The 115343-nt window shown below is 49.3% G+C and carries 94 protein-coding genes, 2 rRNA genes and 2 pseudogenes (1 of these 98 cut by a window edge); 72 read left to right on the top strand and 26 right to left on the bottom strand.

All coding sequences use genetic code 11. The features are described 5' to 3' along the window. Together ACO6UX_RS02465 and rrf are read left to right on the top strand one after the other, a co-directional pair. Positions 1-1695 (top strand): 23S ribosomal RNA (locus ACO6UX_RS02465) (it extends 1195 nt beyond the left edge of the window). A 148-nt stretch (positions 1696-1843) separates the two neighbouring features. Further along, positions 1844-1959, top strand: a 5S ribosomal RNA gene (rrf, locus tag ACO6UX_RS02470). A gap of 162 nt (positions 1960-2121) precedes the next feature. On the opposite strand, the gene ACO6UX_RS02475 is transcribed toward rrf, so the two are convergent. Further along, positions 2122-2337 (bottom strand): hypothetical protein, encoded by a 216-nt coding sequence (locus ACO6UX_RS02475; protein ID WP_422444536.1) that lies wholly within the window; start codon positions 2335-2337, stop codon positions 2122-2124. A 571-nt stretch (positions 2338-2908) separates the two neighbouring features. Between ACO6UX_RS02475 and ACO6UX_RS02480 the strand changes: the two genes are divergently transcribed. The 3 genes from ACO6UX_RS02480 (at position 2909) to ACO6UX_RS02490 (ending at position 5856) form a co-directional block, all read left to right on the top strand. Then, complete coding sequence (locus ACO6UX_RS02480; protein WP_422444538.1) at positions 2909-4354, top strand: TrkH family potassium uptake protein; 1446 nt, start codon at positions 2909-2911, stop codon at positions 4352-4354. A 155-nt stretch (positions 4355-4509) separates the two neighbouring features. Then, positions 4510-5136: a YjfI family protein gene (locus tag ACO6UX_RS02485; RefSeq protein WP_422444540.1), complete on the top strand. Its 627-nt coding sequence runs from the start codon at positions 4510-4512 to the stop codon at positions 5134-5136. Between the two features lie 30 nt (positions 5137-5166). Further along, complete coding sequence (locus ACO6UX_RS02490; RefSeq protein WP_269672200.1) at positions 5167-5856, top strand: PspA/IM30 family protein; 690 nt, start codon at positions 5167-5169, stop codon at positions 5854-5856. Here the strand turns inward: ACO6UX_RS02490 and ACO6UX_RS02495 are convergent, their stop codons facing one another. Then, positions 5857-6489, bottom strand: coding sequence for a LysE family translocator (locus tag ACO6UX_RS02495; RefSeq protein ID WP_422444542.1), 633 nt, complete (start codon positions 6487-6489; stop codon positions 5857-5859). A 94-nt stretch (positions 6490-6583) separates the two neighbouring features. Here ACO6UX_RS02495 and ACO6UX_RS02500 point away from each other — a divergent pair, with 94 nt between their 5' ends. The 4 genes from ACO6UX_RS02500 to ACO6UX_RS02515 all read left to right on the top strand — a co-directional run bounded on the left by ACO6UX_RS02500 (position 6584) and on the right by ACO6UX_RS02515 (position 9462). Continuing rightward, positions 6584-7243: a DUF2491 family protein gene (locus tag ACO6UX_RS02500; protein ID WP_422444544.1), complete on the top strand. Its 660-nt coding sequence runs from the start codon at positions 6584-6586 to the stop codon at positions 7241-7243. Positions 7244-7323: 80 nt separating this feature from the next. Further along, on the top strand, positions 7324-7734 hold the full coding sequence (locus tag ACO6UX_RS02505; RefSeq protein ID WP_101747451.1) for a DUF350 domain-containing protein: 411 nt from the start codon (positions 7324-7326) through the stop codon (positions 7732-7734). A gap of 19 nt (positions 7735-7753) precedes the next feature. Then, positions 7754-8290, top strand: a complete 537-nt coding sequence (locus ACO6UX_RS02510; protein WP_422444546.1) for a DUF1190 domain-containing protein — start codon at positions 7754-7756, stop codon at positions 8288-8290. Beyond that, a complete protein-coding gene (locus ACO6UX_RS02515) occupies positions 8290-9462 on the top strand; it encodes a glutathionylspermidine synthase family protein (protein ID WP_422444548.1) in 1173 nt (390 codons plus the stop codon). The genes ACO6UX_RS02510 and ACO6UX_RS02515 overlap by 1 nt, the downstream gene beginning before the upstream one ends. A 50-nt stretch (positions 9463-9512) precedes the next feature. On the opposite strand, the gene ACO6UX_RS02520 is transcribed toward ACO6UX_RS02515, so the two are convergent. Further along, positions 9513-10166: an outer membrane beta-barrel protein gene (locus tag ACO6UX_RS02520; RefSeq protein ID WP_422444550.1), complete on the bottom strand. Its 654-nt coding sequence runs from the start codon at positions 10164-10166 to the stop codon at positions 9513-9515. An 862-nt stretch (positions 10167-11028) separates the two neighbouring features. Between ACO6UX_RS02520 and ACO6UX_RS02525 the strand changes: the two genes are divergently transcribed. The 27 genes and pseudogenes from ACO6UX_RS02525 (at position 11029) to ACO6UX_RS02655 (ending at position 37149) form a co-directional block, all read left to right on the top strand. Further along, positions 11029-11931 (top strand): LysR substrate-binding domain-containing protein, encoded by a 903-nt coding sequence (locus tag ACO6UX_RS02525; RefSeq protein ID WP_422444552.1) that lies wholly within the window; start codon positions 11029-11031, stop codon positions 11929-11931. A gap of 339 nt (positions 11932-12270) precedes the next feature. Then, positions 12271-12756, top strand: coding sequence for an ATP synthase subunit I (locus ACO6UX_RS02530; RefSeq protein WP_422444554.1), 486 nt, complete (start codon positions 12271-12273; stop codon positions 12754-12756). A 146-nt stretch (positions 12757-12902) separates the two neighbouring features. After that, positions 12903-13784 (top strand): F0F1 ATP synthase subunit A, encoded by an 882-nt coding sequence (gene atpB / locus ACO6UX_RS02535; RefSeq protein ID WP_422444556.1) that lies wholly within the window; start codon positions 12903-12905, stop codon positions 13782-13784. A 111-nt stretch (positions 13785-13895) separates the two neighbouring features. Then, on the top strand, positions 13896-14147 hold the full coding sequence (atpE, locus tag ACO6UX_RS02540; protein WP_020581950.1) for a F0F1 ATP synthase subunit C: 252 nt from the start codon (positions 13896-13898) through the stop codon (positions 14145-14147). A 125-nt stretch (positions 14148-14272) separates the two neighbouring features. Then, positions 14273-14743, top strand: a complete 471-nt coding sequence (locus tag ACO6UX_RS02545) for a F0F1 ATP synthase subunit B (protein ID WP_101747445.1) — start codon at positions 14273-14275, stop codon at positions 14741-14743. A gap of 11 nt (positions 14744-14754) precedes the next feature. Beyond that, positions 14755-15297 carry a F0F1 ATP synthase subunit delta gene (locus ACO6UX_RS02550; protein ID WP_422444742.1) on the top strand — a complete coding sequence of 181 codons (543 nt, stop codon included), beginning with the start codon at positions 14755-14757 and terminating at the stop codon, positions 15295-15297. A gap of 186 nt (positions 15298-15483) precedes the next feature. After that, entirely contained in the window at positions 15484-17028 is a 1545-nt protein-coding gene (gene atpA / locus ACO6UX_RS02555; RefSeq protein WP_209276722.1) for a F0F1 ATP synthase subunit alpha, read from the top strand. Between the two features lie 99 nt (positions 17029-17127). After that, on the top strand, positions 17128-17988 hold the full coding sequence (atpG, locus tag ACO6UX_RS02560; protein ID WP_101747442.1) for a F0F1 ATP synthase subunit gamma: 861 nt from the start codon (positions 17128-17130) through the stop codon (positions 17986-17988). A gap of 40 nt (positions 17989-18028) precedes the next feature. After that, on the top strand, positions 18029-19405 hold the full coding sequence (gene atpD, locus ACO6UX_RS02565) for a F0F1 ATP synthase subunit beta (protein ID WP_101747441.1): 1377 nt from the start codon (positions 18029-18031) through the stop codon (positions 19403-19405). A 75-nt stretch (positions 19406-19480) separates the two neighbouring features. Beyond that, positions 19481-19906 (top strand): F0F1 ATP synthase subunit epsilon, encoded by a 426-nt coding sequence (locus tag ACO6UX_RS02570; protein ID WP_163369859.1) that lies wholly within the window; start codon positions 19481-19483, stop codon positions 19904-19906. Between the two features lie 288 nt (positions 19907-20194). Next, positions 20195-21181: an archaetidylserine decarboxylase gene (gene asd / locus ACO6UX_RS02575; RefSeq protein ID WP_422444560.1), complete on the top strand. Its 987-nt coding sequence runs from the start codon at positions 20195-20197 to the stop codon at positions 21179-21181. 230 nt (positions 21182-21411) lie between these two features. Beyond that, positions 21412-22644: an NAD(P)/FAD-dependent oxidoreductase gene (locus tag ACO6UX_RS02580; protein ID WP_422444562.1), complete on the top strand. Its 1233-nt coding sequence runs from the start codon at positions 21412-21414 to the stop codon at positions 22642-22644. An 89-nt stretch (positions 22645-22733) separates the two neighbouring features. Continuing rightward, positions 22734-22898: a hypothetical protein gene (locus ACO6UX_RS02585; protein ID WP_422444564.1), complete on the top strand. Its 165-nt coding sequence runs from the start codon at positions 22734-22736 to the stop codon at positions 22896-22898. A gap of 139 nt (positions 22899-23037) precedes the next feature. Continuing rightward, entirely contained in the window at positions 23038-24057 is a 1020-nt protein-coding gene (locus ACO6UX_RS02590) for an AAA family ATPase (protein ID WP_422444566.1), read from the top strand. Positions 24058-24069: 12 nt separating this feature from the next. After that, positions 24070-24408 carry a hypothetical protein gene (locus ACO6UX_RS02595; RefSeq protein ID WP_422444568.1) on the top strand — a complete coding sequence of 113 codons (339 nt, stop codon included), beginning with the start codon at positions 24070-24072 and terminating at the stop codon, positions 24406-24408. Between the two features lie 269 nt (positions 24409-24677). After that, a pseudogene (locus ACO6UX_RS02600) lies at positions 24678-24725 on the top strand (hypothetical protein); the annotation flags it as partial. Between the two features lie 105 nt (positions 24726-24830). Next, on the top strand, positions 24831-25499 hold the full coding sequence (locus ACO6UX_RS02605; RefSeq protein ID WP_422444744.1) for a WYL domain-containing protein: 669 nt from the start codon (positions 24831-24833) through the stop codon (positions 25497-25499). Positions 25500-25506: 7 nt separating this feature from the next. After that, positions 25507-26418 (top strand): dynamin family protein, encoded by a 912-nt coding sequence (locus ACO6UX_RS02610; RefSeq protein ID WP_422444570.1) that lies wholly within the window; start codon positions 25507-25509, stop codon positions 26416-26418. Positions 26419-26481: 63 nt separating this feature from the next. Then, positions 26482-28737 (top strand): dynamin family protein, encoded by a 2256-nt coding sequence (locus tag ACO6UX_RS02615; RefSeq protein ID WP_422444572.1) that lies wholly within the window; start codon positions 26482-26484, stop codon positions 28735-28737. A 56-nt stretch (positions 28738-28793) separates the two neighbouring features. Beyond that, entirely contained in the window at positions 28794-29750 is a 957-nt protein-coding gene (locus ACO6UX_RS02620) for a hypothetical protein (RefSeq protein ID WP_422444574.1), read from the top strand. Then, the gene (locus ACO6UX_RS02625) at positions 29747-33028 is read left to right on the top strand and encodes a helicase HerA domain-containing protein (RefSeq protein ID WP_422444576.1); all 3282 of its coding nucleotides are present in this window, start codon (positions 29747-29749) and stop codon (positions 33026-33028) included. The genes ACO6UX_RS02620 and ACO6UX_RS02625 overlap by 4 nt, the downstream gene beginning before the upstream one ends. After that, positions 33028-33633 carry an HNH/ENDO VII family nuclease gene (locus ACO6UX_RS02630; RefSeq protein ID WP_422444578.1) on the top strand — a complete coding sequence of 202 codons (606 nt, stop codon included), beginning with the start codon at positions 33028-33030 and terminating at the stop codon, positions 33631-33633. The genes ACO6UX_RS02625 and ACO6UX_RS02630 overlap by 1 nt, the downstream gene beginning before the upstream one ends. Beyond that, the gene (locus tag ACO6UX_RS02635) at positions 33633-34034 is read left to right on the top strand and encodes an SMI1/KNR4 family protein (protein ID WP_422444580.1); all 402 of its coding nucleotides are present in this window, start codon (positions 33633-33635) and stop codon (positions 34032-34034) included. Before ACO6UX_RS02630 ends, ACO6UX_RS02635 begins: the two co-directional genes overlap by 1 nt. Before the next feature lie 28 nt (positions 34035-34062). Further along, positions 34063-34327 (top strand): annotated as a pseudogene (locus ACO6UX_RS02640) (integrase core domain-containing protein); the annotation flags it as partial. A 204-nt stretch (positions 34328-34531) separates the two neighbouring features. Then, positions 34532-34894 carry a winged helix-turn-helix domain-containing protein gene (locus ACO6UX_RS02645; protein ID WP_422444582.1) on the top strand — a complete coding sequence of 121 codons (363 nt, stop codon included), beginning with the start codon at positions 34532-34534 and terminating at the stop codon, positions 34892-34894. A 20-nt stretch (positions 34895-34914) separates the two neighbouring features. Further along, positions 34915-35460, top strand: a complete 546-nt coding sequence (locus tag ACO6UX_RS02650; RefSeq protein WP_422444584.1) for a nucleotidyltransferase — start codon at positions 34915-34917, stop codon at positions 35458-35460. Between the two features lie 54 nt (positions 35461-35514). Beyond that, a complete protein-coding gene (locus ACO6UX_RS02655) occupies positions 35515-37149 on the top strand; it encodes an IS1634 family transposase (protein ID WP_422444586.1) in 1635 nt (544 codons plus the stop codon). Positions 37150-37416: 267 nt separating this feature from the next. Here ACO6UX_RS02655 and ACO6UX_RS02660 read toward each other — a convergent pair whose 3' ends face one another. Continuing rightward, positions 37417-37782: a hypothetical protein gene (locus ACO6UX_RS02660; protein ID WP_422444588.1), complete on the bottom strand. Its 366-nt coding sequence runs from the start codon at positions 37780-37782 to the stop codon at positions 37417-37419. 769 nt (positions 37783-38551) lie between these two features. Further along, a complete protein-coding gene (locus ACO6UX_RS02665; RefSeq protein WP_422444590.1) occupies positions 38552-39262 on the bottom strand; it encodes a hypothetical protein in 711 nt (236 codons plus the stop codon). A 277-nt stretch (positions 39263-39539) separates the two neighbouring features. Here ACO6UX_RS02665 and ACO6UX_RS02670 point away from each other — a divergent pair, with 277 nt between their 5' ends. Beyond that, a complete protein-coding gene (locus tag ACO6UX_RS02670; RefSeq protein WP_422444592.1) occupies positions 39540-41288 on the top strand; it encodes a hypothetical protein in 1749 nt (582 codons plus the stop codon). A gap of 50 nt (positions 41289-41338) precedes the next feature. Here ACO6UX_RS02670 and ACO6UX_RS02675 read toward each other — a convergent pair whose 3' ends face one another. Then, positions 41339-42403, bottom strand: a complete 1065-nt coding sequence (locus ACO6UX_RS02675) for an OmpA family protein (RefSeq protein ID WP_422444594.1) — start codon at positions 42401-42403, stop codon at positions 41339-41341. A gap of 310 nt (positions 42404-42713) precedes the next feature. Here ACO6UX_RS02675 and ACO6UX_RS02680 point away from each other — a divergent pair, with 310 nt between their 5' ends. Beyond that, on the top strand, positions 42714-43547 hold the full coding sequence (locus ACO6UX_RS02680) for a Cof-type HAD-IIB family hydrolase (RefSeq protein ID WP_422444596.1): 834 nt from the start codon (positions 42714-42716) through the stop codon (positions 43545-43547). Here the strand turns inward: ACO6UX_RS02680 and ACO6UX_RS02685 are convergent. Beyond that, positions 43544-43810, bottom strand: coding sequence for a hypothetical protein (locus tag ACO6UX_RS02685; protein WP_422444598.1), 267 nt, complete (start codon positions 43808-43810; stop codon positions 43544-43546). The genes ACO6UX_RS02680 and ACO6UX_RS02685 overlap by 4 nt on opposite strands. Positions 43811-44211: 401 nt before the next feature. Between ACO6UX_RS02685 and ACO6UX_RS02690 the strand changes: the two genes are divergently transcribed. Continuing rightward, positions 44212-45168, top strand: a complete 957-nt coding sequence (locus ACO6UX_RS02690) for a hypothetical protein (protein WP_422444600.1) — start codon at positions 44212-44214, stop codon at positions 45166-45168. 195 nt (positions 45169-45363) lie between these two features. Then, positions 45364-45708: a hypothetical protein gene (locus tag ACO6UX_RS02695; protein WP_422444602.1), complete on the top strand. Its 345-nt coding sequence runs from the start codon at positions 45364-45366 to the stop codon at positions 45706-45708. Here the strand turns inward: ACO6UX_RS02695 and ACO6UX_RS02700 are convergent. Next, positions 45679-45909, bottom strand: a complete 231-nt coding sequence (locus ACO6UX_RS02700) for a hypothetical protein (protein ID WP_422444604.1) — start codon at positions 45907-45909, stop codon at positions 45679-45681. The two genes, ACO6UX_RS02695 and ACO6UX_RS02700, sit on opposite strands and share 30 nt — an antisense overlap. 339 nt (positions 45910-46248) lie before the next feature. On the opposite strand from ACO6UX_RS02700, the gene ACO6UX_RS02705 reads away from it, so the two are divergent. The 3 genes from ACO6UX_RS02705 (at position 46249) to ACO6UX_RS02715 (ending at position 54420) form a co-directional block, all read left to right on the top strand. Further along, complete coding sequence (locus ACO6UX_RS02705) at positions 46249-51282, top strand: 5'-nucleotidase C-terminal domain-containing protein (RefSeq protein ID WP_422444606.1); 5034 nt, start codon at positions 46249-46251, stop codon at positions 51280-51282. A 124-nt stretch (positions 51283-51406) separates the two neighbouring features. Continuing rightward, on the top strand, positions 51407-53116 hold the full coding sequence (locus ACO6UX_RS02710) for a type I secretion system permease/ATPase (RefSeq protein WP_422444608.1): 1710 nt from the start codon (positions 51407-51409) through the stop codon (positions 53114-53116). Continuing rightward, positions 53116-54420: an HlyD family type I secretion periplasmic adaptor subunit gene (locus ACO6UX_RS02715; RefSeq protein ID WP_422444610.1), complete on the top strand. Its 1305-nt coding sequence runs from the start codon at positions 53116-53118 to the stop codon at positions 54418-54420. The genes ACO6UX_RS02710 and ACO6UX_RS02715 overlap by 1 nt, the downstream gene beginning before the upstream one ends. A 145-nt stretch (positions 54421-54565) precedes the next feature. Here the strand turns inward: ACO6UX_RS02715 and ACO6UX_RS02720 are convergent, their stop codons facing one another. After that, positions 54566-54814, bottom strand: coding sequence for a hypothetical protein (locus tag ACO6UX_RS02720; protein ID WP_422444612.1), 249 nt, complete (start codon positions 54812-54814; stop codon positions 54566-54568). 437 nt (positions 54815-55251) lie between these two features. On the opposite strand from ACO6UX_RS02720, the gene truC reads away from it, so the two are divergent. The 3 genes from truC (at position 55252) to ACO6UX_RS02735 (ending at position 57778) form a co-directional block, all read left to right on the top strand. After that, positions 55252-56004 carry a tRNA pseudouridine(65) synthase TruC gene (gene truC / locus ACO6UX_RS02725; protein WP_422444614.1) on the top strand — a complete coding sequence of 251 codons (753 nt, stop codon included), beginning with the start codon at positions 55252-55254 and terminating at the stop codon, positions 56002-56004. 30 nt (positions 56005-56034) lie between these two features. Further along, the gene (locus ACO6UX_RS02730) at positions 56035-56469 is read left to right on the top strand and encodes a hypothetical protein (protein WP_422444616.1); all 435 of its coding nucleotides are present in this window, start codon (positions 56035-56037) and stop codon (positions 56467-56469) included. A gap of 259 nt (positions 56470-56728) precedes the next feature. Beyond that, positions 56729-57778, top strand: a complete 1050-nt coding sequence (locus tag ACO6UX_RS02735) for a Fic family protein (RefSeq protein WP_422444618.1) — start codon at positions 56729-56731, stop codon at positions 57776-57778. Between the two features lie 85 nt (positions 57779-57863). On the opposite strand, the gene ACO6UX_RS02740 is transcribed toward ACO6UX_RS02735, so the two are convergent. Together ACO6UX_RS02740 and ACO6UX_RS02745 are read right to left on the bottom strand one after the other, a co-directional pair. After that, the gene (locus ACO6UX_RS02740; RefSeq protein WP_422444620.1) at positions 57864-58766 is read right to left on the bottom strand and encodes an ankyrin repeat domain-containing protein; all 903 of its coding nucleotides are present in this window, start codon (positions 58764-58766) and stop codon (positions 57864-57866) included. A 154-nt stretch (positions 58767-58920) separates the two neighbouring features. Continuing rightward, positions 58921-59454 carry a cytochrome b gene (locus tag ACO6UX_RS02745; RefSeq protein ID WP_101749222.1) on the bottom strand — a complete coding sequence of 178 codons (534 nt, stop codon included), beginning with the start codon at positions 59452-59454 and terminating at the stop codon, positions 58921-58923. Between the two features lie 196 nt (positions 59455-59650). Here ACO6UX_RS02745 and ACO6UX_RS02750 point away from each other — a divergent pair, with 196 nt between their 5' ends. After that, complete coding sequence (locus tag ACO6UX_RS02750; protein WP_422444622.1) at positions 59651-60784, top strand: phosphatase PAP2 family protein; 1134 nt, start codon at positions 59651-59653, stop codon at positions 60782-60784. A 462-nt stretch (positions 60785-61246) separates the two neighbouring features. On the opposite strand, the gene can is transcribed toward ACO6UX_RS02750, so the two are convergent. Then, positions 61247-61921 carry a carbonate dehydratase gene (gene can, locus ACO6UX_RS02755; RefSeq protein ID WP_422444624.1) on the bottom strand — a complete coding sequence of 225 codons (675 nt, stop codon included), beginning with the start codon at positions 61919-61921 and terminating at the stop codon, positions 61247-61249. Positions 61922-62384: 463 nt separating this feature from the next. Between can and ACO6UX_RS02760 the strand changes: the two genes are divergently transcribed. The 5 genes from ACO6UX_RS02760 (at position 62385) to ACO6UX_RS02780 (ending at position 68682) form a co-directional block, all read left to right on the top strand. After that, positions 62385-63725, top strand: a complete 1341-nt coding sequence (locus ACO6UX_RS02760; protein WP_422444746.1) for a CmpA/NrtA family ABC transporter substrate-binding protein — start codon at positions 62385-62387, stop codon at positions 63723-63725. Positions 63726-63765: 40 nt separating this feature from the next. Further along, positions 63766-64782 carry an ABC transporter permease gene (locus tag ACO6UX_RS02765; RefSeq protein ID WP_422444626.1) on the top strand — a complete coding sequence of 339 codons (1017 nt, stop codon included), beginning with the start codon at positions 63766-63768 and terminating at the stop codon, positions 64780-64782. A gap of 17 nt (positions 64783-64799) precedes the next feature. After that, positions 64800-65648, top strand: a complete 849-nt coding sequence (locus ACO6UX_RS02770; RefSeq protein WP_422444628.1) for an ABC transporter ATP-binding protein — start codon at positions 64800-64802, stop codon at positions 65646-65648. 208 nt (positions 65649-65856) lie between these two features. Further along, positions 65857-66252: a hypothetical protein gene (locus ACO6UX_RS02775; protein WP_422444630.1), complete on the top strand. Its 396-nt coding sequence runs from the start codon at positions 65857-65859 to the stop codon at positions 66250-66252. A 234-nt stretch (positions 66253-66486) separates the two neighbouring features. Then, complete coding sequence (locus tag ACO6UX_RS02780; protein WP_422444632.1) at positions 66487-68682, top strand: putative Ig domain-containing protein; 2196 nt, start codon at positions 66487-66489, stop codon at positions 68680-68682. A 106-nt stretch (positions 68683-68788) separates the two neighbouring features. Here ACO6UX_RS02780 and ACO6UX_RS02785 read toward each other — a convergent pair whose 3' ends face one another. The 3 genes from ACO6UX_RS02785 to ACO6UX_RS02795 form a co-directional block, all read right to left on the bottom strand. Continuing rightward, positions 68789-69421, bottom strand: coding sequence for a hypothetical protein (locus tag ACO6UX_RS02785; RefSeq protein ID WP_422444634.1), 633 nt, complete (start codon positions 69419-69421; stop codon positions 68789-68791). Positions 69422-69770: 349 nt separating this feature from the next. Next, complete coding sequence (pyrF, locus tag ACO6UX_RS02790) at positions 69771-70598, bottom strand: orotidine-5'-phosphate decarboxylase (protein ID WP_422444636.1); 828 nt, start codon at positions 70596-70598, stop codon at positions 69771-69773. Between the two features lie 256 nt (positions 70599-70854). Further along, positions 70855-71454 (bottom strand): glutathione S-transferase family protein, encoded by a 600-nt coding sequence (locus tag ACO6UX_RS02795; protein WP_422444638.1) that lies wholly within the window; start codon positions 71452-71454, stop codon positions 70855-70857. A gap of 215 nt (positions 71455-71669) precedes the next feature. Here ACO6UX_RS02795 and ACO6UX_RS02800 point away from each other — a divergent pair, with 215 nt between their 5' ends. From ACO6UX_RS02800 to ACO6UX_RS02830, 7 genes are all read left to right on the top strand, one after another. Continuing rightward, complete coding sequence (locus ACO6UX_RS02800; protein ID WP_206679410.1) at positions 71670-71939, top strand: hypothetical protein; 270 nt, start codon at positions 71670-71672, stop codon at positions 71937-71939. Positions 71940-72305: 366 nt separating this feature from the next. Then, a complete protein-coding gene (locus ACO6UX_RS02805) occupies positions 72306-72875 on the top strand; it encodes a hypothetical protein (RefSeq protein ID WP_422444640.1) in 570 nt (189 codons plus the stop codon). Between the two features lie 88 nt (positions 72876-72963). Then, positions 72964-73425: a nucleoside deaminase gene (locus ACO6UX_RS02810; protein WP_422444642.1), complete on the top strand. Its 462-nt coding sequence runs from the start codon at positions 72964-72966 to the stop codon at positions 73423-73425. Positions 73426-73731: 306 nt separating this feature from the next. Further along, entirely contained in the window at positions 73732-75495 is a 1764-nt protein-coding gene (locus ACO6UX_RS02815; RefSeq protein ID WP_422444644.1) for a type I secretion system permease/ATPase, read from the top strand. A 1-nt stretch (position 75496) separates the two neighbouring features. After that, entirely contained in the window at positions 75497-76822 is a 1326-nt protein-coding gene (locus ACO6UX_RS02820) for an HlyD family type I secretion periplasmic adaptor subunit (RefSeq protein ID WP_422444646.1), read from the top strand. A 70-nt stretch (positions 76823-76892) separates the two neighbouring features. Then, complete coding sequence (locus ACO6UX_RS02825; protein WP_422444648.1) at positions 76893-87125, top strand: Ig-like domain-containing protein; 10233 nt, start codon at positions 76893-76895, stop codon at positions 87123-87125. Between the two features lie 51 nt (positions 87126-87176). Next, entirely contained in the window at positions 87177-88526 is a 1350-nt protein-coding gene (locus ACO6UX_RS02830) for a TolC family outer membrane protein (protein WP_422444650.1), read from the top strand. A gap of 36 nt (positions 88527-88562) precedes the next feature. Here the strand turns inward: ACO6UX_RS02830 and ACO6UX_RS02835 are convergent, their stop codons facing one another. Both ACO6UX_RS02835 and ACO6UX_RS02840 read right to left on the bottom strand, forming a co-directional pair. After that, entirely contained in the window at positions 88563-89060 is a 498-nt protein-coding gene (locus tag ACO6UX_RS02835; protein ID WP_422444652.1) for a hypothetical protein, read from the bottom strand. Positions 89061-89133: 73 nt separating this feature from the next. Beyond that, positions 89134-90084 (bottom strand): LysR substrate-binding domain-containing protein, encoded by a 951-nt coding sequence (locus ACO6UX_RS02840; protein ID WP_422444654.1) that lies wholly within the window; start codon positions 90082-90084, stop codon positions 89134-89136. 225 nt (positions 90085-90309) lie between these two features. On the opposite strand from ACO6UX_RS02840, the gene deoC reads away from it, so the two are divergent. The 4 genes from deoC to deoD all read left to right on the top strand — a co-directional run bounded on the left by deoC (position 90310) and on the right by deoD (position 94947). Beyond that, positions 90310-91104 (top strand): deoxyribose-phosphate aldolase, encoded by a 795-nt coding sequence (deoC, locus tag ACO6UX_RS02845; RefSeq protein ID WP_422444656.1) that lies wholly within the window; start codon positions 90310-90312, stop codon positions 91102-91104. A 1-nt stretch (position 91105) separates the two neighbouring features. Continuing rightward, the gene (gene deoA, locus ACO6UX_RS02850; protein ID WP_422444658.1) at positions 91106-92422 is read left to right on the top strand and encodes a thymidine phosphorylase; all 1317 of its coding nucleotides are present in this window, start codon (positions 91106-91108) and stop codon (positions 92420-92422) included. A 324-nt stretch (positions 92423-92746) separates the two neighbouring features. After that, complete coding sequence (locus ACO6UX_RS02855; RefSeq protein ID WP_422444660.1) at positions 92747-93982, top strand: phosphopentomutase; 1236 nt, start codon at positions 92747-92749, stop codon at positions 93980-93982. A gap of 263 nt (positions 93983-94245) precedes the next feature. Then, entirely contained in the window at positions 94246-94947 is a 702-nt protein-coding gene (gene deoD, locus ACO6UX_RS02860) for a purine-nucleoside phosphorylase (protein WP_422444662.1), read from the top strand. Between the two features lie 399 nt (positions 94948-95346). Here the strand turns inward: deoD and ACO6UX_RS02865 are convergent, their stop codons facing one another. From ACO6UX_RS02865 to ACO6UX_RS02880, 4 genes are all read right to left on the bottom strand, one after another. After that, positions 95347-96684, bottom strand: coding sequence for an OprD family outer membrane porin (locus tag ACO6UX_RS02865; RefSeq protein WP_422444664.1), 1338 nt, complete (start codon positions 96682-96684; stop codon positions 95347-95349). A 176-nt stretch (positions 96685-96860) separates the two neighbouring features. After that, the gene (locus ACO6UX_RS02870) at positions 96861-97817 is read right to left on the bottom strand and encodes a hypothetical protein (protein WP_422444666.1); all 957 of its coding nucleotides are present in this window, start codon (positions 97815-97817) and stop codon (positions 96861-96863) included. 183 nt (positions 97818-98000) lie between these two features. Continuing rightward, on the bottom strand, positions 98001-98909 hold the full coding sequence (locus tag ACO6UX_RS02875) for an outer membrane protein OmpK (RefSeq protein WP_422444668.1): 909 nt from the start codon (positions 98907-98909) through the stop codon (positions 98001-98003). Between the two features lie 362 nt (positions 98910-99271). Then, positions 99272-100012 (bottom strand): TrmB family transcriptional regulator, encoded by a 741-nt coding sequence (locus tag ACO6UX_RS02880; protein ID WP_209278052.1) that lies wholly within the window; start codon positions 100010-100012, stop codon positions 99272-99274. A gap of 245 nt (positions 100013-100257) precedes the next feature. Between ACO6UX_RS02880 and ACO6UX_RS02885 the strand changes: the two genes are divergently transcribed. From ACO6UX_RS02885 to ACO6UX_RS02905, 5 genes are all read left to right on the top strand, one after another. Beyond that, positions 100258-101976, top strand: a complete 1719-nt coding sequence (locus tag ACO6UX_RS02885; RefSeq protein ID WP_422444670.1) for an endonuclease/exonuclease/phosphatase family protein — start codon at positions 100258-100260, stop codon at positions 101974-101976. A gap of 341 nt (positions 101977-102317) precedes the next feature. Next, positions 102318-103694, top strand: coding sequence for a bifunctional UDP-N-acetylglucosamine diphosphorylase/glucosamine-1-phosphate N-acetyltransferase GlmU (glmU, locus tag ACO6UX_RS02890; protein WP_422444672.1), 1377 nt, complete (start codon positions 102318-102320; stop codon positions 103692-103694). Positions 103695-103782: 88 nt separating this feature from the next. Further along, positions 103783-105615, top strand: coding sequence for a glutamine--fructose-6-phosphate transaminase (isomerizing) (glmS, locus tag ACO6UX_RS02895; protein ID WP_422444674.1), 1833 nt, complete (start codon positions 103783-103785; stop codon positions 105613-105615). Between the two features lie 334 nt (positions 105616-105949). Beyond that, positions 105950-106105, top strand: a complete 156-nt coding sequence (locus ACO6UX_RS02900) for an RHS repeat domain-containing protein (RefSeq protein ID WP_422444676.1) — start codon at positions 105950-105952, stop codon at positions 106103-106105. Further along, entirely contained in the window at positions 106102-106278 is a 177-nt protein-coding gene (locus tag ACO6UX_RS02905) for an RHS repeat domain-containing protein (protein ID WP_422444678.1), read from the top strand. The genes ACO6UX_RS02900 and ACO6UX_RS02905 overlap by 4 nt, the downstream gene beginning before the upstream one ends. Positions 106279-106282: 4 nt before the next feature. Here the strand turns inward: ACO6UX_RS02905 and istB are convergent, their stop codons facing one another. Next, entirely contained in the window at positions 106283-107026 is a 744-nt protein-coding gene (istB, locus tag ACO6UX_RS02910; RefSeq protein WP_422444680.1) for an IS21-like element helper ATPase IstB, read from the bottom strand. 11 nt (positions 107027-107037) lie between these two features. Then, on the bottom strand, positions 107038-108567 hold the full coding sequence (gene istA, locus ACO6UX_RS02915) for an IS21 family transposase (protein WP_422444748.1): 1530 nt from the start codon (positions 108565-108567) through the stop codon (positions 107038-107040). 269 nt (positions 108568-108836) lie between these two features. On the opposite strand from istA, the gene ACO6UX_RS02920 reads away from it, so the two are divergent. Beyond that, complete coding sequence (locus tag ACO6UX_RS02920) at positions 108837-109316, top strand: RHS repeat-associated core domain-containing protein (protein WP_422444682.1); 480 nt, start codon at positions 108837-108839, stop codon at positions 109314-109316. A 109-nt stretch (positions 109317-109425) separates the two neighbouring features. Next, positions 109426-110781, top strand: coding sequence for a transposase (locus ACO6UX_RS02925; RefSeq protein ID WP_422444684.1), 1356 nt, complete (start codon positions 109426-109428; stop codon positions 110779-110781). A gap of 554 nt (positions 110782-111335) precedes the next feature. On the opposite strand, the gene ACO6UX_RS02930 is transcribed toward ACO6UX_RS02925, so the two are convergent. Continuing rightward, complete coding sequence (locus ACO6UX_RS02930) at positions 111336-111512, bottom strand: hypothetical protein (RefSeq protein ID WP_422444686.1); 177 nt, start codon at positions 111510-111512, stop codon at positions 111336-111338. 184 nt (positions 111513-111696) lie between these two features. Here ACO6UX_RS02930 and ACO6UX_RS02935 point away from each other — a divergent pair, with 184 nt between their 5' ends. Further along, complete coding sequence (locus tag ACO6UX_RS02935) at positions 111697-112869, top strand: ISAs1 family transposase (RefSeq protein WP_422444688.1); 1173 nt, start codon at positions 111697-111699, stop codon at positions 112867-112869. 56 nt (positions 112870-112925) lie between these two features. Here ACO6UX_RS02935 and ACO6UX_RS02940 read toward each other — a convergent pair whose 3' ends face one another. Next, complete coding sequence (locus ACO6UX_RS02940; RefSeq protein WP_422444690.1) at positions 112926-114269, bottom strand: transposase; 1344 nt, start codon at positions 114267-114269, stop codon at positions 112926-112928. 15 nt (positions 114270-114284) lie between these two features. On the opposite strand from ACO6UX_RS02940, the gene ACO6UX_RS02945 reads away from it, so the two are divergent. Then, positions 114285-114491: a hypothetical protein gene (locus tag ACO6UX_RS02945; RefSeq protein ID WP_422444692.1), complete on the top strand. Its 207-nt coding sequence runs from the start codon at positions 114285-114287 to the stop codon at positions 114489-114491. A gap of 199 nt (positions 114492-114690) precedes the next feature. Here ACO6UX_RS02945 and ACO6UX_RS02950 read toward each other — a convergent pair whose 3' ends face one another. After that, positions 114691-115272, bottom strand: coding sequence for a phage integrase N-terminal SAM-like domain-containing protein (locus ACO6UX_RS02950; RefSeq protein WP_422444694.1), 582 nt, complete (start codon positions 115270-115272; stop codon positions 114691-114693). Positions 115273-115343 lie beyond the last annotated feature (71 nt).

Raw genomic sequence — 115343 nt, forward strand, 5'->3', positions numbered from 1 at the left:
GGTTGAAGGTGTGTTGAGAAGCATGCTGGACGTATCAGAAGTGCGAATGCTGACATGAGTAACGACAAGGGGAGTGAGAAGCTCCCCCGCCGGAAGACCAAGGGTTCCTGCGCAACGCTAATCGGCGCAGGGTGAGTCGGCCCCTAAGGTGAGGTCGAAAGACGTAATCGATGGGAAACAGGTCAATATTCCTGTACCCCTTCTGACTGCGATGGAGTGACGGAGAAGGCTAGGTCAGCGCAGCGTTGGTTGTCTGCGTTTAAGATCGTAGGCCGGGGATCCAGGCAAATCCGGATCCTCAAGGCCGAGAATTGATGACGAGGTTCTACGGAACTGAAGTGATTGATGCCATGCTTCCAGGAAAAACTTCTAAGCTTCAGGTCAGAAGGGACCGTACCCCAAACCGACACAGGTGGTCAGGTAGAGAATACCAAGGCGCTTGAGAGAACTCGGGTGAAGGAACTAGGCAAAATGGCACCGTAACTTCGGGAGAAGGTGCGCCGGCTTTGGTGATCGGACTTGCTCCGTAAGCTGAGGCTGGTCGAAGATACCAGGTGGCTGCGACTGTTTATTAAAAACACAGCACTGTGCAAACACGAAAGTGGACGTATACGGTGTGACGCCTGCCCGGTGCCGGAAGGTTAATTGATGGGGTTATCTTCGGAGAAGCTCTTGATCGAAGCCCCGGTAAACGGCGGCCGTAACTATAACGGTCCTAAGGTAGCGAAATTCCTTGTCGGGTAAGTTCCGACCTGCACGAATGGCGTAACGATGGCCACGCTGTCTCCACCCGAGACTCAGTGAAATTGAAATCGCTGTTAAGATGCAGCGTATCCGCGGCTAGACGGAAAGACCCCGTGAACCTTTACTACAGCTTCACAGTGGATCTTGATGTTGCTTGTGTAGGATAGGTGGGAGGCTTTGAAGCGGTGACGCCAGTCATCGTGGAGCCATCCTTGAAATACCACCCTGGCAATATTGAGGTTCTAACCCGGGTCCCGAAACGGGATCGGGGACATTGTGTGGTGGGTAGTTTGACTGGGGCGGTCTCCTCCCAAAGAGTAACGGAGGAGCACGAAGGTGTGCTAAGTACGGTCGGACATCGTACGGTTAGTGTAAAGGCACAAGCACGCTTGACTGCGAGAGGTACATCTCGAGCAGGTGCGAAAGCAGGTCTTAGTGATCCGGTGGTTCTGCATGGAAGGGCCATCGCTCAACGGATAAAAGGTACTCCGGGGATAACAGGCTGATACCGCCCAAGAGTTCACATCGACGGCGGTGTTTGGCACCTCGATGTCGGCTCATCACATCCTGGGGCTGAAGCCGGTCCCAAGGGTATGGCTGTTCGCCATTTAAAGTGGTACGCGAGCTGGGTTTAGAACGTCGTGAGACAGTTCGGTCCCTATCTGCCGTGGACGTTGGAAGTTTGAGAAGAGCTGCTCCTAGTACGAGAGGACCGGAGTGGACGGACCACTGGTGTTCGGGTTGTGTCGCCAGACGCATTGCCCGGTAGCTATGTTCGGACGGGATAACCGCTGAAAGCATCTAAGCGGGAAGCCCCCTTCAAGATGAGACTTCCCTGACTCCTAGAGAGTCCTGAAGAGCCGTTAAAGACTATGACGTTGATAGGTTGGGTGTGTAAGTGCTGTGAGGCATTGAGCTAACCAATACTAATGACTCGTGCGGCTTGACCATATAACGCCAAAGCGATTTGCGAATCAGTTGACAGTGGTCAGTGGCCAGTTGTCAGTTGGAGCCATACGCATAGAGTGTGAAGCAAGAAAGCAGCTTAATTAAAGGATTCCATCTAGAGACTGGTTTCTAGTCTCTAGTATCTAATTAGCCTGGCGACCATAGAAGGTTAGAACCACCTGATCCCATCCCGAACTCAGCAGTGAAATGACCGATCGCCGATGGTAGTGTGGGGTCTCCCCATGTGAGAGTAGGTCATCGCCAGGCACCATTATTTACCTTGAGTACGCTCAAGGCTGAAAATCCCGATAAAGCAATTTATCGGGATTTTTTTGTTGGCAAGTATGCAGTCAGGTTGTTGTTTAGTCACGAAGGAGTAGGGTAAGAGTTCAGATACTACTGTTCCCATGGGCTTGCAGATCTGCAGGGTCATGAATCAAACCAAAAGACGATGCGCTCTGCTTTACTCTTTTGTAGTTGGGCCAGGTCCTGAAAATAACCTTCACCCAGAGCCTCTCTGACAGTATGAGTAACGAACTCTTCTGGAACATGAGCCGCTTCAATGTTTCTGTCTCGCAAGGGCTTGTCATAGTTATAGGAAGTCGTTTCTGAAACGAACACCGGCAACAAATGAAAAAACACCATAATCGCGATCGCTTAAAGGTTTATAGTCCGGGATTTCTTCCCATTGCCCAAAATTATTTCTGAACTCAGCGTATGCATGTATGTCTGTACCCATAACTATTCAACCTCTGTGGTGATTTACCTCAGTTTTTCATAGTCAGCCGTTGTGTTAAGACGGTTGATACAATGACTTCTCCCCCATCATCTAGGAGGCTGTCCGAGAATAGCGCCCGTAGCGAGGATGGCAGAAAATTGAGGATAAAAAGTCGGAAATTTTTAGTGAATAGTGGTTCTATTTGCTAAAAATTTCCGACCTTTTAGACCAATTTGCTGCCACCGCAGTAGGGCAGTCTATTCTCGGACAGCCTCCTAGCTCATGGATTGGTATGGGAATATACAGAATGGCTAGGTGTAAGCTTTTACAGACACACCTGCGCATACTGATAATAATGTTTTCTGATAATTGGCCGTTGGCTGTTTTCCCGTCATTCAGACCTGCTGAACCAAAAAAAGTTTCAGACCATAGGCCTGATGAGCCAGATCATTATTTTTCGAGAACAAAACGCAAAAGCTCTCAAGTTTCTTTAAGACCATGCATTACAAACCTGTACTATACGTCATTGGACTTTTATTGATGACGCTGGCGGCACTGATGTGCATCCCGCTGTTTACCAATATTTTTTTTAATACGCCTGCTCACTACCTGGCTTTCACACTGTCGCCACTGCTGACGTTTGTCGTGGGTGGTATCTTATGCTGGTCGTGCAAAACAGAAGTCTTTGGATTCCGGTCCAGGGAGGTTTTCCTGCTGACCAACTCAAGCTGGATATTGGTCTGTGTGTTTGGTGCGCTGCCTTTTATTTTTGAAACAGAAATCAGCTTTACTGATGCATTCTTTGAAACCATGTCAGGCATTACCACCACGGGCTCTACGGTGCTGGTCGGTCTGGATAATATGAATCCGGGTATTTTGATGTGGCGCTCAGTCCTTCAATGGTTGGGGGGGATTGGCTTTATTGTCATGGCGGTTGCGGTTCTGCCTTTTCTTAAGGTGGGTGGTATGCGTCTGTTTCAGAGTGAGTCTTCCGACTGGTCGGAAAAAGTAATGCCCCGATCCGGTGTGATTGCCAAGCGGATCGTTCAGATATACCTGGGGTTGAGCGCATTGTGTGCCATGGCCTATTACATGGGAGGAATGACGGCTTTTGAAGCCATCAACCACGCAATGGCAACGCTCTCAACCGGTGGTTTCTCCACCTCCGATGCATCAATGGCACATTTTGACACCCCTGTCATCCACTGGGCTGGCATCATTTTTATGTTGCTGGGCAGTCTTCCCTTTGTTCTGTTAGTAAGATTTCTGTCGGGTAATGCCGAGCCGTTATGGAAAGATTGTCAGGTTCGGGGCTTTCTTAAGCTGATTGGGATTCTCTGGGTCACCATGACAGCCTGGTTAGTGCTGAACTCTGACTACGGCGTTTTTGCTGCACTGAATCTGGTTGCCTTCAATACGACATCTGTCATAAGTACCACTGGCTTTGCCCTTACCGACTACTCAATGTGGGGAGGCTTTGCCGGAGCTTCGTTTTTCTTCCTGAGTTTTATTGGCGGTTGCTCAGGCTCTACCACTGGCGGTGTAAAGATCTTTCGCTTTCAGCTGGGGCTGAGGCTGCTTAATGTGCAGCTGAAGCTGTTGAGCCACCCCCGGGCCTGCTTCAGCATGAAATACAATGGTCAGCCACTGACCTCTGATATTATTCGCTCATTTGTCGGGTTTACTTTTTTCTTTCTGATGCTGACAGGCATCATCACACTGCTACTCAGTTTGATGGGGCTGGACTTTATTACCAGCCTGACAGGAGCGGTCACAGCCATTGCCAACGTTGGGCCGGGGCTTGGAGACATTATTGGTCCTTCCGGTAACTTTGCACCACTGCCTGATATGGCCAAGTGGGTATTGGCAGCGGGCATGCTGATGGGACGATTGGAGGTCATTACCGTTCTGGTGATGTTTACGTCGGCGTATTGGCGACGATAAGACGCTATCTTTTCGCAAGCGTGATAAAAAGTTTACATAGCAGGCAGTTGAAAAAAACAATACGACCTTTATATTACATGTAATATTTGTTACATGTAATGGATTGCCTGATCACTGAACTGGTCAGGCAATCCACTAATACAGAGAGTTCATTCATGGCCTTGCGGAAAAACGCTGCACATTATCAGCGACAGTTTCGCTCCAGGATGAGAGAGCAGGGGCTGGTAAAAAAAGAAATCTGGATTATGCCAGAAAACGCCAGCCTGCTGCGGGACATTGAGCAGCAACTACGGCAAATCGATTCCTATCAACCACCAGGACCTACCATCATGACCCAGTCATCAAGTGTTTGGACGATTCAAAGCTTATACGAAGCGTTGGCTAATGACCCACTGAGTACCAGTGGTAATGCGGTGTTGAATCTGGTGGATGGGACTGAGCCCTGTCTGGAAATCAGTATGGTTGAGTTTGGTGATCTGCCTATCTACCTGACGGTTTCCGGGGAGCAGATCATTGCCGATGCGGTGCTCTGGCCTTTTTCACTGGTCAAGGACCCGGTTGCGTTAAATGATGAGGTTTTGCGTACTCACAAATTATTTCCGCTGTCGACGATCAGTCTGGATCGCTTTCCGGATGGCAATGAGTACTACACCATTTTTGGTGCACTGAGTTCATCGTCTTCACTGCAGAATATCGTGCAGGAAATAGAAACACTGGCAGCCAATGCCATCAAGGCGACAGAAGCCTATGGGAATCACCTGACTTCTGAGTCAGTGGCTTAATACCATCAAGCATTAAAACAGGTAAATACCATGAGCATTTGGAGTAAAGTGATGACGGCCCTGAAAGGGGCGACCAACGAAGTCGGTGAAGCGATTGCAGACAGCAATGCTTTGCGTATTCTGGATCAGGAAATTCGTGAGGCGAGTGATCAGCTGCAGCAGTCCAAGACTCAGTTGGCTGGCATCATGGCCAAGCAAAAACTCTCCTCACAAAAGTGTGCCGAGCTGAAGGAAAAAGTGGCTGAATATGAAGGCTACGCCATAAAAGCCCTGGATCAGGGCGATGAATCGCTGGCCACAGACGTTGCCAGCAAGATTGCCGAGTATGAGGCGCAGCTTCATTCAGAACTGGAAATGGAAAAGAGCTTTGCGGGCAGCATCGTCAGCCTGAAAAAGGCCATTACGGATGCAGAAGCCAACCTTCGTCGTCTCAAGCAGCAGGTTGATACGGTTAAAGCGACAGAGTCCGTACAAAAAGCACAGGCTGCCTGTGCCGCCAAACACAGCGGTGTTAACTCAAAAATGGCGACGGCAACGGATTCTCTGGAACGAATCAAACAACGGCAGGCAGAGAGGGCTGCCCAGATGGAAGCGGCCAGTGAACTTTCCGGTGATACTGCTGAGAATGATCTGCAGGCCAAACTCAAGGCGGCGGGTATCACCAAGGGTGATGCTGATGCCTCCAGCGTATTGGAACGTCTGAAGGCTCGTCAGGGTTAGTCATGATGGGGGTGAGGTAAACGCGGTCCCGATGCCGAGAAGAATGAACGCTGAGCCAGTCATCCATTTGCCCCACTGCATGCGTTGCTTGCAGTGGAGTATTTGTTTGCCAACACTGCCAGCAAACAGCCCAACAGCTGCATCAATCGGAAAGGCTACCAGCACAAACGTCAGGCCAAGCATTAAGATATCAATGTGAGCCGAGGGGCTCGACGGATCAATGAATTGTGGAAAAAAAGCCAGAAAAAAAAGAATGACTTTCGGATTCAGCACATCTGTAATCACACCCTGATAAAAAATCTTTTTCAGGGCGGCGTTGGAAATACACTGTTCATTGCTATGCTCACCTTTCGAAAAAAAGAGCGTTCCGATTCCCAGGTAACAGAGATAAGCCGCCCCGGCATATTTAATCAGCGAAAAGCCCATGGTGGATGAGGCTATCAGGGCAGATAGCCCGAGAGATGCAATGATAGTATGGATAAGCACACCGGTATGCACACCCAGTGCAGAAATGAATCCAGCCATGGCTCCCTGGGAAAGCCCACGGGTGGTGATATACAGTAAATCCGGACCCGGAGCCAGGGAAAGGATCAGGGTCGCTATCAGAAATAGCGCCAGTGATGACTCAGACATAACACGTTCTCTTTCTATTCGTAGCCATCTGTCAGGGGTTTAAGAGTATAGTCCCGATTTCTCTATCAAGCGTTTCAAAGGGTGGTTTGTTTTTATGATCTTTGACTGGTTTAAGCGTAAGAAAGAAGACGAAAGCAAGAGTGTTGTTTTACCATCGCCGCTTAATTTGCGGTTGGGAACTGCGGTTGAATTGGATTTGTTACCTTTCCAGATGATCCGTGAGCAGTTGGGATTCACCTTGCCAGAAGGGATTCAGACGATTGAGGCAGCAGGCTTCATTGATTTAGGGGCCGGTGCTTCGCTGTGCCGCTTTTATACGTCGGATGATGGCTTTATTCAGATATCAACCAGTGGCGGTTATGAAACGCAGAACATTGATGACATAAAATTCTTTGTCTTTGCACAAACCCATAATATTGCCAGTGAGAGCGGTGCGAGCCTTTGGGTCAGTGACTCCGGTTTGATTGGTGATAAGCACTTTGAGCTGAATGAAACAGATTACCGCCGGGTCTGGGATGAGGCGGTTCCCGGTCGGATTGAACCGGTCAATTTCACGGAAACGGTTCACAGTCGTGATGAGTCGGTAACGGCTTATGATGTAGACCATCTGGCCATGCTCTATCAGCGACAAATCAGTGGCAGTGAGCGTTATGAGTATCTTCTGGCGTCCCTTGAGTTCAGTGGTGAGGATGAAGCAACAGCTGTCGTAAGTTTAGGGTTTGATCTTGATCTTTCAGCCATGACGATCACTTGACCAATACGGCATGAATGAATTTCCGGTCTGGCAAGGGTATCCTTGTCAGTCAGTTCCAATAATGTTCAGGATGTAACAATATGATCGCCATTACCGACTATTTAGCCGGAGTTCCTCTTTTTCTTGCCTATTTTGCCGTTGCGCTGGTATTAACGGGGATTTATGTCCTGGTTTACACTTGGTGTACTCCCCATGAAGAGATGAAATTGATCAGGGCGGATGTGCCGGCTGCTGCCATTGCTTTTGCTGGCAGTTTAATCGGCTTTGTTCTGCCCCTGGCCAGTGTCATTGAAAACTCGATTGACCTGGTGGATATGGCGCTCTGGGGCGGTGTTGCCCTGATTGTTCAGTTGGCTACATTTTTTGGACTAAGACTGTTTATTCCGCAAATCTCAGAGCATATTGCAGACAATAAGCTGGCTTCTGGTATCTGGCTGGGGGGAGTATCAATCGCAGCCGGTTTATTGAACGCTGCCTGTTTGACCTATTAGTACCGGAGTTAAGGGAATAATGAAGCGTTCAAAGAAGTTGCAGCTTGCCATTATGGGAACCGCTCCGTTTGTGCTCAGTGGCTGCACAGATTCCGCCAGAGAAGCGCTGGTTTATAAAGACGTAGCCAGTTGCATCAGTGATGGCGTGATATCCGATTCAGTTTGCCGGTATGAACACAACAAGGCCTGGCAGAACCATTTAATGATGGCACCCAAATATAATGCCGCCTCAGACTGCCAGCAGGACTTCGGCACGACATGCCAGCAACTGGCTTCCGGAGAGTATATTCCAACCATGGAAGGCTTTATGCTTGCCGCAGAGCCTGGCTCGAGCAGAAGCTCTTTTACGGTTATTCCTCTCTATCTTGGGAGCGGCGGTTTTTTCCGGACGGGTAACTACGATAGGGTTGGCAGCAGTTATCAGCAGGGAAAGGTCATCGTTGATAAAAAAGCAACGGCCAAGCCTTCTTTGACCAAGCCTTCAATAAAAAGTACTACTATGAAGCGTGGTGGTTTTGGCAGCCGTTCTGCCGCAAGAGGAAGCTGGGGGGGATAATGCTGCGTATTACCTCTGCGCCAAGAAAAGATTGGACCAGACTGGCGGAGTCCCTTGGGTTTAAGTTCCACACCATTGGTGGGGAAGCCTATTGGGATGAGACTGCTTATTATCAGTTCACTATAAAGCAGGTCGAGCAGGATATTGAAGATCCTACCGCAGAGATCCACCAGATGTGCCTGCACCTTGTGGATAAAGCTGTGAATTCAGAACAACTGATGGAGCGTCTGCGAATTCCCCGATTTTTCTGGGACTATGTGCGTGAGTCCTGGTTGAGAAGGGATTCCCATCTGTATGGACGAATGGATTTCTCCTACGATGGTCAATCACCTGCAAAGTTCTATGAATATAACGCAGACACGCCTACGTCATTATATGAGTCTGCTTTTTTTCAATGGCTCTGGCTGGAGCAGATGGTGGAAGAGAAGAAGCTTCCGCCAGAGATCGATCAGTTCAATATCATTCAGGAAATGCTGATTGAAGCACTGGTGTTACTGAAAAAGCAGAAGATGGCCGGTGAGCCACTTTACTTCTCTTGCAGTCAAGACTCCGAAGAAGACTATGGAACGGTTGAATACTTCCGTGACTGTGCTGTTCAGGCAGGACTTGGTACACAGTTTATTTACACTGAGGACATCGGTATCAGTCCGGAGGGCCAGTTTACCGACCTGGAAGATAGAACCATTCCCGGAATGTTTAAACTCTACCCTTGGGAGTTTATGTTTGAAGAAGCGTTCGGGAGTTACCTTCCGGGCAGCGATACATTATTTTTTGAACCTCCGTGGAAGGCCATTCTGTCAAATAAGGCAATCCTTCCCCTTCTGTGGCAGGAATTCAAAGGACACCCTAATCTTTTACCCTGCTATTTCGAGGATGAAAAACCGGGAGATGACCTGGGAAGTCATTACGTTAAGAAACCGGTTTTTTCCAGAGAAGGTGCAAACATCGCGGTGATGGACAATGGTAAGACGACGGTGACCGTTGATGGGCCCTATGTCGATAGTGGCTATGTTCTACAGAAATATCAGCCTCTGCCGGTATTTGCCGGAAACCACACGCTGATCGGCAGCTGGGTTATTGCTGATCGTCCGGCAGGCATTGGTATAAGGGAAGATAACTCGGTGATAACCAGGGACAGCTCAAGGTTTGTGCCGCATGTGATCAGGGAGTAGTTAAAAAAAGACCCTGACTTCATAACGGAGCAGGGCCTTTGGTGAGTCATTTAAAAGTGGATGGATGCGGCAACGTAAGCTTGGCAAGAGTCGTTTACTTTCAGTTTGGTATCCTCAAGCCCCTGGAAATGGTTAGAAATGCCGTTGGTCAGGTATTTTACGCCAGCTTCCAGATCGATATTGTCAATCTGATAAATTACACCTGCCTGGGCTCCGTAGGCAAAACCCCATTTCTTTTTAAAACTGTCTTCAACTGTCTTGTCGTCGGGAGTAGTAAAGGAACCACTGGCTTTTGTTTCTGTGGCACCAAGGGTTAAACCAACAAACGGCTGAACATCCCATTCAGGCATAAATAGATAATCGGCAGAAACCAGAAGGTTAAGCTGCTTAATGTCGTGAACTTTAAAATCGACACCGTTAGAGCCCCATTGAGCGTCTTTCGGCTTAAGATAACCAGCAGTGAAATAGACTCTGGCCTCGTCATCCATAAAGCCGCCAAGGCGAAGCCCGAAAAAGCCAGTATTGTCACTGTCATCAACCGATGTGCCGGAACCGTCAAGCTTCACTTTGGTCTTGGCATAGCCTCCTTCAAGGCCAACAAAAATATCATTCTCCGACCAGCCATCATCCCACCCGGTAGCCAGGGCAAATGAAGAAACTGCAGAAACCGCAAGCGCGGTTAATAGTGACGTTATCTTTTTCATGGTTATTCCATATCAAATGTGTGTACAAGAAATTACAAGCCTTATCTATGTGCAATAGATCAGGCTCGAAATAAGGAAGCGTTGCTAAAATAGTTTAATTTCTGAGTAAATAAGATAGGACACCTTAAAGTTTGAACTCAGAGTAAATATTAAAAACAGCGTTTCGTTATTAATCAGTGAGTTTATATAGAACACAAATTTGGTTTCTGCCATTTTCATTTGGTGTACTAAAGAACAATTTTTATTAAGGGTGGTTGGTTCTAAAGCATAAACACGGGGAGTGTAAATTAAGAAACAGGTAAAATTTTTCTTTTGAATTTGATTGCTAAGGTAGATGTCTTGAATATATTTTGAATATTAAAATATGTCACTAAAACAGTTATGTAACTTTATTGTTGTTCAATAATATTTGTTTTTAATGTTTTTTTAGAATTATCAGATTAACATTGATAGCGGTTGTTCTAGCTTGATGCATTATGCGTTTTGTTGTGATGATGACAAAAAAGCCACAGAAAAGTGGCTGATATTCATAACTTTGCCTGGATATCAATTGAGCTCTATTTAATATGCTTGTCAGCTTCTTTAAAGAAGAGTGCCATATCATTCCACGGCGTTGTCTTTCTGAGAATGCGTCTGCAAGTTACTATCGTTTCAAAATAGGGGGTCTGTTTCTTCAGCTCAACCCAGCCGCTGATACCACTGTTCTTCATGATACAACTCGAATTAACTGAATAAATTCAGTGATGGGATAACGATAATTTCAGTATATGTCGGTGAAATTATTATAAAAATCAATAATACTTTGTGAGCCTATCAAGTATTCTTATGCCTTGATTCTGTTGATGGATAGGCTGTACATTAAATGCATATTACGCTTCGTCAGTTGGAAATATTTCGGGCGGTGGCTCAGTACGGAAGGGTGACTGGTGCTGCTGAGAGTTTGCATATTTCCCAACCGGCGGCCAGCATGGCGTTATCGGAACTGGAAAAGCACCTGGGGACACTGTTTGACCGTAATCAGGGCGCAGGTCTGAAGATGAATGATTCCGGTCGTGCCCTGTTGCCAAAGGCATCCGAATTGATTGATCGCGCAAAGGAGCTGGAAAACCAGTTTGCCGGGGATGGATCCTATGAGTCGGGTTCTCTGGTTTTGAATGCCAGCTCCACCATAGGCAATAACCTGTTGCCCAAAATGCTTGCCCGATTCCGGGAAAGTTATCCAGGTATCAGAATTGATCTGGAAATTGATAATACCCGCGTCATTGAGCAGCAGCTGCTGGATTTCAAGACAGATCTTGCGGTCGTCGAGGGTGTCTGCCTGCATCCGGATATCGAGGTAACCACATGGCTGGAAGATGAGCTGGTGGTTATTTGCAGCCCGGATCATCCATTGGCCAATAAGGGCAATATTCCACTCTCTTCACTGGCCAATGAGCTGTGGGTATTAAGAGAACCGGGCTCGGGTACGCGGGAACTGTTTGATGAGATGATTGCTACTCAGCTGCCGTCGCCTAAGGTTGCCATGGTGCTGAACCGTTCAGAAGCGGTGAAACAGGCGGTCAGTGACGGTGTTGGTATCGCCTGTATTTCAAGTCTGGCGGCAAAGTCCACTCTGGATACCGGGCATATGGCAACGATTGGGGTGACAGGGCTGAACCTGAAGCGTCATTTTTATCTATTGACCCATAAGAGAAAGTACAAAAGTGCAGTTTTTACTCAGCTGTGCCAATTCATCCTTGCAAGCAAGCCCTTTGAAAACGTTTGATTTTTATACACAGGGCATTTGATTTCTCAGACGCTGCTTTTACCGGCTAAATGTCAGGGCATATTCCCCTTTCCCTTATACGGCGCGTGCTGACCGGCTGTTCTACCGAATTCTATGTTTTATGACTTTGTGAAATATTAATTGGCAGGTATGGTTTCGGTTGAATATAGGTACTATTACCCATATACTGCGGCCGCTGGGATGTCAGAAATCATCAATCAAATAACAGGTGATGACATAATCCAACAAAATTTTACGCGGTGTGCATGCAATAATCTTTTGCTCCCCCTTTTCCTGATGAAAGCGGGGAAAGATAACTGAGCAGTAGTTAACGGAAGTATGTCAGAAGCAAAAGCCTGGAAGCAGCAGATAGCAATGGGTCGTGATGACTGGTCTGGATTTGCCAGCCGCAAGTCCGGTCGTTCTGATCATCGTCAATACATGTGGCTCCAACAGCCACCAGTGCATCGTGTTATTGTCGCCCAGTTGGTGGTATCTGCGGTGCTGGCCCTGGCACTGCTTCCTCTGGGAATCACTTTTACATTGTCTTCGTTTCTGGGAGGACTCTGTTGCTCACTGCCCAATGCGTATTTTGTATGGCGAGCGTTCCGCTATCGCGGCGCACGCTCGGCAAAACTGATTGTCAGCTCATTTTACCGTGGAGAAGCTGGCAAACTGGTACTGACCACAGCGGGTTTTATTCTGGTGTTTACCCTGGTTAAACCACTGGAACCCCTGGCACTGTTTGGAACCTTTATCATGGTTCAGGCAGTCAGCTGGTTTGCTCCATTGCTGGTGGTTCGTCGGCAAAAGCCAGTCAAGTAATGGTTGGTAAACAACGCCCCGCCCATGGCGGTTGATTGCTGAAAAGTGTTTAAGTGGAAAAGCTGCTTACGGCTTTGTCTGATTTCAGATCAGGCTCCTGGCAGCTTTGATATTGACAATGTAATGGATGATTAACAGGATTAGCCATGGCAAATACTGCTACTGAATACATACAGCACCACTTGCAGAATTTGACGTATGGTCAGCTGCCTGCTGGTTATCAGCGAATTGATGCTTATGGGCATCCTCAGGGGGTTCTGACCGAGCCAACCTGGACTTTTGCCCTGACCCCCGCTGAAGCCAAAGAAATGGGGTTCTGGGCAATTCATGTAGACAGCATGCTCTGGTCGGTATTCCTCGGCTTTGTGTTTGTTCTCCTGTTCCGCTTTGTGGCCAAAAATGCGACTGCCGGTGTTCCCGGTAAGCTGCAAAATGCCATTGAATCCATTGTCGAATTTGTGGACACCAGCGTTCGCGAATCCTTCCATGGCAAAAACCCACTGATTGCCCCCCTGGCCCTGACCATTTTTGTCTGGATCTTCTTCATGAACCTGATGGACCTGATTCCTGTGGACTGGATTCCCGGTCTGGCAACACTGGCAGGCATTCCCTACATGAAGATCGTGCCATCGACGGATCCGAACATCACCATGTCGATGTCGATCAGTGTCTTCTTCCTGATGCTCTTCTTCTGGATCAAGGTGAAAGGTGTGTCTGGCCTGTTTTCTGATCTGGCGCTGCACCCATTCTCCAGCAAGAATCCGCTGGCGAAGGTTATTCTGATTCCTGTCAACCTGCTGCTGGAAACGGTGTCCCTGTTAGCCAAACCCGTTTCCCTCGGGCTGCGACTGTTCGGCAATATGTATGCCGGTGAACTGATATTTATCCTGATTGCCATGATTGGCTGGGCACAGCTGCCACTGCATTTTGGCTGGGCTGTTCTGCACATTCTGGTTATTACCCTTCAGGCTTACATCTTCATGACCCTGACCATTGTTTATCTGAGCAGCGTTCATGAAGATCACTGAGTGAAAGGTAACCGGGCAGCATATCCTGTCAGGAGCGCTGCCCACTGGATAAATTAACTTTAACTAACCACTGAATCTCACAACACACGACCTGAAAAGTCGGGAGGAAATATGGAACTGGTAGTTGGTCTGACAGTAATCAGTGTTGCCATCATGCTGGGTGTAGCGGCGCTGGCAACGGGTATTGGCTTTGCCCTGCTGGGCGGCAAATTCCTGGAAGGGGTTGCCCGTCAGCCGGAAACTGCGCCTATGCTGCAAACCAAAATGTTCATCGTTGCGGGTCTGCTGGATGCGATCCCAATGATTGCCGTTGGTATTGCCCTGTTCTTCACCTTTGCTAACCCGTTCGTTGGACTGCTCTAAGCAAAGACGTTAATGCCCGACCAGGTGCCAAGCCACGCAGGTCGGTTCCCCTGGGAGCCGACCTGCGTTGAGAAAAGGCCAGGCTCTGAAAGGAGCCAACGACATTAACTAAAAGAGGTGTTGGCGTGAATTTAAATGCAACTCTGATCGGCCAATCCATCGCTTTTATGTTCTTTGTGTGGTTCTGCATGAAATATGTGTGGCCACCTCTGACCAAAGCGCTGAGTGACCGACAGCAAAAAATAGCCGATGGTCTGGCTGCTGCTGATAAAGCAGAAAAAGACCTGGCTCAGGCCAATGACAAGGTTGCTGACCTGCTGAAAGAAGCAAGAGCTGAAGCCCAGGGCATCATTGAGTCAGCCAACAAGCGCGCAAACCAGATTGTCGATGAAGCCAAAGAACAGGCCCGGGCTGAAGGTGACCGCCTGAAGGCCGCTGCTGCTGCTGAAATTGAGCAGGACGCTAACCGGGCTCGTGAAGCATTGCGTACGCAGGTGGCAAGCCTCGCTATTGCCGGTGCTGAACGGATTCTGGGTGAACGTCTGGACGAGGCAGCGAACAGCAAGCTGGTTGATGATCTGGCGGCGGAACTTTAAGAGGGCTGGAGATCATGGAATTAACAACCTGTGCCCGTCCCTACGCCAAAGCGGCATTTGAATATGCCCGTGATGCATCACGTTTGAGCGAATGGTCTGACATGCTGTCGCTCTGTGCCAGTGTGAGTGCATACCAGAAAGTGGTTGAGCTGCTGGGCAATCCGCAACTGAGTGGTGCGCAACAGGCAGAAACCATTATCGGACTGTGTCAGGGCGACGGTTCACTGGATCAGCCGTTTGAGAATTATCTTCGGGTATTGTCAGAACATCGTCGTCTGCAACTGCTGCCTGAAATCGCTGTCCTGTTTGCCCGGTTGAGAGCGGAAGAAGAACGTTCCCAGCAGGTGCAGGTGACGTCAGCGTATCCCCTGAGTCAGGAGCAGCAAGATAAACTGGCAGAAAAAATGGCGGCCAGACTTGGACGTTCTGTGCAACTGGTGACAGAGATCGACAGTAGCATTTTAGGTGGCGTTATCGTCAAAGCGGGTGACCTGGTCATTGATGGCAGTCTCCGTGCCCGGCTGGGCAAGCTCGCCGATGCGATGATTTCCTGAGTAATCAATACAGCCTTGAGCTCAACAATAGAGAGTAGGAGGCCGCGGCGCTCATGAGCCCAAAGGTGCAGTTTTTCACTCAGGCTTCTGTCAGGTGCCAACAGCAATAGTGCCCAGGGCGGAATAAGCCATCGGGTTGAGAATCAATAAAACTGTACGTTTGTGGTTAAGTGGGGCAGGTAAGCTATGCAGCAACTGAATCCTTCCGAGATCAGTGACATCATCAAGAGCAGAATCGAGCAGCTTGATGTGTCCAGTGAAGCCCAGAATGAGGGCACGATTGTCAGCGTAACTGACGGTATTGTACGTATTCATGGTCTGGCGGATGCCATGTACGGGGAGATGATCAAGTTCCCGGGCAATGTCTACGGTATGGCACTGAACCTTGAGCGTGACTCTGTCGGTGCAGTGGTCCTGGGTGACTACGGCGATCTGGCGGAAGGCCAGACCGTTCAGTGCACCGGTCGAATTCTTGAAGTACCCGTGGGCAATGAACTGCTCGGGCGTGTGGTTGATGCCCTGGGTAACCCCATTGATGGTAAAGGTGCCTTGCAAACCGGGCAAACCTCTCCCCTGGAAAAAGTAGCACCCGGCGTTATTGCCCGTCAGTCGGTGGATGAGCCGGTGCAGACCGGCTACAAGGCCGTTGACTCCATGGTGCCCATCGGCCGTGGCCAGCGTGAGCTGATCATCGGTGACCGTCAGACCGGTAAAACCGCCCTGGCGATCGACGCCATCATTAACCAGAAAGGCACCGGCGTTAAGTGTGTCTATGTTGCTGTGGGTCAGAAGCAGTCCACCATTGCCAACGTGGTGCGCAAGCTGGAAGAGCACGGTGCCATGGACCACACCATTGTGGTGGCAGCCGGTGCGGCTGATCCGGCGGCCATGCAGTTCCTGGCACCGTTTGCCGGCTGCTCCATGGGGGAATACTTCCGTGACCGTGGTGAAGATGCCCTGATCGTCTACGATGACCTGACCAAACAGGCCTGGGCTTATCGTCAGATTTCCCTGCTGCTCCGTCGTCCACCGGGCCGTGAAGCTTATCCTGGCGATGTCTTCTACCTGCACTCCCGTCTGCTGGAGCGTGCGGCACGGGTGAACGCGGATTACGTTGAGAAGTTCACCAACGGTGAAGTAAAAGGCAAGACCGGTTCCCTGACCGCACTGCCCATCATCGAAACCCAGGCGGGTGACGTATCGGCCTTCGTACCCACCAACGTTATCTCCATTACCGATGGTCAGATCTTCCTTGAAACCGACCTGTTCAACGCCGGTATCCGTCCTGCCATGAACGCCGGTGTCTCGGTATCGCGGGTAGGTGGTGCAGCCCAGACCAAGATCATCAAGAAGCTCGGCGGTGGTATCCGTCTGGCCCTGGCCCAGTACCGTGAACTGCAGGCGTTTGCCCAGTTTGCTTCTGACCTGGATGAAGCCACCCGTAAGCAGCTGGAGCATGGTCAGCGGGTTACTGAGCTGATGAAACAGACCCAGTACGCCCCCATGTCGGTAGCGGAAATGGGACTGGTTATCTTTGCCGCTGAGAAAGGGTTCCTGGCAGATGTGGCCCTGAACAAGATTGGTGACTTTGAAGCCGCCCTGATCAGCTATGCCAACGCTGAGCACAGTGCGCTGATGGCGACCATCAATGAGTCCGGGGACTACAACGGCGAGATTGAAGCAGGCCTTAAAGAAGTCATTGAGAAGTTCAAGGCCACCCAGACATGGTGATCAGTTGTCAGTGGGCAGTTGTCAGTGGGCAGTGAACAGCCTGACTGGCAACTGGCCACCCATAACTGACCACTGATCACTGACAACTGGAAACTGATTATGGCCGGGGCAAAAGAGATACGGACGCAGATATCGTCCATTAAAAGCACACAGAAAATTACCAGCGCCATGGAAATGGTGGCTGCCAGCAAGATGCGTAAGGCCCAGGAGCGGATGGAAACCAGCCGCCCCTATGCTGAGCGTATTCGTCAGGTGGTAGGACACATCGCCAACGCGAATGCAGAGTACGAACACAGCTTTATGGTTGAGCGTGACGTCAAACGGGTTGGCTTCATTATCGTCTCTACTGACCGTGGTCTCTGCGGTGGCTTGAACATTAACCTGTTCAAGAAGACCGTAGAAAGCATGAAGGCGTGGACTGACCAGGGTGTCGGCATCGACCTCTGTCTGATTGGCAGCAAGGCTGCCGCCTTTTTTCGCAGCTATGGTGGTAACGTCGTGGCAGCCATGGCGCATATTGGGGACTCACCCAACATTGCCGACCTGATTGGCGGGGTCAAAGTGATGCTGGACCGTTACGACGAGGGGCAAATTGACCGTCTGTTTGTGGTGCACAACGACTTCGTCAACACCATGACCCAAACGCCGCAAGTGCAGCAACTGCTGCCATTGGTACCGGATGATGACGCGTCCCTGAAGAGACCCTGGGACTACCTGTATGAGCCTGATGCCAAAGAGCTGCTGGATGGTCTGCTGGTACGTTATATCGAGTCTCAGGTGTTCCAGGCGGTGGTTGAAAATAATGCCTGTGAACAGGCGGCTCGAATGGTGGCCATGAAGAGTGCCACCGATAACGCCGGAAACCTGATTGATGACCTGCAGTTGGTCTACAACAAGGCCCGTCAGGCTGCGATCACACAGGAATTGTCTGAAATTGTCAGCGGTGCTGCGGCTGTTTAAAAGCGTGGCCGTTTAAAAGATTAAGGGGTGAGGAAAGACTATGAGTAGCGGTCGTATCGTACAAATTATCGGTGCCGTCATCGACGTCGAATTCCCACGGGACAGCGTGCCCAAAGTGTATGACGCACTGAATGTTGATGGAAAGGATCTGGTACTGGAAGTTCAGCAGCAGCTGGGTGATGGTGTCGTTCGTTCCATTGCCATGGGTTCTACCGAAGGGGTTGCCCGTGGTTTGAACGTTGCCAACACGGGAGCACCGATTCAGGTGCCAGTGGGTACCAAAACCCTGGGACGTATCATGGACGTCCTGGGTAATCCTATTGATGAAAAAGGCCCTATCGGGGAAGAAGAGAGAGCGGCCATTCACCGTAAGGCACCCAGTTACGCGGACCAGGCCGCCACCAACGAGCTGCTGGAAACCGGGATCAAGGTCATCGACCTGGTTTGCCCATTTGCCAAAGGTGGTAAGGTGGGTCTGTTCGGTGGTGCCGGTGTGGGTAAAACCGTCAACATGATGGAGCTGATCCGCAACATCGCCATCGAGCACTCCGGTTACTCGGTATTTGCCGGTGTCGGTGAGCGTACCCGGGAAGGTAACGACTTCTACCATGAAATGACCGACTCCAACGTTATCGACAAAGTATCGCTGGTGTACGGCCAGATGAACGAGCCACCCGGAAACCGTCTGCGTGTCGCCCTGACCGGTCTGACCATGGCGGAAAAATTCCGTGATGAAGGCCGTGACGTACTGCTGTTCATTGATAACATCTACCGTTACACCCTGGCGGGCACCGAAGTATCGGCACTGCTGGGCCGTATGCCGTCTGCGGTAGGTTACCAGCCAACCCTGGCGGAAGAGATGGGCGTACTGCAGGAACGTATTACCTCCACCAAGACCGGTTCCATCACATCTATTCAGGCGGTATACGTACCGGCGGATGACTTGACTGACCCATCCCCTGCAACGACATTCTCCCACCTGGATGCCACCGTAGTACTGAGCCGTGATATCGCTTCCAAGGGTATCTACCCGGCGATTGACCCACTGGACTCCACCTCCCGTCAGCTGGACCCTCTGGTCATTGGCCAGGAGCACTACGACGTTGCCCGTGGTGTGCAGACAGTACTGCAGCGCTATAAAGAGCTGAAAGACATCATTGCCATTCTGGGTATGGACGAACTGTCTGAAGAAGACAAGCAGACCGTATCCCGCGCCCGTAAGATTGAGCGATTCCTGTCTCAGCCCTTCTTCGTAGCAGAAGTATTCACCGGCTCTCCGGGTAAATATGTGCCATTGAAAGACACCATTCGTGCCTTCAAGGGCATTCTGGAAGGTGAGTTTGATGCGCTGCCAGAACAGGCTTTCTATATGGTCGGTTCCATTGACGAAGCGGTTGAAAAAGCCAAGTCTATGTAAATAAGACCGCTGCCCGAAAAGACGCATGTTCCTACGGGAGGCGGGCAGTGGGCAATTCTGAGGAGATAGCACCCAATGGCATCAACCGTAGATTGTGACATCGTTAGTGCCGAGCAGGAGATCTTCAAAGGTCAGGTAGAGATGTTGATTGCTACCGGCTCCATGGGAGACCTGGGCATTACCCCAGGGCATACTCCGCTGCTGACCGAACTGAGACCCGGACCGATCCGACTCATTACCCAAAATGGTGAAGAAGAGGTTTTCTACGTGTCCGGTGGCTTCCTGGAAGTCCAGCCAAACCAGGTCAAGATCCTGGCGGATACGGCACTGCGAGCCGACGACATGAATGAAGCGGCGGCTGAAGAAGCCAAGCGTCAGGCAGAAAAAGCCCTGGAACACCAAAGTGGCGAATTCGACTACTCCAGGGCAGCCACCCAACTGGCTGAAGCGGCTGCCCAGCTCAGAACCCTTCAGGCGGTTCGCAAGAAACTGGGCAAATAAGTTCAGTTCTTGTGCTGTCAAAGAGCCCTGCTTTTGCAGGGTTTTTTTATGATGAAATCATATCTTGATTTTTATCTTATTAATCATTGAGTTAACAAATAACGCTACTTTATGGAGACTAAAGTTTAATAGTAAATAGTATTTAGTGAGCTTACCTTATCGTATCAAGACACTTCTTATGGGCAAACCTATACCAAGCATTTGAGTAATAACTCAATAGTGGATAATTACTTCACATCAACCTGATTAATTTGTTGAAGTACTCAATAAATCAAGGAAGAATTAATTATGAACTCATCAGCTATCATACCTGAAAAAACCGCTCGGCAAGTTACTTTTAGTCCTGAAGATGCTCATAAGACAAAAGGCAGAAAGAAAAAATGGGCAGGATTGAAAGTAAGAAAAATGGCAGCAAACTCTTTTGAAAAACTGACGATTAAGCTTCAGATGAAGTTACCACACAAAACTTTCTCCAACCTGTTTGGAAAATTAGCTGAATGCAAAACAAAGGTTATAAAAAACTGGTTAATCCGCAAATTTATCTGGATGCATAACATTAATCTTCAAGAGGCTACTAAAAAGCGAGCTGAAGATTTTGAATGTTTCAATGACTTTTTTACTAGAAAGTTGGAAAAAGATGCACGACCCATTGCTTCAATGACAGAAGTTGCCTCACCTGTTGATGGAACAATTAGCCAGGCCGGGAAAATAGATTCAGGAGAACTTATCCAGGCCAAAGGGCATACATACAATATCAAAGATTTATTAGGTGGAGATCAGGAGCTTTCTGATGCTTTCCAAGGGGGGAGTTTTGCCAATATCTATTTATCACCCGGTGATTATCACCGTTTTCACATGCCCATATCCGGCAAACTGAAAAAGACGATCCATATTCCGGGTAAGCTATATTCCGTTAGTCCCAAATCGGCAAAAAATATTGATAATTTGTTCGTCAAGAATGAGCGGTTAGTTTGTATTTTTGATACAGCCCAGGGCCCTATGGCAATGATTATGGTAGGGGCAATTAATGTATCCAGTATTGAAACCGTTTGGGAGAATGGGATAATTGAGCCTCATAGAAAAGGTGGGAAGCGTGCGCACATTCATGAAAAGAGTTTTAATGATTTACCCTTTCGTATTGGAGATGATCTGGGGGCGTTTCGTATTGGCTCAACCGTGATATGTCTTTTTGGAAAAGATAAGGTTGATTGGCAAGAGAGTTTAATCACAGGTAAGAAAATTAAAATGGGAGAGGCAATAGGCTCTCTTAAATAAGCATAGAAAACTGGTAAACATCATCCTCAGTCACTGGTCAGGAGGTTTCGCTATGATACACCTGAATGAGACCGAAGCCGCTTCCGGAAAAAAAGCCCTGATGTATTCCCATGCATAAATGGCTGTTTGTTTTGATGAATGTGCACTCTGTGCCAAAAAAATCGGATTCTGGAACCTTCTTCTTATATTCGCTATAGTTCGCGCCTTCCATTATCAGATGCAAGACCTCTATGCCAGTAAATCAACCCTTATTACCATCCATGCAATACGATGCCGTTATTATTGGAGCGGGGGCTTCCGGGTTGATGTGTGCACTGACGGCAGGTGATCGCGGCCGAAAGGTGCTGGTCATCGACCATGCCAATAAGATTGGCAAGAAAATTCTGATTTCCGGCGGTGGCCGCTGCAACTACACCAATATGTACGCTGAACCGGCAAACTACCTCTCCCAAAATCCCCATTTCTGTAAATCGGCACTGGCCCGCTACACCCAGTGGGATTTTCAGGCGCTGGTGGATAAGCACCAGATTCCCTGGCATGAGAAAACCCTGGGGCAGCTGTTCTGCAACCAGCAATCCAGCGATATCGTAGAGATGCTGGTGGAAGAGTGCAGAAAGTCCGGTGTCGCCACTCGCCTGAAGACAGCATTACATCACGTTAAACCATTGGATGATGAAGAAGGCTTTACGCTGGATACGACATTGGGAGAAATCCGCTGCACATCGTTAGTAGTGGCCACCGGTGGCTTGTCATTCCCCACCATGGGCGCTTCCGGTCTTGGCTATGAACTGGCCGAGCAGTTCGGTCATCATTTAATTGAAAGGGTGCCAGGCCTGGTGCCATTCACCATGGACAAACAGTGGCTGGCCCACTTTATTGAGTTATCCGGTGTGAGTGCCGATGTCATCGCCAGCTGCAATGGCCAGAGCTTTCGGGAGAATGTCCTCTTTACCCACCGAGGGCTGAGTGGGCCTGCCATATTGCAGATCTCCTCCTACTGGCGGCCTGGCGATAAAGTTTCCATCAACTGGCTACCGGGTATCGCCATAGAGGACTGGTTGAATGAACTCAGAGAAGCAAAACCCAGGGCTGAAATTCGCTCAGTACTCTCAGATAAATTAACCAAACGTCTGACAACCGCTCTATGCACTTATGGAGAGCTGCAAAAATTGACAGACAGTGGTCGTAAACCCATGAACCAGTTTTCTGCAACTGAGCTGCAACGCCTGGCCGAAAACCTGGAATCCTGGGTATTTATGCCAGCGGGCACCGAAGGTTATAAAAAAGCCGAAGTCACTCTGGGCGGCGTAGCTACCAACAATATTTCATCGAAAACCTTCGAAAGCCAGAACCAGCCAGGTCTTTATTTTGTGGGTGAAGTACTGGATGTCACCGGCCACCTCGGCGGGTTCAACTTCCAGTGGGCCTGGGCTTCGGGATATTGTGCCGGGCTGTACGTATAAATTTGTATAATCCTAATAAATCGTGCACGTAAACAATATATCATGCACATAGACAGTGAATCGTACACACTAAACTTCGATTGTTCTGTATGCGTCAGAACCAGCAGCTGGAATTGCGTAAGTTTGACGAACAGTGGCGGCACTTCACCGACCTACGCATTGCCCTGGATCTGAATGATGGGGTAAAGGTGAACTATGGCAAGTTTGGTACACTGTTGGCTAATGTGAAGGACGTGACGGGAGTGAAAGGATAATGGGCAACACACATCCGATGTGGATCGACCATATCCGGGTTGAAAACTTCAAGTCCCTGGTGGGTTTGACCTATCCCTGCATAGCTTCAACTGCCTGATAGGGCTCAATGGTGCCGGTAAGTCCACAGTGTTGCAGTTTATGGATTTTCTGGCCCAACAGGTCAAAGGTGATATTAAGGGATGGCTTGAAGAGCGTGACTGGAAAGCTTCTGAGCTGACCAGTCGCCTTGGCAAAAGCAGGAAGAAGCTGATCTTGTTTACCGTGAGCATGCACTTGATGGATGGGTCCATGACGACCTGGGAAGCGGTATTTAACACAGATCAGCAGCGTTGTACCCAGGAAAAGATTGTGCTGGATTGTGTGAACTTCACAACGTATACGCTTCTTACGGTGGCTGATGGCGCTTACACCCTGGGTAATATCCACCAGCCCATCCGTTTCTCCTACCAGGGGTCAATTCTTTCCCAGTTGCTCGACAAGGAGCTGTCTGATGAGCTGAAAGTGTTCAAATTGTTCTTCCGGCAATTTCGTTCTCTGGAATTGCTGGCTCCCCAGTTTTTGCGGCAAAAAGCCAGAAACAGTGAAGGAGAAATGGGGTTGGGTGGACAAAGAATGTCTGCCTATATCCATGAGATGTCTCAGGAATATAAAAATGCACTGCGGGACCGTTTGAAAAAGGCCTATCCAAGACTTCAGGAGATTAAAACCCGGTCAATACGATCCGGCTGGAAAGCACTGAATATCGCCGAGGTCTTCGAACATCAGGAGCTGCCAACGGAAGCTCGCCATGTTAACGACGGTATGTTGCGAATTATGGCCATTCTGGCCCAGCTGATGACCGAGCACAGTTTTATGGCCTTTGATGAGATTGAGAACGGCATCAATCCAGAGCTTATCGAGTTTTTGATTGATACATTGGTGCAGGCGGAGCAGCAGGTTCTGGTATCGACTCACAGCCCGATGATTCTCAATTTTATGGAGGACGATATTGCAACCAGAAGCGTGCAGTATCTCTACAAAACGGCGGAAGGGTATACCCGGGCTATCCCGTTTTTCTCCATTCCCTCTCTGAAAGAAAAGCTTGCAGTAATGGGACCCGGAGAGGCTTTTATTGATACTGACCTGAATCGACTGGTTGATGAAATCAACTCACTGTAACAGGGGTTACCGATGTATTTGCTGTTCAGTGGTGAGGGCCCTACCGATATGGGGCAAGGCACGGTCGCGAATGAAGTCTGTGAAGGCGAGCAGTTTCAGCCAGGCCCGATGGCCTGGTTTGCCGATCAGTGGGTAGAGCGCAAATCCTACCTTTCTCATATTGAGCACGACTTGTGTGGGTTTATCCCCAAATCGCAACTGGAAGCAAGAGCCAAAGCCAACACCTCCAGAAAAGCCATGGGGCTGCGTGGCAAAAAACACCCCGAACATGAGACACGTTGCTATTACAAAAATGCCAAGGCTATGGCTCAAATTGCAAAAGAAAGGCTGCTATTTGCAGAGCAATGGTAAAAACATTGAAATCTGATGGTAAGGCATATTGCTGAATAATAGCGTGCCCGTTAGCAAGATTGGTTAAGTTACTTGAAATATACGTCTTTGATCATATATTTGAAGTTATATATTCTGATTTATTGATCTGTGTGGACACAACCTGTCCATCCATTGTTGTATTATTAGGTGTCTTTTAGTGGTTTGTGGTCTATCGGTACCTGATGAGAAATACCTTTCTTGCCAATCGTCTTGCTGACATTATTCTGCTTGCTCATAGCGGCCAACCCTTGAAAATTCAAGAGTTGGCAGAGCGGTATAGTGTCTGCACAAAAACCATTCGCAGGGATTTGGATCGTCTTGGCACGGCTTTGGATCGTTGTCCGATCACTGGTACTTATAGGCTTACATCGACATCGACTCATGTATTCAACGAGCATGACTTGGTTAGCCTTATCGACAGGCTTGGTTTAAAAAAGGCTCTTCCTCACAAAACTGCAAGGTTTCTGATCAATTTTGTCAACCAGAATACCGGTGGTTGTTACCATTTTCAGGAAGCACCTCTGGAAATGGATTTTATTGAGTCACTCCATACGCTCATTGAAAAAGCCATTCAGAGTAAGCGAGAAGTTCAATTTCTATACAAGAACAAAACTCGTAAAGTTAATCCTTACATGATGGTGTTCTACCGGGGAAGTTGGTATCTGGCTGCTACTGCAGAAGGTGTTCTGAAAGCATTTTCTCTTGCGCGCATTAAGCTGGCATCTTTAGGAAATGAGCACTTTGCTATTGATGAAGCTATTATCAAACAGATCAAAGAGCATGACTCTGTCTGGTTTGGTCAACCCGAATTTGAAGTTACGCTTGAAGTTCACCCTGATGTGGCATTCTTTTTTGAGAGAAAGGCGCTCCTACCCAGACAGGAGATTCTTGAGAAAAAGCCGGATGGCACGCTGATTATCCGGGCTTGCGCTTGGAGTTATTCACAGATCGTTCCCCTTGTTCAGAGCTGGATTCCCAATATCAAGGTCATCTCACCCAGGAAACTGCACCAACATATTCAGCAGAATTTTACCCAGTGGTTAGCCAGTTCAGGCAATATTTCGGATTAAGTTATTCATGAGCAAATCCTCTAAAACTATTTTGGTTGCGGCAACAATGAGTGCTGGTAAGTCTTCATTGATAAACGCTTTGCTTGGCAAAGATTTACTGCACTCTGCGAATGAAGCGACCACTGCGAAAGTCGCGCGAATCACGATTGTCAAAAAGGGGCGTGCAAAAGCCACTGCATACTGCTGTGAAGGTCTGCCCGCTGAGATGAGCAGGCTATTATCTGCAGATCAGATGAAAGAGTGGAACAGATCTGATGATGTTTCATCAATGGATATCCGTTTTCCGGCCTCAAGCGGTTTGCTGAGTTCCAAGCTTTCGGGATACACCTTCATAGACACTCCCGGAGCAAATAACAGTATGGATGAGCGGCATCGGGCAACTTTTATTGAAGCGATTAAGTCATATCCGGACAGTACATTACTCTACGTAATCAATGTTACCCAGCTTGGAACTACTGATGATGTGGAAGTCCTCAAGACCATCAGGGAGATCCATCCAACAGACCAAGTGATTTTTGCCCTGAATAAAGTTGATGCCCTTGATGAAGAACTCGGTGAAACAGCAGAGCGCTATGTTCGTAATGCCGAGAAGTATTTATCAGGGCTTGGCTTTCAAAATCCCGTGATTATTCCTGTTATGGCGCTTCCTGCATTGACCGCAAAGAAGTTTGTGAAAAATGTCGAAGTAGGGCGTAGTGATCGAAATATGCTTTTCTCTGAGCTTGAGCGTTTCCGTGACAGCGCTCTACATCTAAGCAATGCAGCAATCATGCCCCACAGGATCAAGCGCAATCAGCGTCGGAGACTTAATAATGCATTTAAGGGCGGGTTTGAGGAGATGAGCCGTAAAGAGCTTAAAGCTTTTATCGATTACACAGGGCTAAGCACAATTGAAGCATTGGTCACTCAATCGGCTTGAAGAGCGACGACATTTCCAGATACCTCATTAACATCTTTACGAGCATAAGAGCAGTACATACTAATGAATCATATATATATCGAGCACAATCCATTTCTGGTTGAAACCAGGTTTTTGATTGATGGCCAGGCTCCTTCTGAAAGTTCAGATATTGCAGGATACAGCACCAAACGCTTACAGCTATGGGTAGAGCAGATCTTTTTTAAACTGCGTGACATTTTTAATGGCAGTTCCAGTTTTTATATCGAGTTTACCGGCGTTGAATCCGATTACGAGGATCTGAAGGAAGCAGCTCAAAAAGCCATGAATGCCGGAATGATGATTGAACTTAGCTGGAATCCGGTAGAGCCAACGGAGAGCCGACTGGATAAAATCAAACAGTTGATGGCCAGGGTCCAAAATACCCCCAAGTTTGAAAAATATCTGGCAAACAGCGGGGATGATGCGCAGCGAGATTTTCTGGAAGCACTGAACAATAACTTTGACGTTTATGTTGTCGCTACCATGTCTTCCGGTAAATCAACGTTCATTAATGCAATGTTAGGGCAGGATTTGCTACCTGCGGCTAATGAAGCAACCACAGCGACGATTGCTCATATTCATGACGACAAAGCTCAGGGAGTGGTATTCCGGGGAGAGTGTTTCAATCGAGAAGGAGACGAGGTTGAACGTTGTGAGGCTGTTCATCTGGATATTCTTCGTCAATGGAACGCTGACAAAGAAACCAAAACAATCTCATTACACGGCGATATTCGTTCAGTCGCAAAAAATGACAATGTGCAATTGGTGCTGACTGACACTCCGGGACCTAACAACAGTCAGGATGCAGAGCATGAGAGAACTACTCTTGGCTTTATTCAGGACTCCCGCCGGAACCCATTGATTGTGTATGTTCTCAATGCAACGCAACTGGGTACCAATGATGATCGAAATTTGCTCAGGCTTGTTTCTGACATCATGAGTAAGGGTGGTAAGCAGAGTAAAGATCGCTTCCTGTTTGTTGTGAACAAGATGGATATGTTTGACCCCGAAAAAGGTGAAAACATTGCCGAAGCACTTGACCGGGTAAGAAAGTATTTGCTGGAAAATGGGATTCATGACCCAAATATTTATCCGGTTTCTGCCCGTATGGCTTATTTGTTGCGCAAGCAGGGTGAACTGACCCGGACAGAGCGTGGCGATAAACGGAATATCGAAGAGTTACTTCTTGAAGAACCTACCATGGCATTTCCTCAATATATGCCGTTGAGCCCAAAAGTGGCTGCGGCAATGGAGGATAAATCAACGTCGCAGGCTTTACGAAACAGTGGTTTACCCGCAATTGAAGCGGTGATTGATGAATACATCAACAAATACAGTTTCCCTATGCGTTTAAATCGCGCCCATCAGGCATTGACTTCTGCTATAGAGCAAGGTATGCAGGAAGCAGAGTTGATCCGCCAGTTGGAGACCGACGAGAAAGAACTTCATCAGTTATTGGTGGAGATCGAGAGCCTGAAGGAACGTCGTGACCGAGGCTTTAATACTCAGGCTTACAAGGAAAGGATCAAACATGAGGGGCATGACCTTCCGCCTGAAATTCAGAGCCAGTTAAATGAAATGGAAGGCCGAATTTTAGGCAATATTCGCGAACTTGGTGATGATTTTGTTGGTGAGACAACTGCCCGTAATGCAGAAAAAAGACTGGAGATAGCTTCCAGAGATATTGAGTTTGCCTTCAATAAGACCATTAACGAGTACGAACAGGCTTTTCAGGGTTCTCAGGAGCTAATAAAGTCTCAGCTTCATGATGAGTACCTCAAACACATTGCTTCCCTGTTCCCTGATAGTCGTTCTCTGGAGTTACCCGCATTTAAGAGTTTAAAGGAGTCCATTAGCTCTATATCTCTTGATATTGACCTCCAAAGAGATGAGATTCGCTCAAGAGAGGTGATTACTGGCTATAGAACCGTTAGCACATCCAAGTGGTATAACCCTTTCTCATGGGGAAGCTCTAAAGAAGTTGCCGTGTATAGTACGGAAGAATACGTTGATCTTCAGGATCTATGGAAAGAACGAGTCATCGTTATTCGAACAGAGTTTATGAATCTTAAGAATGGTGCGATTCAGCGCATTATTGATGATAAAGATAAGTTGATTGATAACTACCTGAATTTTATCGAAGAAGAATTCATGACTAAGTTTGATGCTTTGCTTGATGACTTAAACTGCAAAGTCGCGAATAAGGATGAGCGGGAAAAAGCGATCGCTCAAGCTAAAGCGGAACAAAAAGAAATCAGTAAACTAAAGCAGGAACTGGCAACAATCTTGCAGTTCTGATCTACACAAAAGCCACCAACTGTCTATGTGGGTGGTATTTTCCAGGAATTTTGAGCATGGCAAGTGAGATTGGAAGATCTGCTTTAGAGCTGACAGCCGCCGATTTTAAAGCACTATTTATAGGGTTTATTCAGGATCGGAATCAAACACCTGAGCTTTTGCGACAGGAGTTTGCTTCTTTCCCGGAAGACAAACGAGCACTCTTGGAGGAATACCGGGTTGATAGCTTGACAGAAGCTATGTCGGAAAATCCGCAAGAGTGGTTACGCCCTGGTTATTTCGATAAACAGGCACAAATGGCAAAACAAAATTTTTGTCAGAAGCGCATTGAGCACCTTATAAAGGTGAAAAGTCATTTGATTGAACAGGGAATTGCCGGGTTTACGTTATCAGAAGCCAGTGCATCCCAGCCTCAGCATTCATTATCACCATCACAGGATCATTCCATGAGTGGAGAATTTACTACTATAAACCTGAATGGTTTTCAGCCATCCCGACCTCTTGCCAATAGTGTTAATGATGGGGATTTATCCAAAATCAGGATGGCTCTTTTCATGGAGATGAACGACAAAACACTGGGCAATACATATATTCGGCAAGCAATAGCCTGGGCGTTAAAACAAAAGCCAAACCTCTTCGTTTCATACGAAGAAAATGCTTACGCACAGGCTATCAACCCGGATATGACCCAATGGAGTGCAGACTACTACGGGCTGCAGGAAGTTTATGCCTCTTCCAATTTTTCAGAAAAACGTCTCAGCCATATGCTTGCTGTTAGAGAGCGGGTATTTAGTATTAAAGAGCACCCGGTTTCCACTTCACAGACTCCAGTGCAGCAAAGCTCACAAACCCGACCAAACAGGCCGGAGCAAAGTAGTCAAAATACTAATCGCTCAGAGCGAGAGAAGCCTGAGAGTGTTGACTCTGGAAAGAACAGTATCTTACCTATTCTTGTTATTGCCGGTGTATTGGCTGTTGTGGCTGCTGTACTGCTGGCTACGATTATTGGTTGAGTATTCCTATGAACGACCTAACACACACACCTGAAAACCAGACCGCCCAACAACGGATGCAGCTGTTCCAGAGAAAAACAGCACTAAGCACACTGAATACGGCTCATGACCTGATTAATAAAAGCTATCTGGCAGAGTTAAAGCATTATGATGTGCTGCCTATTAATAGCCAGTCTATTGGTCGGATCAATCGTGGTGCGGATGTACGTATTTTTCGTATTGAACGGCTTGTTCAGGAGAACAAGCAGTCTGTTCTGGAAAGTATTACCGCTGCGTACACCGCCCTGGGTGCAGCGGGTTATACGGTTTTTGTTTTTCTGAAATCGGATGGTAATGAAACCCTGCTCTTTATAGGTACTCGCGGAGAGCCGGGCAAAATGCTGGGTAAAAACTCTGGCGACTTGCTGGAAGCAACGTTTAAAGGGCACTTCCCGGGCAGTTTGCTTCGCTCTCTTAACGGACCTGATGTAGATACTTTGCTTGATAGTCTGACGGAAGCGGTTCAAAGCTCAACTGTGACGGCAGTCAGTAGTGTTCCTTCTTTGTCTACAGCAGACCAGGAACACTTTATGCAGGGGCTGGAACGATTTATCGATGCCGCAGAAAGTAAGGTGTATGAAGGCTTGATTCTGGCTGAACCTGTGTCGATGCAGGAGCTGAATACTGTCAAAACCGGCTATGAGCAGGTTGCTACTCAGCTTTCAGCGTTAGCCAAACGTCAGTTTTCTTATGGTATTCAGGATAGTGAGGCAGTAAGTCAGAGCATTAGTGATGGCTTAAGTAAATCCCTTGGTGAAAGTTTAGGGCTGACCGAAACCAAAGGAACCAGTGGAAATAATACCCAAACAAGCAGTCAGACCTATGGGACAAACAGTAGCACAACTGAAGCAGATTCAGCGAGTAGGGCTTTGGGATTAGGCGCATTGGCGCTTGGAGTGGTTTTTGCTCCTGTGACTGGAGGTATGAGTTTAGTTGGAGCGACAGGTGCTGCGAGTTTATTCCAAACAACGAAAACTGAGGGTACTTCCTCTTCTTCTTCGGCAGGTGAAAGTCAGACGCAGTCAACCAACTACTCAACTGCTAAAAGCCGAACAACCACCCAGACTGATACAATCAGTCGTACCAATACACAGGGTTTGACTCAAACTCGTGGAGAATCCAAACAAATCAGCTACGAGACCATGGATAAAGGCATCATGGGGATGCTGGATAAAATTGATCATCATCTGGCACGTATCAACGAAGCCAAAAGTCATGGTGGCTGGTTAAGTACTGCATACTTTATTGGTGACAGCCCGGCGACCACAGAATCTCTGGCCAGTATCTTTCTGGGTTTAACCAGAGGCACCCAGTCGTCTACGGAAGATTTTGCATTAACAACCTGGAATGGCAAGAAAGGGGCAGAAGTATCCCAGTGGCTCGGACAGCTTATGCATCCTCGTCTAAGACCTACTTTTGCCGCGAATGCCCGAATTGCTCACCTGACACCAGCAACATTAGTCTCTGGCAAGGAGATGGCAATTCAGTTGAGTCTTCCCCGCCGTTCAACTTCAACAGTTGTTGTGCAGGAAACAGCAGCGTTCGGGCGCAAGGTTCAGTCTCTGAATACGTCTGAAGTACAAAACGATAAAGAGCGAACAATCGAGTTGGGCAAAGTGCGGCATTTATGGACAGACCTTTCCCAGAAAGTAAATCTGAATCTGGATTGTCTGACCGGTCATGTTTTTATCACTGGTTCCACCGGATCAGGAAAAAGTAATACTGCTTATGAGCTTCTTGATCAGTTGCAGGAAAAGAGTATTCCTTTTCTGGTCATTGAACCGGCGAAAGGTGAATACAAGCATGTTTTTGGGAACAGGGATGATGTTCGAGTTCTCGGCACCAACGGCAAATATACCGAATTGCTGAAGATTAATCCGTTTTCATTTCCCGAAGAAACCCACGTATTGGAACACGTTGATCGGCTTATAGAGGTCTTCAACGTTTGCTGGCCAATGTATGCGGCGATGCCAGCCATTCTGAAAGATGCTGTATTGCGAAGCTATGAGCAATGCGGATGGAATTTATCGAGTTCAGTCCAAAATACGACAAAAGTCTTTTTTCCGACGTTTGCTGACTTACTTGTGCAGCTAGAACAGGTTATTGCTCAATCTGCTTATTCGGAAGAGATGAAGAGCAATTACACGGGTGCACTGGTGACACGCATCCGATCCATGGTTAATGGGTTAAGTGGGCAGATTTTCTCTGCTGATGAAATCAGTACTGAAGAGCTATTTGATCGGAATGTCATCGTAGATTTGAGCCGGGTGGGTTCCCAGGAGACCAAGTCCCTGCTTATGGGGCTATTGGTTATAAAACTCAGCGAATATCGCGCTGAGCAGGCGTTGATGAACCAGCCTCTGCGTCATGTAACCGTTCTCGAAGAGGCTCATAATATTCTGAGAGCCAGCAATATCAGCTCAGGTGCGGAAGGAAGCAATATGGCAGAAAAGTCTGTCGAGATGCTTTCTAATGCGATCGCAGAGATGAGAACCTATGGTGAAGGTTTTATTATTGCTGACCAATCACCATCTGCGGTGCATCTCAGTGCTATTCGCAATACCAATACCAAAATCCTGATGCGTCTTCCGGATGAGGCCGACCGTTTTCTTGCTGGAAAGTCGGCAGCACTAACGGATGACCAGCTTGATGAGCTGGCTCGTTTGCCCAAGGGGGTTGGTGTTATCTACCAGAATGATTGGCTTGAAGCGGTACTGTGTAAGATCAACCACTTTGCTGTTGAGGATGGCTTTTACCTTTATAAGAAGGAGGTTGATTTATGGGATGAAAAGCAATACCGTTCTCATTTACTACAGTGGTTACTGGCTCCAAGGTGCCGTGAATCCTCAAAAGTCCCGTTGGAAGCCCTTGTTACTAGTCTTGATAAAAGTAGCTTGCCTGCACATCAGAAAATGGCCCTGAATGAATCTCTTAGAGATGGAGCTAAGTCTGAACGGCTGTCAATTCACGAAGACAGTCATTTTCAGTTACTTGCTTGTACCATCGTAGACATTCTCGGCTGTGAACAGAAAATTCGAGAGGCTATAGATTCTGTTGCTGATGTAGAGGAGCTGCACGCACTTCTTACTGATTTGGTTCAAGAACAGTTAGGAAATGTTTCTACAAACATGATGTTAACTGTTGAACAGTCATTTATGAAAAGTATGACGCGTAGAGGCAGAGATTATCAGCACCTATACGTTGCCTGGAATAACTACATTACCCGTGAGAGTGCCTGATGATGGACATAACAGCATTTAAAGAAGTGCTATCAGAGCAGCGGCCTGCCATTTTCAGTTCTTTTGAAAAGTCGGATCTTTCAAAGGAAGAAATGAAGGCTTTGGATAGTCCTATCACTGATAGGATTAGCTCAAGAAGCGAGCTGGAGGCAATATCTGATAGCCAGGCTGAAGGTTTACAAGAACGGGGATATTCCGACAAAGTCATTGAAGCTATTGGCAGTAAACAAGAAGCGGATATCTATTGTGACGCGAATCTTAGGTGTGAGGTTGTCAATGGAAAGGATGCACTTGTTCGGAGCGATATTGATCTGGACATAAGAGATGACTTTGGAAAAACCAATCTGGAAAGGATGGAAAGTGGCAAGGCACCAATCGACAGTAATGGTAGGCCTTATGAGCTACACCATATTGGTCAAACATCTGATGCTCCCTTAGCAGAACTGACTAAGGCAGAGCATATGAGCAATGGTAACGACATTGTTTTGCACGATAAGCAGAAAGAGTCGGAAATTGACCGTTCAGAGTTTGGAAAAGAGCGGGCAGAACACTGGAAGGCTCGTGCTGAAGCTATAAATGCCGAACTAGAAAATAGGGTTGTGTAATGAATAAACTGGCAGCAAAAATAGATACCAATCAGGCGGATACTTTGCCGGCAGCAATATCCCAGATTGAGCAGGCAGAAGCGCAGTTGGGTATGGTACTCTCTCCAGAATATAAGACGTACTTACAAAGTTTTGGGGTGATCTCCTATGAGTCCCATGAAACCTTTGGGTTGGGTGTAAAGGAGGACTCTTATCTGAATATCGTAACTGCTCTTAAGGACTTTCGAGGTATTTCAGGGTTTCCGAAAGCACTAATCCCTCTGGCGGAAATTGGTGATGGCCATTACTACATGTATGACAATAATAGAGGAAAAGTAGTTAGTATCGCCTTGCCGGATCTAGGCGTAAAAGACATCAATGATGACCTAGAAGGCTTTTTGCTGGACTTGATGTTTAGTTAGTTCTCGCGTAAGCGTTCAAGCAGGGGGAGACCCCGAACACACGAAAACCAAAGCGAGGCACCCACAAACCAATGGGATCTACGAGCGCTTCCATAAAACGATTCTGAACGAGTTCTATCAGAAAGAAGGTCTACACTGATTTGACTGAATTACAGAAGGACTTGGATGCTTGGGTGGAATACTACAACACAGAACGGACCCACCAGAGAAAAATGTGTTGTGGAAGGACACCCTTGCAGACATTGGGATCAGACTTCTTGGCGGCTTTCGTTTCAGAACTTCCCCGCTTTTAAGGGGATTAAGACTTATCAATCAAACTGCCCAGCCCTCTTCATCCACACCTGATCCATAAAGGCTATCGCTGGGCAATATCACAGGCTCCTAGAGCTGCCATTAACAAAAAGACCTACAATATAGGTCATATATACTATTATAAAGGTCATACAACCTATAAAAGAGGTCATAATAACTGGCGCATATCGCTAAGGAGTTCAGCTATGTTCATGTTAAACGGAATATTATCGGGGAAAAGTCAGGAAAGCGTATTGCTTTTTATCCTGGTCAGAGAGCGAGGCTATGGAAGGGAAATAGCCGAATTCTTTGATCTGCCTGTCAGTCAGGTACAGAAGCAGCTAATAAAGCTGGAAGATGCGGGGATTCTGGTGTCAAAACGAATAGGCAAGACGCTGTGTTTTGAATTCAGCCCTCGTTACGCCTTTATTGCCCCCTTGAAAGAACTGCTCAAGGCGGTCTTGAAAGCGTACCCTGAGCAACTGAGAAGTAAATTGGTTATGAATAGATCCCGGCCGAGAAAATCTACCAAACCAACTGAGTACTTAAGAAAGAGGCAAACCGGTTGAAAAAATCAGATTTCACTGGATTGAGCATTGTATCTGTCGCAACCAGGGTTGCATGCCACCTGGCTGAAGCCGGAATAGAGTGTGTTGTGGTCGGTGGTCTGGCCGTTGAGATATACACCGGGAACCGATACCAGACGCTTGATATTGACATGGTTAATGTCTCAATGAACACTCAAAAAGCACTGGATGCGGCGATGAATGCTATTGGTTTTGTCCGTAAAGGCAGATATTACCACAATACAACGACACAATTTTTTGTCGAATTTCCTTCTCCGCCCCTTGGTGTTGCTGATGATATAACGGTGAAGCCAGTCACTATAGCAACGGGCTCAGGGACTTTGCAGGTTTTAAGCCCTGTAGATATGATCCGGGATAGACTGGCATGGGCTTGTAATGGCACAGTTGATCGGCAAGCTATCACCCAGTCTATATGCCTGATGCTCAATCAAAACAGGACACCATCTGAATTCTCCGCGTTTATTCGCAAGCAGAGCGAATCGGCTTCCGCTTACCATCTCATAACCACGCTGTGCAACAATACATCTGCCTTTCACCACCCCGATTGATATTTTCCTGAAATCTGTTGTCAAAGGATTGATCAGATATTCAGGAACGTCGACATGTTGCCAGTTCAATACCAGTTTAAGAACCTGAACCACCTTGGCTTGGTTGCCGCTATGTGTCGGGAGCTAAGGATAGCCGAATACATCGATGCGCGTATAACTAATGACTCCGATGTGCGTCATGTCACTATAGGACAAGCGGTGGTCGCAATGATCATCAATGGGTTGGGGTTTACAGGGCAAACTCTGTATATGTTCCCTGAGTTTTTTGAGGACAAGCCGATTGATCGCCTCATCGGGGAAGGCATACAGCCCGAACACTTGAACGACAAGGTACTTGGTCGGGCCCTTGATAGCCTGTACGACGCTGGCGTCAGTGACTTGTACCTGAACCTTGCCGTTAAGGTTGTCAATCATCTGAAGCTGCCCTGCAAGGCATTGAATCTGGATGGCACCAGCTTTCATGTGGATGGAATCTATAACAGTCATGAAAATCCTGATGACTTGAATTGTATCCATATCTGCCGCGGTTACAGCCGTGACCACCGACCTGACCTGAATCAGGTGGTCTTGCAGTTAATGACCGAAAATGAGGCAGGTATTCCAGTGTTTATGGCACCTGCGAGCGGTAATGTAAACGACAAAACTTGTTTTCAGGAAATTATCAAAAATCATCTGTCGTGTTTCAAGGAGACTTTGAATAGCCGCTATCTGGTCGCTGATGCCGCCATGTACGTTGCTGAAACCCTTCAGTTGCTTGACGAGCAAAAGCAGCTGTTTATCTCCCGTGTGCCCCTGAATATCAAGGGTGCAAAGGAGCTGGTCGGCAAAGCGCCAGCCATGTCATTGGAGCCGGTTGAAGGCTATGAAGATTATTACTCTGCTGAAGTGCCTTCCTGCTATGGAGATGTTAAACAACGATGGTTCTTGTTTCTCAACAAAAAGCGCAGGCTGGTTGAACAGAAAACACTGACCCGAAAGGTGCAGAAGCAGTCACTGAAAGAAGCCCGTGATCTGGAAAAGCTGGGAAAAAAGGCCTTTCTGTGTCGGGACGATGCATTGAAGGCTTTTGCCTTATGGCAGAAACAATCGAAACTCTGCCAGAGTGCAACGGAGCCTGAGGTTACCGGTAAACCCTGTTATTCGGGCAGGGGACGGCCATCGCCGGATAGCAAGCCTGATCACTTCGAGTACTTTGTGCAGGCTGAATGCTTTGTTCCCTGTCAGAAAAGGGAGAATGCACAGGCCTCACTGGGTTGCTTTATCCTGGGCACCAATGAATTGGATCAGAATTGCATGAGTGCGACGGAGCTATTGTCTACCTACAAGTCACAACAACAGGTTGAGGGCGGCTTTCGATTCCTGAAAAGCCCGGACTTTCTGGTCTCTTCACTCTATCTGAAGAAAGCTGAGCGCATTGAAGCTCTGTTAATGGTGATGACACTGTGCCTGATGGTCTATGCTGCTATCCAGCACAAAATAAGGCACGAGCTGAAGAAACAGAGCCGAGTATTTCCAAACCAGAAAAAGAAGCCCTGCCAGAATCCAACGGCGAGATGGGTGTTTTTCTGTTTCCAGGGAATAAATGTCTTAACGGTCAATAATCAGGAGGAACATGTGGTCGGTTTGAAGGAAAGACAATGTACGATCATGCAGATTTTGGGCAATTTTTACGAGTCGGTGTATTCCTGATAGGGGTGGTGAAAGGCAGATAGATAATTAAAGCAGTGTAAAAAAACAGGCCTTCCAGATAGTTTGTATTTCAGAGTGATGGGGTTGATCAGATCTCTTTTGTTCGCCCTGTAATATGCTGATTTATAATAACTTTTCTTTTAGTGTGCACGAACTATTGTCAAAAAACGCGTCAGTGTGCACGATTTATTATCCCTTTACAAGATTGTATAGCCTTGCAGGATGCGGCGTTTAACTCAGTGAGATCGAGTTTATCAATTCCAACGTCTAAACATGGACTGTGCTGCCATTTCCAACGGCTGAATTTTTGCGAAGCTTCCTGTGGTACTCCCTGCTGCACTTCCTTACACGCTCTGCAAAAGCGGGATCATTCTGGCGGTGCTTTCTTCGGCTCTCCCTCCGGCGCTTCCTTTGGCCCTCCCTTAAGCGTTCTGCGAACTCGGGATCATTCCGGTAACGCTCCCTTTTGCGCTGATTTTGGCGCATGGTGTACATGGGGTCTTTGCGAAGCGCTCTCATGTACTCCCTTCGGCGCTTCCTGTGGCGCTCCAGGAAAACGGGATCTTTGCGACGCTCTCTCATGTACTCCCTTCGGCGCTCAGTGGTAACGGAGTCTCTGTGACATTGTTTCATGCACTCCCTTTTGCAAACCCTTTTGTGCTTAACTCTTGAAGCTTTATCATCAACAATTTCTTTTGCCAGGTTCGTTTGGTTATCACTTGTAGTTTGATTCAGGTTTAGCGGGTCAGCTGCAGTAATTGATGGTAAATCTTGTGGACTGGGGGATAGGACAGGAAGATTGGTTAACTGATCATCTGGACTTGAATGGCTGTCTGGTGTTGGTTCCCTGATCTCAGATTCACTCCCTGATAAGCGTATCTGCTGAATAAACGGAATATTTGGCGGTGATGAGAATTTATCGGGGTCATTGCCAGAAGGCCAGGGAATATGTTCATCAAGAACTGATTGTGGTATTTCAGGAAGCACTGTGTCGACTGCATAGGAAAGTATTAGAGTTTCAATATCAAATTCATGCAATGAATGAAAAGAGTGAGGATTCTGTTGGTGTATGTCTGACTGAAGATGGTAAAAAGAGCAAGAAGTGCACAGGGGCTGAACAGACCTTCCCTGATAGGTTGAGGGTTGTTCCCTGGTAGCAAATTGATATCTTTGTTCTATTAAATCTAATGAGCCGAAATAAATATCGGTAAAAGCAAGATTGCATGAAGGTGAGCTATTAAAAATATCCATTGAGTTGTTAAATTATTGAATTGTTGAATTAAAGTTCAAGACTATTATTTCTTCTAAAAGTTCCTCTCCAACACAAACAATTCAATATGGAGATGACAAGTGCTTTCCGGGCACTTTGTCACCATTTGAAAGGCGACAGGTATAGCTGGCTCTACACCAACTGACACCAAGATGGCAGCGGAGGGCGTTTGGCAGTCACATATTTTTTATTTTTTTCCAACATGTTTTTCCAATATAGTACATCAGCCTTCAGCCAATTGCCTTCTTCATGGGAAGGGGTTCTCAGCTCAATGCCCACTGCGGCCATCGTATCAAGCTTCATGTGCCAGAGTTCGGGGTAGTGTCTTGCGGGTGCACAGATCCCGGTCCATGGATCAATAATGACGGCTTGATCATTCCAATCGTTAAAATTATCGGGGAACACGCCTTCTACACTGGGCTTCTGGTCCATTACCACAAAGCAATGACTATTCGGCCAGAGGGAGACACGGTAGTAAATCAGTGGACCGGGTTGTTGTGACAGAAAATAACAAACAAGATTGCTTTTTTCGCCACAGTTACCCGCCTTAACTTTTTTAACTTCTGAGATATATTCTTCGAAGTTGTATTTTTTTCTTTTCTGTCGTGATGCATGGATGATGTCATTGACCTCATCTGCATCAGGTAGGCTGGGTGTCCAGGGTTTTATAGCACTTAAATGACCAACCCCAATATTACCAGAGCCTAAAGATGTATGGACATTGGCAAAACGCAAAGCGGCTTGCGCAATGCTTGGTTGTTTGGGAGCTGCTCTGCTGGCCAGCTCATGAACGTGCCGGGATTGTACGAGGTTTTGGAGAGAAGCGGAACGCTGTAAGGGCATGGAAACGACTCCTGATTTTAGGGTATCTGCAAGAAACAGGCCCTAACACAATCGGACTTTCAAGCAGTAAGAATACTACCTATCACTATTAACCTTGGTTTTTTTGACTAGGAATGGCAGGTCAGGTCATAACAGTCTGCGCAGGATACAGACATAATCTGGCTACATGGCGCTCCTTGCTATGAGTTGACAGATCTTTCTGATAATTAAAACTGAAAGGTGAATCAGAGGGACCTGTTTGAAAACAAGTCATAGGAGCCAATAGAGGAGAGAAGCTGTGGATGCCAGCCGTGCCCATTCGGTAAATACGCCAGTTCCAGGTACCAGCGCTCAACCCAGGGAGCTGGAACCACCACCCGATGCCATTGTCCGGCGTCGATCTTGTCAACTATGCGGACAATTTATTGAGTCTCCTCCCTTTATGGTATCCCGTTGTTGCGAACACATGTACCACAATTGCTGCTCTCTCGCGACCAGGGATGTGCTTGGGTGCTCAGGCTGCCGGGCAACTTATGTCAATTTTTACCAGGATACGCAGTTTGCCGAAGAGGTAAAGAAATACGACTGGAGTCTTTTTCAATCAGCGACTCAAGTAGCTGCTGGTAAGCGTGCATCGACCGATTCTGTCATCGATCGCACCAGTGAAGAAACAGGATCACTGGTGGCGATGCCGGGTCCATCCGGGCTATCAGGGTCCCACACTCAGCAATATATTGATGCCGGAAGAGTTTCCCAACGGGAAACGTTTAAGAAAGCGCGATTGGATACTCAGGAAGCGGTGTCATTGCGGGCTGATTATTCTGTCAAACCAGCCATTCTCCCCTCAAATAACCTCGATCTGTACAGCATGGCCGGTACTTTTGCACGTCTTTTTGCCGAGCCCTTCATGCTGGAAGAGATGGAAGCTCTGGCAATGCAGAGTGGGTATCATTTTTTGACACAAATGATGGAGGCCGGTGTGGTGCCTGAATGGCAGGAAATATGCGATAGCAAAGGCCATCTTTGTGGCAAGCAGACGAACATTGACCAGCCTGATGAGACCAATGCGTTTTTTACCGCTATGCAGCATCACCTGGATCAGCTGGCACCGTCCCATCGGCTCTTTGTTACTTTCGTCTGTTCATTCCAGAATAAAATAACGGGTTTGCCACAACAGCTCTCACCAGTGTCACAAATTTTTCGTCACCCATCTGACAATCGTCTGATATGGCTAACTACTACCGATGAGTCAATAGCGAAACATCTCCATGGACACCTGATTTTTGGGGTTTTTGCCAGCGGTACCCAGCTAGTGAAATACCTTCGGTTTCTTATTCTGACCAGTGAAGCTGACCAGGTTATGTTTGTCCGATCGACCAATGAAGGAGAGTCGGATGCCGACGGTCTGGATAACATCAATATCAAGGAGTTTATTCAGCGTTTCCCCCCCAGGGGTATGGGCGTCGGTGGACAGTCAAAAAATTATCGGGGAATTCTTCTGGCCGCTGCCCAGAGCCTTGGCATGCAATGTATTCAAAAAGAGGATGCAAGCAAGGTTGTGCTGCTGGATAAACTGATTGACGGCAAATTTCGCAACGCTCAACTGACGGTCGAGGACCTGATGGCCCGTCTGAACGACCTTGATTATTTCCTGGAGCACGATGAAATCATCAGTTCCGGGCTGAAGCTTTCGCAAATGTCCGGCAGGAAAGAGACCCAGGCAGAAAATATTCGTCTGCAACGGCAAGTGGCCGATTGCGTGAAAAAGATGCATAGTTTACTGGCAACAACAGGTTATATTCAGATTCAGCTGGAACCTTGGGTATTCGCTTTATCTGATGAGATTCTGGTGCTGGCCTGTGATGAGGACCAACTGTACCTGGTGAATATGAAAAGAAAATCGGTATCTGTCCAGTGTTCGTCCAGTATCGGTGATATCACTGATTTCTGTCAGGTGTTTATGAGCGGCTGCCATATCAGGGAGGCTTATATTACGCTTTTTCTGCCGAAGCAGACCAAAAACGCCAGCGCTCCTGGTGCGCAGTGATTGCTTGTGAGGCTGTCGGGTGCTATTCCCGAACAGCCTCTCAGATACTCTTAAGAACCAATCACTTCAGCAGTTACACGACGGTTTTGCTGACGGCCTTCGGCGGTATCGTTGCTGGCAACAGGTTTACTCTCACCCATACCCACCGCATCAATACGTCCTGCATCGACACCGTGCGTGTCGATCAGCTGTTGACGGATGATGTCGGCACGACGAACAGACAGCTGTTCATTGTAAGTCGCTTTGCCCTGTGCGTCGGTATGGCCTTCAATACGGATGCGAACGTCCGGGTAACGCTGCAGGAATTCACCCATTTTGGCGATCTGGTCAATGCCTTCCGGATTAATGGTTTCGGAGTCGAAATCAAAATTTACCAGCAGGTCAATGGCTGCCATTGGCTCACAGCCCGTCTGGTCAACGGCAATGCCTGCGGCGGTATTCGGGCACAGGTCGTCCTTGTCCAGTACGCCGTCGTTATCAGCATCAAGAACCGGAGCAGGTTCAACGCTGGCAACCACTTCTTCCTGAACCGGCTCAACCAAGGCAACAGGTTCTGCTGCCTTGGCGACACTGCCGAAAGTCCAGGTCAGGGCGACATTAGCCATGGCTTCTGTCTGGGCGTAATCCAGAGTTCGGACGGCACGGACATCACCACGGATGGCCAGGTTTGGAGTAAATGCCTTTCTCAAACCAAAACCGGCATTCATGCGGGTGTCGTCGTGTTCGGCACCCATCTCATAATCGGCTTCCAGTTCAGAAACACCGGCAACCACGTAAGGGGTCAGGGAACCGTCCCATGGGGTCAGGTCGTAGAATGCGTCCAGACGGAACTCTTTAAGATCTGCATCCGGGCCTGTCTTCTGCTCTGTAGAGTACTGAGAGTAGATGCCTTCAACACTGAAGCGGTCGTTAAGACGATAGCCAATACCGATTTCCGGTGCCAATGCGTTATCCAGGCCGCGATTGCTGTCCAGATCGTTCCAGGCACCACCGACAGTGAATGTCAGCCCTTTATCCACCACCTGTGATGCCATGTCACTGGCAATTACCGAACTGCTGAGGGTTGCGCCAATGGCAATGGCAATCAGTGAGCGTGCGAAACCTTGCACTTTCATAATGTCTTCTCCGTGTGTTGTGTGTCTTTAAGGGCGCATGCGCCAAAAGGGAGAGGAGGTTACGTGATTTTTGCGCTGGAATAAATACTGAGCCCTTATGTGTTTGTACTTGCACCCATAAAGGCCACTAAAGTCACAGGTAGTCCCTGCCCATGGCTCGATAAATCTGGATGGCAAAACCGGTTTCCACCAGGTTTGCGGTGTTAATGCTGCAATGCCCTGAAATCAGCGGTAATTTTCCCTATTTAAAGCCGGATCAGGCTGCTGTAGTTTGCGCTATATCATGCCAATTTTACCCACAGAGATAACAATGACAGGCTACAACGGAATTAAATTGATCGCTGTCGATATGGATGGCACGTTTCTGAATGATAACAAAACGTATAACCGTGAACGTTTTCTGGAGCAGTTCAAGACCCTGAAAGCCCGGGGCATTCGATTTGTCGTGGCCAGTGGCAACCAGTATTACAAGTTGCGCTCCTATTTTGAGGATATTGATGCTGGTGATATTGCCTATGTTGCAGAAAATGGCGGCTATGTACACGACGGGCAGCGGGAGCTGTTTGTTGCGGATATTGCCAGGGAAACCCTGGTCCGTGTCTACCCGTTTCTGGAAAGCCTGCAAGAGGTAACTGCCATTATCTGCGGCCGCAACAGTGCCTATGTTTTGCATACGGCTGATCCTGAAGAAGTAGCCAATGCCCGCAATCATTACCAGCGTCTTGAGCTGATACAAGGCTATCAGGATATCGACGACACAATTCTTAAAATTGCCATCAAAATGTCTCCAGCCAGACACGATACCGTATTGGCTGGGGCTAAAGAGACACTGGGGGATGTGCTGGTGTCAGTCACCAGTGGCCACGAGTGGATTGACCTGATCATTCCCGGTGTTCATAAGGCACATGGTATTCATCTGTTGCAGGAACAGTGGAACATTGCTGACCATGAAGTGGCTGCCTTTGGCGATAGTGGCAATGACCTGGAAATGCTGCAAAAGGCAGGTTTCAGTTTTGCCATGAATAATGCTAATGACACGGTCCGACAGCTTGCCCGTTATTCAGCTCCGGCCAATAATGAAGAGGGCGTTCTTGAGACCATCGACCATATTCTGAACAGTCATCTGCTCAGCCAGACAACTTAGCGCTTATCGGGTTCTTTGAGCGTTATATTTCCCACTGTCTTGTTGATCCTGAGTTTTCTGAATAATCGGTTCAAGTCCCCATATAGTGAATCATCACCCACCTCAACCATCTGGTTGCCATTGTAAGTGAAATATGGGGATGTACTCTCTTTCTTAACCGCTTTGATTTCACCCATTACTTTGTGCTTCGCAGGAGGTGGTGGGTCTTTATCTTCTTTTGGCGGACGTTGTTGATTCAGGGAGCCAAGCGTCTTTATATTCATGTTCCTTTAACACCTTATCACCAACCTCTAAGTTACCTGTAAACTTTAGACTGCGATTGTTGGAAAAAGTTCAAGTCCGGGCAGGCAGTGTGGGTCAACCTGATGGTTACTGAAATGGCAGTCACCGAAAGTGCTGAACACGGACTATTGTTAAGCCCTTGAAAACTCAATTTTCTGCTTTGGACCGGCTTCACAGGTATGCTTGATCATCTGGCATCGTATACTTTTTGCGGAACTAATGTCTCAAAAAAGGTACTAACTATCAGCAGTGGTGTGTTTTGTGAACTTCACAAGCCTTAAGAGCAGTAATAATTTTTGGTAGTGAAGCGATCAACACAGAATCAGTTTATTGCTTTAATTATCAACAAACTACAAGATAATAAATGACAAGGAGGTTAACAATGCTACGACCTGTATCAGATGCATTTATGGGGCACCTATCAAACGTTCCAACTGCCCTGGATCATTCCGGAGTAAGTGACGTTGTCACAGCACCTGTTGTTAAAATCGGTTATTTGGGTCACCAATTCGATCCATACGATAGGTTTTTGACTGATTATTCTATCCAAATTGTGACTACGCCAACGACATTGCCAGTAAATAACAGTGAATTACCATACAGTCCAACGTCATCAGATGCTGCTGGATTTAAACCTGACTCGGCGGGTGAATTGGATGAAGCTTTACGCGCATCCTATAAGAGCACGCAGAACCTGCTTGATCCAGATCATTTCCTGGAAACACCTCTAATACCGCTAGATGATAACACTCACTGCCTGGGACAGAATAACTGTGAAAATGGTTCAGATTCTGCGGAAGATACAATGGATTTATCTTCTGCTAAAAAGACATTACAGATGCCACCGGCAATAATGGATAATAATACAAACGCTGTAGTGGAGAGCAAACCTGTCCGTCAAACCCGTTCGTCTACTCGTTTAAAGTCCAAGAAACCCACTGTAGCCAAAGCTAAAAAATCTAAAGCTATGAAGCCACAGGTAAAAGGGATAGAAATTAACAATCAGTACTATAGTGTTAATAAAATTACTGGTATGAAGACTGAAAGATTCAATAATATTATTGAAGGAGAAAGTAATAAAGAGATTGCCCAGTTGGCAAAAAAAATTAGAGTCAGAGGTAGAAATACTATTTGTGCCAGAAATTCCAGAAAAAGAAAGTCAGATGAAATAGGCATACTTGAATTTCATGTCGATTTGCTGAAGCCTGCCAAAAAATGGCTTAAATCACGGAATGAAAAAATATCCATAGAGCTAAAGCATCTGAATAAAGATATTAAAGCTTTGCAAAAAAAATTAGTGAAAATTTATGGGAGCACTCCATACCTGAAAACCCTTTAGACGGGCATCAACACTGGTGTCCTGGTTTCGTGAAATAACTGAGTTTTTAGCCGCTGACAACGGGGCCAACACGTTTATAGATGAATGCACTGTCGACTTTCCTGTCCTGTTTTCCCAAAAGAGTGCTAATCTGCCGACTTATATTAAGTTATCTATTGATCTCACTACTTTACCGATTGATTAGACAGGTAAAAAATGAAGTTTATAAACCGTTGTGTCATAACCCTGAAGCCAAAAACAGCATTCATCGATTGGGTAACAAGCCTGGATGCCGAGCTACCTCAGACGTGGGACTTCGAAGGTGGTGCTTATCTGTTTGACGAGCATGAATCTGAAGAGAGTCTGTTGGATGGTGTCAGTGAAGAAGCGCACGCCATTCTGGAAAATGAGTTCTCTGTGTGGACCGAGGATGAAGACAAGTGGCCCGGGCCGAGAGACTTTGCCGCCCTGAAGCAACTGTTTACCCTGCATATTGCGGTTGCCGGTTTTGATCTGGGCAAGGAGCCCCTGCTAAGGGCTGATGTTGCTGATCTGCTCTGAAGGCAGATATCGTCTATTTTCAAACAACATCAGGGCAGGGCAATGACCGGTGGCTGTGCCGCACAACCACTGGCCTTCATACTCTTGAAGTATGCAGGTTACCCGCAAAAGTGCAGCAATGATTTTTTCACCGGTGATCTTATCCAGACAGGACGAGTCAGCATAGGCGGGGAGACAGACCAGAGATTGATCCAATGACATAGCTCTACATATGATTTGGCTGAGAGACACAGTTTTGACCAGGGAAATAAAGGCGCTTGGTCAGGGCTCACGCATGAGTATTCTCTTTCATGGAAAAAAGTCAAAATACTACTTTGTCTGGAAACGTCGGATAGAGAAACTTCAAGAGTCAGAACAATCGAAGCTTGAATAAAGCACCGGTTTTCAAAATGGTTGGGGTTTCATAAATCTTCATAAAAAAGACATCGCACTGACATATCTTTCATGCAATTTGTTCGGGTCTTACTCAAAATCATCCTTTCGTTGTTGTTCTTGCTGCTGTGAACAGAGAGGCTCACACACCTGAAAAGGACATTCGATATGCCTGCAAAGTCACCGGTTATTAATGAGTTTGTGTTTAATCACAGTGGGTTGGATACCAATGAATTTATTGAAGTGCTTGGCGATCCATTAACCGACTATTCCAATCTCTGGCTGATTAATGTAGAGGGTGATGTAAGTAGTTCTAATCACGGCAAGGTTGTCCAGGCATTCCAGCTGGGTACTACAAATGACAGTGGTTTCTGGACTATTCAAACCAGTAACCAGTTACAGAATGGATCGCAGACTTTATTGCTGGTGGATGGTTTTTCCGGTTCTGTCGGTCAAGTGTTTAGTGAGAGTCTGTATTCAGCGGAACTGGATTCTGTTGCCGTGTTGGATGATGTTGCTGACTCGGCATTCAGCAACACCGTGTTAGCCCCGGAATACGACGGTATAAGCTATACCGTTGGTGGTGCATCACGGGCAACTGATGGTTTGGATACTGATTCAGCCAATGATTTCGTTCGAAATGATTATTCAGGGGATGGCATTCTTTCTGGTGCTCCTGATGCCGAAGATGGTGAAGCTGTAAATACCCCCAATAAGCCCAATCAGGTGGTCGGAGATGGTCAACAGAATAGTCCGGTTCCGGTTAAAGCCATTTATGAAATACAGGGCGCTGGTCATACATCTGCGTTCGCTGGTCAGGTCGTCGCTACCGCAGGTATCGTAACAGCTTTAGAGAGTAATGGTTTTTATCTTCAGGGGCCGGAAGATGGTGATATTGCAACATCGGATGCTCTATTTGTTTTTACCGACTCGATGCCATCAGTGGCGGTTGGTGATGATATCTCCCTGGCGGGGACCGTCAGTGAATACACACGCGGAGGTAGCAGTTCCGGCAACCTCTCTATCACTCAATTAAGTAACATCAGTGAATTAACCGTCAACAGTGCTGGTAATGACTTACCCAATACCGTCGTTATTGGTGAAAATGGACGTCAACTTCCTACTGATAATGTGGACGATGATGCCTTAACCAGTTTTGACCCTGAAACCGACGGTATCGACTTCTTTGAAAGCCTTGAAGGCATGAGAGTTACCGTTAAAGATGCAGTTGCTGTTTCTCCCACCAATAAATACGGTGAGATTTTCACGGTTGCTGACCAGGGTAAGAATGCATCCGGTATGAATGATCGTGGTGGTATTGCACTGGGGCAGACTGACTTGAATCCAGAGCGGGTTCAGATTCAGCTTGATAGAGATCTACTGCCTGATGATTTTTCTGCCCGGGTGAATGTTGCTGATTCTCTGGGTGATGTGACCGGTGTTATGAGTTATGCCTATGGCAATTACGAAGTTAAGGCGACGGAAATATTCACCGTCACCGATGGTGGGCTTGATAAAGACATGACACAGCTGAAGGGCGAAGGTAATGAACTGACTGTTGCCAGTTACAACGTCAAGAATCTTGACGCTAATGACGACATCAGTCGTTTTAAAACCCTGGCCAGTCAGATTACTCAAAACCTCAGTTCACCGGATATCCTGGCTCTGCAGGAAATCCAGGATAATGACGGCGCTACAGACAGCGGTGACCCGTCAGCGGATATGACCTGGCAGAAGCTGATTGATGCCATCACCAATGCCGGAGGTCCTGTTTATGAGTATGTGCAGGTTGATCCTGAAAATAATGCTGACGGAGGTCAGCCTGGGGGCAACATTCGAGTCGGTTACCTCTATAATCCGGACAGAGTCGATTATGTAGCTCAGTCTGCTCATCGTCTTGATGCTCCGGCGTTTGCTGGAACCCGCAAACCGCTTCATGCCCAGTTCGAATTCAATGGCGAAACGGTTGATCTGGTTAATGTTCACTTGTCGTCTAAATACGGTAGCACCCCCATCTATGGAGTGGAGCAACCATTTGTCAACGCAGGTTACCAGGAGCGTATGGATCAGGCACAGGCAATCAATGATTATGTCGATACCCTGATGGTCAATGATCCGGATGCCAATGTCATGGTTCTGGGCGATTTCAACGCTTTCCAGTGGGAAGGTCCGGCGGATGTCATTGAAGGCCGGGGCGATGACAATGTCATGACCAACCTGATCGATGAGTTGGATGATGGGGCTGTCCATACCTATAACTTTCAGGGAAACGCTCAGGTTCTGGATCAAATTCTGGTGAGCAACAACCTGGCTGATTCCGCCGAAGTGGATATTGTGCACATCAATAGTGAGTTTGCTGATCAGGCCAGCGACCATGACCCGTTACTTGCCAAAGTCACCATTGGTGAGTCGGCAAATGAGGTCTATACCCTGCAGATTCTGCATGCTTCGGATCTTGAAGGTGGTGTTGAAGGCATTCCCCGGGCAGCTAACTTTGCCGCTATTGTGGATGCCCTTGAAGATACCCACAGCAATAGCATCACGTTATCTGCCGGTGATAACTTCCTGACCGGACCTTTCTTTTCGGCAGCGGAAGATCGTGGCGTCTTTCGGGATAATGGTGTGTTCAACGATTTCTATAACCAGTTGTTCCAGCTGACTGGCGATGAAATGTATGAAGGCCTTCGCGAAGGTGGCGGACGTGTTGATATTTCCATCATGAACGCCATTGGCTTTGATGCTGCTGCATTGGGTAATCATGAATTCGATATGGGTACTGCCATTCTTGGTGATTTGATGGTGCCTCAGTACAAAGGTGATGGACTGGGTGACGACCGCTGGGTCGGTACCCTGTTTCCTTACCTGAGTGCAAACCTCGATTTCAGCCAGGATGCCAGGCTGGCAGATCTGTACACCGACGACATTCTTCCTGCACAGAATTTTGCCACCGGTCCTGTTTCCTCTGCCAGCCAGCAATCAACTCCGAAGATTGCGCCTGCCACCATACTGGAAGAGGGTGGCCAAAAAATTGGTGTGGTCGGTGCCACCACACCATTGTTGGCGCAGATCTCTTCACCGGGAAACACGGCTGTCAAAGGGGATGCTGCTACAGATGATATGGCTGCTCTGGCCGATATACTGCAACCGGTCATTGATCAGTTGATGGATCAGGGCGTGAATAAAATCATCCTGGTTTCACACCTTCAGCAAATTGCCCTGGAAAAAGCACTTGTTCAGCATCTCAGTGGCGTAGATGTTGTGATCGCTGGAGGCTCCGACACATTGCAGGCGGATGAAACCGATGTGCTTAATGATGGCGATGTCGCCGCAGAAGATTATCCCTTCACCACGACCAATAAAGACGGTGATCCCGCTGTCATCGTCAGTACAGACGGTCAGTACAGCTATGTTGGCAGACTGGTTATTGATTTTGATGCAGATGGAAAGATCATTCTGGACGACAATGGCGATGCAACTGACGTCAACGAAAGTGGGGCCTTTGCAACCACCGATGAGCAGGTAAAACAACTTTGGGGTGAAGAGGATGCCTTTGCAGAAGGTACCCGGGGTGACCTGGTTAAGGATTTGACCTATGCCGTGCAGGACATAGTCAACGAGAAAGACAGCAATATTCTTGGCAAAACGGCTGTGTATCTTGAAGGTCGAAGAGAATCCGTCAGAACTGAAGAAACCAATATGGGGAATCTTACTGCAGATGCCAACCTTGCAGCCGCTCAGGGCTACGACAGCAGTGTAATGGTTTCTATCAAAAACGGCGGTGGTATTCGAGCTCCGATTGGTGCCATTGAACCGGATTCAGAAGGTGGTTACAGCGAGCAGCCGCCAGCGGCTAACCCATTGTCGGGTAAGCAGGCTGGTGAAATTTCACAGCTGGACGTTGAAAACGCTCTGAAATTCAACAACGGCCTGACGTTAATGACCCTGACAGCAGAACAGTTGCTGGCTGTTCTGGAGCATGGCGTGGCAGCATCCGGGCCTGGCACAACCCCGGGACAGTTTGCCCAGGTGAGTGGTATCAGTTTCAGTTTTGATGCCTCACTGGCCTCCGGTGAACGTATACGTTCGGCAGCACTGGTCAATGAGAATGGTGAGTTGTTGCAGACTCTGGTGGAAAACGGTGAGTTAGCCGTACCATCCGATATGGCCATTCGCATTGTGACCCTGAACTTCCTTGCTGGTGGTGGCGACGGCTATCCATTCCAGGCAGGAACCGATGTCGTACAACTGGGAGATGTGCTTACGGACAAAGGGCTTGCTGATTTTGCCGCTCCCGGTAGCGAGCAGGATGCACTGGCTGAGTATCTGCTGGCTCACTATTCTGACAACCCTTATCAGGGTGCTGAAACGAACCCTGCTGACGATACGCGGATTCAAAACCTGGCTGTTCGGCAGGATTCTGTACTGCAGGAGCAGACGACAGAACCTGTTGATTCCATCGACGATCATGGTGATGGGGAGCTGGTCGGTGGTAATGGGGATGACATCCTGAATGGTGCAGCGGGGGATGACTGGCTTGATGGCCAGGCAGGTAATGATCACTTAATCGGTGGTTACGGTGACGACCAGCTTTATGGTCGCGATGGTCATGACCGACTGCAGGGCGATCATGGCAATGACTGGCTCAATGGAGGTAAGGGCGCTGATGATTTGCAGGGTGGGGCGCACAATGACTTCCTGTTTGGTGGCGCTGGTAAGGACCGTCTGGACGGTGGTTTCGGCAATGATGAGCTGTATGGCGGCAAAGGCCATGACTACCTGAAAGGTGATCACGGTCACGATGTGCTGATGGGAGGTAACGGTAAGGACCAACTGCTTGGTGGCAGTCATAACGACTGGCTGGAAGGTGGCAATGGTGCCGATCGATTATCCGGCGGCAGTGGTCATGATTACCTGGCCGGTGGTTCTGGTAACGACTGGTTACTGGGCGGATCTGGTGGTGATCAGTTTGCCTTTGAAAATAATAGTGGTCACGATGTGATCCGGGATTTCGAAGCAGGCAGCGATACTATCCTGTTAAATGGTCTGGGTTTTGATTCTCTTGATGCGGTTCGGGATGCCTCAACCCAACAGGGCAGAAATCTTCTGGTGGATTTGGGCAGCAACAGCAGTCTTACCTTGATTGGTGTCAGCCTGGATCAACTGAATGATCACAATGTGCAGTGGGATGATCAGCTGGTGTAAACACTGCTGAGAAAACCTGAAAGGCCGGTGTTGATCACCGGCTTTTTTGTGCCATTGTTCTGTAACAAATTTCTGAAACAATGTCGTAAAAGCTGTAAAACAAAAACATCACAGGGTGTGACCGTTGTTGAATAATCAGGCGACTGCTCTTTCGGAACGAGATTTTTCGAAACAAGAGCTCCCGGAAAAAGCACTATCTACCATCAAGCGTCAACTGGCATCCGTTCTGGGGTTCAGTTTTTTTCTGAATATCCTCCTGTTAACGGTGCCGCTCTATATGCTGCAAGTGTATGACCGGGTTTTGACCGCCGGGAGTGTACCTACGCTTATTGCGCTGAGTGTCGTTGCTGTTGGTTTGATACTGATGGCGAGCTTGCTGGACTGGATACGCTCACGCTTGCTGGTCCGGCTTGCCGGATTAATGGAACAGGCTCTTGAAGCACCGTTGTTAAAGCAGTTATTGCAATCCAGTGGCGTGGTAAAGCGGGAAAAACTAAAAGACCTTGAAAGAGTAACTGGATTTATTTCTGGTCAGGGGGTGCTTGCAGTATGCGATGCGCCATGGATTCCGGTTTATTTGATCGTCATCGCCATGCTGCATCCGGCATTGGGGATTGTCGCGACGATAGGCGCGTTGATTCTGGCGATGGTTGCCTTCTTGTCTGATCGCATGACCCGGGGGCTTATGGCAGAAGCGAGTGCTCGACACCAGCAATCATCCCGTTTTGCTGAGCAGGCGCTGGACAATGTTGAAGTATGCCGGGCATTAGGTATGGGCGATGGTCTGGTCCGCCATTGGCTGGCCAGACGTGAGCGTGGCAGTGTCAGACACTTCAGAGCCAGTGATCTGGGCGGCAATTTTCAGGCGTTGGGAAAATTTCTCAGACCGTTGTTGCAGGTTGCGATGCTGGCAACAGGCGCACTGCTGGTCCTTAATCAAATGATGACAGCGGGTGCCATGGTCGCCAGCTCAATTCTTTTAGGCCGGGCACTGGCACCTCTGGAAATGGTCATTGGTCAGTCCGGAAATATTCGTCAGGTACGGACCGCCTGGACGAGTATCAATCAGTTTTTCTCAAATCTGCATAACAACATTCAGGCCATGTCCCTGCCCAGACCGAATGGGTACCTGCAGATTGAAAAGTTGGTAGCCAGTGTGCCTGACGGTGAAAAGCCGGTGATAAAAGGTATTGGCTTTGCTTTGGAGGCCGGTGAGAGCCTAGCAGTGGTTGGGCCAAGTGCCTCTGGTAAAAGTACCCTGGCCCGATTGCTGGTTGGCGTCTGGGAGCCGACAAGTGGTGCAGCCAGACTGGACGGTGTGGATATCAGTCGCTGGAACCGTGCTGAAGTGGGGCAGTGGTTGGGATACCTGCCTCAGGGTGTTGAACTGTTTCCGGGCACCATAAAAGACAACATTGCCCGCTTTGGAAATGTGGACTCTGAGGCAGTAGTTAAGGCTGCCAGGCTGGCAGATATGCACTCTCTGATTTTAAGTTTGCCCGATGGTTATGATACCCGGGTTGAAACAGAAGGCGGTGTGCATTTATCCGGCGGTCAACGACAACGCCTTGGGCTTGCAAGAGCATTATACGGGCAGCCCTCACTGGTTGTTCTGGATGAGCCGGATGCCAGTCTTGATCAGGATGGTGTGCAGGCATTAATGGCTACAGTTCGCAAACTGCACGAACAAAAAGTAACCCTGGTGATGGTGACCCATCGCCCCCAGTTGCTGCACTGTGTCGATAAGGTATTGGTGTTGAACCACGGGTGTATTGAACGATTTGGTGATGCTAAACGTGCCATAAAACCTGCAATGCGAGAGGTAACTGCCTGATGGATATCAATCCTCTTGAGACAGCCAGTCGATTCTATCGTCGCATCGGAATATTGGTCGTGATAATGACATTCGGTGTTTTTTTCGGATGGAGCTTTCTGGCTGTGATGGACAGCGCTGTACTGGTCAGTGGCAAGGTAACGGTGCATAGCCAGCGCAAAGCGATACAAAGTCTGCAGCCGGGGCGGGTACAACAGATTCTGGTTACTGACGGTGACCTGGTGCAAACCGGGGATGTGCTGGTCAGGTTGGACGAAACCCGCGCTGAAGCAGGGCTTGCCATTCTGGAAGACAGTTTATTTTATGCCAGGGCCACAGAAACCAGGCTTCAGGCAGAGTTGGTAAACGACAAAGTTGTTGTTTATACCAATGAACTGACTAAGCAGTCTGAACAGGCTGACCGGTTTAAAGACACGTTACGGTTACAGGGTCGGTTATTCAGTGAGCGTCAGGAGTCTCACTTCGGTCAGATCAGGATGGTGCGCCAGCGAATTGAAAAAATTCAGCAGAAGATTGCCGGTATGCAGGGCATGAAATCGGCAGCAGGTCGTCGCCTGGCTGTGGTGAAGGATGAACTGTCCGGTTATCAACAACTTTATGGTCAGGGCTTTGTTCAGAAAACGGTTGTGAATGCATCCTTAAAAGAAGAAGCGGATCTTGATGGTCAGGTGAGCGATTATCTGGCAGATATTGCCGAAGCGGAAAAATCCATCACGGAAGCAGAGCTGGAAATTCTGCAGCTGAAACAGGAACGGCAGGAACGACTGGTTAATGACCTGAACAGTACCCGAGCCCAGATTAACGATTTGGTCGAACGCACCCGGGCGTCCCGTTATATGCTGGAGCACCTTGAAGTGCGCGCACCGGCAGAAGGTATCATTGTTGATCGACAGGTTCATACCATTGGTGGCGTAGTGCAGGCGGGTGAGGTCTTAATGGAATTGGTTCCAAAAAGGGATGCCCTGATCATAGAAGCCAGAATGAATACTCTGGATGTGGATCGCGTCGTGGTGGGGCAGTCTGCGCGGGTTCAGCTCACGGCTTTTCCGCAACGAACGACGCCTGCCCTCAATGGCAATGTCATCTATGCCTCTGCAGATAGTCTGGTCGATGACGTTTCCAGAGAGCCCTATTATCTGGTGCATATTGAAGTGGGTAAAGATGAAATAGAACGACTGGGTGACAAGAGTTTGCTGCCGGGAATGCCCGCAGATGTGATGATTACAACAGGTTCCAGAACGGCATTTGAATATTTGTCGCAACCTTTGCGTGATTCTATGAATAAGGCATGGCGAGAATCGTGATTCCGTCTGACAGAACCATTGATAGCATAGCGACGGCAGCACTTCGTTCAAGCCCTGAGCATGTGGTAGATGGTGTGAGAGATACTGGAATGGGGAGATATGGTTGTGATCAGGAATTAACCACAACCATACAGTCAAAGGAAAATTAATTTTCTCTTCTTTCAGCAAGCTCTTCCATTCTGGCCTGTAGCTCTTCCTGCTTTGTAGGAACCGTAATAGCGTCCAGTGCTTCTCTGGTACTCATCGCATTCACCATATTCATAACAGGCATTGATACCGGTTTTTCCATGCCATGTCTTTCCATGGCCTGAGCAGCATAGTCCCGATCCGCTGAAGCATTGGCGCTGAAAAGAATGACAGAAGAAGATACGATGGCAGATAGTGTCTTTTTCATGGTTGTTCTCCGTTGATAGTAAGCAGACGACCTATTCCCAGCCCCTGTTAAGTAGCTAACCATATGAAATCAAATATTTCTGACTCCTTGTTCAGGCACTCCCGGCAACTGCTCCTGCGTTGCTCTAGCTCCTGCATCCATGCAGTCGTGCTTCGTTACAACTCCGGTCACATAGCTACGGCTATGCTTCCTCCGTTGTGCCTCGCATAGCACCTGCCCAAGTAGCCAGAAATATTTGATTCCATATGGCCAGTTACTTATTAAGAGGTTAAGCAATAGTGAAGATGTATAGCGACCAAAGAGCAGAAAAGTGAAAGAGTGTCGGGATAGTTAATGACAATAAGCGGCAAATAATCGTTTTTTTTTAACTGTCACTTTTCCAGCACTGTTCTGATTTATCCGTTATTCTTGTGGACTTTTTTTGTTGGACAAAAGGCATGATCGAAGCGCCTGCGGAACAACTTGATATTATCTATCAGGATCAATGGCTGGTGGCTATCAACAAACCCTCCGGCTTGCTGGTGCACCGCTCCATGATTGATCGTCATGAAACCCGCTTTGCCATTCAGCTATTGAGGGATCAGATCGGTCAACCTGTGTTTCCCCTTCACCGGCTGGATAAACCAACGTCTGGAGTGCTTGTGTTTGCCCTGTCGTCCGAAGTTGCCAAACGGGCAGGTGAGCAGTTTCAGGAAGGCCGGATCAGTAAAATCTATCATGCCATTGTCAGGGGCTATGTGCCCCAGTCCGGTGTGATTGACCACCCGTTGAAGGAAAAACTGGATAATATAGCCGATCGCAAGGCACGTCAGGATAAACCTGCCCAGGAAGCGGTCACCGAATATCATCGGCTGGCGACGGTTGAGCTGCCAATAGCCATTGATCGATACCCATGCAGCCGCTATTCGCTGGTGGAGGCAAAGCCCAAAACCGGTCGCAAGCACCAGATTCGTCGGCATATGAAGCATATTGCCCATCCTGTTATTGGTGATGCAAAACACGGCAAGGGAAACCATAATCGGTATTTTGCCGAGAACTTTGCTGCGAACCGATTACTGTTGCACTGTTCTGTCATGGCAATGAACCACCCGGTTACCGGTAAGCCCATCGCTTTTTATGCGCCGATGGATAGTGTTTTTGATCAACTTTTGCAGCGATTTGGCTGGACAATGCCAAATCCCACGGTATAAATGCCCTTTTTGTCGGATTGAGGTATACCAATGAAAAACATCATGTCTGGAATGCTGGTGTCGCTGGCAATTTTTCTGGCTGGTTGTGCATCCACCCAGGAGTCACAGCAGGCTAATGCAGAAAAGCCGGAAGCCGTCGTAACCCGTCAGTTTACCGGTTCCACCATGACCCCGGATCCCGTTATGCAGCAGGTGATGGCGTTGAGCCAGGCAGGTGTCCTGAAGGATGTTCGCATGACCCGCTCTATTCCTGCCCAGATCACCGCAACCGGACCTGAGAATGTTCTGGCCTGTATCGCTACGGAAGGGAGCCGCTGGCTGGAAGAGCACCAGGAGTGTGAGTTCATGGCAGAAGAAACCTGCACACAGCTGGGCGGTGAATTCAACCCTTGCGCATCATCCTGTCGAAATGATCCGGACGCCATGGTGTGCAATTTGATGTGTGTTCAAGTCTGTAAGTTTTAATCCATCGATCTCGCAAAGTCATCTGGTTGGTTTTGCGAGCGACCTTTCTCTTTCCTTAAATTTCCCCTTGAAGTGTTTGTCTGACCTCCATCCTGCTGATGGATAGGTGTTTTTACGAGTTTGATTAAATATTATCCAATAAATATCCTATTTATGAGTTTTTCTTAAATTTCTGAATTTAATGGGTAATAATTAAAGCTGCGGTTTGTTTCTCAGCATTGTACCCGATAAATACCTATTATATTTTTAGTCGTATTGTATGAAAACACTGCAGCATTTATCCGGTTATGTCTTCAGCAGTTATCAGCTGGGTCTGTTCAGGCAACTGGGAGAGTTCAGAGGCCGCCAGCTGGTCTCTATTCGTCAGCAGCCGGAGGTTCTGGATACGCTCCGTCAGGTTGCGGTACTGGAGTCTGTGGAATACAGCAGCCGGTTGGATGGCATTGTCGCTTCCAGAGAGCTGGTTCGTAAGCTGGTGCACCGGGAATACCGTCCGACTGTACCGGTTGAGAGGCAGGTTGCCGGCTACCGCGATGGCCTGGAGATGGTGGTTGAGCCGGGCGAACACATGACCCTGTCGGTTAGCCTTATCCGCCAGCTGCATGCCATGTTATATGCCCATGTGCCCCACGAAGGCGGACGCTGGCGGGTTACCAATAAAGAGATTGTTGAGCGGGACAGCAAGGGGCAGAGAATCGGTGTTCTATATCGAACCATGCCCGCCAGGGCCATTGCCGGGGCCATGGAAGAGCTGGTTGCCTATTACCATGAAGGGCTTCAGCACCAGGTTGAGCCGCTGTTACTGATACCAACGGTTGTCCTGGATTTTCTCTGTATTCATCCTTTCAGCGATGGCAATGCCCGTATCGCCTGGTTGATCATGGCGATGATGCTGGCGCTTAACGGTTATCAGGTGGCCCAGCTGATGAGCCTGGAGCGGGTTCTGGTAAAGCATGAACAGGCCTATAAAAGGGCGTTACAGCTGAGTGTAAAAGGCTGGCATGAAGGGCAGCACAATCCGATGCCATGGATCGATTTTTTCCTGAATACCCTGATTCGGGCTTACGATGAACTGGAAGATAAAATTCATACTCTGCAGTGGCAGGGCAGTCGTGCGCCCAAATCGCAGCTGGTAAAGATGGCCATTGAGCAGACCAGTCATGCTTTTTCCATTGCGGATATCTGCCTGCAAATCCCCACGGTCAGTCGGGAACTGGTCAAAAAGGTGGTTCAGCAGATGCGCGTTGAAGGCTTGCTGGAACCAGTAGGCAGAGGGCGTGGTGCCCAGTGGCAAAAGTGTAATCCCTGACCGGGCAGCGCGAAAACGGCGAATCAGTAAAGAAGTCATCTCTTATAAGCGAGGTGGCTTCTATGCCTGTTCCTGATCTGAACGTCTAAAGCTCCTCTTTTTCAAACACAAAGATGCCGTCCTGCAAGTAAACCCGTCCTCCATCATATCGAGCAGCATGCCAGTCTATTATTGAGCCGTAGTTGGTTTGCAGGTATTGATAAAGTGCAACATTATTTTGGTCAGCAAGGTAATGAATGAGCGTTTTTCCGGAACATTTGTCCTGATGATTGGGATTTGCACCACATTTAATCAGTAAATCAACAACCGGGAACTGATCTTCCTTGACAGGGTTATGTTGGCTTACAAAAAAAAGAAGGCTATTTAACCCCCCATTGCATGTTTCTGCATTGAGAACGGCGGGCAGGCTGCTCCGTTCGATACGTTGAAGTATTAGTTTAAGCGTTTCTATCGTCCCGTACTGGCAAGCAAAATGAATGGCTGTTCTACCACTTCCCTCATGTATTAAGACAGAGGCACCATTTTCAAGTAAAAAACTGATCATCTGAAGGTCATTATTACAGATCGCAACATGTAACGGTGTTTGTCCTAAATGATTTTGTTGATTTAAATCACTGTTAAAAAGTTGGGGTAAGGCATTTTTCCATAATTGAGCCACTGGCAGTTTTTCATGCACCGCTGCCATGTGTAAAAGAGCATCCCCATCTTTATCAGGATATTCCCTAATTAAGGTCAGTAGCTGTAACTGAGTGTTTGCAGGTAATTTAGGTGGGCATTCAGCGGGATATAAAGCTCTTTGGGGTAAAGTACGCTGGTGAGATTCATTCCTCTCGACTTGATGGCAGGATGTCGTAATTTTTGCCAGTCGCTCTTCCAGACCTGCACCACTATTGGCAGCACTGCCTGCACCACTATTGGCAGCACTGGCAGGGGGATATGTCTTTTCGTAAGAGGGAGCAGATGAGAGCGGTTTTGCATTGGTATCCAAAATATCCTCCTCAATTTTAGACACGTTAAAACCGTTTAGACCAATACCAGAGTCGATAGTTTCAGAAGGTGTGATTATAAGTAGTTAACCAAATGAAATCGTATTTTCTGTTTTCCCGGATCAGCACCTTAACCGGAGCTGACCCGGGGAGCTTTTAAAGCATCCGATGCAGAACATCATGCTCAGGCTTATCGAAGTAACGATGTTTAATGGTGGCCAGAATGTGCAGTACCACAATGCCCAACAGAACATAGGGAATAATGACGTGGATATCGTGGAGTCGGCCCGCCAGCTCAGGATTCTTTTCTAGGAAGCTGGGCATGACCAGGTTGAACAGCGGCACCTTACGACCGGCAGCGTCAGACATCAGGTAGCCACTCACCGGTACCAGGAACATAAAGAGGTAGAGGAGCCAGTGCACCAGTGTTCCCAGTTTTTTCTGATAAGTCGGCATGCTGTCCGGTAGTTTTGGAATCTTGCTGGCCCAGCGAATCACCAGACGGGCGAACAACAGGAAGATCACCAGAACACCGAAGGATTTATGTAAGTGGTAAATGTCGTATTTATAGCTGACGTTGTCTTCCAGGCCGACCATATACCAGCCAGCACCAATGATGCCCAAAATAAGAAGACCGACAGTCCAGTGCATCAGGCGCATGAGTACGGGGTATTTATCAGAGTTGCTCATCGGTTTGCCCTGCTTTTTTTAGTTAATGGATATCATAATTTATTATAGTGTTTTGGTGCTATATGAATTCATAGAGGTTGTCTCAAAGCGTAACCGTTGCTGAAAAATCCTGGTTGAGTCTTTTCGCTTCAGGCAAGGAACTTTGTGATGGCAATCCGAGACTAACGAGTAGGCAGATAAAGTTAGATCTTTGCTTATGAATATTGTCTCAACAACACCATTGCAAGCGTGTCGTGACGTTTCAGAAAACGCTTTTGACCAGTCCATTGATAAGCCTGATGATGCCAAACAGTTCAGAGGATTTGGTGCTGTCCTCAGATCCGGGGTCACGTCTATATTGCAACGGGCCGGGGCGGATGACCAACTCTGGCTCCGACAGGCACAGGAAGGGGGCAATCGCCTCATGACTCGCCTGATGTCTGCGGTACCTGTTGTTTATTCCTTACTGATCATCAATAGCCTGCCCACTGCTAACGGGTGTGAATGGGGGCCTTCAGGTTCACGAAATGGAACACTGTCGGCGAATCCTCACCTGGGTTTTCCTGAGCCGGAAGTGGAGTGGGCCGATGGGGCAAGTGATGTTGTATTGTATGGTGGCTGTGCGACGCTGCTTGCCAGCCACATTGCCAGATTCGTAGCGCGGCTGTATTCCGGTAAACAGTCAAGTGAGCAGGTGCCGGAACCGGGTCGTATGGAAAATAATTTCAAGGAGCTGGCGAAAAAAATGTTCCGTACAGAGGCCAGTGAAGTGGTGAAATCCCTGGTCTTGGTGGCAAGTGTCGCCGGTATTGTTGATTATATGAAAATGAAAATTGATAGAGAACGTCCCTATGTCCTGAATCCTGACTATATCCATGGAAATCTGTGTATGGATCCGGATGATTTCAAGGCCATGCCCTCGGGGCATGCGTCAGTTTCGGCTATTGCCTGGTCGCAGGTTGTCCTTAACATTATAGATACTGCGGCGATGTCTTCCCCCGCCTTCAAGCGCTTGCTGTCAAAAATGGCAGTCTTCTCAAACCAGCCGCTTTCTTCACCGGCCGGGAAGCGACTTATTGCCTTTGCGGGTGCCATGGGTTTTGGAGCCCTGGCTGGGGCACTAAGGGTTCTGGCGGCCAAACATGATGTTATTGATGTGTCCGTCGGCGCGGGTATAGGCATCATTGCCGCTGCTTGCTCCCCATATATTCGCAGTGGGGTTTTTAACCATGGCGCTGTAGTGGATAAAAATACCGGATATTACTATGACGATGACGTGTATAGTCGAGCTGTTGAAGCAGAGGGGCCGATGCAGGATAGGGATAATCAAGAGGCAGAGGCGATGATGTGATGGGATTAATAATACCATCATCATGAACGTTGGAAGGCTGGCAAATTTCAGGAGCCAGAAAATTATATGAACCGATGAAAGCGGATCACAATGCACCTTGCGACCCGCCCCCGTCTGATGCCAACAGATGTTCTTAGGGTAGACATTAAGCGTCTACTCCCCTCTTCGGGAAGTTAAAGATGGAACCACGAAGGACACGAAGAGCACAAAGAAGAGATTTTCTTTTCCTTCGTGCTCTTCGTGTCCTTCGTGGTTCCATTCAAAAGCCATTGAAAATGGAGGGGTAAGCTTAATGTCCACCCTAAGAACAGATGTTAAGGAATTGTCTTTTAATAAGTTCCCGATTTCCGTTCACCCTGAGCTTGTCGAAGGGTCGTGCCACCGAACTTCGACAAGCTCAGTCCGAACGGAGTCAGGCAATGAAAATAGGGAAGTTATTTCCAGACAACTCCTAAGGGCAAATCACCCTTCCAGCTTACTGGCGATGCTCTCAACCGCTGCCGGATACTGCACATCGATGTCTTCATTGGAACCAACGCTCAGACCGAGATCCCTGACCAGACCATCTTTCAAACCATAAACCCAGCTGTTTACGGTCAGTTTCTGGCCGCGATCCCAGGCATCCTGAACGATGGTTGTCTGACAGACGTTCAGCACCTGCTCCAGAACATTCAGTTCACACATTCTCTGGAACTGTTCATCATCACTGCCAGCATTCTCAAGCAGCTCAGTGTGCTTTTTCTTAACGTCCTGCACATGTCTGAGCCAGTTATCGATCAGTCCCAGCTTGGAGTTGTTCATGGCTTCGCGCACACCGCCACAGCCATAGTGCCCCGTCACAATAATGTGCTCTACCTTCAGGTAGTCCACAGCATATTGAAGGACTGACAAGCAATTCAGGTCGGTATGAACCACCACATTGGCAACGTTTCGGTGCACAAACAGTTCGCCCGGAAGGAGGCCGACGATTTCGTTGGCAGGTACCCGGCTGTCGGCACACCCGATCCAGAGATACTTGGGGGCCTGCTGCTCAGAGAGTTGTTCAAAAAAGCCGGGCTTTTCTTCACGAATGGACTTGGACCATTGGTTATTGTTTTCAAGGAGGTTTGCCAGACTGGACATAGTTTCCTGATCCATATTTCGGTTCCATAACTGGAAAACGTTATAGCAACTCCGCTCTGGCAAAACCAGTACTCAAATGTAAGAGGTTTGTAACCGGGGCATGCGGTGGCGATGTTCCAGATTAGTGCAAGCTCTGGGGTGCAGCGGATGTAGCTGCACCGTTGTTGCTATCTCTGAAGTTTTCTTACGGGCTTAAACAGGCAAGGCATTTGTCCGCCAGAATAAGCTAACACCAGTAAATTCAGCTGGTTATCAGGTTTTCTGGCATTTGGCATGTTTTCTGCTAAACCACCGGCAGTCGATCTCTGTGCGTTGACTGATACCGGAAAAGAGTGATGCCTGATTACGGTGACCACAGTTCAAGGCAGAGAGGTCAGTTATCCAGGGGAGGTGAATAATGAAGTGGTTCAAGCCTTTTAAGAAGGCATCGGTTCAGCAGGCTGCCAAGTTAGGTAAGGTTGCTGCCATCAGTGCCGTCATGGGGGTGAGTGCTTTCACCGGGCAAGCCAGTGCCAAGGCAGACTTTGAGCTTGGCTATCCGGAAAAGGAAGAGTTGACCATTGGCTTTATCAAGCTGACTGATATGGCACCCATCGCCATTGCTTACGAGAAGGGCTTTTTTGAAGATGAAGGGCTCTATGTCACCATCGAAGCCCAGGCAAACTGGAAGGTGCTGCTTGATGGCGTGATTGACGGGCGTCTGGATGGTGCCCATATGCTGGCTGGGCAGCCTCTGGCGGCCACCATGGGCTTTGGTACCAAGGCCAATATCATTACACCATTCTCGATGGACCTGAATGGTAACGGGATTACGGTGTCCAATGAGATCTGGGCCCAGATGAAACCCAATATCCCCAAAATGGCCGATGGCCGACCTCAGCACCCGATCAAGGCGGATGCCCTGAAACCGGTGGTTGAGAAATTCCAGTCTGAAGGCAAGCCGTTTAATATGGGGATGGTTTTTCCCGTCTCTACCCACAATTATGAACTTCGCTACTGGCTGGCCGCCGGTGGTATTCACCCCGGATTTTATGCGCCCCATAAAGGGGATACCTCTGGCCAGATCGATGCCGATGCCCTGCTCTCCGTCACACCACCACCACAGATGCCATCCACCATGGAGGCTGGCACTATCTATGGTTACTGTGTCGGCGAACCCTGGAATCAGCAGGCGGTCTTCAAGAATATCGGCGTGCCAGTGGTGACCGATTATGAGATCTGGAAAAACAACCCAGAGAAGGTGTTCGGGATTACCGAGGCGTTTTATAACAAGTACCCCAATACCACCATACGTCTGACACGGGCCCTGATCCGCGCAGCCCAGTGGCTGGATGCCAACGAAAATGCCAACCGGCCTGAGGCGGTGAAAATCCTGTCACAATCCAACTATGTTGGCGCTGATTATGAAGTCATTGCCAACAGTATGACCGGTACCTTTGAGTACGAGAAAGGCGACAAACGACCAGTAGAAGATTTCAATGTGTTCTTCCGCTACAACGCCACTTACCCTTATTACTCCGATGCGATCTGGTATCTCACCCAAATGCGTCGCTGGGGGCAGATTGCAGAAGACAAGAGCGATGAGTGGTACAAAGAGCTGGCTGCCAAAGTCTATCGCCCGGATATCTATGAAAAAGCGGCACTGTCGCTGGTGGATGAAGCACTGGTTAAGTTGCAGGACTTTCCGGACTTCGAGTCAGAAGATGGCTTCCGTGATCCACAGACACACTTTATCGACAACCTGGTCTACAACGGCAAAAAGCCAAACGACTACATCAACCAGTTCAACATCGGTCTGAAGCAGGGTGACAGGATTTGATCCTGTTACCTTTTTTAAGGGAAGTGAAGGAGAGTGGATTATGACGGATGCCTCGGTTGTCAGTCAGTCAGTCAATGAGAGCAAGTCATCACCGTTGTCTTTTCTTGCCGGGCTGGGCATTACGGTGAATCCCGGGAAAGTGTTCAGCACGGTACTGATGCCCATCATTGGCATCGTCGTCTTTCTGCTGATCTGGTCTGGCGCTGCGCGGAATATTGATACCTCGCTGGGCAAATTTCCGGGGCCAGTGGCGGTGTGGGAGCAGTTTGGCTCTCTTTACCAGGAGCATGTCACCGAACGGGAAAAGGCAGAAGCCTTCTATCAGCGGCAGGAAAAACGCAATGCTGCCCGTGTCGCCAAAGACCCTGACTATGTGCCAAAAATCCGGGCCTATACCGGCAAGGAAACCTTTCTTGATCAGATCGTTACCAGCCTGGTCACCGTAATGAGTGGTTTTCTGCTGGCAGCCGTGGTTGCCATACCCCTGGGTATCGCCATCGGTCTTAATAAAACCCTGAATGCTGCGGTGAACCCGATCATTCAGATATTCAAACCGGTTTCACCCCTGGCCTGGCTGCCGCTGGTGACCATGGTTGTCAGTGCACTTTACATCAGCCCTGATCCTCTGGTAGCCAAGTCTTTTTTAAATTCGATGATCACCGTGATGCTCTGCTGTCTGTGGCCCATGGTGATTAACACGTCGGTAGGCGTCTCTTCCCTGGACCGTGACTTGATAAACGTCAGTCGTGTATTGCGACTGCCTGCCCTGAAACACGTTCAGAAAATTGTACTGCCCGCATCGGTACCGATGATTTTTACCGGTATGCGCCTCTCCCTCGGAGTAGCCTGGATGGTGCTGATTGCGGCAGAAATGCTGGCTCAAAACCCCGGGCTGGGCAAATTTGTCTGGGATGAGTTTCAAAATGGCAGCTCAAATTCGCTGGCACGCATTATGGTTGCCGTGATCGTCATTGGTGTGATTGGCTTTGGCCTTGATCGTGCCATGCTGGCCATCCAGCGTTTTGCCTCCTGGGATAAAAGCAAAGCCACTCATTAATAAAGGGAACCCTGCTCATGAGCACACTGCTGGATATCAGTCATATCGATATGGTGTTTGATACACCGAAAGGCCCTTTTACCGCACTCAAAGGGGTTGACCTGAAAATCGCCAAAGGGGAGTTTGTCTCGCTGATTGGTCATTCAGGCTGCGGTAAATCAACCGTATTGAATATCGTCGCGGGGCTTCTGCAGGCCAGCAGTGGTGGTGTGATTTTAAATGGCCGGGAGGTGTCCGAGCCCGGCCCGGACCGGGCGGTGGTTTTTCAGAACCACTCACTGCTGCCCTGGCTGACCGCTTACCAAAATGTTGAGCTGGCGGTGAAACAGGTGTTTGGTCGTACAAAAACCAGGGCAGAGATCAAAGAGTGGATTGAGCATAACCTTCAGCTGGTGCATATGGATCATGCCATGCATAAACGTCCGGATGAAATCAGTGGCGGCATGAAACAGCGGGTGGGTATTGCCAGGGCACTGGCCATGCAGCCGGACATCCTGTTGATGGACGAACCCTTTGGTGCCCTGGATGCCCTGACACGCGCCCACATGCAGGACTCTCTGATGGAAATCCAGCAGGAGCTGAATAACACCGTCATCATGATCACCCATGACGTAGACGAAGCGGTTCTGTTATCCGACCGTATTGTGATGATGAGCAATGGCCCCGCTGCAACGGTGGGCGAGATTCTCGAGATCAACCTGGAAAGACCCCGGGGCCGGTTGGAGCTGGCACAGGATCCGGAATATACACGACTGCGTTCCGAAGTATTGAAATTCCTGTATGAGAAGCAAAGAAAGGTTGAACCCATGGTTAAACCCAGGGTCAGAAAAAAAGTGCAGGAAAGCAGGCAGCATGAAGCTGCTTAGGAATAGTCTTGAATCATTTCCACATTTTGGAGCCACCAAACTCCGTTCGTCCTGAAGTAGATTGAATGATTCAGAACCATTCAATAAATACTTTATTATCACTGCCGGGCTTGTGAAAGTTACAGAACACGCTTGACGACATTCGTCATTTAAAAAGAGAATGTAGTGGCAAATAAATAATAACGAAATAACCATTAGGATAACGGACTTGTTAACAATAAAAAGAAATTTTGCTGCGCTGGCAACGGCAGTGGCATCGGCCCTGTTATTAACCGGTTGTGGTGGGGGCGACAGCTCTTCAGGCGCAGGATCCAGTGGCAGTACATTCAGTATTACCGCGATGGATGGGTATTTGAAAAATGCCGAGGTGTGGGTAGATGCTAATGACGACCTTGATGATGGTTGTGAAATGGATCTGGAATTGGAAACCGGTGATGGCGGTCTCGTGAATATTCCCATCGAGTATCAGGACAATACCATTTGTATTAAAACCATAGTCGGTAAAACGATTGATGAAGACCAGGGCCCTGTTGAACGTCCTCTCGAATTAAAAGCACCTGCCGGTGAGACCGTTGTCAGCCCGTTGACCAATCTGGTGGTATAGCAGCTGGAACAGGATGATTCTTTAACGGTAGATGAAGCTAAAAATAAAGTAATTGAAGAGCTTGTTGGTTTAACTGGCGTCACCGCTGATGATGTATTTGGGGATTTTGTTGCAGCAAAGAAGAGCGGCGATGATAAAGGGAAGGCGATTAATATTATTGCTGAGATTCTGTATGAGGAAGATGCCAAAGATTCTGACCTGACATTAACGGAGAAGCTGGCGATTGTTAAAGAGGTGTCGGAAGATGCGCAGGACGCCATCGACTCTGACGATATTGACGATTTCAAACCGGTTATTTCAGTTGCTAATGATGGTAGGGTGACTTCAACGCCAAACAGTCTTCCAACCGTAACCGGGAATGCGAGCAGCGCAGCCCAGAATATTAATCTGGGTGATGCATTCTCTTTATCAGTAGCCAACTGGTTCGAAGATGGTGATAACGATGCCTTGACATACGAATTGGAGATCGATTCGGAGTCAGATTCTACCCTGGTAATTGACGCAAACTCTGGCTCTATTACTGGAACACCGCCTGCCGCAGGCACTTACAAAATCTATGTTTATGCCCGGGATGCCAAAGGCGTTCGCTCCTATCCTGCCGTTTTTGACCTGAACGTTATCGCACCCAATACGCCGCCCATGGTAGATGATGATGTAAAAAATTCTATCCAGGCTGTGATCAACGACCTTGGGCTGCAACAAGGTATCGAGGTTAATCAAACTGTCTCTATTGTCGGGCTTTTTACCGATGATGACGGCGATGAATTGACCATTACTGTCAATGAGAATATCGCCGGACTGGAAATTGACTACGACAATAACCAGCTGGTCTTCAGCGGCACCCCTACAGTCAACACTGTAAATAACCCATTGTCCTTTGTGGTTAATGCTGGTGATGGCGCACATGCTGATACTATTGCAGCCGAGTTCAATTTGACCATTCTAGAAGGTATAGGCTCACACCCGCTGGAAGACACAGTCTGGTACCAGATTGAGCGAGGTTCCGATGATGGTGATGGCGATATTACAAACGACTACACTCGTGTATGGTGTGACACGTTGCAGTTTGCCGGTGGCATTGCCTACCTGAATACTCGCACCGCTGCCAATCGCACGACGTGTACGGATACGCCAACCGCAGCCGGGAATTACACCGTTGAGTCTGGCAAGATAAAGATAACCTGGTCTGATAATTCAACAGCTGAGCTTTCATTGCTCGATGACAGTTTTGCATTCACTGATTCCTCCGATAACGGTACGTTGGTACAGTACTTTGAAACTGGTGAAGGAACCGAAGCACTGACCTGGTTTAAGAGCAAGGCCAATGCAGAAGCCAGAATCCAGCTGACCAGCGCCATGCCGGAAGAAAATGGTGATTTCCAGTACTACCGGAAAAATGGTAACAGCTATGAATTAGGCGAGGTTTCCGTGACTCTGGGCTTGCCTGGGTCTGATAATGGAGATCTTGATATCGATCTGTATTTTGATGGCCTGCCTACCAGCGGCACCTGTGAAACCCGGGTCAAAAACCTGTTCAGAAGCTTTGAGATTGTACGAAGTGACTTCGCTGATCCGTTGAGTGTTGACACGGAATACTTTGTTGAGGATGCAGACAGCTGTATCGTCGATTTTGATATTTTAGGCTCAACCCAAGAAGACCAGATTCTTGGCGTAATTGCCTATGCCAATGATACCCTCGAAGCGGAGATGAGCAGTCTGTACTTCAACATCCAGCAGAACTATCTGCCAGAAGTAACGGCCAGTGACCTGAACAGCTTTTTGCTCGGCAGCTCTGCCAGTGACTACCGCTTTATAGCGAGTCTGAACGAAGTGGAGTTTGGTGACGAAGGTGTTCTTGAGGCTTCTCTCTATCAGGGCCAAGCCTGCCAGAAGGCTGATAACGGACCTGATGTTTGCTTTCCATACTCTGTGGATGGTGACCGGCTGACTACTAATGATAATGATGGAGCAGAAACCGATCAGTTCCTTTATGTCTCTCAAGAGAATGCCTTTGCTGTTCCCATTGATTCGGGTGATCTGATTGCCTGGTCAAAAGCTGATTTCACCAATGCAGGCTGGACCACGGCGCAGCTGACCGGTAAAACCTGGTATTACGTTGACGATGACAGTACCACCGATGACGCTGATCCAATGATCGTTGAATTTGCTTTTGGTAATACAACGGTGGTGATGGACGGTGATACTGACAATGCCATGGACTGGAGCATTAGCGGCGGGGTGCTGACCATTGACTTCCCGGTTGGTGACTCTGATCTGATCTTAGACCGTCTGGCTGCAACCGGTGACGTGGTTATTGCCACCAATACCGCCGTCAGCAACAAACCCGTGATTATGACCGAGAAGGAAAACCTGGCCACCGGCATTTATCTGCAATGGCAGGAGCGCATCCGGGAGGCATCACAAGAATAACCAGGTAGTTTTCCATCCCTGACCCGGTTCCTGCGTAAAGCGTGGTAACCGGGTCTTTTACATCTGACTTGAAGAAATAAAAACAAGTCACAGATTTATATCCTGATCACTCACTCTCTGGCCTGACACCCAATTGCACAAGATATCCATAAAGATCATCAATCACGTTTTGTAACTCTTGCGTCACCTTTTCAGGCGTTTTGGCAGATGGTTCTGTTGGCTGCTGTGTGGTCGCTGATGCTGTGGGGTTTTGGCCAATGGCCCTGAACTCTTGCTCCCATGGCGCACAAGAGCGATCACTATAATAACGAAGGTCTTGCATGCTCTGACTTTCGGCACTGACTTTTGCCGGTTGACAGTGTTGATTTGATAAGTGAGGGGAACTATACGGCCTGGGTTGACATGTCTGGATCTGTTGTTCTGCTATTTTCCCTTCAAAAAATAATGTTTTGTCTTTGACTCTTTCCACTGAATCTTCCGCTGCAGGATGTGTTGTCGATGGTTTCTGACGGACTGAAACTTCCGGATCTGAATGCCGGGAGGCTCGCAAAGACGCTAAAGATTTTGATGGATCATGATCTCCCCTGGTCTGACCATCCGGGAGCATTTTTTCCGGCTCTTCTCTTCGCAAACTCCTGTTTAATGCTTGTACTTCCGATTGGTTTTCTGTTGACGGTCGGTGATCAGGAAAAGTGGTTGAGTGGTCAACAGAGAAGGGTGTTGGTGACGATCGGTCCATGGAACAACCTTGTTAGGCAAATTTAAAGAAGTTACCCATGAAAGAGACATCAATCTGATCGTGGTGTTCATGCCGACGTGAGAATAATTTTGCTAAATTACCGATGGCTATTAACGACTCTAGTACATGGTTTCAATGTAATTGATGGGTTCCTTCGATCAATGACTCCCAAGCTCCGTTCGTCCTGAGCGGAGTCGAAGGGCGTAAACACCGTGCCTTGAATAAAGACTGTGCCAATCACCCTTCGTCCGTGCATCCTGAGCCGAGCCGAAGGGCGCTCAGGGTGAACGGAGATTGTACACATCAAACTTATTGAAATGATGTACCAGTCAATAGTCGCAGACTGGGACTATCTATAACGGTTTACCTGATCCCGTAATTCCATCGCTGCGTTCCTTGCGGCTTCAGCAAAGTCATCGCCACCACTGGCATAAATAATGCCACGGGATGAGTTCACAATAATTCCCTGGCCTTTGCTGTTCAGGCCATTTTTAACGGTTGCTTCCACATCGCCACCCTGAGCGCCAAGGCCCGGCACCAGGAACGTCATATCTCCGGTAATGTCCCGAATACGCTTTAGCTCCGTTGGGTTTGTGGCACCAACAACCAGCAGGATATTGTTATGCTTATTCCACTGCTCCTGACACATCCGGGCAATCACTTCATACAGCATGGCCGACTCACCATTGGCCTGGCGGACCGACAGGTTCTGAATAGCAGCAGCGCCGGGGTTTGAGGTGCGGCACAGAACTACCGTTCCCTTATCTGCATAGCCTGAGAATGGCTCTATGGTATCAATCCCCATATAGGGGTTTACGGTCACCGCATCGGCCTGATAACGCTCAAAGGCTTCAATGGCGTACTGGCTGGCAGTGCTGCCAATATCACCACGCTTGGAGTCGAGAATGACCGGGATAGCCGGATATTGAGTACGAATGTAATCAATGGTCATGGCCAGCTGATCTTCAGCACCATGGGCATGATAATAGGCCGCCTGGGGCTTATAACAGCAGACCAGGTCGGCGGTTGCATCAATGATGGCTTTATTGAATGCAAAGATGGACTTATCCATCGCCTGAATAGCGGCAGGAAAGCGCTCGGGTGAAGGGTCAAGGCCAACGCACAACAGTGTGTTGTTGTTCTCCATGGCAGCCTGAACCCGATCAAGAAACCCCATTGTTAACCTCAGCGTTAGGTAAAAAGTGCTGAGCGGGGAGTCTAGCAGTATCCGTTATCTTTATACATGCTTTGGTGGGGCTTAACCCGGATATTTCATAAACGTGCTCCCAATCTCGCTTGTCCTTTGCCGCTCTAAGGGAGTTTTGCTCAGTCGACCGTACTCCGCGGTACGGCGCTCCCTCACAAAATCCCTTAGAGCGACAAAGTCCGGCGCGAGATTCGGGGCAGTTTATGAAATATCCGGGTTAAAGCCATTACCCCATTTTCACATGCTTTGGATGTTCCCTGACCCGTTTAAGCCAGGCCATGATAAAAGGAAAATCGGTCAGACCATACCCGCCCTCCGGTGCAATATGCGTGTAGCCATACAGGCTGATATCAGCGATGGTCATCTGGTCACCAACCAGCCAGTCATGATGCTCCAGGTGCGTCTCCATTACCTGTAGTGCCTTGTAGCCACTGGCTTTCTTGGCCTGCAGAGCAGCCTCATGCTTTTTGGGTCTGCCAAGGAATTTCACGATAAACCTGGCCGTTGCAATATAAGGCTCGTGACTGTATTGCTCAAAAAACTGCCACTGGAGAACTTTTGCCCTGAGGAAAGGGTCTGAAGGGAGATAGTCAGTGCCGTCAGCCAGATAGTTCAGAATGGCATTGGACTCCCACAGGTAATTCCCGTCGGGTAATGCCATGACCGGAATCTTGCCATTGGGGTTCATGGCCAGAAACTCATCGGTATGCGTTCCGCCACCCAGAATATTGGTGTGCTCCCACTCACAGTCAATATCCAGGTGGCTCATCAGCAGCTTGATCTTGTAGCAGTTGCCGGACTGGGCATCTCCGTAAACTTTGTACACAGGCTTCCTCCTGTTTGCCAAAATTTTGTCCGATATTGGTACTCTTTATTCAAAGACGGTGCAAGTCTATTTTGTGGAAGAAGAATGGGTGCGACAAGCTTCCCTTTTGCTACATAGACAGTAAATGACATTGTTCATTTTCTATCTACAGTGAGCATTCAAATGCCACTCTCGATAGAATGCAGGCTTTCTATAAAATTCCAGGGTATATGGTAATGATCGATAGTGACGATTTGATGAGTGGTGAGGCCATCATCGAAATAGTTGAAAACCAGCTGGCAGAAAATAACCCACCAAGGGTAAAAGAGACCCTGATGAGGCTGATGCTGGAAGGTGTTGAGCGGGAAGAAGCCATTCAGTACATCGCCTGCGCCCTGTGTGTTGAGCTGCTGGATGTGGTTAATCATCAGACGGCGTTCAATGAACAGCGGTATAACACGAACCTGGATGCTCTGCCGGAAATGCCATGGGCTGAGGATCTTTAAGTAGTAGGGCAGTCTATTCTCGGTCAGCCTCCCGCAGAATTCTAACACCGCACGACTGCATGGATGCAGGAGCGAGCGCAGGAGCCGTTGCCGGGAGTGACTGATCATCTGGTCAGAAAATATGTTTTATTTGGTTAACTATTTAAGTGGGCCGCTACCCTGCCAACGGATTTAATGAAAGGAAAAGGGATCAGGATATAAATTGAACTATCAGTTAATTTGCTTGTCCAAAATTCAGCAAACTTAATTTTATTATTAAATTTGAATACGGCATTAAAAAAATTAAAAGCCAAAAAAGCCTCTAACTTCATAGAATTATATCAGAGAGAGTAACGAAAAGGAGTTTATCAATGGACACAGCTATTAATGTTGCTCAATCCAAAGATAGTGTTGATTTCGGCAATACAACCGCCAGATCATAAAAAGGAAAGAGCAGCCTCATTAGCTGGTCGCGATGTTTCTGTTCATGAAGAAAGTCGGCCCCAGCGCCAGAACCCCGTTGGTCCTGAAGAGCAATCCAGTCTTGCAAACTTTGAGATTCAAACGCATGATCCTCCAAAAACACCCGTCAATTCGGACCAGGACACCAGGGTGGCTAATCTGGAGGAACCATTTAACCCTCCTGTATCTCTGACATTCGAAGGCTCTATTAACTATTCTGTTGTCGGACGTCTGAATTTTAAAAAATTAATGCTCGTCGTCATCGATATTCACACAACCAAAGGAGCTTCTCATATTGGTTTTCATCCTGGAATGTCTTTAGACGGTACAGCGAACGCCAAGGTTGAAGTGTTAGAGGGAAACGAGAAAACGATCATTACGTTTATAGATGATTATGGATGTGAGTCGGCAAAACTCCATATTGGTAATGATTATTGGAAACATTATTCTCTTCCCGATCTGATTGATCAGTATAAAACCTACAAACTCATGTGAACAGGCATGAATGCATGAAAATTAACCTGCACGACATTTTTATACAGTCTACACTGCTGGTGCCGCTGTTAAACATGAGTCATGTTGTATGAATGAGTATTCATCCTTGCTGTTACACAGCATAGAACTGGCAAGGCAAAGTGCTGATCATGGCCAGCTGCCATTTTCAGCACTGCTTGCTCAGGAAGGACGTGTCGTCATAGAAGCGGGAAACACGTCCATTGCCGATAATGATGTAACCCGGCATTCAGTGATGAATCTGATTTCCAGGGCTCACCAGATACTCTCTCAGCATGAACTGGAACAGTGCACACTGTTCACAAATTCTGAGCCCTGCGCCATGTGTTCTGGCGCTATTTACTGGGCAGGCATCTCTAAAGTTGTATTTGGTTGCAGTGGCAAAACACTCCAGCAACTATCAGGACAGTCTATTGATATAGATTGCCATGAGATTTTTAAAGGCTGCCACCCGGCCATCAATGTTGTTGGCCCGATTGAAGAAGAGCGAGCCTCCGAACTGATCATGGAGTTCTGGCCGCACCCGTCATAAAAGTATTACTGCCTGTCTTTTGCTTATCATCCATAAGTTTTTATTATTCCTTCCGCCACAAAAAAACTCTGCTGATCTCAATCGGCTGACTTTTCCGGGTTAAGTGAGTTCGGGTGGTAATAATACTTATAAAATGGTAAAAATGTGCACGAATTCACATTTTTTACGGATTGGCTAAGGTTGCTTTGATCCACTGATGATGCCAAAACCGGATTTTTTCGTGCAACGGATAATTTGCCGTGCCCAGAGCCGTAGATTACCCGTCATCCAGCAGTAGCCACGTTTCAACTAACGACAAGAATTAAAGTGCATACAACCAACAAAGAAACCACTTATAACAATAAGCAGGCTTCTCTCTACCCATGGTTCTGGCATGCCCTTGCACCTTATTGGCGTGTCTACAGAGATGTGCTGCTGGCCAGTTTGCTGGTCAATCTCTTTGCCCTGGTATCCCCTCTGTTTGTCATGAATGTATACGACAGGGTTGTTCCTAACCAGGCATTTGAAACCCTGTGGATGCTGGCAACCGGCGTTGTCCTTGCGTTCTTTTTTGAGGGCGTTATTCGACTGATCCGATCCCGCTATATTGACCTGGCTGGACGACAGGTTGATCTCACCCTGTCTTCCCGCCTGATGGATCGCCTGTTAGGGCTGAAGCTATCCAGTCGCCCCGGCAGTGCGGGTAATCTTATGAATCAGCTGGCCGAGTTTGACAGCGTTCGCTCTTTTATTACCTCGACAACGGTCATGGCGTTCATCGATTTGCCGTTTGTTGTGCTGTTTCTTGGGCTGGTGGTCTGGCTGGGCGGCTGGCTGGTCATTATTCCGGTTGTTTGCATTGGTATTGCCCTGACTGTGGCCTGGCTGCTGAACAGGCCTCTTCAGTCCGTGATTGCCCGGCAGCAGGGGGCCTCAGCCCAGCGGCAGAACTTTTTAATGGAGCTGTTACTCGGGCTGATTTCGGTGAAGAGCTGTAATGTTGAAAGCCAGAATCAGAAGCAGTGGAGCCAAATGAACCGCGAGGTTGCCGATGCCTCGCTTAAAATACGTCATCTGCAGACCATTACCGGCCAGGTCACCACATTAATGCTTCAGCTGAACACCGTTGCACTGGTTATATCCGGTGTTTATCTCATCAGTGTGGGTGATCTTTCCATGGGCGGGTTAATCGCCATCATGATGATTTCCGGTCGTTGTGCTGCCCCTGTCTCACAGGTGATTGGTTTATTGAACCAGTATGAAAAAACAGTGCAGGCGCTGGATCATACCGGGCAGATCATGAACCTTCCCCAGGAGTATCCAGAGGAGCGCAAACTGCTCCGGCCTGATAGGTTTCAGGGGCATTTTTATATCAATAATATGTCGTTTGCTTACCCGAATGCTCCTGACCTGCTGAGTGATATAAATCTGCAGATTCCGGCGGGAACCAGGCTGGCCGTTCTCGGGCGGATGGGTTCTGGAAAAAGCACTTTCCTGCAACTGCTGATGGGGCTCCGGGAGCCTGGCAAAGGGTTGATTGGTGTCGATGGTATGGATCTTCGTCAGATTGATCCGAACTGGTTCCGTCGTCACGTAGGCTATGTTGGGCAACGCACCGAACTGTTTAACGCCTCATTACGTGACAACATCACTATGCACCGTGAAGGGATCAGCGACAGCGATATTGTGCGAGCACTGGAGCAGTCCGGTTTGCAGGACATAATCCAGGCAGGCAGTACAGGCCTGGATTTTATGGTGGGTGAGGGCGGACGGCATCTGTCCGGTGGTCAGGCTCAGGCTGTTGGCCTGGCACGGGCTCTGGTGACAAACCCGCTGGCCATTATTATGGATGAACCTTCCAGTGCCATGGACTCACAGGCGGAGGCGCGTTTTCGCCAGCTACTTCTGGAACTGAAAGAGACCACCGTCATACTGGTGACACACAAAATGAATCTGCTGGATGCGATGGACCATATTGTGGTGCTTGATCAGGGAAAAATCAGTGTCAGTGGCAGTACTAATGATGTGTTAAGGGGGGCGAACAAGGCTCAACACTCTGCACCGAAGACCGCAGAGGAGGTTGTGATTTGAAATGAGTGACCTCGCCAACCATCAAGGCTCTGACTGGCATGCTGCCAGCGAGGCGGAAATCAATAAAATCACCAGGGGAAGCCGTCCACTGATCATGACAGTTGCCCTCTGTCTTCTGACTTTTATCCTCTGGGCAGGCTGGTGTGAGCTGGATGAAATTACCCGTGGAGAAGGAAAAGTGATTCCTTCCAGCCAGGTGCAGAATGTCCAGAATATGGAAGGTGGTATTGTTGATGATATTCTGGTTTCTGAAGGCGAACTGGTGGAACAGGGGCAGGTGCTGATGGTGATGGACGACACCCGGTTTACCTCCACCCGCCAGGGCCAGCTGGCCAACCGTCATGCATTGATGGCCAGAAGGGCTCGTTTGCTGGCAGAAGTGGAAGGCGGAGAGCCGGTCATGCCTGAGTTGCTGACAGCAAACGTGCCGGTGCTTGCCGACCGGGAGAAGGAACTCTTTCATCATCGCCAGCTGGAACTGGCCAGTAGTATTGGTGTTTATCAACAACAGCTGACCCAGCAGAAGAAACAGACACTTGAGACAAAAGCGCAGCGAGAGATGCTGGCTCGCCGCTTTGCGTTGCTGGATGAAGAACTCCAGCTTGCCCGTGACCTGTCTGCAGAAGGCGCAGTGTCCAGAGTCGAAGTGCTCCGCCTTGAACGACAGGTCAGTGATACCCGGGGTGAAAAAATCATTGCCGAGAAAAATCTGGAGCGGATCGCTGCACAACAGGAAGAGACACAACAACGAATTAATGAGGCACGGCTGAACTTCGTCAATAAAGCGCGAGTAGAGTTAAACGAAACCCTTGCCCAATTGCATGAACTAACCGCAAAAGAAACCGCCGTCAGTGACCAGGTTGAACGTACCCGGGTCAAGGCACCAATGAAAGGCGTGGTAAAGCAGATTCTTGTCAACACCGAAGGCGGTGTTGTCCAGCCGGGTATGGTGATGATGGAACTCATCCCCGTAGACGACACTCTTGAGGTTGAAGCCAGAATCCGGCCACAGGATATTGCATTTCTGCACCCGGGCCAGAAAGCCACGGTTCGCTTTACCGCCTATGACTTTACTATCCACGGCGGTCTTGATGGAGAACTGACGCATATCAGTGCCGACACCATCACGGATGAACAGGGCGAAAGCTTTTATCTGGCCAGAATCAAAACCGACAAGAGCCACCTGGGCAATGAAGGTGATAACAGCCGCCCCGTTATCGTCGGAATGGTCGCCTCAGTAGATATTTTAACCGGCAAGAAAACACTCCTTGAGTACCTGTTAAAGCCGGTGTTGAGAGCCAGACAGCTGGCCTTCAGTGAACGATAAACATTTTGATCTGAAAATTACAACTGACACAGGGCCGGAGTTGCCCGGGAACAATAACAAGGAGCCAGTCGTGGACACTATTCAGGAAGCTACTGCCAGCAAATCTGCCGGATCCATTCACTTTGCCATTGGCAAGGTCGAGGCCATTACCCCTGACGGAACTCGTCGTGTACTTCAGGCTGGTGATGTCGTCTACCCAAACGAAACAGTCATAACCGGAGCCGACGGTTTTATTCATATCGACCTGTTTGATGGCCAGGTACTTGAACTGAGCAATAATGATGAGTTCAGTTTTACCGCCTTCTATCAGAATTTCCTGCCAGACGATGCAGAAATAGAAATAGAAGCGGAACAGTTTGAACTTCCGCCAGTCCCGGATGCTCCTCTACCCGCAACAGGCCAGCCGGATAGTCAGGTTAATTCAGGTTTTGGCAGCCAGACTATTCTCGATCTCAGCGGTATTCAGGTGGAACCGGAGGCGGGTTTTGATACTTCCGGGGTTCAGAGGGGGACTGAGGACAGTGAAAGCTTTGTTGCTGATGAACTATTAGACATTGATGAAAATGACGCCCCAATAATTACGAGTAATGGCGGCGGCGATAAAGCTGTAATCGAAGTTCTGGAAAATAGTAATACAGTGACCAAAGTTACAGCGATAGATGTCGATCAAAGCGGTCGTGATCTTATTTTCAGTATTTCAGGAGGGGCAGATTCTAGTTCTTTTGAGATTGAAGCTGATGGCACTCTCAGTTTCATAACAGAGCCAGACTTTGAAAGTGGTAAAATAAGCTATGAGGTTGAAGTTCAAGTTAGTGATGGATTCAGGGTCGATACTCAAGCCCTGACTGTAAATGTCGCACCGCAGAATGACAACTCCCCAAAGGCGGAGAATGACCGTTACCGCCTGGAAGAGGGTGGTGAGCTCAGTGGCCGCAACATCATCCGTGACAACGACACAGACAGTGACCTGCCAGCCGACACCCTGACCATCGCGAGTGTCAATGGCACCGTCTGGGCGGACCTGGTCGACAGTGATGACGCTACTTACACCGCCGCAGCGGGCTACAAAAAAGTTGCCACGGCCAACGGGGTTGTGTTCATCAAGGAAGACGGCACCACGCAGTACCGTCACGATGGCAGTGAAACCACCGGAGACAGCTTCAAATACACCATCACCGATGGCACCAACAGCTCGGGCGAGGCGACAGTCAGCTACGACGTTACCCCGGTGAACGACAACGCCCCGAAAGCGGAGAATGACCGTTACCGGCTGGACGAGGGCGGTGAGCTCAGTGGCCGCAACATCATCCGTGACAACGACACGGACAGTGACCTGCCAGCCGACACCCTGACCATCGCGAGTGTCAACGGCACCGTCTGGGCGGACCTGGCCGACAGTGATGACGCTACTTACACCGCCGCAGCGGGCTACAAAAAAGTTGCCACGGCCAACGGGGTTGTGTTCATCAGGGAAGACGGCACCACGCAGTACCGTCACGATGGCAGTGAAACCACCGGAGACAGCTTCAAATACACCATCACCGATGGCACCAACAGCTCGGGCGAGGCGACAGTCAGCTACGACGTTACCCCGGTGAACGACAACGCCCCGAAAGCGGAGAATGACCGTTACCGGCTGGAAGAGGGTGGTGAGCTCAGTGGCCGCAACATCATCCGTGACAACGACACAGACAGTGACCTGCCAGCCGACACCCTGACCATCGCGAGTGTCAACGGCACCGTCTGGGCGGACCTGGCCGACAGTGATGACGCTACTTACACCGCCGCAGCGGGCTACAAAAAAGTTGCCACGGCCAACGGGGTTGTGTTCATCAAGGAAGACGGCACCACGCAGTACCGTCACGATGGCAGTGAAACCACCGGAGACAGCTTCAAATACACCATCACCGATGGCACCAACAGCTCGGGCGAGGCGACAGTCAGCTACGACGTTACCCCGGTGAACGACAACGCCCCGAAAGCGGAGAATGACCGTTACCGGCTGGAAGAGGGTGGTGAGCTCAGTGGCCGCAACATCATCCGTGACAACGACACGGACAGTGACCTGCCAGCCGACACCCTGACCATCGCGAGTGTCAATGGCACCGTCTGGGCGGACCTGGCCGACAGTGATGACGCTACTTACACCGCCGCAGCGGGCTACAAAAAAGTCACCACGGCCAACGGGGTTGTGTTCATCAAGGAAGACGGCACCACGCAGTACCGTCACGATGGCAGTGAAACCACCGGAGACAGCTTCAAATACACCATCACCGATGGCACCAACAGCTCGGGCGAGGCGACAGTCAGCTACGACGTTACCCCGGTGAACGACAACGCCCCGAAAGCGGAGAATGACCGTTACCGGCTGGACGAGGGCGGTGAGCTCAGTGGCCGCAACATCATCCGTGACAACGACACGGACAGTGACCTGCCAGCCGACACCCTGACCATCGCGAGTGTCAATGGCACCGTCTGGGCGGACCTGGTCGACAGTGATGACGCTACTTACACCGCCGCAGCGGGCTACAAAAAAGTTGCCACGGCCAACGGGGTTGTGTTCATCAAGGAAGACGGCACCACGCAGTACCGTCACGATGGCAGTGAAACCACCGGAGACAGCTTCAAATACACCATCACCGATGGCACCAACAGCTCGGGCGAGGCGACAGTCAGCTACGACGTTACCCCGGTGAACGACAACGCCCCGAAAGCGGAGAATGACCGTTACCGGCTGGAAGAGGGTGGTGAGCTCAGTGGCCGCAACATCATCCGTGACAACGACACAGACAGTGACCTGCCAGCCGACACCCTGACCATCGCGAGTGTCAATGGCACCGTCTGGGCGGACCTGGTCGACAGTGATGACGCTACTTACACCGCCGCAGCGGGCTACAAAAAAGTTGCCACGGCCAACGGGGTTGTGTTCATCAAGGAAGACGGCACCACCCAGTACCGTCACGATGGCAGTGAAACCACAGGAGACAGCTTCAAATACACCATCACCGATGGCACCAACAGCTCGGGCGAGGCGACAGTCAGCTACGACGTTACCCCGGTGAACGACAACGCCCCGAAAGCGGAGAATGACCGTTACCGGCTGGACGAGGGTGGTGAGCTCAGTGGCCGCAACATCATCCGTGACAACGACACAGACAGTGACCTGCCAGCCGACACCCTGACCATCGCGAGTGTCAATGGCACCGTCTGGGCGGACCTGGTCGACAGTGATGACGCTACTTACACCGCCGCAGCGGGCTACAAAAAAGTTGCCACGGCCAACGGGGTTGTGTTCATCAAGGAAGACGGCACCACCCAGTACCGTCACGATGGCAGTGAAACCACAGGAGACAGCTTCAAATACACCATCACCGATGGCACCAACAGCTCGGGCGAGGCGACAGTCAGCTACGACGTTACCCCGGTGAACGACAACGCCCCGAAAGCGGAGAATGACCGTTACCGGCTGGACGAGGGTGGTGAGCTCAGTGGCCGCAACATCATCCGTGACAACGACACAGACAGTGACCTGCCAGCCGACACCCTGACCATCGCGAGTGTCAATGGCACCGTCTGGGCGGACCTGGTCGACAGTGATGACGCTACTTACACCGCCGCAGCGGGCTACAAAAAAGTTGCCACGGCCAACGGGGTTGTGTTCATCAAGGAAGACGGCACCACGCAGTACCGTCACGATGGCAGTGAAACCACCGGAGACAGCTTCAAATACACCATCACCGATGGCACCAACAGCTCGGGCGAGGCGACAGTCAGCTACGACGTTACCCCGGTGAACGACAACGCCCCGAAAGCGGAGAATGACCGTTACCGGCTGGACGAGGGCGGTGAGCTCAGTGGCCGCAACATCATCCGTGACAACGACACGGACAGTGACCTGCCAGCCGACACCCTGACCATCGCGAGTGTCAACGGCACCGTCTGGGCGGACCTGGCCGACAGTGATGACGCTACTTACACCGCCGCAGCGGGCTACAAAAAAGTTGCCACGGCCAACGGGGTTGTGTTCATCAAGGAAGACGGCACCACCCAGTACCGTCACGATGGCAGTGAAACCACCGGAGACAGCTTCAAATACACCATCACCGATGGCACCAACAGCTCGGGCGAGGCGACAGTCAGCTACGACGTTACCCCGGTGAACGACAACGCCCCGAAAGCGGAGAATGACCGTTACCGGCTGGACGAGGGCGGTGAGCTCAGTGGCCGCAACATCATCCGTGACAACGACACGGACAGTGACCTGCCAGCCGACACCCTGACCATCGCGAGTGTCAACGGCACCGTCTGGGCGGACCTGGCCGACAGTGATGACGCTACTTACACCGCCGCAGCGGGCTACAAAAAAGTTGCCACGGCCAACGGGGTTGTGTTCATCAGGGAAGACGGCACCACGCAGTACCGTCACGATGGCAGTGAAACCACCGGAGACAGCTTCAAATACACCATCACCGATGGCACCAACAGCTCGGGCGAGGCGACAGTCAGCTACGACGTTACCCCGGTGAACGACAACGCCCCGAAAGCGGAGAATGACCGTTACCGGCTGGAAGAGGGTGGTGAGCTCAGTGGCCGCAACATCATCCGTGACAACGACACAGACAGTGACCTGCCAGCCGACACCCTGACCATCGCGAGTGTCAACGGCACCGTCTGGGCGGACCTGGCCGACAGTGATGACGCTACTTACACCGCCGCAGCAGGCTACAAAAAAGTTGCCACGGCCAACGGGGTTGTGTTCATCAAGGAAGACGGCACCACGCAGTACCGTCACGATGGCAGTGAAACCAACGGAGACAGCTTCAAATACACCATCACCGATGGCACCAACAGCTCGGGCGAGGCGACAGTCAGCTACGACGTTACCCCGGTGAACGACAACGCCCCGAAAGCGGAGAATGACCGTTACCGGCTGGAAGAGGGTGGTGAGCTCAGTGGCCGCAACATCATCCGTGACAACGACACGGACAGTGACCTGCCAGCCGACACCCTGACCATCGCGAGTGTCAATGGCACCGTCTGGGCGGACCTGGCCGACAGTGATGACGCTACTTACACCGCCGCAGCGGGCTACAAAAAAGTCACCACGGCCAACGGGGTTGTGTTCATCAGGGAAGACGGCACCACGCAGTACCGTCACGATGGCAGTGAAACCACCGGAGACAGCTTCAAATACACCATCACCGATGGCACCAACAGCTCGGGCGAGGCGACAGTCAGCTACGACGTTACCCCGGTGAACGACAACGCCCCGAAAGCGGAGAATGACCGTTACCGGCTGGACGAGGGCGGTGAGCTCAGTGGCCGCAACATCATCCGTGACAACGACACGGACAGTGACCTGCCAGCCGACACCCTGACCATCGCGAGTGTCAATGGCACCGTGTGGGCGGACCTGGCCGACAGTGATGACGCTACTTACACCGCCGCAGCGGGCTACAAAAAAGTTGCCACGGCCAACGGGGTTGTGTTCATCAAGGAAGACGGCACCACCCAGTACCGTCACGATGGCAGTGAAACCACAGGAGACAGCTTCAAATACACCATCACCGATGGCACCAACAGCTCGGGCGAGGCGACAGTCAGCTACGACGTTACCCCGGTGAACGACAACGCCCCGAAAGCGGAGAATGACCGTTACCGGCTGGAAGAGGGTGGTGAGCTCAGTGGCCGCAACATCATCCGTGACAACGACACAGACAGTGACCTGCCAGCCGACACCCTGACCATCGCGAGTGTCAATGGCACCGTCTGGGCGGACCTGGTCGACAGTGATGACGCTACTTACACCGCCGCAGCGGGCTACAAAAAAGTTGCCACGGCCAACGGGGTTGTGTTCATCAAGGAAGACGGCACCACGCAGTACCGTCACGATGGCAGTGAAACCACCGGAGACAGCTTCAAATACACCATCACCGATGGCACCAACAGCTCGGGCGAGGCGACAGTCAGCTACGACGTTACCCCGGTGAACGACAACGCCCCGAAAGCGGAGAATGACCGTTACCGGCTGGACGAGGGTGGTGAGCTCAGTGGCCGCAACATCATCCGTGACAACGACACAGACAGTGACCTGCCAGCCGACACCCTGACCATCGCGAGTGTCAATGGCACCGTCTGGGCGGACCTGGTCGACAGTGATGACGCTACTTACACCGCCGCAGCGGGCTACAAAAAAGTTGCCACGGCCAACGGGGTTGTGTTCATCAAGGAAGACGGCACCACGCAGTACCGTCACGATGGCAGTGAAACCACCGGAGACAGCTTCAAATACACCATCACCGATGGCACCAACAGCTCGGGCGAGGCGACAGTCAGCTACGACGTTACCCCGGTGAACGACAACGCCCCGAAAGCGGAGAATGACCGTTACCGGCTGGACGAGGGCGGTGAGCTCAGTGGCCGCAACATCATCCGTGACAACGACACGGACAGTGACCTGCCAGCCGACACCCTGACCATCGCGAGTGTCAATGGCACCGTCTGGGCGGACCTGGCCGACAGTGATGACGCTACTTACACCGCCGCAGCGGGCTACAAAAAAGTTGCCACGGCCAACGGGGTTGTGTTCATCAAGGAAGACGGCACCACCCAGTACCGTCACGATGGCAGTGAAACCACCGGAGACAGCTTCAAATACACCATCACCGATGGCACCAACAGCTCGGGCGAGGCGACAGTCAGCTACGACGTTACCCCGGTGAACGACAACGCCCCGAAAGCGGAGAATGACCGTTACCGGCTGGACGAGGGCGGTGAGCTCAGTGGCCGCAACATCATCCGTGACAACGACACGGACAGTGACCTGCCAGCCGACACCCTGACCATCGCGAGTGTCAATGGCACCGTGTGGGCGGACCTGGCCGACAGTGATGACGCTACTTACACCGCCGCAGCGGGCTACAAAAAAGTTGCCACGGCCAACGGGGTTGTGTTCATCAGGGAAGACGGCACCACCCAGTACCGTCACGATGGCAGTGAAACCACAGGAGACAGCTTCAAATACACCATCACCGATGGCACCAACAGCTCGGGCGAGGCGACAGTCAGCTACGACGTTACCCCGGTGAACGACAACGCCCCGAAAGCGGAGAATGACCGTTACCGGCTGGAAGAGGGTGGTGAGCTCAGTGGCCGCAACATCATCCGTGACAACGACACAGACAGTGACCTGCCAGCCGACACCCTGACCATCGCGAGTGTCAACGGCACCGTCTGGGCGGACCTGGCCGACAGTGATGACGCTACTTACACCGCCGCAGCGGGCTACAAAAAAGTTGCCACGGCCAACGGGGTTGTGTTCATCAGGGAAGACGGCACCACGCAGTACCGTCACGATGGCAGTGAAACCACCGGAGACAGCTTCAAATACACCATCACCGATGGCACCAACAGCTCGGGCGAGGCGACAGTCAGCTACGACGTTACCCCGGTGAACGACAACGCCCCGAAAGCGGAGAATGACCGTTACCGGCTGGACGAGGGCGGTGAGCTCAGTGGCCGCAACATCATCCGTGACAACGACACGGACAGTGACCTGCCAGCCGACACCCTGACCATCGCGAGTGTCAATGGCACCGTCTGGGCGGACCTGGCCGACAGTGATGACGCTACTTACACCGCCGCAGCGGGCTACAAAAAAGTTGCCACGGCCAACGGGGTTGTGTTCATCAAGGAAGACGGCACCACCCAGTACCGTCACGATGGCAGTGAAACCAACGGAGACAGCTTCAAATACACCATCACCGATGGCACCAACAGCTCGGGCGAGGCGACAGTCAGCTACGACGTTACCCCGGTGAACGACAACGCCCCGAAAGCGGAGAATGACCGTTACCGGCTGGACGAGGGTGGTGAGCTCAGTGGCCGCAACATCATCCGTGACAACGACACGGACAGTGACCTGCCAGCCGACACCCTGACCATCGCGAGTGTCAATGGCACCGTCTGGGCGGACCTGGCCGACAGTGATGACGCTACTTACACCGCCGCAGCGGGCTACAAAAAAGTTGCCACGGCCAACGGGGTTGTGTTCATCAGGGAAGACGGCACCACGCAGTACCGTCACGATGGCAGTGAAACCAACGGAGACAGCTTCAAATACACCATCACCGATGGCACCAACAGCTCGGGCGAGGCGACAGTCAGCTACGACGTTACCCCGGTGAACGACAACGCCCCGAAAGCGGAGAATGACCGTTACCGGCTGGAAGAGGGTGGTGAGCTCAGTGGCCGCAACATCATCCGTGACAACGACACGGACAGTGACCTGCCAGCCGACACCCTGACCATCGCGAGTGTCAATGGCACCGTCTGGGCGGACCTGGCCGACAGTGATGACGCTACTTACACCGCCGCAGCGGGCTACAAAAAAGTCACCACGGCCAACGGGGTTGTGTTCATCAGGGAAGACGGCACCACGCAGTACCGTCACGATGGCAGTGAAACCACCGGAGACAGCTTCAAATACACCATCACCGATGGCACCAACAGCTCGGGCGAGGCGACGGTACAGATCGAGGTGACGCCGGTCAGTGATACAAGGCCGCAGGCGGTTGCCGACAGTATCACGGTGACTGAAGGTAGCACGGCCACGACCCTGGTGGGGGGCGCAACCAGCGTCAAGTCGAACGACACAGGCCTGACGGACACGCCGGTGAAGGTCAGCCTGGTGACGAACGTACAGCACGGTAGCCTGGTGCTGAACGAAGACGGCACCTTCAGTTACCAGCATGACGGCAGTGAGAACTTAGCCGACAGTTTCACCTACGAGATCACCGACAACGACGGGCAGACATCCCGAGCTACAGTACAGATTACTGTTGATACGATACCTGACGCTCCCAGTATTAATGCAAATACCAGAGGTACCAGCCTGTACACTGACTTTCAGGTTCCGGTTCCAGAGGTAGGGTATCGTATTGATGTCGAAGCTGACTCTTTAGGCTTTAAGACAGACAATGCAGGAGGTGATCTGGAAATTGGTAGAGAAGATTTTTATGGAGGAGAAAGTGATAAAAACCATGTTTTGGAGTTGAAAGCGGATCCCGGGGATAACAATATCTTTGTAGATATTGAATCTATATCTGGTGAAGTATTTCAGTTCACTTTCGACCATGCAGCACGTGAGGGCCAGGGTGGCTTTGAGTCCGCTATAGAAGTCTTGGTCTCTGATCTGGATTCAAACGGCAATGTCACTAAACAGACTACGATTACGACTATTACTCCGGGAAATCTCTTCGATCTTAAGACACACACCTTTTATTTTGTGGCTTCCGGTGAAAATACACGTTTCGAGCTAAAAGCTGCTGATGATGACTTTAGTGATACTACTGGCGCTATCATCGACAATATTCGAGTTGAGACTGTCGGTTACCAAGCAAGGTCCAGTATCCCGTTGAATGTTTCCGCTATGCCGGTAAACGTCAATGATAGTCTAATCGTTACTGTTTCAGATATTCCTGTGGGCGTTACCCTAACGGATGGGACTCGTTCGTTCACTGCTACGGAAGATTCCACTTCCATCGATATTAGTGACTGGACTCTTGCCAATATGGAGTTAAAACCAGCACCCGATTTTGTTGGAAATGTGTCTCTGACCTTTACGGCGGTTGCGCAGGATCAAGATGGTGATACCAGTTCGGAAAGCGTGCTTGATCTTAACTACACTGTTTTTCCGGATGTTCTTCCAGAGAATCGTAAAACAGGTACTCAAAATGCTGAGACATTGGATGGTGGTGAAAACAACGACGTCATTAATGGCGTTGCTGGTAATGACACCATAAATGGCAAGGGCGGAAACGATATACTCAGTGGTGATGAGGGGACCGACACGATTAATGGTGGTGCAGGTAAGGACTTTATCGATGGGGGTGAAGGAAACGATACACTGGCTGGCGGTGATGGCTCTGATCTGTTTATTTTCAAAATTGCAGACTTGCTGGATGGAGAAACTGTGCAGATGGATACCATCACCGATTTTGTTTTGGGCGACCCCCTGAGCGAAAACAGTGATGCGGATGTTCTGGATCTTTCTGGTCTTGTTGATTTTGGTGTTAAGGAAATTGTTAATCCAGAGACTCTTCAGGCGAAGGGAATTTCTGCAACTTACCAAAACGGCAAGGCATTTATCGAGTTTACAGCAGATACCCTTGATGCTGACGGAGACAAACTCACCATTGTTTTTGACAACACCACGGGCTGGAATGACCTGAATGAGTCCGGCAGTATTGATGGCAATGATGTACTTCAACAGCTGATTAACAACGGCCAGCTGATTGTTTAAATACGCAATAAAACTAACCATAATTTGAAGTGGAAAAGGAGCGCAAAAAGGATGTTTCCGACGTTTTTAAAAGTATCGATATTGTCTGCCGCAGTGTTAACCGCCAATACCCGGGCAGATACCTTGCTGGATTCCATCAACCAGACGCTGGCGACCAATCCGGAAATTCTGATCCGCACTACCGAAGCGGATGCCCGTATGGATGAAATTACCCAGGCTAAGGCCGGGTATCTGCCCAGTGTGGATCTTACGGCCGGGATTGGGTATGAGAACAGCCGTAACAGCACAACCATAGGTGCTTTTAATGCGGGCGATGCTGACAGTAAAGACCAGGACAGAACCCGCCGGGATGCCTCCCTGATTGCACGTCAAATGTTGTTTGATGGTTTTGCGGTTGGCAGTGAGGTGGATCGTCAGAAGGCGAGGCAGGCGTCCGCAGCCCAGGAGGTGTGTTCGGTAGCCGGTAATACGGCACTGCAGGTGACCCAGGCCTATATCAATGTCATGCGTCAGCAGTCCATTGTTGAGCTGATGCAGGCCAATTCTGCTGAACATGAACGTGTCGTTGAACTGATTGAAAAACAGGGGCGCAAAGGCCGCAGCAATGAGGCTGATGTGGCTCAGGCCCAGAGTCGTCTGGTGCTGGCCAGGGCCAATGAGATCAGTGCCGAGTCTGTACTTCGTGATGTAAAAACACAATACCAGCGTCTGGTGGGTAATCTCCCGGCTTCTTATACGTTGCCTGAAGTGCCATCAGGTACACCGGTTTCTCTGGAGGCAGCGTTAAAGTTGGGCACAGAAATTCATCCGGTGATGAAATTGGCCAGCGCAGATGTGCAAGCGGCCGAAGCTCAATATGAAGCGAGTAAGAGTGCCTTTATGCCCCGCCTGGAGCTGGAGGTGGGGGCCAACTGGGATACCGATGCCAATGGTGGTAAAGGGGATACCTATAGTCATGTAGCTAAACTGAATATGACGTATAACCTCTACAACGGCGGTGGTGATAAGGCTCGCCGCAGCCAGACCACCAAACTGGTGAATGAGGCGATGGAAGTGCGCAACCGGGCTCGTCGTCAGGTGGAGGAAGAGATTCGTCTGGCCTGGGTGGCGATTGATTATGGATCCCGGCGTTTGCGGCCGCTGGAAGAGCATGTGGTTCAGGCGAGCAAATCCAGAGAGCTTTATGACAAGCAGTTCCTGATTGGTAACCGTACGCTCATTGATCTGCTGGACAGTCAGAGTGAGTACACATCTGCCCGGCAGAGTGAAATCAATGCCCGTTATGATCTGCTGTTTAACCAGTTCCGCCTGTTGAATAGCACGGGTTCGTTGTTGACGGCAATGGACGCCAGCCTGCCCGTTGAGAATGATTGTGGTGTGAAAGTGGTTGCGACACGTTAAGTCGATAGTCAAGGGGGCAAGTGCCCCCATTTGGATTTAACCTTCTCCTTTCAGCTTACGCCTGAGAATGTTGTAAATTTCCTGTTGGTCCCTGCTGTGGACAAACCGAAGTGCTTCTCTCAGAGTTGGCAGACTGCCGGCAATCATCGGACAGTCCAACAGCTTTTCAAGCTTTTCCATATGCTGGATATCCGGGCGTACCTGTTTGACCGGTGTCTCTTTAATCTCGGCAGAACCCATCACCAGCTCGGCAAGACTGATCTGATGCAACAGGCTTTTAATGCTGAGAAGCGCGAAAGCAAGGTGCAGACGTGAATGAGGGAATGGGTTATTGAAGCCGTAGCAGATCATCCGGCTGTACATCTCAATCTGCACCAGTGTGCTGTCATGGCAGCCCAGCGGGTTATCTATACTATCCATACTGTGCAGGCCAACCATATCCTGGCTCAGATCCTGTATGGTTAACTCCTGCTGACCGAAAAATGGCCTGATCGATTCCATGGCGGTACTCCCCTGCAAGTCAATGTCAGTCATTTATACCATTGATTTTGCAGCAGATTGTCTAACAACTCCGCCAGTATGACTGACTTTTTGCGGGTGGCACCATTCACGGGACGTGATAGCCCATTGGCATCTGTTCATCGTATTGCAGCCAGACTTTATTCAGCCATGCCTCAGAGCCCAGCCAGTCAAGCACCCACTTCAGGCCCTGCCCCATGTTTTCCTGGTTCCAGGCCAGCAGACAGCCGTCATTATAATGCAGGTCTGGCACTTCTTTGCGAACCAGCAAGCCTGCTTCGATATAGGGTCTGGCAAAGTGGTTGGGCAGAATAGTGGCCCCCAGTCCTCTTAGCAGGCATTCAATAGCGGCTCTGAAACTGGGTACCAGAAGCACCTGCTGGTTTTCCAGCAGCAGGTTGTAGCCATGACGGAAAAAGCGCGAGGTATCCTGGATACAGATGGAGCGGTGCCCCTGAAGCTCTGCCATGGAAAGAGGCTCTTGTTGATCCGCCAGGGGGTGGTCTGGCGCAACCACAAAGTCCCAGGTCATATTACCCATTGAGCGCCAGGCAAAACGATCCTGGTTGAGAATGGCTTCCGGGATATCCTGGGGGGCACCAATCACAATCTGACAGCGGCCATGAAACAGGGAGTCCCAGGAACCGTTATAGACTTCGGTGTTGATCACCAGCTCGGTTTCCGGTCGAACTTCCTGCAGATCATTGATCAGGTCGTAGACCTTGCCCTGATTGACCACGTTATCCAGGGCGATACGCAGCTCCTTCTCCCATCCGGTAGCCAGTTGTCGTGTACTGTTTTCAAGCTCCTCCAGGTCGGCAAGCAGTTTATCGGTATGTTCGATAAAGTGTACACCGGCGGGTGTCAATTCAACGCGTTTGCTATCACGCAGAAACAGCTGTACGCCCAGGCGGTCTTCCAGTTTCCGAACGGTATAGCTGATTGCCGAGGGCACTTTATGCAGATGCCTGGCGGCAGCTGTAAAGTTACGAAAATGGGCAACTGCCCGAACAATCTGTAGCGTTTCCGTTGGGATCATAGAAGGCGACAATGAGTTGAGTAAATAAGGCTGGCAATAATACCTGATCGGCGTTGTTTCTATTCAGATTTTTTCACTACAAATTTCATAAAAGAAAATGGTTTAGATTACTGGTTGGTATACTATTGAATCAGGCTCCACTGGCTAATGAATGGAACTGAGGCTTCCCGTTCATTGCTACTCTCAACTACCCGTCAATGCCCATTTATCCAGAGGGGTTGCCCCATGACTGATCTTAATGCCCGTAGCCGTCAGGCTGTGCAATTGATGGATCTTACTTCCCTGAATGACGATGATACCCCGGAGAAAATCATTGCTCTGTGCCATCAGGCTCATACCGAAGCCGGAAACACGGCTGCTGTCTGTATCTACCCCCGTTTCATCCCTCTTGCCCGTAAAACACTGAACGCCCTCGGCCTGAACGACGTTGCTATTGCCACGGTCACCAACTTTCCTGCCGGTGATGATGATATTGAAATCGCTGTTGCAGAGACCAGGGCTGCGATTGCCTATGGTGCTGATGAAGTTGACGTGGTATTCCCATACCGGGCGCTGATGGCGGGCAACGAAGAAGTCGGTGCGGAGCTGGTTCGCCGCTGCAAAGATGTTTGCAGTGTTGACGACAGTGGCCAAAAACAGGTCCTGCTGAAAGTGATTATTGAAACCGGTGAGCTGAAGGACCCTGCCCTGATTCGTAAGGCCAGCGACATCGCCATTGCGGCCGGTGCTGATTTTATTAAAACCTCGACTGGCAAGGTGCCGGTCAATGCGACACCAGAATCTGCACGGATCATGCTGGAAGCCATCCGCGACAGTGGCAACACACAGGTTGGTTTCAAGCCTGCCGGTGGTATCAGAACCGCAGAAGACGCAGCATTACACCTGGACATGGCGGATGAAATTATGGGCGATGGCTGGGTAAACTCGCGTCACTACCGGTTTGGTACCAGCAGTCTGCTGGGGAATCTGTTGATTGCCCTGGGCCTGAAACAGGGTGAAGCCAGCAAAGAAGGGTACTGATATGTTTCTGCCACAGGAAGTTATTCGACGTAAGCGTGAAGGTGAGGCACTGAGCGAGCAGGAGATTCGTAGTTTCATTGCCGGTGTCACGGATAACTCGGTGTCGGAGGGCCAGATCGGTGCGCTGGCCATGGCCGTGTACTTTCAGGGGATGAATATTGATGAGCGAATTGCCCTGACCTGTGCCATGCGTGATTCCGGCGAGGTGATGGACTGGTCGTCAGATAATCTCCCGGGCCCCATACTGGATAAACACTCCACCGGCGGTGTTGGCGATGTGGTCAGCCTGATGCTTGGCCCCATGATAGCCGCCTGTGGTGGTTTTGTGCCGATGATTTCAGGCCGTGGTCTTGGGCATACCGGGGGCACGCTGGACAAACTGGACAGTATTCCCGGCTATACGACCAGTGCCTCAGAATTGCTGTTCCGGAAAGTGGTCAGGGAGACCGGTGTTGCGATTGTCGGCCAGACTGGCGAGTTGGCTCCTGCGGACAAACGCATTTATGGTGTTCGTGATGTGACGGCAACGGTTGAATCCATTGCCATGATTACCGCCTCCATTTTGTCGAAAAAACTGGCAGAAGGGCTGGATGCCCTGGTAATGGATGTCAAGGTAGGCAGCGGTGCCTTTATGCCAACCTTCGAGCAGTCGGTGGAACTGGCGCAGAGTATCGTTCAGGTAGCCAATGGGACCGGGGTGAAAACAACGGCATTGCTGACGGATATGAACCAGTGCCTTGCCTCTTCTGCCGGGAATGCGGTTGAGGTTCGTGAAGCCGTGCAATTCCTTACGGGTGAATATCGCAATGACCGCCTGCTGGAAATTACCATGGCACAATCCGCAGAGCTGCTGGTATCCGGGGGGCTTGCTGCCGGAATTGAGCAAGCCAGGGAAAAACTACAGGCCGTACTGGACAATGGTCAGGCGGCTGATGTCTTCGGCAGAATGGTGCACGGTCTTGGTGGTCCGTCGGACTTCGTTGAACGGTACAACAATTACCTGCCCACTGCGGCCATCGTTAAGCCCGTGTACATGGAGGCCGAGGGTTATCTTGCCGCCATGAATACCCGGGAAGTGGGCATGGCCGTGGTGCAGTTGGGCGGAGGTCGAAAAGTTGCTTCTGATACCATTGATTATGGAGTAGGCTTTACGGAAATTTGCCGACTGGGTGACAGGATTGATCCTTCACAGCCCATTGCCATGCTCCATGCCAGTTCAGAAGCGTCATGGAACCAGGCGGCAGATATGTTTCGCGGTGCACTCAGTTTTGCTGAACAGGTGCCGCCAACCCATTCTCTGGTTTACCAACAGCTTTAAGCTGACAATGCACCTCCTAGGAGCCTGTCCGAGAATAGCGCCCGTCTAGGCGACCCCGTAGCGAGGATGGCAGAAAATTGAGGATAAAAATTTCGTTTTGTGAGGTGAATAGCGGGGCTATTTGCCGAACAAAACGGAATTTTTAGACCAATTTGCTGCCACCGCACGACTGCATGGATGCAGGAGCTAGAGCAACGCAGGAGCAGTTGCCGGTAGGGCAGTCTATTCTCGGACAGGCTCCTAGTCACGGGTTTGGAAACAAGCCGGAAGGTGCATTTTTATCAACAAATAGCGGTCATAACCATTGCAGGTCAGGAGTAGCGAATGAAACGTGCAATTATCCTTGTGATGGATTCATTCGGTATTGGAGCTACGGAAGACGCTGATAAATTTGGCGATGTTGGCTCCAATACAATTGGACATATTGCCCGGGCTTGTGCCGATGGCGAGGCAGATATTGGTCGACAAGGCCCGTTAACCCTTCCGGAGCTGTCCAGTCTTGGCCTGGTTCATGCGGCAAGGGACGCCTGTGGTGAGTTCCCCAAGGGGATGGTCAATGATATGCCGATTATCGGTGCTTATGGCTATGCCAAAGAACTCTCCAGTGGCAAGGACACACCCAGCGGCCATTGGGAAATGGCAGGTGTTCCGGTGCTGTTTGACTGGGGCTATTTTCGCGATGAGAAAAACAGTTTCCCGCAGGAACTGCTGGATGAGTTGATCGACAAAGCCGAACTTCCGGGGGTTCTGGGCAACTGTCATGCTTCGGGTACCAGCATTCTGGAAGCGCTGGGTGAAGAACACATGAAAACCGGCAAGCCGATTGTCTATACATCGGCCGATAGCGTCTTTCAGATTGCCTGCCATGAAGCAACGTTTGGCCTTGATCGTCTGCTTGACGTCTGCAAGATTGCCCGTGAGATTCTTGAACCATACAACATCGGACGTGTGATTGCCCGACCATTCATTGGTGATGATGCAGGGGACTTTCAGCGCACCGGCAACCGTCGGGACTTTTCTGTATTGCCCCCGGCACCCACGGTACTGGATAAGCTGGTAGCCAGTGGTGGCGAAGTGGTCAGTATTGGCAAGATTGCCGATATTTTTGCCAACCAGGGGATTACCAGAAAGGTAAAGGCAACGGGTATTCCAGCCCTGTTTGAAGCAACCCGTGAAGCATTGATTGAAGCGGGTGATCGCACCATTATCTTCACCAATTTTGTGGATTTTGACTCTTCGTTCGGGCACCGCCGAGATGTAGCCGGTTATGCCGGTGCGCTGGAGCAGCTGGATGCCATGCTGCCAGACCTGTTTTATTATATGGGCGACGATGATCTTCTGATTATCGCGGCAGACCATGGTTGTGACCCAACCTGGCCCGGAACGGATCATACCCGTGAGCACATTCCTGTTCTGGCATACAGTAAAAAGTTGATGCCATGTGCCCTGGGTCAGCGGGAAACCTTTGCCGATATCGGGCAGACACTGGCCAGCTATTTTGAGCTGGAGCCCATGGACCACGGCACATCGTTTCTGCCTGAGATCTTCAGGCAGGGCTAAGTTTGGCCATTGCCACTTAGTACATGGTTTCAATAAGTTTGACGGGTTGTCGTGCCTCTGCACTCCGTTCGTCCTGAGCCTGTCGAAAGGCGGAAACTCCGGACTCTGATAGATCGTGCCAAGCATCCTTCGACAAGCTCAGGATGAACGGAGATCGAGTTCAAAATGTCGAAATTATTTCGGGACAATTCCTTATCCGCGTCAAGGAAACCATCCCTGATGCACTTTGATCGTCGTGTTTTATCGAGAACGAGGATTTAACCGTGACACCTCATATTAATGCCAAGCCCGGTGCCTTTGCTGATGTCTGCCTGATGCCAGGGGATCCTTTGCGTGCCAAACATATTGCCGAAACGTTCCTGGAAAGTGCCGAACAGGTAACGGATGTGCGTAACATGCTGGGCTTTACCGGCACCTACCAGGGTGTCCGGGTGTCTGTTATGGGGTCTGGTATGGGCATTCCTTCGGCGTCTATTTACTACAAAGAGCTGATTACCGAGTACGGTGTTAAGAGCCTGATCCGCGTCGGTTCCTGTGGGGCTATTTCCAGGGACGTTCAGGTTCGCGACATTGTGATCGGTATGGGTGCCTGTACAGATTCCAAAGTGAATCGCATGCGTTTTCGGGACCACGACTTTTCGGCGATTGCCAATTATGGGCTGCTGGAAAATGCCGTGAATGCTGCCCGTGCCATGAACCTGCCGGTGAAAGTGGGCAACCTGTTCTCTGCGGATCTGTTCTACAACCCGGATGCAACCCTGTTTGATACCATGGAGAAATACGGTGTACTGGGTGTCGAGATGGAAGCGGCTGGCCTGTACGGCGTATGTGCTGAGTTTGGCGCACAGGGTTTGGCCATCTGTACCGTTAGTGACCATATCCGTACCGGAGAAGCACTGCCACCGGAAGACCGTCAGTTAACGTTCAATGAGATGATTGAAGTTGCCCTGAAGTCCCTGGTGTAATTTCAATGCGTTTGATAGGTAAACCTCCGCACACCTTGAGCGGAGTGAAAGGGTGGTTGCTTCAGTCTTTATTCAGTGGCTGTGCCTTCCCCCTTCGTTCCCATGCTCGGCAGGGACATGAGGGATTACTGATTGTCAACCCACTCTTGCTCCACAACCAGGTCCAGTATCCATCGTTTGCTGGAGGCGTCAGCTGGCGGGTTTGGAACATCAAATTCATTGATAACTCCGGCAGGCTACCGATTTAAGACAAAAAAATAACGATAATTATCGCTGATTATAGTGCCTGTCAGCTATCAAAAGAGTATCTGAAAACCGAAAATAGTGAATTAAATCAGTAGATAAAAAAGCAGCTCAACAGAGCTGCCTGATAAAACAAACCAGATGGAGTATCAATGATCAGATAGTAAAGTTGTAGCTTAACCAGGCTCGCAGTTTTTCTGATTCATTCTGACCGGTAGCCTTACGGAATGCTTCATCATTCCTGTAATAGCCATATTCAAGTTTGAATTGCAGGTCTTTCATTCCCCATTGGGAAAAATTGTATTTCATGGTCAGGTCATGCTCGTGTTCGGCAACGTCATGTGCAGTACCATTCAGTTCTTTTGCCTTCATTCCTGATCCATAGACGAAGTTGTAACCCAGTGATAAACCTTCAAGCCCAATATCACTGAAATCATATTCAGCCCCAATCAGCCAGACTTTCTCTTTATTGAAATTAAAGTCGGATATGTTGGCGGAAGTGGGTACATCCCAGACACCATGGGTGTTATCACCGAAGTTATAGTTGTAATGGCCTATAGTGTGATAACCATTAGAGTTAGATGCTGTGTTGGCTTTTGTATAATTGAAGGCTGCTTTAAATGTCCATGGACCGCTATTGAGGGTTGCATTCAGATTTCCTAATTCCGCCTTTTTTTCAAATGAGCCATCCCGCTCACTTGCTCCCCAGAGGTCTCCATCCTGTTTGGCATAGAAGTACATCCCTCCAAGAGTCAGCTCTGAACCATCATAAAGGGGCATTTTTAACCAGACATTACCGTTATGAGCCGTTAAATAGTTATCTGCAAGACCATTACGGTATTGGAGTTCAAGGCTGTTCTGGTTGGCTAATTCAAAGGTGTAGCCCAGCTGCATGCCCATTACCCAGTCAATTTTATTACCGTCTTCATTCACAATAGAGTGAAAGCCTGACTGAGTTCTTCCGGAAACTTCATTTAACCAGGCAATCTTGCCTTTGAAACCGTCCATTGCAACACTGGCATCCACTCCCTGCCAGGCACTGGGAACCGAACGGGAGCCTGAGATGGTGACCAGACCGGTTTCAAGCAGCTGACGACCAATTTTGACATCGGCAGACAGGCCTTCATAGCTGTCGGGCAGTTTGAAACCCACCCATATCTGACCGATTTTACCAAAGCCTTCGTTATCAGCATTCAGCAGGTTGCTGGAGGTGGCATTACCATGCTTCATATCCAATTTGGCAACCCGGTAGGCCGAGCCTCCAACACTGACAACGTCAGCAAGGTAGCCGGTCTCTGCATTAAGCCATACAGCACCTGTCCATGCACCTTTGGTTATATTGTCAGTGGTATTCTCATCATCGAAAAATACACTCTGTACTTTGCCATCGATTTTGGCATCACTGATAAATGAATCATAACTGTCACTGGCTATAACAGGCACACTGAAAAGTGCAACAGCATAAGATAATAAATAGGGTTTTAAACGGGTCAAAATAGATACCTGCTTAATCAATGATTGTGATTGAGTAGAGCAAGTATAGATGCTTTATCAGAAGCTGAGAGAAATTAACCGATAGAATAAGATAATGGTGTTTGATTCAGCGAATGTAAAAAAATATTTTATTACTATGGTCTCATTAATAACCATGTCTAAATTAAATGATGTACTCAATAGCCAGGTCTTGATTCTAATTGGCTAATAAGATTGATTTTTAATGAGTTTATTTTCTTTAACTCCCCATTACGAAATTCCAGATCAATTCTTTTAATGGCCGAGCAGCATTCAGATGCATTTAAAGATGTACCGGTTTCATTCCTATGGTAAGACTCATGGTGGGGTAGGGCACTATTACCTACCAGCAGGTCAATACCTTCCATTTTGGCTACCGGAAACACTGGCTTGCTACCAGATCTGATCAGTTTTGGGTAATGGATGGCATGAGTGGCAACAATTACGATGTCTGCCTGTCTTCTCAGATAGGGTATCAGCTCTGACGTTGCCAGTGCCGGATCAATCAGTTCAATACCCCGGCGGTACTCTGAAACGACATCATTAACAGCGCCCGGCCTGGTAATCCCCATAACGGCAATGCGTAGCCCATCGAAGTCAAAGAGGGCGTAGGCATCAAACACGGGGCGGCCTGTTTCAGATTCATAAAGGTTGGCGGACAAAAAAGGAAAGTCAGCAGCGGCTTCCTGATTGCGAATATTGTTCAGCGGCTCATCAAATAACAATGGGCTCACCGCCATGGCGTTATAGCCCAGCTGGTTCAGTTGTTTCAGGTTCAGGATGTCATCATTGGTGCTGAGTTCTCCTCCGGAGAGTAACAATAATTTCCCGCCATCGGCTTCTACTTCTTTGCGTATTTTATTGATCAGCGCCTGCCGCTGAATCAGTTGATCACTGCTGTTTGACTTTCCATTGTCATATTCGTGGGAAAGCTCACTGGTGTTAAGAATGGTCAGCTTGTAAGTCTTATCATAAATGTAACCGGGTTTCTGGTTTTCCTGTGAGACCCAGAAATAAGCCAATGCAACAAGCACAGAAGCTAATAAGGCATTGATGATCAGTTTCGGCCAGGATTTATGCTGCGTAACTGCTGTGCACGCCGGTTTTGACTGCATAAAGATGACTTCCGGGAAGAGTTGTCTCCAATATAACATCTGTTCTCTGGTACTTGTGTCTTTATGAGTTAATTATCCTGCAAGTATTCTGTAAGCAATGAATTATCGATTTGAATAGGGATTCTACAAGGCTGGCATCCTTGCCGGATAAACTGAAAGGAATAGAATTATCAGCAATGGTTATTAAAATTTATAGCTGATCGCAAAGAAATGGCTGGTGCCGCTTGCTTTGGTTTTGGCTCCAAATGCGTTACCTCCATCTTTTATCAGGTAAACATTTGAATACAGTTTTAAACCATAACCCAGTGCAAACTTGTCATAGTGCCAGTAAAGACCATTGAACATTGCCCCACCGCTGGTTGCATGATCCTTGTCAGGATTTTTACTGTTGGGATAGAGAGTCTTGTTCTGTTTACCTCCAAACTGATAATCAAGGTATCCCTGGTAACTGATAAATGAGCCGTTCTGAAAGGTATAAAATGGCGTAAACCAGTTAGTAGACACCTGGTAGCCATTCCACTCTTTTCGGTTAAGATCATAAAATCCATAGAGGTTGAGCCCCATCTTGCCAAACCAGGGAACCTGTAGGTCGGAGCCAATACCCCAGAATGAGCTGTTAGCATCTTCTCCCGGAATATTTTTTTTGCTGACAGGGTCGAAGTTAGCGCCACCACCGCCACCCCAGTTAAACAGGGTAGCCAGGTAAATATCTGTCACCGGCCCCCAGGGCAAGTTATTAAATAACCCTGCCAGTGATAACCGTGGAGCAAACTTCATGAACATTTTGGGTTTGTCTTTCTTATCACTGTTATCCCGGTTGGTCAGATTAAACACATCCACATACCCATACAGATCAAGAATGCCTGAGCGCCCACCAAACTCCAGCTCCAGATAGTCATGCCCATCATTGGCTTCATCTTCTTTTCGAGGTAGCTCTTTGTAGGCATACATCAGGTTCAGATTCATCCACTTGAAGTCATTACTGAGGGGCGTTCCATCGTTATGGTCTGTGGCCAGGGCGGTGGGAGTAAGCAGGGGAACAAGAGCGGCGACACAGATCAGCCACCATAATTTCAGGCAGTAGCTTTTCACAATCAGACTCCGTTTCAGACTCAACAGTGAGCAGTGACATTGAAGAGGGAAGCCTGTGAAACCTCATGGTACATGGTTTCAACGAGTTTGACGGGTTGCCGTGCCACCGCACTCCGTTCGTCCTGAGCCTGTCGAAGGACCCATAGGGCCTAAAGGCGGAAACTCAGGACTCTGATAGATCGTGCCAAGCACCCTTCGTCCGTGCATCCTGAGCGGAGCCGAAGGACGCTCAGGGTGAACGGAGATTGTACACCTCAAACTCATTGAAACCATGTACTAGTAACACAGGCCCGATGTGTGACAAGTATAGAAAAGATTTTGATGAATTCTTGCCAGCTGCCCGATCAATCCAGAGTGGCCAATTAAAGCGTACTCCAGAGTGTCTCGAAGATAATTTGCTGAGCTGCGGCAATTTCCGGTGAGTCAAGCACGACAGCGACCGGGTAATTTCTGGAACCCAGGGAAATCATCGCAACTTTTGGCGGATATATCGCAATATAGCTGGCATCCATGCGCCCTTTGGCGTCAATCCACTTGCGCTCAGACAGTCCGGCATCTTCCCCGCCTTCACCAATGGCAATCACCCGCACCTTGATATTCTTACGGATACGCTGCTGTGTGTAGTTGGGAAACGGGCGGTACAGGTGCTGGCGAATCAATTTGGAGGAAAAGACACTGTATTCCCGGTCTTGTTGCCGGGCTACCGTATTGAGAATGTCTTTGAGTACAAACTCAATGCCACTGTCTCCTTCGTAGAAGCGGACATTCCCTGCACTGAAATCCGGCTTGAGATGGTTCAGTTGCGGGATCAGCCTGAGCTTCATCTCTTCAATGGTAGTGTCCAGAGACTGTCGTTTTTCCTCCGCCAGCTCCAGCAGCTTTTCCGGAGGTTCAGCCGAGAAGATACGACGCTTACCTTTCGGGAAGTAACTGACAACACCTTTGCCAGCGAGGTCTTTCAGGGTTTCGTAGGTGGTGCCACGATTGATGCCGGTTTGCGCAGCAATATCCCGGATGGATGCTGAGCCAAGTTTTAAAAGGGCCAGATAAGTACTGACTTCCCGTTGGCTAAGACCAAGATTTTCCAGAGTATCAAGATTCATAGCACGGGTATCGGGTTAATGTGGTCGGAGTCATAAACAGTGCCTGTCAGAAAACCCGCATTTTCACCAAGGGCAGGAGGATTGGCAACCAGCCCGGCACGCCAAAGGTTTCTGACCTTGGGCAAGAATAGCCTTCTTACTGTTTCTTGCTGAAAAAATATCCGGGAATCGTATTTTTTCGATGGTGCAGGCAGTTTGGAGGCAAAACGGTGCGACAGTCTTTTAAGTGGCGAGCGTAATTGTCGATGGCTGATATAAGCAGCAGACAAACCCGTGGAGATTTCATGCCTGAAGTCCGGCCAGCGCAAGCTCAGACCGATTATGTTTCCAGAGATAATCACTATGTTTATTCTCACAACCGCTTTGGCCGTGGTTGCCATTACCTTGGCCGGTTTCTGTCCCGACCGGTTTCTCTGGTTGCCGATTCGGCAACCAGGCTGTTTGCCCATGACCAACCCGGCAAAAGCAGCCCGTCTTCCGAGGGTGAAAAACAGACGAAAAATGTACCACTGTGGGCCAGGAAAGTAGCCCGGGTGACTGCCGTCACCTTATTTCTGGTGCCTTCATTGGCATTGGGAATCCTGGGGTTCTCCCTGCGCATGATTGGCAACCTGTTCAGGAAGGACATTTCCCTGATTCAGTCTTCTGTGCCACCTGCCGTCTATTATCCTGAGCAGGGTCTGCATTTGATGACCTACAACACTGGTCTGATGCCGTCGTTTATCCGTAATCTCAACGACCTGCGCTCATCACAGCAGCGCAGTGGGGAGATTGCCGCAGCATTAACCTGCAATCCTGACGTTATCCCTGATGTTGTCTGCTTCCAGGAGATGTTTGACCAGCAGGCGGCGAAGCGACTCTGCCAGGATCTCAGTGGCCACTACCATCATATTGTGCACAGTGTTGCCCCCCGGGAAACCGGGTTGAACAGTGGCCTGGCCATTGCCAGCAAATATTCCGTACAGGAGGTGTCATTCCGGCCTTTCTCTGATCTGGCCGCAGAAGACCAGCTGGCCAATAAAGGGCTGCTGCGCATCGTACTGGATCTCGGTAACGATAAAACGGCCGTGGTTTACAATACCCACCTTCAGGCTAAGGACGGTCAAACCTATGATGCGATCCGCGTTGGCGAGTTGAGGCAGATCAGACGGTGGGTTGAGGCGGATAGCGATAACGACAGGCGGAATAACAGACACCATCATGGCATCTTCCTGATGGGAGACCTGAACATTGCCCGGTCAGATGAGCAGGGGAGGGTCATTAAAAACGAACAGTATCAACAGGGCAGGAAAGCACTGGGGGAAAAATTTACTGACAGTTACTACGAGACCCATGATGAAGAAAATGATACCCGGCTGGTTGAGCGCAGCGAGTCATTTTTTGTCAATAGCGACCAGGCAGCCATCAAGACGGCAGATCGTCGTGAGCCGGATGGGTCATGGTATCTCGGAGCCGGAAACAAAGTGCGTTACCCGTGGGGCAGCAAACGCTGGAAAGCACATCCCCAGGTGGCAAGCCACTGTATTTATGACCGCCAGCTGGTCTACAGGGACATTGAAAAAAAATGGGCATCCCATACCGAAATACGGCAACTGGGGCTGGATGTTGCTGATGATCTGGAAAGCGGGTTATCTGACCATTTGCCGGTTTCTGTTATCTACCGGGAAGCGGAAGGTTTTTCTGCGGCCATTGCCCGCCTGAAGCCGGAGAATTTTACCACCCGAGAGGTCAGGGATCTGGTGAAGCAATTGAAGTTTGACTATGGTCGCCTGATCAGTGATCAGACCGGTGAGCATACAATTGACGAAGAGTTCTCAGGCGTCAATCCCCTGTGCAGAATTGCTGAATGCAGGACTTATTATAAAAGACAACCAGTGATTGTGAATGAGCTTGACCGGCTGGAAAAAGTGGTCAGGCAAAGTATGAATCCTGTTTCCGGAATACCCAGGTCAAACATCGGGTAAACCGTGCTGTCGGTACTGCTGTTGCTTGCGCTGTTGTCAATTATTTTATGACATAAAGGGTTGTCTTTTTACGCACTGTGATTAACCTACTGAAGTGAAGTAGATTTTCGAGCATTCAGGAGTCAGTGGTTGGATAACTGTGACAGTTATTCCAATGACTCCAATCGTTCAATATTCCTGACATTTCAGAAAAACATAATTTCTGTTCTGGTATTTTTCTCCCAAAAAACACTCCGATTTATCAGGCTTGATACCTGAAAGTGCTTTTGTTTTTACGTTACCAGACGAAACAGTTATAAAGCAGTTGCTCCCGTTGGGGCACTTTGTCGACCGAGGCTACCATGAGAGCTGATATCGTTATTCTTGCTGCCGGGCAGGGCAGCCGCATGAAATCCAAACTGCCAAAGGTGCTGCATCGTATCGCTGGCAAGCCCATGCTGGAGCATGTGATCCTCAGTGCCCTGCACACGCAGAGAAAAGTCGGTGACGGCAAGATTCATGTGGTGATTGGTCACGGCGCAGAGCAGGTAAAACAGGCACTGGGCCACTACGATCTTAACTGGGTGGTACAGGAAGAGCAGTTGGGTACCGGCCATGCTGTGCAGCAGGCACTGCCGGGCTGCAAAGGTGCCGATGTGGTGCTGGTGCTCTATGGCGACGTTCCCCTGATTCACTCCTCTTCCCTGCAGTCTCTGCTGGCGGCCAGTAACGGTGAGCGCCTCGGCCTGCTGACCATTAACCTGGCCAACCCTTCCGGTTATGGCCGGATTATCCGCGATGGTTTTGGCAATATTCAGGCCATTGTTGAGGATAAGGACGCCAGCCCGGAGCAGCTGGCCATCAATGAAGTGAATACGGGCATCATGGCCATTCCCGGCAATAAGGTCAGTGGCTGGGTTAATGGCCTGAAAAATGAAAATGCCCAGCATGAGTTCTATCTCACCGATATTGTCTCGATGGCCGTGACCGAAGATACCCCGGTCATTCACGTTCAGCCGCAGCTCCCAATTGAAGTGGAAGGTGTTAACAGTCGTGTCCAGCTGATGGAGCTGGAACGTGCCCGGCAACAGCAGCTGGCCAATAACCTGATGGTGAATGGTGTCACGATCATTGACCCACATCGTCTGGATATTCGTGGCGACGTCAAGACTGGCCATGACATTACCCTGGACATCAATGTGGTTCTCGAAGGCAAGGTTGAGCTGGCGGATAACGTTTATATCGAACCCGGTTGTGTGATTCGCAACTCTGTTATCGGGGAAGGTGCCATTATCAAGGCACACTCCATTCTTGAAGATGCGGTTGTCGCTGCCGGGTGTGAGGTTGGCCCGTTTGCCCGATTGAGGCCAGGCACCGAACTTAAGGAAAAAGCCCGGGTCGGCAACTTTGTGGAAATCAAGAAAACCGTGATTGGCAAAGGCAGCAAGGTCAATCACCTCAGCTATGTGGGCGACGCTGAAGTTGGCGATGAGGTGAATGTTGGTGCTGGCACCATTACCTGCAATTACGACGGTGTCAATAAATTCAGGACGGTGATTGGCGATGGCGCTTTTATCGGCAGCAACAGTTCGCTGGTGGCTCCTGTGACCATTGGGCGTGGTGCAACCGCCGGTGCTGGTTCCACCATTACCAAAGATATTCCCGATGATCAGTTGGCCGTGGCACGTGGCAAGCAGCGCAATATCGAAGGCTGGCAGCGCCCGGTAAAGAAAGACTGAGATTTACAGGAAGGGGGAGATGACTCTCAGGTCATCCACTCCCTGATGATTTTTGCAACCTTTATGATGACCCAGGGGATCGACAACTATGTGTGGGATTGTTGGTGCTGTAGCGCAAAGAGATGTAGCAGATATTCTGCTGGAAGGGCTTCGTCGTCTGGAATACCGGGGCTATGACTCAGCAGGTGTCGCTATTATTAACGACAATGGCGAACTTCACAGAGAAAGGCGTACCGGCAAGGTATCTGAGCTGGCCGAAGCAGTTTCCCTGAACCCGCTTCGGGGCGGCACCGGTATTGCCCATACCCGCTGGGCCACCCATGGTGCACCCAGTGAGCGTAACGCCCATCCTCACGTATCAGAAGATCATATTGCCGTTGTTCATAATGGCATTATTGAAAACCATGAAGCATTAAGAGTGTTTCTGCAGGGCGAAGGCTATGTCTTTACCTCGGATACCGATACGGAAGTTATTGCCCATCTGGTCAGCCTGGAACTCAAGGGTAGTGACTCCCTGCTCGACGCCGTGCAGAAAGCGGTAGCCAGGCTGGAAGGTGCCTATGGCATGGTGGTGATGGACTGCAACGACAATGAACGTCTTGTGGTCGCTCGCTCCGGCAGCCCACTGGTAATTGGGGTCGGTATTGGCGAACACTTTATCGCCTCCGACCAGCTGGCACTGTTCCCGGTGACCCGCCGATTCATGTTCCTGGAAGAAGGCGATGTAGCGGAAGTGACCCGCAACGGGGTGACGATTCTGGATGCTGCTGGCAACCCTGTTGAGCGAGATGCCCGGGACAGCGACATTGAACATGATGCTGGTGATAAAGGCCCTTATCGCCACTACATGCTGAAAGAGATCCACGAGCAGCCGGAAGCCATCGCCAATACCCTGGAAGGTCGACTGGGCGAGCATCAGCTGAATCTCGATATCCTGGGCAAAGAAGGTCAGGAGATCCTCAATAAAACCCGTGCCGTGCAAATCGTCGCCTGCGGTACAAGTTACCATGCCGGTATGGTGGCTCGCTACTGGTTTGAAGAGCTGGCGGGTATTCCCTGCCGTGTTGAGATTGCCTCTGAGTTCCGCTACCGGAAATTCTTTGTGCCGGAGGATTGCCTGTTTGTCACCATCTCCCAGTCCGGTGAGACCGCCGATACGCTGGCGGCATTGAAACTGGCGAAAGAGCTGGGCTATATGGCTTCACTGAGCATTTGTAATGTGCCGGGCTCTTCCATGGTGCGGGAATCGGATATCGCCATGATGACCCGGGCCGGTGCAGAAATTGGCGTGGCTTCCACCAAGGCATTTACCACCCAGTTAACGGCACTGCTGATGCTGGTGACGGCCATTGGCCGACATACGGGAATGACTCCGGAACAGGAATCCAATGTTGTTTCAGCATTACGGAATCTGCCACACATCCTCAAGAGTACCCTGGCCCTGAGTGATGACATTGAAGCCATGGCGGAAGCCTTTGCCGATAAGCATCACAGTCTGTTCCTGGGCCGTGGTACCCAGTACCCCATCGCCATGGAAGGGGCTTTGAAGCTTAAGGAGATTTCCTATATCCATGCCGAAGCCTACGCGGCCGGTGAACTGAAGCATGGCCCACTGGCACTGATCGATAACGATATGCCGGTGATTGTGGTGGCACCGAACAACGACCTGCTGGAAAAACTGAAATCCAATATGGAAGAGGTGCGGGCAAGAGGCGGACAGCTGTTTGTCTTTGCGGATAAACAGGCCAACCTGACCGAGACCGAAGGTGTCCGGGTTCTGCCAGTGGACGAGGTGCCGGAAGTGGTTGCCCCGATTCTTTACACCATTCCCCTGCAGCTGCTCTCTTATTATGTGGCGATTATCAAGGGTACCGATGTTGATCAGCCGCGCAACCTGGCCAAAAGTGTGACGGTTGAATAATTCGGGTATTTGGTGGCAGTAATGTTGTAGGTTGACACTATAGTTTGATAAAAAAACAGGCCGAAATTTACACAGAAGGCGGATAAACAAAAGGCTACAGCCAGAATTATCAAGCTTTAAGGTAACTGATCAAACTATTTTGTACTCCGACAACTGCTGACACAGGGTGGAAAGAAATAGAGCAGCCTGTGTAGCGCTGCTGGCTTCTATGTTAATCATGGGAGCCCCTATTCCTCCTCAATAGCGCTAAATAATAGTCCTTAAATAACTTCAACCTTTCTTTGGTTCCACTCTTTTCGTCCTGAGTTTTGAGCTTGTCTAAGTATCGAAGGGTGTGAACTCAGTACTCTCGCAATGTGCCTGGCACCCCTACCGGGCTAATAACCTGCTGACCAGCAGCTCCGACCCGCGAGGCATTGAAACTACTTACCAGCATGATACCGCCAAACGGCTGCTCCAGGTGGATGCACAAGGTAAAGTCATCCGTTGAGCAAAACCAATGGTCGTACCAGCCGTTGGGATTACGATGCCGCAGGCCAGCTGACCCGCCAGAACTACACCGATGTGGCCGGTATGCATATTCTGGTAAACGTGAACGCTAATTCTGGTAAGCGTGAACACCTCCGCTTACCCAAGCACTGCCCTCCTTTATTTGTAGCCTGAGTGTTCACGACCCTCCAGTTTTGGTCTGATTTTTTCTCATGGACTTTCCCTTGAGTTCCAACCGGTGGGCGTTATGAATCAGCCGGTCCAGAATGGCATCAGCCAGCGTCGCGTCACCGATGCTGTCATGCCACTTCGATACCGGTAGCTGGCTAGTGACGATGGTAGAACTCTGGTTATGCCTGTCATCCATAATCTCCAACAGGTCATTGCGCTGGCTCTGGGTCAGGGGCTCAAGCCCCCAGTCGTCCAGTATCAGCAAATTGACTTTCGCCAGTTGCTGCAGGAGCTTGCTGTAGCTGCCATCACCGTGAGCAATGGTCATGGCTTCCAGCAACCGGGAGGTCCGGTAGTAGCGCACACTGTAACCGCGCAGGCAGGCACTGTGGCCAAAGGCGCAACTAAGCCAGCTTTTGCCAGTTCCACAGGGTCCGGTGATCAGCAGGTTCTGGTTTTTGCTCAGCCACTCACCCGGTATCAGTGAGGCCATCTGGGAACGGGTAATCCCCCGGGGCTGCTCATAATCAATATCCTCCAGGGTGGCTGCCAGTTTGAAACGAGCTGCTTTCAGTAACCGGGCCAGTCGTTTGTTGCTGCGGTCCGCGTCCTCCTGGTCAATAAGCAGGGCCAGCCGCTCTTCGAAGCTGAGCCCTTCATAGGTGCCGGGTTGCTCACTCTGCAGGTTCAGGGCATCCGCCATGCCTCCCAGGCGCAGGCTGCGAAGGCGAGTCAGGTTTTGATTGATCATGGTCTCGCTCCTCACTGGTAAAAGCTGGCGCCGCGAATGTTTTCATGGCTTCTGGTCACACGATCATCGTCGCTGGTTTCTGCCTTGTTCAGCGGGATTTTGTCTAATCCGGACTGGAGGATCGAACGGACATTAGCAACTCGCCGACCACCGGTGTTTCTGGCCCGGTGGCAGGCCGCATTCAATCGGTCAGCGCCGTATTCACGCTCCATGTTGAGCAGTCCAAGACAGGCACGGTAAGCCTGTTCCGGATGCTCTTTGCTATCGAGCAGTTGCTGAGTAAACCACAGGACGTCGGGGCCCAGCTTTTTCGCCCAGTTCAGGAGTCGTCCCGGTGTCCACTGCTGCTGTTTCTGGTGGCGCTCTGGCATATGCTCTGTGCGGGTGGTGAAGCCGGTTCCCCATTTGCGGGGATGGCTGGCTACCGGCTTCCCCTTGTAGAAGATCTGCACCAGTTGCTGTCCTGCCCGGATTTCCACCTGCTCACGTACCAGCTGATGGGGCACTGAGTAGGAGTGGTTTCCATACTGCACGTGGTAGTCAATATTGACCCGGGCATACTTGAATTCGATGTATTCAAATGCCTCCCGGGGTAAGGGCCTGAGCGCCGGTTGATCCAGCTGCTCATACAGCGTACGACGGCAACCGGGTTGCTGCTTGAAAGGTCGGTTGTTGAGGTCTTCCAGCAGGCGTCGTATTTCCTGGTTCAGCTCCGCCAGCGAGAAGAACGTAGTATGGCGCAGGCGCATTAATATCCAGCGCTCAACGACCTGCACGGCGACCTCTACCTTTGCCTTATCTTTCGGCTTGTAAGGCCTGGCAGGCATGATGGAGGTGCCAAAGTGTTCGGCCAGGTGCTGGTAACTCCGGTTGATCTGTGGCTCGTAGCGGCAGGCTTTGGATACTGCGCTGCGCAGGTTATCCGGAACCAGCAACTGGGTCACGCCGCCAAAGAACTGAAACGCCCGGGCCTGGGAGCAGAGAAAGTCCTGCAGGCCCTGGGTCCAGCTGGCTTCAGCATAGGTGTAGCTGGATGCCCCCAGCACGGCAACAAAGATCTGTGCTGGCGCGGTTTCGCCGGTTTCACGGCTGACAATGGGGACGGTCAGACCCGCATAGTCGATAAACAGTTTTTCGCCGCCCCGGTGCTCCTGGCGCATGGAGCGTTTCTGCTTTTTGCGCCACTCATTGTAGCGATGGCAGAATTGGGCATAGCTGTAATGGCTGTGGGGGTAAACGTCACAGTATTCCTCCCAGAGCACCTGTTTGGTCATTCCCTTTTGTTTGAGGGAACGGTGAATATCGATCCAGTCAGGATCAATCAGCCCTTGATATCGGCGGTTAATGGCTTCAGGAGTGAGCTGGTTGATCAGTGACGTATCGTCCATCTCATTCGGCAGTGGCCAGCTCAGCCCGGATTCACTGAACAGGTTCAGGTATTTGGTGATGACACCCGTGCTGATTCTGAGGCTGACAGAGATCTGTCGGATGGTTAACCGGCACTCGAACCGGAGTCGCAAGATGTCCCTGATTTTACGCATTGGTAACCTCGTTTCCATTGGCATGGCCGCTGCTCCTTTTGATTGAGAGTTAAGGGGAGCGGCACAAGTTGAACGAAATCAATGCTTAAGAAAGGGAAATAGTTACGTTACCGTTACGATTCTGGTGTCGTGAACATGAATTCTGGAGTCGTGAACGCGATTCTGGAAATCGGGCAAAAATGTTCACGATCAGCCAGAATCCATGTTCACGCCTGGCCAGAATTCGTGTTCACGCTTTGCCAGAATGAGCGTTCACGATTAGCCAGAATATGCACGGTATCGATTACGGCTACGAATACGACAGTAACAATGCACTGGTCAAACAGTATCGTTATGCCCTTGGTTTTGCACCATTGCAGTACAAAACAACGAATGGTGTGTATGATGTGCATGCAGATCAGCTATCAACGCCAAGAGCCATGGCGGATCAGGCTGGCAGCACTGTCTGGGCAACCAACCTCTCGCCGTATGGTGTTGCGGATATCACCAGAGGTGAAAGCCTTGGGTTTAATATTCGCTTCCCCGGGCAGTATGCGGATGGTGAGAGTGGGTTGTATTACAACCGGTTCAGGGATTATGCGTCGGGAACTGGGCGGTATTTTCAGAGTGATCCGATTGGGCTTCGCGGGGGGCTGAATGCATACGTGTATGCAGGTGGAAACCCTGTTATGTATATTGATCCCACAGGGGAAATTGGATTACCTGGTGCCGCTATTGGTGGAATGATAGGTGGCAGTAATTCCCGATGAATCCTGAAGCACTACAGCCACGAGAGATACAGAAGAGGTAAAAAAATCATGCCCGCACAATTCTTCGACTAAAATTGCATATTACTCAATCATTGTCGTCGAGTCAGTCATGGGTACGGCTATTCAGAAAAATGTCAGGCAATTCAGTGCTTCTTACTTGATAAAAAAGGTATCAGAATGCTTCGACAGCATTCCAGATCATCGTCCAAATAAATGCGTGATACCCTTTCCTAACTTTCTGAAATCTGCTTTTGCGATGATGCATCAAAAGTTCGATTCACTATTAGGGTTTGATGAAGAGCGGCTTGATGAAATCTGCTGTCATAATCTTGAAAAGCTCTATCACGTAAAAGATGGCAAAGTTCCCTCCGATACCAGAATGAGAGAGGTTGTTGACCCGGTTAATCCACTCGGGTTGAAGACGCCGTTTAAAGAATTGTTTTCTGTCGTTCAGCGCAATGGTGCTCTGCAAGCTTATGCATTCGAATGTGGCAAGTTGAAAGATCTTTATCTGCTTCCTATTGATGGTACGGGTCTCTTTTATTCGGGAACCTGCCGCTGTGATGACTGCTGCATTAAAAACGAGGGCAAAAAAAGTGAAACCTTTTACCACAATATTATGGGGGGCTGTATTGTCCACCCTTCCAGAAAAACCGTCATTCCTTTAGCGCCGGAAGCAATTTGCCGACAGGATGGTTCCACAAAAAATGATTGTGAAAAAGCGGCAATAAGACGTTTTCTGGCGCAGACAAAACATGACCATCCACGCCTGAAACTGGTGATTCTTCTGGATGGTCTATATGCGGACAACCCTACCATTGCTCTGATCAGAGAGCATGGCTGGCACTATATTATCGTGGCCAAAGATGGTAACCATGTGTCGCTTATTGAGGCCATGAATGCCCTTTATGACGAAGGCCAGGTTCATCACCACAAAATCGTTGATGAGAAAAATAACACGACTCATAAATTCCGCTACGCCAATAACGTCCCCCTCAATCTTCAGGATGAAACAGAGCGGGTTAATGTTCTGGATTACATTGAAATCGACAAAAAAGGGATCCAGCATGTCTGGTGCTGGGTAACTGATCTTGAATTAACCGATGATACCGTTGAATCCGTGATGCGAGGAGGCCGTTGTAGATGGCGCATTGAAAATGAAACGTTTAATACCCTGAAAAATCAAGGCTATCAACTTGAACACAATTACGGTCATGGCGAAAAACATCTGGCTACGAATTTCGCCTACCTTACTTTTCTCGCATTCCTGGTTGATCAGATTCAGGAATTTTCTTGTCCAAAATTTCAGCAGGCTTTAAATAAACCAAAGAAGCCTACACGAAAGCGATTATGGAGGAAAATCACCAGCTTCTTTCTCACGTTAATGATTGATAGCTGGGACAGTTTGTTTAAAGCCATTGCCCATGGTGCTAAAGCACAAAAGATAGCTTTTGACACATCATGATTTGGCAAGATAGCCAGAATTTTTCAGGGTGATGATAGTTATTTTTCTTAGCAGCGAAAGTTGAGGGTTCTCTTGTGTTTTCAGAAATTATGAGTATGTCAGTTTTCTGGTTGTGGCAGCTGACGTGTATTCATCGGGAGTAGCTGGATAGGTGGTGTCTCAGCTTTCACTGGCGCATTAGCAACTGGATCGAGTATTACTGATGCTCTAATTGCAGGCAGTTTGGGGGCTGCTGCTGGCGCAGCAACGGGGCTCTTCGGTGGAGTAGGTATTGGTACGTCTGCTTTTATTGGTGGTGGAACCAACCTCCTAGGTCAGGTTATTGGAAATAATATCGATAAAGACCCTTGTAATAATACCAACATAAATTTGGGGGCTGTTGTAGGTTCTGCAATTGGTGGCGTATGGGCTGCTGGTATTACTCGAGGTGCAGGTGCCTTATCAGGTGCAGTTATTGGATGGGGTCCATCAACCTAAATTAAGCAGTTGATCACCTCTGAGCCATGCCCGCAGGGATAGCTTTTGAACCTCTCAACTGAACTCTATACCAGCATTTACCCCGAGCTGATTAATGGTTGATCTGCAATAACCTGACCATTTTTCAAAAATTTTGAGGTCGCTTTCGTTAGAATGCGAAACCAGGGCTGAAATGAACTCAACTGCGGTGCAATACTTTTAATTGAATCAAGAAAATCACACAGCTGGCTTTGTAATTCAGCAATTTTATTCATCAAACGATGATGGCTTGTCAATTTTATTTTCTTTTGATTACCTGATTCGGTGAGCTTTCCAGGGCTTACGCGCCTGTATTCTCATTCTCAATTAGATTGCTATTTTCCACCAAAAGTTAGCTATTAGTACTATGCAAAGGATTGAGCAGACCTGTAGTAGAATTCAGTAATTTAACGACAACTGATGCTCAAGCCTGCTCCCCTTATCACCTTTATGGTTGATGTAGAAGATTCCCGCAAGAACCCCAACCGGTGTGAACACAAGTTGATAGACATTCTGATGATAGCTCTTTGTTGCATCATGAGTAATGGTGAATCCTGGGAGGATATGGAGTCTTATGGGAAGAAAAAGTTCGGATGGCTCAAGACTTTTTTAGCGCTACCTAACGGTATTCCTTCGCACGACACCTTTTATCGCGTGTTTACTCATCTCAACACAGCATCATTCCAGAAATGCTTTCTACGCTGGATAAAGTCTGCATTCCCAGATGCGTTACCAGAAGGCGAATATACCGATATTATTTCCATTGATGGTAAATCGATTAAAGGTTCCCGAGGCAAAGGAAAGGGTAAGCGCGCTGTACATATGGTTAGTGCCTGGAGCCATCGGCTTGGATTAGTGTTAGGACAACAAAAAGTAGACTCCAAATCGAATGAGATTACCGCAGTTCCTACACTCATGGAGGCTCTTGACATGCAAGGAGCCCTTATCACTGCTGATGCAATGAGTTGCCAAAAAAGCATTGCATCGACGTGTATTGAACAAGGGGCTGACTATCTTCTGGCTGTAAAGGGCAATCAGGAAACCTTGCAGAAGGATATTCAGGAAGCAGTTGAGAAGCATTGGGAGCTAAACCCTAAAGATGAACTATCAGATGTCTTTGCTGAACAGGAAAATAAAGGCCATGGGCACCATGAGTACCGCTGCTGCTGGGTCTTTACTGATTTGAACCTTCTATCAACACATGCAGAATGGCAGGGCATCAAGCAGTTCGGAGTTGTTCAGGCAGACAGGACCATCAATAACAAGGTGACAACGGCTTTACGCTTTTATATCAGCAGTAAATCCATGTCTGCGCATGAAATGCTCAATGCAACCCGGATCCACTGGGAAGTCGAAAATAAGCTTCATTGGGTGCTGGACGTCTCCTTTAATGAAGATGCCTGTCAAACCAAACATGAAAATGGAGCTGAAAACTTATCGACTCTGCGTCGTCTGGCACTCAATATTTTTAAGATGGATCGTGTGGGAAAGGGCAGTATTCGACGCAGGCGCAATGATTGCGCTTGGGATGACTCCTACCTGACTGAACTACTTGAACAGTTCATCTTCACTTCTGTTAATCATGGATGTTGATAGTAAATATTGTGCATTTTATGCTCGAGTGAATGAGTTAATGAGAACCATTCTCTTCATGCGTAAGCCCTGGTGAGCTTTCCAATTGAACTCATTAATAATGGACGACTGGTAATAGATTCCTTGTGGGATTCAGGATTACTTAAACGAACATAAAGCGTCCACCAGTTGTATATTAAAGCTACCATTCTCGCTAGCATGCGACATCTTGCCAAATCTTGCGTAACGTATCCGCCCCAGCCCCATTGGTTTTTTATTTCATCAAAATTATTTTCACAGTCAGCCCTGTTTCGATAATGGTTAATAATGGAGACAACATCATTATCAAGTGAAGTGACAAGTACTGAGTACTCATAGGCTTTTATATTGTCCGGTTCTTCAATTAAAGCCAGTGTTGTTTGACGCTCTTTTAATTCTTTTTCCAGGACCAGCATTTCGTTTTCAGGACGACGTCTGCGTACAATAATAATACGCCGTTCTTTTTTCCATCCTGATAATTTAATAACCGATTCCTTGCCTTCCCAGTGCTTATCATATTTTGTCCAGCCTCCGCTGCAGTGCGCTTGGCATATGGCTTTCTTGACGTTGTCATGCTTTTTAACTTTAAAAAGATAATGACAGCCCGCGCTTTCCAATTCACACATCACTCGATCATTTCCCCAATCACAATCGCCACGAACAAATTCAGGCCAGCAACATTTTGGCAAACGATTTAATAACGCCATTAATCCTGGCAATGAGTATTTACTATGACTTTCATTACCCGGCCTGACTTCAACTTCGAGTATCAATTTTAAGTTGGCCATCATGTAGGAGTGGTAGGTGTGGGATGGCCTTCCTTTTTTATATGGGTTGTAACCATTCTCTGCACCTTCCTGATTTCCATAGATGGTTTTTACAGTCACATCGACATCCATAATCCATGGAATGGTTAACAGTGGATCAAAGCAGAGGTGCAGATGTTTTTGCATCCATTCAACGCCTTGCTGCTCATCAATTTTCTTCAAACCACGTCTGGCGGAATCGTCACTGACAATTTTTTTCATGCCAAGAAGCTGTGCATTAACGTTGTCGCCAATAATGGTTCCAATGTGTGCGTATCGTTTATGGCCGGAAAGTATGGAGAGCATTATTGACCCGAGCACATCAACTTTTTGAGGTGCATTGGGGCTTTTATAGGTCAATGGGCAATCATTGACCCAGGGTTCAAATCGATGGCCCGTTTTTAAAAATTGGATAAAAAAAGCCAATTGCCCCATTGGAGTGACCGAAGCTTCCGGTTCCCACTCAACATGAATTTTTCCATCGAAAGAATCGACTTCGAGCGTGACCGACAAGGGGTCTTTTTTCATTTCTGACAGCTCACCCTTTGGGTGAGCGGGTTTTGGTGGACGAACCATCTGTGAGCCCTCGGTATGACTGAGGGTAAGAGTTTAGCTGATGGTTTAACCGCTGAATTTAGGGTTATTAGTCTGGTTCGTGGCCGTGGTGAGACGGCTATTCTGCTGGTTGAGCCGTTCTTTGAGTTTGCCAGGCGGATACTGGACCAAGGCGAGGTTGCCCTGGCAGGAACCGGCGACGCCATGGATGAAGTTGCCGTTCGTCGTTTAATTACTGTTTGATAACCGGTAATTGTATTCGGTGTCACCGCTGGTGGCCTGATTTAAAAAGGTATTTTGATAAACAGTTCGATGGTAACATTTTACTCCTATACAACTATTGTTAAATTGTCGTGTAAAGTACAACTGCCTTAATACTCAAGGAAATGGCATAGAGGAGCGGTAGCGTGAGTGCTGTTCAGGAATGTTTTATCATTTTTTATCAGCGATCAACCGGGCTTAAAACCGCTTTACCACCGCGATTGAGTACATGGGTCCGTAATGCTTCAACAGACGCCTTGGGCAACAGAGTCATTCTGTCTTTACCACCCTTGCCATGGCAAACGGTAATTTCCATGCGCCCAAAATCAACATCCTGAACTCTGAGACGCAGAGCTTCCTTCAGTCGAAGACCGGCACCATACATTAATTGGGCGACTAATAATGGTGTACCTTTGAGATAGGACAAGACAGAGTTGGCTTCAGTCACCGAAAACACAACAGGGAGTTTTTTGGGGCGTTTGGATTTTTGCCAGTCATTGATCGTGAAACTGTCACGCCTCAGCACTTGTTTGTACAAAAAGACCAGGGCACTCAATGCCTGCTGCTGAGTACTGACAGCAACGTGCTTTTTCATCACCAGATAAGTGAGAAAATCACGGACATCATCGCCAGCCAGTAAATCGGGATGACGCATTTTATGAAATTTTATAAAGCGTTTAATCCAGTCCCAGTAGCTGCGCTCGGTAGACAGAGAATAACCGGTAGAGCGAATGGCAATTTGAAAACGTTCTTGTAATCTCATATAAGTCCTGCTTGATACTGTAATTTTATACAGTAAAAGCTAGTTCGTATATGCAGAAAATCAACTGAATG

It is taken from the genome of Endozoicomonas sp. ALB091, assembly GCF_049310265.1.
GTDB lineage: Bacteria > Pseudomonadota > Gammaproteobacteria > Pseudomonadales > Endozoicomonadaceae > Endozoicomonas.

Excerpts from the sequence above, each read along its gene's own strand:
- ACO6UX_RS02475 (WP_422444536.1), bottom strand. The coding sequence starts at position 2,337 with ATGGTGTTTTTTCATTTGTTGCCGGTGTTCGTTTCAGAAACGACTTCC.
- ACO6UX_RS02480 (WP_422444538.1), top strand. The coding sequence starts at position 2,909 with ATGCATTACAAACCTGTACTATACGTCATTGGACTTTTATTGATGACG.
- ACO6UX_RS02485 (WP_422444540.1), top strand. The coding sequence starts at position 4,510 with ATGGCCTTGCGGAAAAACGCTGCACATTATCAGCGACAGTTTCGCTCC.
- ACO6UX_RS02490 (WP_269672200.1), top strand. The coding sequence starts at position 5,167 with ATGAGCATTTGGAGTAAAGTGATGACGGCCCTGAAAGGGGCGACCAAC.
- ACO6UX_RS02495 (WP_422444542.1), bottom strand. The coding sequence starts at position 6,489 with ATGTCTGAGTCATCACTGGCGCTATTTCTGATAGCGACCCTGATCCTT.
- ACO6UX_RS02500 (WP_422444544.1), top strand. The coding sequence starts at position 6,584 with ATGATCTTTGACTGGTTTAAGCGTAAGAAAGAAGACGAAAGCAAGAGT.
- ACO6UX_RS02505 (WP_101747451.1), top strand. The coding sequence starts at position 7,324 with ATGATCGCCATTACCGACTATTTAGCCGGAGTTCCTCTTTTTCTTGCC.
- ACO6UX_RS02510 (WP_422444546.1), top strand. The coding sequence starts at position 7,754 with ATGAAGCGTTCAAAGAAGTTGCAGCTTGCCATTATGGGAACCGCTCCG.
- ACO6UX_RS02515 (WP_422444548.1), top strand. The coding sequence starts at position 8,290 with ATGCTGCGTATTACCTCTGCGCCAAGAAAAGATTGGACCAGACTGGCG.
- ACO6UX_RS02520 (WP_422444550.1), bottom strand. The coding sequence starts at position 10,166 with ATGAAAAAGATAACGTCACTATTAACCGCGCTTGCGGTTTCTGCAGTT.
- ACO6UX_RS02525 (WP_422444552.1), top strand. The coding sequence starts at position 11,029 with ATGCATATTACGCTTCGTCAGTTGGAAATATTTCGGGCGGTGGCTCAG.
- ACO6UX_RS02530 (WP_422444554.1), top strand. The coding sequence starts at position 12,271 with ATGTCAGAAGCAAAAGCCTGGAAGCAGCAGATAGCAATGGGTCGTGAT.
- atpB (WP_422444556.1), top strand. The coding sequence starts at position 12,903 with ATGGCAAATACTGCTACTGAATACATACAGCACCACTTGCAGAATTTG.
- atpE (WP_020581950.1), top strand. The coding sequence starts at position 13,896 with ATGGAACTGGTAGTTGGTCTGACAGTAATCAGTGTTGCCATCATGCTG.
- atpA (WP_209276722.1), top strand. The coding sequence starts at position 15,484 with ATGCAGCAACTGAATCCTTCCGAGATCAGTGACATCATCAAGAGCAGA.
- atpG (WP_101747442.1), top strand. The coding sequence starts at position 17,128 with ATGGCCGGGGCAAAAGAGATACGGACGCAGATATCGTCCATTAAAAGC.
- atpD (WP_101747441.1), top strand. The coding sequence starts at position 18,029 with ATGAGTAGCGGTCGTATCGTACAAATTATCGGTGCCGTCATCGACGTC.
- ACO6UX_RS02570 (WP_163369859.1), top strand. The coding sequence starts at position 19,481 with ATGGCATCAACCGTAGATTGTGACATCGTTAGTGCCGAGCAGGAGATC.
- asd (WP_422444560.1), top strand. The coding sequence starts at position 20,195 with ATGAACTCATCAGCTATCATACCTGAAAAAACCGCTCGGCAAGTTACT.
- ACO6UX_RS02580 (WP_422444562.1), top strand. The coding sequence starts at position 21,412 with ATGCCAGTAAATCAACCCTTATTACCATCCATGCAATACGATGCCGTT.
- ACO6UX_RS02585 (WP_422444564.1), top strand. The coding sequence starts at position 22,734 with ATGCGTCAGAACCAGCAGCTGGAATTGCGTAAGTTTGACGAACAGTGG.
- ACO6UX_RS02590 (WP_422444566.1), top strand. The coding sequence starts at position 23,038 with ATGGATTTTCTGGCCCAACAGGTCAAAGGTGATATTAAGGGATGGCTT.
- ACO6UX_RS02595 (WP_422444568.1), top strand. The coding sequence starts at position 24,070 with ATGTATTTGCTGTTCAGTGGTGAGGGCCCTACCGATATGGGGCAAGGC.
- ACO6UX_RS02610 (WP_422444570.1), top strand. The coding sequence starts at position 25,507 with ATGAGCAAATCCTCTAAAACTATTTTGGTTGCGGCAACAATGAGTGCT.
- ACO6UX_RS02615 (WP_422444572.1), top strand. The coding sequence starts at position 26,482 with ATGAATCATATATATATCGAGCACAATCCATTTCTGGTTGAAACCAGG.
- ACO6UX_RS02620 (WP_422444574.1), top strand. The coding sequence starts at position 28,794 with ATGGCAAGTGAGATTGGAAGATCTGCTTTAGAGCTGACAGCCGCCGAT.
- ACO6UX_RS02630 (WP_422444578.1), top strand. The coding sequence starts at position 33,028 with ATGATGGACATAACAGCATTTAAAGAAGTGCTATCAGAGCAGCGGCCT.
- ACO6UX_RS02635 (WP_422444580.1), top strand. The coding sequence starts at position 33,633 with ATGAATAAACTGGCAGCAAAAATAGATACCAATCAGGCGGATACTTTG.
- ACO6UX_RS02645 (WP_422444582.1), top strand. The coding sequence starts at position 34,532 with ATGTTCATGTTAAACGGAATATTATCGGGGAAAAGTCAGGAAAGCGTA.
- ACO6UX_RS02655 (WP_422444586.1), top strand. The coding sequence starts at position 35,515 with ATGTTGCCAGTTCAATACCAGTTTAAGAACCTGAACCACCTTGGCTTG.
- ACO6UX_RS02660 (WP_422444588.1), bottom strand. The coding sequence starts at position 37,782 with ATGAAACAATGTCACAGAGACTCCGTTACCACTGAGCGCCGAAGGGAG.
- ACO6UX_RS02665 (WP_422444590.1), bottom strand. The coding sequence starts at position 39,262 with ATGCCCTTACAGCGTTCCGCTTCTCTCCAAAACCTCGTACAATCCCGG.
- ACO6UX_RS02675 (WP_422444594.1), bottom strand. The coding sequence starts at position 42,403 with ATGAAAGTGCAAGGTTTCGCACGCTCACTGATTGCCATTGCCATTGGC.
- ACO6UX_RS02680 (WP_422444596.1), top strand. The coding sequence starts at position 42,714 with ATGACAGGCTACAACGGAATTAAATTGATCGCTGTCGATATGGATGGC.
- ACO6UX_RS02685 (WP_422444598.1), bottom strand. The coding sequence starts at position 43,810 with ATGAATATAAAGACGCTTGGCTCCCTGAATCAACAACGTCCGCCAAAA.
- ACO6UX_RS02690 (WP_422444600.1), top strand. The coding sequence starts at position 44,212 with ATGCTACGACCTGTATCAGATGCATTTATGGGGCACCTATCAAACGTT.
- ACO6UX_RS02695 (WP_422444602.1), top strand. The coding sequence starts at position 45,364 with ATGAAGTTTATAAACCGTTGTGTCATAACCCTGAAGCCAAAAACAGCA.
- ACO6UX_RS02700 (WP_422444604.1), bottom strand. The coding sequence starts at position 45,909 with ATGTCATTGGATCAATCTCTGGTCTGTCTCCCCGCCTATGCTGACTCG.
- ACO6UX_RS02705 (WP_422444606.1), top strand. The coding sequence starts at position 46,249 with ATGCCTGCAAAGTCACCGGTTATTAATGAGTTTGTGTTTAATCACAGT.
- ACO6UX_RS02715 (WP_422444610.1), top strand. The coding sequence starts at position 53,116 with ATGGATATCAATCCTCTTGAGACAGCCAGTCGATTCTATCGTCGCATC.
- ACO6UX_RS02720 (WP_422444612.1), bottom strand. The coding sequence starts at position 54,814 with ATGAAAAAGACACTATCTGCCATCGTATCTTCTTCTGTCATTCTTTTC.
- truC (WP_422444614.1), top strand. The coding sequence starts at position 55,252 with ATGATCGAAGCGCCTGCGGAACAACTTGATATTATCTATCAGGATCAA.
- ACO6UX_RS02730 (WP_422444616.1), top strand. The coding sequence starts at position 56,035 with ATGAAAAACATCATGTCTGGAATGCTGGTGTCGCTGGCAATTTTTCTG.
- ACO6UX_RS02735 (WP_422444618.1), top strand. The coding sequence starts at position 56,729 with ATGAAAACACTGCAGCATTTATCCGGTTATGTCTTCAGCAGTTATCAG.
- ACO6UX_RS02745 (WP_101749222.1), bottom strand. The coding sequence starts at position 59,454 with ATGAGCAACTCTGATAAATACCCCGTACTCATGCGCCTGATGCACTGG.
- ACO6UX_RS02750 (WP_422444622.1), top strand. The coding sequence starts at position 59,651 with ATGAATATTGTCTCAACAACACCATTGCAAGCGTGTCGTGACGTTTCA.
- can (WP_422444624.1), bottom strand. The coding sequence starts at position 61,921 with ATGGATCAGGAAACTATGTCCAGTCTGGCAAACCTCCTTGAAAACAAT.
- ACO6UX_RS02760 (WP_422444746.1), top strand. The coding sequence starts at position 62,385 with ATGGGGGTGAGTGCTTTCACCGGGCAAGCCAGTGCCAAGGCAGACTTT.
- ACO6UX_RS02765 (WP_422444626.1), top strand. The coding sequence starts at position 63,766 with ATGACGGATGCCTCGGTTGTCAGTCAGTCAGTCAATGAGAGCAAGTCA.
- ACO6UX_RS02770 (WP_422444628.1), top strand. The coding sequence starts at position 64,800 with ATGAGCACACTGCTGGATATCAGTCATATCGATATGGTGTTTGATACA.
- ACO6UX_RS02785 (WP_422444634.1), bottom strand. The coding sequence starts at position 69,421 with ATGGACCGATCGTCACCAACACCCTTCTCTGTTGACCACTCAACCACT.
- pyrF (WP_422444636.1), bottom strand. The coding sequence starts at position 70,598 with ATGGGGTTTCTTGATCGGGTTCAGGCTGCCATGGAGAACAACAACACA.
- ACO6UX_RS02800 (WP_206679410.1), top strand. The coding sequence starts at position 71,670 with ATGATCGATAGTGACGATTTGATGAGTGGTGAGGCCATCATCGAAATA.
- ACO6UX_RS02805 (WP_422444640.1), top strand. The coding sequence starts at position 72,306 with ATGTTGCTCAATCCAAAGATAGTGTTGATTTCGGCAATACAACCGCCA.
- ACO6UX_RS02810 (WP_422444642.1), top strand. The coding sequence starts at position 72,964 with ATGAATGAGTATTCATCCTTGCTGTTACACAGCATAGAACTGGCAAGG.
- ACO6UX_RS02820 (WP_422444646.1), top strand. The coding sequence starts at position 75,497 with ATGAGTGACCTCGCCAACCATCAAGGCTCTGACTGGCATGCTGCCAGC.
- ACO6UX_RS02830 (WP_422444650.1), top strand. The coding sequence starts at position 87,177 with ATGTTTCCGACGTTTTTAAAAGTATCGATATTGTCTGCCGCAGTGTTA.
- ACO6UX_RS02835 (WP_422444652.1), bottom strand. The coding sequence starts at position 89,060 with ATGACTGACATTGACTTGCAGGGGAGTACCGCCATGGAATCGATCAGG.
- ACO6UX_RS02840 (WP_422444654.1), bottom strand. The coding sequence starts at position 90,084 with ATGATCCCAACGGAAACGCTACAGATTGTTCGGGCAGTTGCCCATTTT.
- deoC (WP_422444656.1), top strand. The coding sequence starts at position 90,310 with ATGACTGATCTTAATGCCCGTAGCCGTCAGGCTGTGCAATTGATGGAT.
- deoA (WP_422444658.1), top strand. The coding sequence starts at position 91,106 with ATGTTTCTGCCACAGGAAGTTATTCGACGTAAGCGTGAAGGTGAGGCA.
- ACO6UX_RS02855 (WP_422444660.1), top strand. The coding sequence starts at position 92,747 with ATGAAACGTGCAATTATCCTTGTGATGGATTCATTCGGTATTGGAGCT.
- ACO6UX_RS02870 (WP_422444666.1), bottom strand. The coding sequence starts at position 97,817 with ATGCAGTCAAAACCGGCGTGCACAGCAGTTACGCAGCATAAATCCTGG.
- ACO6UX_RS02880 (WP_209278052.1), bottom strand. The coding sequence starts at position 100,012 with ATGAATCTTGATACTCTGGAAAATCTTGGTCTTAGCCAACGGGAAGTC.
- ACO6UX_RS02885 (WP_422444670.1), top strand. The coding sequence starts at position 100,258 with ATGGCTGATATAAGCAGCAGACAAACCCGTGGAGATTTCATGCCTGAA.
- glmU (WP_422444672.1), top strand. The coding sequence starts at position 102,318 with ATGAGAGCTGATATCGTTATTCTTGCTGCCGGGCAGGGCAGCCGCATG.
- glmS (WP_422444674.1), top strand. The coding sequence starts at position 103,783 with ATGTGTGGGATTGTTGGTGCTGTAGCGCAAAGAGATGTAGCAGATATT.
- istB (WP_422444680.1), bottom strand. The coding sequence starts at position 107,026 with ATGATCAATCAAAACCTGACTCGCCTTCGCAGCCTGCGCCTGGGAGGC.
- istA (WP_422444748.1), bottom strand. The coding sequence starts at position 108,567 with ATGCGTAAAATCAGGGACATCTTGCGACTCCGGTTCGAGTGCCGGTTA.
- ACO6UX_RS02920 (WP_422444682.1), top strand. The coding sequence starts at position 108,837 with ATGCACGGTATCGATTACGGCTACGAATACGACAGTAACAATGCACTG.
- ACO6UX_RS02925 (WP_422444684.1), top strand. The coding sequence starts at position 109,426 with ATGGGTACGGCTATTCAGAAAAATGTCAGGCAATTCAGTGCTTCTTAC.
- ACO6UX_RS02930 (WP_422444686.1), bottom strand. The coding sequence starts at position 111,512 with ATGAATAAAATTGCTGAATTACAAAGCCAGCTGTGTGATTTTCTTGAT.
- ACO6UX_RS02935 (WP_422444688.1), top strand. The coding sequence starts at position 111,697 with ATGCTCAAGCCTGCTCCCCTTATCACCTTTATGGTTGATGTAGAAGAT.
- ACO6UX_RS02940 (WP_422444690.1), bottom strand. The coding sequence starts at position 114,269 with ATGGTTCGTCCACCAAAACCCGCTCACCCAAAGGGTGAGCTGTCAGAA.
- ACO6UX_RS02945 (WP_422444692.1), top strand. The coding sequence starts at position 114,285 with ATGACTGAGGGTAAGAGTTTAGCTGATGGTTTAACCGCTGAATTTAGG.
- ACO6UX_RS02950 (WP_422444694.1), bottom strand. The coding sequence starts at position 115,272 with ATGAGATTACAAGAACGTTTTCAAATTGCCATTCGCTCTACCGGTTAT.